This window comes from Lysinibacillus sp. VIII_CA, from assembly GCF_049943995.1.
Taxonomy (GTDB): domain Bacteria; phylum Bacillota; class Bacilli; order Bacillales_A; family Planococcaceae; genus Lysinibacillus; species Lysinibacillus pinottii.
Map to the genome: position 1 here is coordinate 57,672 of NZ_JBNFXM010000003.1, position 115,343 is coordinate 173,014.

At 39.1% G+C, this 115,343-nt stretch carries 112 protein-coding genes, 1 pseudogene, 2 riboswitches and 1 other annotated feature (2 of these 116 cut by a window edge); of the genes and pseudogenes, 87 read left to right on the plus strand and 26 right to left on the minus strand.

Going from position 1 to position 115,343, the window contains the following annotated elements:
- The 4 genes from ACP3VS_RS05685 to ACP3VS_RS05700 form a co-directional block, all read left to right on the plus strand.
- Positions 1–139, plus strand: the end of a protein-coding gene (locus ACP3VS_RS05685; protein WP_031417416.1) for an S-layer homology domain-containing protein. Its footprint begins 854 nt before the window's first position; the window shows 139 of its 993 coding nt (coding positions 855–993); the start codon falls outside the window, past its left edge; its stop codon occupies positions 137–139.
- Positions 140–221: 82 nt separating this feature from the next.
- Positions 222–407 carry a hypothetical protein gene (locus ACP3VS_RS05690; protein WP_031417418.1) on the plus strand — a complete coding sequence of 62 codons (186 nt, stop codon included), beginning with the start codon at positions 222–224 and terminating at the stop codon, positions 405–407.
- 333 nt (positions 408–740) lie between these two features.
- Positions 741–2,312: a DUF342 domain-containing protein gene (locus ACP3VS_RS05695; RefSeq protein ID WP_012295048.1), complete on the plus strand. Its 1,572-nt coding sequence runs from the start codon at positions 741–743 to the stop codon at positions 2,310–2,312.
- Positions 2,305–3,033 (plus strand): glycerophosphodiester phosphodiesterase, encoded by a 729-nt coding sequence (locus ACP3VS_RS05700; protein ID WP_031417420.1) that lies wholly within the window; start codon positions 2,305–2,307, stop codon positions 3,031–3,033. The genes ACP3VS_RS05695 and ACP3VS_RS05700 overlap by 8 nt, the downstream gene beginning before the upstream one ends.
- Before the next feature lie 46 nt (positions 3,034–3,079).
- Here the strand turns inward: ACP3VS_RS05700 and ACP3VS_RS05705 are convergent, their stop codons facing one another.
- Positions 3,080–3,316, minus strand: a complete 237-nt coding sequence (locus ACP3VS_RS05705) for a DUF2627 family protein (RefSeq protein WP_008179922.1) — start codon at positions 3,314–3,316, stop codon at positions 3,080–3,082.
- A 382-nt stretch (positions 3,317–3,698) separates the two neighbouring features.
- Between ACP3VS_RS05705 and ACP3VS_RS05710 the strand changes: the two genes are divergently transcribed.
- The 10 genes from ACP3VS_RS05710 to ACP3VS_RS05755 all read left to right on the plus strand — a co-directional run bounded on the left by ACP3VS_RS05710 (position 3,699) and on the right by ACP3VS_RS05755 (position 16,838).
- A complete protein-coding gene (locus ACP3VS_RS05710) occupies positions 3,699–4,793 on the plus strand; it encodes a Leu/Phe/Val dehydrogenase (protein ID WP_031417423.1) in 1,095 nt (364 codons plus the stop codon).
- A 190-nt stretch (positions 4,794–4,983) separates the two neighbouring features.
- Positions 4,984–6,411 (plus strand): dihydrolipoyl dehydrogenase, encoded by a 1,428-nt coding sequence (gene lpdA / locus ACP3VS_RS05715; protein WP_031417424.1) that lies wholly within the window; start codon positions 4,984–4,986, stop codon positions 6,409–6,411.
- An 87-nt stretch (positions 6,412–6,498) separates the two neighbouring features.
- Positions 6,499–7,509, plus strand: a complete 1,011-nt coding sequence (locus ACP3VS_RS05720) for a thiamine pyrophosphate-dependent dehydrogenase E1 component subunit alpha (protein WP_426388450.1) — start codon at positions 6,499–6,501, stop codon at positions 7,507–7,509.
- A complete protein-coding gene (locus tag ACP3VS_RS05725; protein ID WP_012295042.1) occupies positions 7,509–8,492 on the plus strand; it encodes an alpha-ketoacid dehydrogenase subunit beta in 984 nt (327 codons plus the stop codon). The genes ACP3VS_RS05720 and ACP3VS_RS05725 overlap by 1 nt, the downstream gene beginning before the upstream one ends.
- A gap of 167 nt (positions 8,493–8,659) precedes the next feature.
- On the plus strand, positions 8,660–10,003 hold the full coding sequence (locus ACP3VS_RS05730; protein ID WP_036164099.1) for a dihydrolipoamide acetyltransferase family protein: 1,344 nt from the start codon (positions 8,660–8,662) through the stop codon (positions 10,001–10,003).
- A 121-nt stretch (positions 10,004–10,124) separates the two neighbouring features.
- Positions 10,125–11,828, plus strand: coding sequence for a methylmalonyl-CoA mutase family protein (locus ACP3VS_RS05735; RefSeq protein ID WP_197150125.1), 1,704 nt, complete (start codon positions 10,125–10,127; stop codon positions 11,826–11,828).
- Positions 11,825–13,978, plus strand: coding sequence for a methylmalonyl-CoA mutase (gene scpA, locus ACP3VS_RS05740; RefSeq protein ID WP_426388452.1), 2,154 nt, complete (start codon positions 11,825–11,827; stop codon positions 13,976–13,978). Before ACP3VS_RS05735 ends, scpA begins: the two co-directional genes overlap by 4 nt.
- The gene (meaB, locus tag ACP3VS_RS05745; protein WP_012295038.1) at positions 13,978–15,063 is read left to right on the plus strand and encodes a methylmalonyl Co-A mutase-associated GTPase MeaB; all 1,086 of its coding nucleotides are present in this window, start codon (positions 13,978–13,980) and stop codon (positions 15,061–15,063) included. The genes scpA and meaB overlap by 1 nt, the downstream gene beginning before the upstream one ends.
- 165 nt (positions 15,064–15,228) lie before the next feature.
- Positions 15,229–15,669 (plus strand): BrxA/BrxB family bacilliredoxin, encoded by a 441-nt coding sequence (locus ACP3VS_RS05750; RefSeq protein WP_031417430.1) that lies wholly within the window; start codon positions 15,229–15,231, stop codon positions 15,667–15,669.
- Between the two features lie 206 nt (positions 15,670–15,875).
- Entirely contained in the window at positions 15,876–16,838 is a 963-nt protein-coding gene (locus tag ACP3VS_RS05755; RefSeq protein WP_332289964.1) for an aromatic acid exporter family protein, read from the plus strand.
- Between the two features lie 21 nt (positions 16,839–16,859).
- Here ACP3VS_RS05755 and prli42 read toward each other — a convergent pair whose 3' ends face one another.
- Positions 16,860–16,955: a stressosome-associated protein Prli42 gene (gene prli42 / locus ACP3VS_RS05760; RefSeq protein ID WP_150907189.1), complete on the minus strand. Its 96-nt coding sequence runs from the start codon at positions 16,953–16,955 to the stop codon at positions 16,860–16,862.
- Between the two features lie 125 nt (positions 16,956–17,080).
- On the opposite strand from prli42, the gene mce reads away from it, so the two are divergent.
- The 5 genes from mce (at position 17,081) to ACP3VS_RS05785 (ending at position 21,898) form a co-directional block, all read left to right on the plus strand.
- Positions 17,081–17,494, plus strand: coding sequence for a methylmalonyl-CoA epimerase (gene mce / locus ACP3VS_RS05765; protein WP_012295035.1), 414 nt, complete (start codon positions 17,081–17,083; stop codon positions 17,492–17,494).
- Positions 17,495–17,499: 5 nt separating this feature from the next.
- On the plus strand, positions 17,500–19,047 hold the full coding sequence (locus ACP3VS_RS05770) for an acyl-CoA carboxylase subunit beta (protein ID WP_012295034.1): 1,548 nt from the start codon (positions 17,500–17,502) through the stop codon (positions 19,045–19,047).
- A gap of 128 nt (positions 19,048–19,175) precedes the next feature.
- Positions 19,176–20,129 (plus strand): hypothetical protein, encoded by a 954-nt coding sequence (locus tag ACP3VS_RS05775; protein ID WP_012295033.1) that lies wholly within the window; start codon positions 19,176–19,178, stop codon positions 20,127–20,129.
- A 137-nt stretch (positions 20,130–20,266) separates the two neighbouring features.
- Complete coding sequence (locus tag ACP3VS_RS05780) at positions 20,267–21,382, plus strand: M20/M25/M40 family metallo-hydrolase (protein ID WP_426388453.1); 1,116 nt, start codon at positions 20,267–20,269, stop codon at positions 21,380–21,382.
- A gap of 27 nt (positions 21,383–21,409) precedes the next feature.
- Positions 21,410–21,898: a chemotaxis protein CheW gene (locus ACP3VS_RS05785; protein ID WP_008181662.1), complete on the plus strand. Its 489-nt coding sequence runs from the start codon at positions 21,410–21,412 to the stop codon at positions 21,896–21,898.
- 131 nt (positions 21,899–22,029) lie between these two features.
- On the opposite strand, the gene nspC is transcribed toward ACP3VS_RS05785, so the two are convergent.
- The 3 genes from nspC to ACP3VS_RS05800 all read right to left on the minus strand — a co-directional run bounded on the left by nspC (position 22,030) and on the right by ACP3VS_RS05800 (position 24,829).
- Positions 22,030–23,169 (minus strand): carboxynorspermidine decarboxylase, encoded by a 1,140-nt coding sequence (nspC, locus tag ACP3VS_RS05790; protein WP_031417437.1) that lies wholly within the window; start codon positions 23,167–23,169, stop codon positions 22,030–22,032.
- Entirely contained in the window at positions 23,166–24,395 is a 1,230-nt protein-coding gene (locus ACP3VS_RS05795) for a saccharopine dehydrogenase family protein (RefSeq protein WP_012295029.1), read from the minus strand. Before ACP3VS_RS05795 ends, nspC begins: the two co-directional genes overlap by 4 nt.
- A 227-nt stretch (positions 24,396–24,622) precedes the next feature.
- Positions 24,623–24,829 (minus strand): hypothetical protein, encoded by a 207-nt coding sequence (locus ACP3VS_RS05800; protein ID WP_426388454.1) that lies wholly within the window; start codon positions 24,827–24,829, stop codon positions 24,623–24,625.
- Between the two features lie 205 nt (positions 24,830–25,034).
- Here ACP3VS_RS05800 and ACP3VS_RS05805 point away from each other — a divergent pair, with 205 nt between their 5' ends.
- The 3 genes from ACP3VS_RS05805 to ACP3VS_RS05815 all read left to right on the plus strand — a co-directional run bounded on the left by ACP3VS_RS05805 (position 25,035) and on the right by ACP3VS_RS05815 (position 28,330).
- Positions 25,035–26,750 (plus strand): methyl-accepting chemotaxis protein, encoded by a 1,716-nt coding sequence (locus ACP3VS_RS05805; protein ID WP_036216793.1) that lies wholly within the window; start codon positions 25,035–25,037, stop codon positions 26,748–26,750.
- Between the two features lie 87 nt (positions 26,751–26,837).
- Positions 26,838–27,581, plus strand: a complete 744-nt coding sequence (locus ACP3VS_RS05810; protein ID WP_031417443.1) for a tetratricopeptide repeat protein — start codon at positions 26,838–26,840, stop codon at positions 27,579–27,581.
- A gap of 116 nt (positions 27,582–27,697) precedes the next feature.
- A complete protein-coding gene (locus ACP3VS_RS05815; RefSeq protein WP_031417445.1) occupies positions 27,698–28,330 on the plus strand; it encodes a LysE family transporter in 633 nt (210 codons plus the stop codon).
- A gap of 30 nt (positions 28,331–28,360) precedes the next feature.
- On the opposite strand, the gene ACP3VS_RS05820 is transcribed toward ACP3VS_RS05815, so the two are convergent.
- Both ACP3VS_RS05820 and ACP3VS_RS05825 read right to left on the minus strand, forming a co-directional pair.
- On the minus strand, positions 28,361–29,413 hold the full coding sequence (locus tag ACP3VS_RS05820; protein WP_012295024.1) for a Cj0069 family protein: 1,053 nt from the start codon (positions 29,411–29,413) through the stop codon (positions 28,361–28,363).
- Positions 29,414–29,578: 165 nt separating this feature from the next.
- Positions 29,579–30,496 (minus strand): DMT family transporter, encoded by a 918-nt coding sequence (locus ACP3VS_RS05825; protein ID WP_012295023.1) that lies wholly within the window; start codon positions 30,494–30,496, stop codon positions 29,579–29,581.
- Positions 30,497–30,597: 101 nt separating this feature from the next.
- On the opposite strand from ACP3VS_RS05825, the gene ACP3VS_RS05830 reads away from it, so the two are divergent.
- Together ACP3VS_RS05830 and ACP3VS_RS05835 are read left to right on the plus strand one after the other, a co-directional pair.
- The gene (locus ACP3VS_RS05830; protein ID WP_012295022.1) at positions 30,598–31,482 is read left to right on the plus strand and encodes an AraC family transcriptional regulator; all 885 of its coding nucleotides are present in this window, start codon (positions 30,598–30,600) and stop codon (positions 31,480–31,482) included.
- A 123-nt stretch (positions 31,483–31,605) separates the two neighbouring features.
- Positions 31,606–32,646 carry a hypothetical protein gene (locus ACP3VS_RS05835; protein ID WP_036164087.1) on the plus strand — a complete coding sequence of 347 codons (1,041 nt, stop codon included), beginning with the start codon at positions 31,606–31,608 and terminating at the stop codon, positions 32,644–32,646.
- Between the two features lie 43 nt (positions 32,647–32,689).
- On the opposite strand, the gene ACP3VS_RS05840 is transcribed toward ACP3VS_RS05835, so the two are convergent.
- Positions 32,690–33,154 carry a hypothetical protein gene (locus ACP3VS_RS05840; RefSeq protein ID WP_012295020.1) on the minus strand — a complete coding sequence of 155 codons (465 nt, stop codon included), beginning with the start codon at positions 33,152–33,154 and terminating at the stop codon, positions 32,690–32,692.
- A gap of 263 nt (positions 33,155–33,417) precedes the next feature.
- Here ACP3VS_RS05840 and bioD point away from each other — a divergent pair, with 263 nt between their 5' ends.
- The 5 genes from bioD (at position 33,418) to ACP3VS_RS05865 (ending at position 37,551) form a co-directional block, all read left to right on the plus strand.
- Positions 33,418–34,122, plus strand: a complete 705-nt coding sequence (gene bioD / locus ACP3VS_RS05845; protein ID WP_012295019.1) for a dethiobiotin synthase — start codon at positions 33,418–33,420, stop codon at positions 34,120–34,122.
- The gene (gene bioA / locus ACP3VS_RS05850) at positions 34,103–35,470 is read left to right on the plus strand and encodes an adenosylmethionine--8-amino-7-oxononanoate transaminase (RefSeq protein WP_031417454.1); all 1,368 of its coding nucleotides are present in this window, start codon (positions 34,103–34,105) and stop codon (positions 35,468–35,470) included. Before bioD ends, bioA begins: the two co-directional genes overlap by 20 nt.
- A gap of 2 nt (positions 35,471–35,472) precedes the next feature.
- Positions 35,473–36,066 carry a biotin transporter BioY gene (locus ACP3VS_RS05855; protein WP_426388455.1) on the plus strand — a complete coding sequence of 198 codons (594 nt, stop codon included), beginning with the start codon at positions 35,473–35,475 and terminating at the stop codon, positions 36,064–36,066.
- A complete protein-coding gene (gene bioB, locus ACP3VS_RS05860; protein ID WP_012295017.1) occupies positions 36,063–37,058 on the plus strand; it encodes a biotin synthase BioB in 996 nt (331 codons plus the stop codon). The genes ACP3VS_RS05855 and bioB overlap by 4 nt, the downstream gene beginning before the upstream one ends.
- A 370-nt stretch (positions 37,059–37,428) precedes the next feature.
- On the plus strand, positions 37,429–37,551 hold the full coding sequence (locus tag ACP3VS_RS05865) for a hypothetical protein (protein ID WP_008178200.1): 123 nt from the start codon (positions 37,429–37,431) through the stop codon (positions 37,549–37,551).
- Between the two features lie 50 nt (positions 37,552–37,601).
- On the opposite strand, the gene ACP3VS_RS05870 is transcribed toward ACP3VS_RS05865, so the two are convergent.
- Positions 37,602–38,189 carry a LysE family transporter gene (locus ACP3VS_RS05870; RefSeq protein ID WP_012295016.1) on the minus strand — a complete coding sequence of 196 codons (588 nt, stop codon included), beginning with the start codon at positions 38,187–38,189 and terminating at the stop codon, positions 37,602–37,604.
- Between the two features lie 113 nt (positions 38,190–38,302).
- Here ACP3VS_RS05870 and ACP3VS_RS05875 point away from each other — a divergent pair, with 113 nt between their 5' ends.
- A complete protein-coding gene (locus ACP3VS_RS05875) occupies positions 38,303–38,857 on the plus strand; it encodes a helix-turn-helix domain-containing protein (RefSeq protein WP_031417460.1) in 555 nt (184 codons plus the stop codon).
- Between the two features lie 47 nt (positions 38,858–38,904).
- Here ACP3VS_RS05875 and ACP3VS_RS05880 read toward each other — a convergent pair whose 3' ends face one another.
- Complete coding sequence (locus tag ACP3VS_RS05880; RefSeq protein ID WP_012295014.1) at positions 38,905–40,068, minus strand: PLP-dependent aminotransferase family protein; 1,164 nt, start codon at positions 40,066–40,068, stop codon at positions 38,905–38,907.
- Positions 40,069–40,197: 129 nt separating this feature from the next.
- Here ACP3VS_RS05880 and ACP3VS_RS05885 point away from each other — a divergent pair, with 129 nt between their 5' ends.
- From ACP3VS_RS05885 to ACP3VS_RS05895, 3 genes are all read left to right on the plus strand, one after another.
- On the plus strand, positions 40,198–41,595 hold the full coding sequence (locus ACP3VS_RS05885; RefSeq protein WP_012295013.1) for a PLP-dependent aminotransferase family protein: 1,398 nt from the start codon (positions 40,198–40,200) through the stop codon (positions 41,593–41,595).
- A 233-nt stretch (positions 41,596–41,828) separates the two neighbouring features.
- Positions 41,829–43,064: a DNA polymerase IV gene (locus ACP3VS_RS05890; RefSeq protein WP_426388456.1), complete on the plus strand. Its 1,236-nt coding sequence runs from the start codon at positions 41,829–41,831 to the stop codon at positions 43,062–43,064.
- Positions 43,065–43,234: 170 nt separating this feature from the next.
- Positions 43,235–43,987 (plus strand): alpha/beta fold hydrolase, encoded by a 753-nt coding sequence (locus ACP3VS_RS05895; RefSeq protein ID WP_197225276.1) that lies wholly within the window; start codon positions 43,235–43,237, stop codon positions 43,985–43,987.
- Positions 43,988–44,033: 46 nt separating this feature from the next.
- On the opposite strand, the gene ACP3VS_RS05900 is transcribed toward ACP3VS_RS05895, so the two are convergent.
- Genes ACP3VS_RS05900 through ACP3VS_RS05910 form a run of 3 tightly spaced genes read right to left on the minus strand, consistent with a single transcriptional unit; the run spans position 44,034 to position 46,559 of the window.
- Positions 44,034–44,888, minus strand: coding sequence for an SDR family oxidoreductase (locus ACP3VS_RS05900; RefSeq protein WP_036164083.1), 855 nt, complete (start codon positions 44,886–44,888; stop codon positions 44,034–44,036).
- Complete coding sequence (locus ACP3VS_RS05905; RefSeq protein WP_036162823.1) at positions 44,885–45,913, minus strand: polysaccharide biosynthesis protein; 1,029 nt, start codon at positions 45,911–45,913, stop codon at positions 44,885–44,887. The genes ACP3VS_RS05900 and ACP3VS_RS05905 overlap by 4 nt, the downstream gene beginning before the upstream one ends.
- A 46-nt stretch (positions 45,914–45,959) precedes the next feature.
- Positions 45,960–46,559, minus strand: coding sequence for a glycosyltransferase family 2 protein (locus ACP3VS_RS05910; RefSeq protein WP_012295008.1), 600 nt, complete (start codon positions 46,557–46,559; stop codon positions 45,960–45,962).
- 256 nt (positions 46,560–46,815) lie between these two features.
- Here ACP3VS_RS05910 and ACP3VS_RS05915 point away from each other — a divergent pair, with 256 nt between their 5' ends.
- Positions 46,816–47,910: a glycosyltransferase gene (locus ACP3VS_RS05915; RefSeq protein WP_426388457.1), complete on the plus strand. Its 1,095-nt coding sequence runs from the start codon at positions 46,816–46,818 to the stop codon at positions 47,908–47,910.
- A gap of 113 nt (positions 47,911–48,023) precedes the next feature.
- A complete protein-coding gene (locus ACP3VS_RS05920) occupies positions 48,024–48,464 on the plus strand; it encodes a GNAT family N-acetyltransferase (protein WP_012295006.1) in 441 nt (146 codons plus the stop codon).
- A gap of 81 nt (positions 48,465–48,545) precedes the next feature.
- Here the strand turns inward: ACP3VS_RS05920 and ACP3VS_RS05925 are convergent, their stop codons facing one another.
- The 5 genes from ACP3VS_RS05925 to ACP3VS_RS05945 form a co-directional block, all read right to left on the minus strand.
- A complete protein-coding gene (locus tag ACP3VS_RS05925) occupies positions 48,546–52,064 on the minus strand; it encodes a S8 family serine peptidase (protein WP_031417473.1) in 3,519 nt (1,172 codons plus the stop codon).
- A 157-nt stretch (positions 52,065–52,221) separates the two neighbouring features.
- Entirely contained in the window at positions 52,222–53,070 is an 849-nt protein-coding gene (locus tag ACP3VS_RS05930; RefSeq protein WP_099805300.1) for an energy-coupling factor ABC transporter ATP-binding protein, read from the minus strand.
- The gene (gene cbiQ, locus ACP3VS_RS05935; RefSeq protein ID WP_230584451.1) at positions 53,067–53,843 is read right to left on the minus strand and encodes a cobalt ECF transporter T component CbiQ; all 777 of its coding nucleotides are present in this window, start codon (positions 53,841–53,843) and stop codon (positions 53,067–53,069) included. Before cbiQ ends, ACP3VS_RS05930 begins: the two co-directional genes overlap by 4 nt.
- Before the next feature lie 2 nt (positions 53,844–53,845).
- Complete coding sequence (locus ACP3VS_RS05940; protein ID WP_008178258.1) at positions 53,846–54,118, minus strand: energy-coupling factor ABC transporter substrate-binding protein; 273 nt, start codon at positions 54,116–54,118, stop codon at positions 53,846–53,848.
- Position 54,119: 1 nt separating this feature from the next.
- Positions 54,120–54,866 carry an energy-coupling factor ABC transporter permease gene (locus ACP3VS_RS05945; RefSeq protein WP_031417479.1) on the minus strand — a complete coding sequence of 249 codons (747 nt, stop codon included), beginning with the start codon at positions 54,864–54,866 and terminating at the stop codon, positions 54,120–54,122.
- Between the two features lie 145 nt (positions 54,867–55,011).
- A riboswitch (cobalamin riboswitch) is annotated at positions 55,012–55,196 on the minus strand.
- Between the two features lie 258 nt (positions 55,197–55,454).
- Positions 55,455–55,636, plus strand: a riboswitch (cobalamin riboswitch).
- Between the two features lie 142 nt (positions 55,637–55,778).
- Here ACP3VS_RS05945 and ACP3VS_RS05950 point away from each other — a divergent pair.
- The 24 genes and pseudogenes from ACP3VS_RS05950 to ACP3VS_RS06065 all read left to right on the plus strand — a co-directional run bounded on the left by ACP3VS_RS05950 (position 55,779) and on the right by ACP3VS_RS06065 (position 76,960).
- On the plus strand, positions 55,779–56,150 hold the full coding sequence (locus ACP3VS_RS05950; protein WP_031417481.1) for a (2Fe-2S) ferredoxin domain-containing protein: 372 nt from the start codon (positions 55,779–55,781) through the stop codon (positions 56,148–56,150).
- Positions 56,151–56,154: 4 nt separating this feature from the next.
- Positions 56,155–57,822, plus strand: a complete 1,668-nt coding sequence (gene cobJ, locus ACP3VS_RS05955) for a precorrin-3B C(17)-methyltransferase (RefSeq protein WP_012294999.1) — start codon at positions 56,155–56,157, stop codon at positions 57,820–57,822.
- A gap of 14 nt (positions 57,823–57,836) precedes the next feature.
- Positions 57,837–58,784 (plus strand): sirohydrochlorin chelatase, encoded by a 948-nt coding sequence (locus ACP3VS_RS05960; protein ID WP_099805302.1) that lies wholly within the window; start codon positions 57,837–57,839, stop codon positions 58,782–58,784.
- Positions 58,781–59,542: a precorrin-6A reductase gene (cobK, locus tag ACP3VS_RS05965; RefSeq protein WP_031417486.1), complete on the plus strand. Its 762-nt coding sequence runs from the start codon at positions 58,781–58,783 to the stop codon at positions 59,540–59,542. The genes ACP3VS_RS05960 and cobK overlap by 4 nt, the downstream gene beginning before the upstream one ends.
- 12 nt (positions 59,543–59,554) lie before the next feature.
- Positions 59,555–60,214, plus strand: a complete 660-nt coding sequence (locus tag ACP3VS_RS05970; protein ID WP_012294996.1) for a precorrin-8X methylmutase — start codon at positions 59,555–59,557, stop codon at positions 60,212–60,214.
- A complete protein-coding gene (locus tag ACP3VS_RS05975) occupies positions 60,214–61,347 on the plus strand; it encodes a cobalt-precorrin-5B (C(1))-methyltransferase (RefSeq protein WP_036164075.1) in 1,134 nt (377 codons plus the stop codon). The genes ACP3VS_RS05970 and ACP3VS_RS05975 overlap by 1 nt, the downstream gene beginning before the upstream one ends.
- Positions 61,304–62,524 (plus strand): bifunctional cobalt-precorrin-7 (C(5))-methyltransferase/cobalt-precorrin-6B (C(15))-methyltransferase, encoded by a 1,221-nt coding sequence (locus tag ACP3VS_RS05980; protein ID WP_036164072.1) that lies wholly within the window; start codon positions 61,304–61,306, stop codon positions 62,522–62,524. Before ACP3VS_RS05975 ends, ACP3VS_RS05980 begins: the two co-directional genes overlap by 44 nt.
- Positions 62,517–63,224 carry a precorrin-2 C(20)-methyltransferase gene (cobI, locus tag ACP3VS_RS05985; RefSeq protein ID WP_012294994.1) on the plus strand — a complete coding sequence of 236 codons (708 nt, stop codon included), beginning with the start codon at positions 62,517–62,519 and terminating at the stop codon, positions 63,222–63,224. Before ACP3VS_RS05980 ends, cobI begins: the two co-directional genes overlap by 8 nt.
- Complete coding sequence (gene cobM, locus ACP3VS_RS05990) at positions 63,224–64,009, plus strand: precorrin-4 C(11)-methyltransferase (protein ID WP_012294993.1); 786 nt, start codon at positions 63,224–63,226, stop codon at positions 64,007–64,009. The genes cobI and cobM overlap by 1 nt, the downstream gene beginning before the upstream one ends.
- The gene (locus tag ACP3VS_RS05995; RefSeq protein ID WP_012294992.1) at positions 64,002–65,123 is read left to right on the plus strand and encodes a cobalt-precorrin 5A hydrolase; all 1,122 of its coding nucleotides are present in this window, start codon (positions 64,002–64,004) and stop codon (positions 65,121–65,123) included. The genes cobM and ACP3VS_RS05995 overlap by 8 nt, the downstream gene beginning before the upstream one ends.
- An 11-nt stretch (positions 65,124–65,134) precedes the next feature.
- Complete coding sequence (locus ACP3VS_RS06000) at positions 65,135–66,502, plus strand: cobyrinate a,c-diamide synthase (protein ID WP_197150134.1); 1,368 nt, start codon at positions 65,135–65,137, stop codon at positions 66,500–66,502.
- The gene (locus ACP3VS_RS06005; protein WP_012294990.1) at positions 66,495–67,133 is read left to right on the plus strand and encodes a precorrin-2 dehydrogenase/sirohydrochlorin ferrochelatase family protein; all 639 of its coding nucleotides are present in this window, start codon (positions 66,495–66,497) and stop codon (positions 67,131–67,133) included. The genes ACP3VS_RS06000 and ACP3VS_RS06005 overlap by 8 nt, the downstream gene beginning before the upstream one ends.
- Positions 67,130–67,897: a uroporphyrinogen-III C-methyltransferase gene (cobA, locus tag ACP3VS_RS06010; protein WP_031417498.1), complete on the plus strand. Its 768-nt coding sequence runs from the start codon at positions 67,130–67,132 to the stop codon at positions 67,895–67,897. Before ACP3VS_RS06005 ends, cobA begins: the two co-directional genes overlap by 4 nt.
- A gap of 33 nt (positions 67,898–67,930) precedes the next feature.
- Positions 67,931–68,491, plus strand: a complete 561-nt coding sequence (locus ACP3VS_RS06015) for a nitroreductase family protein (protein ID WP_012294987.1) — start codon at positions 67,931–67,933, stop codon at positions 68,489–68,491.
- Positions 68,492–68,504: 13 nt separating this feature from the next.
- Positions 68,505–69,041 (plus strand): cob(I)yrinic acid a,c-diamide adenosyltransferase, encoded by a 537-nt coding sequence (locus ACP3VS_RS06020; protein WP_426388458.1) that lies wholly within the window; start codon positions 68,505–68,507, stop codon positions 69,039–69,041.
- Between the two features lie 143 nt (positions 69,042–69,184).
- Complete coding sequence (locus ACP3VS_RS06025) at positions 69,185–70,684, plus strand: cobyric acid synthase (protein ID WP_036164066.1); 1,500 nt, start codon at positions 69,185–69,187, stop codon at positions 70,682–70,684.
- A gap of 49 nt (positions 70,685–70,733) precedes the next feature.
- Positions 70,734–71,516, plus strand: a complete 783-nt coding sequence (locus ACP3VS_RS06030; protein ID WP_426388459.1) for a class I SAM-dependent methyltransferase — start codon at positions 70,734–70,736, stop codon at positions 71,514–71,516.
- Positions 71,517–71,613: 97 nt separating this feature from the next.
- On the plus strand, positions 71,614–72,546 hold the full coding sequence (rnz, locus tag ACP3VS_RS06035) for a ribonuclease Z (protein ID WP_031417506.1): 933 nt from the start codon (positions 71,614–71,616) through the stop codon (positions 72,544–72,546).
- A gap of 143 nt (positions 72,547–72,689) precedes the next feature.
- Positions 72,690–72,920 carry a hypothetical protein gene (locus ACP3VS_RS06040; RefSeq protein ID WP_008178293.1) on the plus strand — a complete coding sequence of 77 codons (231 nt, stop codon included), beginning with the start codon at positions 72,690–72,692 and terminating at the stop codon, positions 72,918–72,920.
- Between the two features lie 226 nt (positions 72,921–73,146).
- Complete coding sequence (gene cdaS, locus ACP3VS_RS06045) at positions 73,147–73,767, plus strand: sporulation-specific diadenylate cyclase CdaS (protein WP_080695213.1); 621 nt, start codon at positions 73,147–73,149, stop codon at positions 73,765–73,767.
- Between the two features lie 140 nt (positions 73,768–73,907).
- Complete coding sequence (locus ACP3VS_RS06050) at positions 73,908–74,312, plus strand: MarR family winged helix-turn-helix transcriptional regulator (protein WP_206700972.1); 405 nt, start codon at positions 73,908–73,910, stop codon at positions 74,310–74,312.
- A 53-nt stretch (positions 74,313–74,365) separates the two neighbouring features.
- Positions 74,366–75,307 carry a ring-cleaving dioxygenase gene (locus ACP3VS_RS06055; protein WP_012294979.1) on the plus strand — a complete coding sequence of 314 codons (942 nt, stop codon included), beginning with the start codon at positions 74,366–74,368 and terminating at the stop codon, positions 75,305–75,307.
- Positions 75,308–75,323: 16 nt separating this feature from the next.
- Positions 75,324–76,379 carry an LLM class flavin-dependent oxidoreductase gene (locus tag ACP3VS_RS06060; protein WP_426388460.1) on the plus strand — a complete coding sequence of 352 codons (1,056 nt, stop codon included), beginning with the start codon at positions 75,324–75,326 and terminating at the stop codon, positions 76,377–76,379.
- Positions 76,380–76,394: 15 nt separating this feature from the next.
- Positions 76,395–76,960, plus strand: a pseudogene (locus ACP3VS_RS06065) (NADPH-dependent FMN reductase).
- 57 nt (positions 76,961–77,017) lie between these two features.
- Here ACP3VS_RS06065 and ACP3VS_RS06070 read toward each other — a convergent pair.
- Together ACP3VS_RS06070 and ACP3VS_RS06075 are read right to left on the minus strand one after the other, a co-directional pair.
- Positions 77,018–77,482 carry a DUF2691 family protein gene (locus tag ACP3VS_RS06070; RefSeq protein ID WP_207889228.1) on the minus strand — a complete coding sequence of 155 codons (465 nt, stop codon included), beginning with the start codon at positions 77,480–77,482 and terminating at the stop codon, positions 77,018–77,020.
- Between the two features lie 109 nt (positions 77,483–77,591).
- Entirely contained in the window at positions 77,592–78,617 is a 1,026-nt protein-coding gene (locus ACP3VS_RS06075; RefSeq protein WP_426388461.1) for a DUF2332 domain-containing protein, read from the minus strand.
- Between the two features lie 401 nt (positions 78,618–79,018).
- Here ACP3VS_RS06075 and ACP3VS_RS06080 point away from each other — a divergent pair, with 401 nt between their 5' ends.
- A complete protein-coding gene (locus ACP3VS_RS06080; RefSeq protein WP_080717362.1) occupies positions 79,019–79,297 on the plus strand; it encodes a DUF1450 domain-containing protein in 279 nt (92 codons plus the stop codon).
- Between the two features lie 56 nt (positions 79,298–79,353).
- Here ACP3VS_RS06080 and namA read toward each other — a convergent pair whose 3' ends face one another.
- Positions 79,354–80,364: an NADPH dehydrogenase NamA gene (namA, locus tag ACP3VS_RS06085; RefSeq protein WP_012294973.1), complete on the minus strand. Its 1,011-nt coding sequence runs from the start codon at positions 80,362–80,364 to the stop codon at positions 79,354–79,356.
- Positions 80,365–80,412: 48 nt separating this feature from the next.
- Complete coding sequence (gene proC / locus ACP3VS_RS06090) at positions 80,413–81,216, minus strand: pyrroline-5-carboxylate reductase (RefSeq protein WP_426388462.1); 804 nt, start codon at positions 81,214–81,216, stop codon at positions 80,413–80,415.
- Positions 81,217–81,262: 46 nt separating this feature from the next.
- Positions 81,263–81,476 (minus strand) — a binding site (T-box leader).
- An 86-nt stretch (positions 81,477–81,562) separates the two neighbouring features.
- Here proC and ACP3VS_RS06095 point away from each other — a divergent pair.
- The 13 genes from ACP3VS_RS06095 to ACP3VS_RS06155 all read left to right on the plus strand — a co-directional run bounded on the left by ACP3VS_RS06095 (position 81,563) and on the right by ACP3VS_RS06155 (position 93,306).
- Positions 81,563–82,552, plus strand: coding sequence for an MBL fold metallo-hydrolase (locus tag ACP3VS_RS06095; protein ID WP_051889523.1), 990 nt, complete (start codon positions 81,563–81,565; stop codon positions 82,550–82,552).
- 8 nt (positions 82,553–82,560) lie between these two features.
- Positions 82,561–83,310 (plus strand): SDR family NAD(P)-dependent oxidoreductase, encoded by a 750-nt coding sequence (locus ACP3VS_RS06100; RefSeq protein WP_426388464.1) that lies wholly within the window; start codon positions 82,561–82,563, stop codon positions 83,308–83,310.
- 73 nt (positions 83,311–83,383) lie between these two features.
- On the plus strand, positions 83,384–84,178 hold the full coding sequence (locus tag ACP3VS_RS06105) for a MerR family transcriptional regulator (RefSeq protein ID WP_426388465.1): 795 nt from the start codon (positions 83,384–83,386) through the stop codon (positions 84,176–84,178).
- A gap of 86 nt (positions 84,179–84,264) precedes the next feature.
- On the plus strand, positions 84,265–85,074 hold the full coding sequence (locus tag ACP3VS_RS06110) for a CPBP family intramembrane glutamic endopeptidase (protein ID WP_012294967.1): 810 nt from the start codon (positions 84,265–84,267) through the stop codon (positions 85,072–85,074).
- 350 nt (positions 85,075–85,424) lie between these two features.
- The gene (locus ACP3VS_RS06115) at positions 85,425–86,618 is read left to right on the plus strand and encodes an argininosuccinate synthase (protein WP_036162036.1); all 1,194 of its coding nucleotides are present in this window, start codon (positions 85,425–85,427) and stop codon (positions 86,616–86,618) included.
- An 80-nt stretch (positions 86,619–86,698) separates the two neighbouring features.
- On the plus strand, positions 86,699–88,081 hold the full coding sequence (gene argH, locus ACP3VS_RS06120; RefSeq protein ID WP_031416256.1) for an argininosuccinate lyase: 1,383 nt from the start codon (positions 86,699–86,701) through the stop codon (positions 88,079–88,081).
- Between the two features lie 1,137 nt (positions 88,082–89,218).
- On the plus strand, positions 89,219–90,502 hold the full coding sequence (locus ACP3VS_RS06125) for an alpha/beta hydrolase (protein ID WP_180276564.1): 1,284 nt from the start codon (positions 89,219–89,221) through the stop codon (positions 90,500–90,502).
- Between the two features lie 11 nt (positions 90,503–90,513).
- The gene (locus ACP3VS_RS06130; protein ID WP_012294961.1) at positions 90,514–90,828 is read left to right on the plus strand and encodes a DUF3784 domain-containing protein; all 315 of its coding nucleotides are present in this window, start codon (positions 90,514–90,516) and stop codon (positions 90,826–90,828) included.
- Positions 90,829–91,072: 244 nt separating this feature from the next.
- Positions 91,073–91,216 carry a hypothetical protein gene (locus tag ACP3VS_RS06135; protein ID WP_012294959.1) on the plus strand — a complete coding sequence of 48 codons (144 nt, stop codon included), beginning with the start codon at positions 91,073–91,075 and terminating at the stop codon, positions 91,214–91,216.
- A 266-nt stretch (positions 91,217–91,482) separates the two neighbouring features.
- On the plus strand, positions 91,483–91,635 hold the full coding sequence (locus ACP3VS_RS06140) for a YpzG family protein (RefSeq protein WP_004231380.1): 153 nt from the start codon (positions 91,483–91,485) through the stop codon (positions 91,633–91,635).
- A 134-nt stretch (positions 91,636–91,769) separates the two neighbouring features.
- Positions 91,770–92,306, plus strand: coding sequence for a hypothetical protein (locus ACP3VS_RS06145; RefSeq protein WP_031416254.1), 537 nt, complete (start codon positions 91,770–91,772; stop codon positions 92,304–92,306).
- A gap of 54 nt (positions 92,307–92,360) precedes the next feature.
- Positions 92,361–92,588, plus strand: a complete 228-nt coding sequence (locus tag ACP3VS_RS06150) for a hypothetical protein (RefSeq protein WP_012294955.1) — start codon at positions 92,361–92,363, stop codon at positions 92,586–92,588.
- Between the two features lie 286 nt (positions 92,589–92,874).
- Positions 92,875–93,306, plus strand: coding sequence for an NUDIX hydrolase (locus ACP3VS_RS06155; RefSeq protein ID WP_012294954.1), 432 nt, complete (start codon positions 92,875–92,877; stop codon positions 93,304–93,306).
- Between the two features lie 51 nt (positions 93,307–93,357).
- Here ACP3VS_RS06155 and ACP3VS_RS06160 read toward each other — a convergent pair whose 3' ends face one another.
- The 3 genes from ACP3VS_RS06160 to mscL all read right to left on the minus strand — a co-directional run bounded on the left by ACP3VS_RS06160 (position 93,358) and on the right by mscL (position 96,350).
- The gene (locus ACP3VS_RS06160) at positions 93,358–94,518 is read right to left on the minus strand and encodes an aminotransferase class I/II-fold pyridoxal phosphate-dependent enzyme (RefSeq protein ID WP_012294953.1); all 1,161 of its coding nucleotides are present in this window, start codon (positions 94,516–94,518) and stop codon (positions 93,358–93,360) included.
- A gap of 2 nt (positions 94,519–94,520) precedes the next feature.
- Positions 94,521–95,636 carry a methionine biosynthesis PLP-dependent protein gene (locus ACP3VS_RS06165; protein ID WP_012294952.1) on the minus strand — a complete coding sequence of 372 codons (1,116 nt, stop codon included), beginning with the start codon at positions 95,634–95,636 and terminating at the stop codon, positions 94,521–94,523.
- 324 nt (positions 95,637–95,960) lie between these two features.
- On the minus strand, positions 95,961–96,350 hold the full coding sequence (mscL, locus tag ACP3VS_RS06170) for a large conductance mechanosensitive channel protein MscL (RefSeq protein WP_426388466.1): 390 nt from the start codon (positions 96,348–96,350) through the stop codon (positions 95,961–95,963).
- Positions 96,351–96,543: 193 nt separating this feature from the next.
- On the opposite strand from mscL, the gene ACP3VS_RS06175 reads away from it, so the two are divergent.
- A complete protein-coding gene (locus ACP3VS_RS06175; RefSeq protein ID WP_031416249.1) occupies positions 96,544–97,242 on the plus strand; it encodes a lytic transglycosylase domain-containing protein in 699 nt (232 codons plus the stop codon).
- Between the two features lie 35 nt (positions 97,243–97,277).
- Here ACP3VS_RS06175 and ACP3VS_RS06180 read toward each other — a convergent pair whose 3' ends face one another.
- Positions 97,278–97,535: a GlsB/YeaQ/YmgE family stress response membrane protein gene (locus ACP3VS_RS06180; RefSeq protein WP_004231402.1), complete on the minus strand. Its 258-nt coding sequence runs from the start codon at positions 97,533–97,535 to the stop codon at positions 97,278–97,280.
- Positions 97,536–98,319: 784 nt separating this feature from the next.
- On the opposite strand from ACP3VS_RS06180, the gene ACP3VS_RS06185 reads away from it, so the two are divergent.
- From ACP3VS_RS06185 to ACP3VS_RS06245, 13 genes are all read left to right on the plus strand, one after another.
- The gene (locus ACP3VS_RS06185) at positions 98,320–99,495 is read left to right on the plus strand and encodes an amino acid deaminase/aldolase (RefSeq protein WP_031416246.1); all 1,176 of its coding nucleotides are present in this window, start codon (positions 98,320–98,322) and stop codon (positions 99,493–99,495) included.
- Positions 99,483–100,805: a D-arabinono-1,4-lactone oxidase gene (locus ACP3VS_RS06190; protein ID WP_012294947.1), complete on the plus strand. Its 1,323-nt coding sequence runs from the start codon at positions 99,483–99,485 to the stop codon at positions 100,803–100,805. Before ACP3VS_RS06185 ends, ACP3VS_RS06190 begins: the two co-directional genes overlap by 13 nt.
- Positions 100,806–101,175: 370 nt before the next feature.
- On the plus strand, positions 101,176–102,846 hold the full coding sequence (gene ilvD / locus ACP3VS_RS06195) for a dihydroxy-acid dehydratase (RefSeq protein WP_426388467.1): 1,671 nt from the start codon (positions 101,176–101,178) through the stop codon (positions 102,844–102,846).
- Positions 102,847–103,326: 480 nt separating this feature from the next.
- Positions 103,327–105,093, plus strand: coding sequence for a biosynthetic-type acetolactate synthase large subunit (gene ilvB, locus ACP3VS_RS06200; protein WP_426388469.1), 1,767 nt, complete (start codon positions 103,327–103,329; stop codon positions 105,091–105,093).
- A complete protein-coding gene (gene ilvN, locus ACP3VS_RS06205; protein ID WP_031416242.1) occupies positions 105,090–105,605 on the plus strand; it encodes an acetolactate synthase small subunit in 516 nt (171 codons plus the stop codon). The genes ilvB and ilvN overlap by 4 nt, the downstream gene beginning before the upstream one ends.
- A gap of 94 nt (positions 105,606–105,699) precedes the next feature.
- A complete protein-coding gene (ilvC, locus tag ACP3VS_RS06210) occupies positions 105,700–106,734 on the plus strand; it encodes a ketol-acid reductoisomerase (protein WP_012294943.1) in 1,035 nt (344 codons plus the stop codon).
- Positions 106,721–108,256: a 2-isopropylmalate synthase gene (locus ACP3VS_RS06215; protein WP_012294942.1), complete on the plus strand. Its 1,536-nt coding sequence runs from the start codon at positions 106,721–106,723 to the stop codon at positions 108,254–108,256. Before ilvC ends, ACP3VS_RS06215 begins: the two co-directional genes overlap by 14 nt.
- A gap of 174 nt (positions 108,257–108,430) precedes the next feature.
- Positions 108,431–109,531 (plus strand): 3-isopropylmalate dehydrogenase, encoded by a 1,101-nt coding sequence (gene leuB / locus ACP3VS_RS06220; protein ID WP_036162816.1) that lies wholly within the window; start codon positions 108,431–108,433, stop codon positions 109,529–109,531.
- A gap of 17 nt (positions 109,532–109,548) precedes the next feature.
- Positions 109,549–110,958, plus strand: a complete 1,410-nt coding sequence (gene leuC, locus ACP3VS_RS06225; protein WP_012294940.1) for a 3-isopropylmalate dehydratase large subunit — start codon at positions 109,549–109,551, stop codon at positions 110,956–110,958.
- Positions 110,959–110,989: 31 nt separating this feature from the next.
- On the plus strand, positions 110,990–111,580 hold the full coding sequence (gene leuD, locus ACP3VS_RS06230; protein ID WP_031416237.1) for a 3-isopropylmalate dehydratase small subunit: 591 nt from the start codon (positions 110,990–110,992) through the stop codon (positions 111,578–111,580).
- A gap of 444 nt (positions 111,581–112,024) precedes the next feature.
- A complete protein-coding gene (gene rbsK / locus ACP3VS_RS06235; protein WP_031416235.1) occupies positions 112,025–112,909 on the plus strand; it encodes a ribokinase in 885 nt (294 codons plus the stop codon).
- A gap of 269 nt (positions 112,910–113,178) precedes the next feature.
- A complete protein-coding gene (locus ACP3VS_RS06240; protein WP_200990467.1) occupies positions 113,179–115,029 on the plus strand; it encodes a dynamin family protein in 1,851 nt (616 codons plus the stop codon).
- A 101-nt stretch (positions 115,030–115,130) separates the two neighbouring features.
- Positions 115,131–115,343, plus strand: partial view of an RNA-splicing ligase RtcB gene (locus tag ACP3VS_RS06245; RefSeq protein WP_031416232.1) — the 5' end (the start) only. Its footprint extends 1,005 nt past the window's final position; 213 of the gene's 1,218 nt are visible here — the first part of the coding sequence; its start codon is at positions 115,131–115,133; the stop codon falls past the right edge of the window.

Consider the following 115,343-nt stretch of genomic DNA (forward strand, 5'->3'; position numbering starts at 1 on the left):
ATCTATATTTGGTAATTATAATTATAAAGTTTTTGAAGATAACACAATGTTCCTTTATAAACATCAAATTAAAAACATAGAAATTACGAATAATACAACAGTAGATTTTAGTAATGACTTTGGTTATACTGCTTGGTAATACTTCCTTTTCTACCCTGTTTTTTTGGGGTAGTTTTTTATTACATACGGTTAGATGAAATAACTAGAAGCAGGTGATTCAAATGAAAAGTGTCAATTTTCAATTAGATGGAATGAATTCAATAGAAATTATACAAATAGATGAACAATTATTTGAAGTCCGTCTCGTAGTAGACGGTAAAATAAATATGCGATATATGACTAAGGAAGAATTAGAACAACTTGGTTCGACCTTCCAAATTGGAAATATAAAGAGTTATCTTGAATAAAGAGCCTTAATATCTGAAAATTTTATAGTTCTAAAGACCTTTTATTATTTATTTTTTATGACGATCCCATCCTATAATATATATCTAGGGAATACTATTTGTTCAAATGATCCTAATAGAATATCCATGTAATTAAGGGTAATTTTATTAAAAAAATAAAATAATAAACATTTTTTTAGTATTATAAACCTATTTATATTTAACGGAAATAAAAAATAGTTCGATGTTTTAATGATTAAGTAGTACTATTTTCTTTCTCGTTAGTGACAATGGTCTCTAAACAAATGTAAGTGGATTGTATATACTTACATATAGAGGGAAGGAGGAGGTAGCTTGATTCTAGTTCGAAATGAAAACTTCGAAATTTCTGAAGAAAATGGCAAGGTATTTATGCTTACTTTTAGTGCCGGATTCCCATTAAAAGAATTTGATAGCATTTTACGTAGTCATCCACGACTTAAATTATCTAATTTTTCAATTTTAAAAAACGTGCTGTCTACTCAAAATACAAGTCCAGTAGAAATTGGCCGCTGGCTTCCAAATATTGAAGCTGAAATTGCCCGTGATAAAATGTCAGCCTCTATTTTTATCTATGAAACAAACGAATATATTGCCAATCATAAAGAAAAGCTGACACAGCAAATTCAAGAAATACTTGCTGAAAATGAAATTGTGCATGGAATTTTAGATTTTGATATTTCGAAGGCTGAACCAGGAAAAGCATTTTTAATTGCTCAGGGGCAACCACCGATAGCAGGCACGGATGCACAAATTACATACTTACCTAAGCCGGAGAGAAAACCGGTCATTCGTGATGATGGAAAAGCGGATTACTTTGATATGAATTTTATCTCAGAAATTTCGGAAGGCTCATGGCTAGGTGAAAAGATTCCTGCTACATTAGGTAAACCAGGGAAAAATGTGCTAGGTGAGGTAGTGGCTGCCGCACCAGGACGGGATTTTCCAATCCGATACGATACAAAATCAGCATATGAAGTGGAAGAGGACGGGAAAATTGTGATCCGCTCGAAAATTGCTGGTGTTCTAGATGATGTGAAAGGTATGATTGGTGTAAACAGACACCTACCTATTAACGGTGATGTAGGCGTTGAAACAGGTAATCTAGAATTTAATGGTTCTCTTAGTATTAAAGGAACAGTAACAAATGGCTATACAGTTATTGCAACTGGTGATATTTCTATTGATGGCGCTGAAGGTGTAAGCGGTGCCAAACTGATTAAATCCATCGAAGGAGATGTTTATATTCGCGGTGGCATATTTGGTCTTGGGTCAACAGTTGTGGAAGCGGGTGGCAATATTTTTGTCAAACATGTCAATGAAGCAAATTTAATGGCAGCAGATAGTATCCATATTGGTTTCTATGCATTAGGTTCACAGCTTTCAGCCCATTCCATTTTAGTGGATGAACGAAAAGGTAAAATTATTGGAGGGCGTGCTGTAGCTAAAAATACGATTGTCACGGCCATATCTGGTAATCGATTGGAACGGCGAACGGATTTGATTATTGAAAGTGTCAATAAACAAGAGAATAATTCGATCATGCAGGAAAAAGCTGTCCAGCTTAAAGAGTTACAATCAGAAATTGCAGCCCATGAATCCAAAATGAAAAGTTTATTGCCATTTCTCAACCAAATGTCTAAAGAACAAACAGCATCCTTTGAAGAGACAAAGCAAGCTTTAACAAAGTTAAAGGCAGAAGCGGTTACATTAGATCGTGAAATAAAGCTAATAATGGACGAAATGCGTCATATTGGTAAAGAAGAGATTGTTGTGACAAAGGAAGCGCATCCGGGGACGTATATTCAAATTGGTAAAAAATCATCTTTATTAAGCAAAATGACCAATGGTAAATTTCTGCTAGAGTTTGGTGAGTTAAATGTCTAATTCGTCCTATATTCCGGTGTTTGCACATCGAGGAGCATCGGCCTATGCGCTAGAAAATACCTTTAAAGCTTTTGAAAAGGCATTGGAGCTTGGGGCTGATGGCATTGAGTTAGACATCCAATTTTCAAAAGATGGTTGTCCAATCGTCTACCATGATCCACAATTGTCAAGATTAGTAGGTATCAATAAACTGGTGAGTGATTGTACGATGGAAGAGTTATTACGTTTTAAACTCGGCAAGCCTTGGAGGCGTCTTTTTTCATCGGCTAAAATACCAGCATTTGATGCAGTTTTAGCATGGGCTAAAACACATAAGCTCCCTTTAAATATTGAATTAAAATCAACCATTTTAGACAATCAAAGTGGGCTGAATGACTTTCTTCAAGGGCTATCGTTACCAGCAGGGAGCCACTTCTCGTCGTTCCATTACGAAATACTGGAATATGTGAAAAAGCAAAGACCTGAATATGAAACGGCTCTAATAGCCACGAAAAAATTAAAATGGGATCTGTTAGCTGATTACAAAGCTGCTGATACTGTCCATATGCATAAAAGGTACTACAAGCCAAGATATTTAGAGGCATGCGTAACAAGCGGCAAAGCCTGTCGTTTTTATGCAATTGATGGTAATGAACCATTCTTAACCAATCCTCACCATGCTGTAATAGGTTGGATAACAGATTACCCTGATAAAGTCATCACTACACAGCAGCGTGTATAAAAATAGCTATCCAGTAAGTCCATGTGACTTATTTGGATAGCTATTTTTATTTTTTTTGGAAGCGAGGTGCTACTTTTCCATTTTTGCGGTCACGATGTAGTAAAAATCCTGCGAAAAAGCCAAAGCCTATAACAAAGAATATAACACCTACTACAAATTGTAGCCATAAAAATGGGAAAGGCGAAAGAAGCTTCCCAAATAATGTATCACGCATAAATTTAATGCCGCCTGCAGCCATAAGACCTGGAATAAGCATTACAATAAATGCAGCTAAACGGGCCATATATACCCCTCCTTATTCCTATGATTAATTGTACCTGTGGATGGGGGAATGTCAAGAAAGGCTAGTAATCAATATAATAATTGTTCGTCAAAACTAGACGGAGCATATAGTAGTTTTTGTTACTGAATGTTTAGAAAATTCTTACTTAAACAAGAATATGTAATAATAGTTGCGAAATTGTGAATTTGTCAGTATTGTAAAAATAAGTGGAGCAATATTATCCATTACTAAACAATTTTTATCCTAGGGTCTAAACACCTACTGAAAAATGGGGCTCAGTATTATAGCTGAGGCGAGGACAACAAGTGGTAAGATTGTTAGATAAAACTTGATTGGGACGGGCATTTGGGGATGCACTTTCCAAAGCAAAGGGGCGAGTTTCATGGAAATCTTCAAGTATATGGAAAAGTATGATTATGAACAATTGGTATTTTGCCAAGATGAAGCATCAGGGTTAAAAGCGGTTATCGCTATCCATGATACAACACTTGGACCAGCATTAGGCGGGGCACGTATGTGGACATATGCATCAGAGGAAAATGCAGTTGAAGACGCATTGCGTTTAGCACGAGGTATGACCTACAAAAATGCGGCAGCTGGTTTAAACCTTGGCGGTGGAAAAACGGTCATTATCGGTGACCCATTTAAAGATAAAAACGAAGAAATGTTCCGTGCATTAGGTCGTTTCATCCAAGGCTTAAATGGTCGTTATATCACGGCAGAAGACGTAGGTACAACAGTTACAGATATGGATTTAATCCATGAGGAAACAGATTATGTAACAGGAATCTCACCTGCATTCGGTTCATCAGGGAACCCATCTCCAGTAACGGCGTATGGTGTTTACCGCGGTATGAAAGCGGCTGCAAAAGAAGCATTCGGTTCAGAATCATTAGAGGGATTAAAAATTTCTGTACAAGGTCTAGGAAATGTAGCCTACAAGCTTTGCGAGTATTTACATAATGAAGGGGCAAAACTTGTTGTAACAGATATCAATCAGGCAGCAATTGATAGAGTTGTGAATGACTTTGACGCAATTGCAGTAGCTCCAGATGAAATCTACGCGCAAGAAGTTGATATTTTCTCTCCTTGTGCTTTAGGTGCTATATTAAATGATGAAACAATTCCACAATTAAAAGCAAAAGTAATTGCTGGGTCTGCTAATAATCAGTTAAAAGATTCACGTCATGGTGATTTCCTACATGAATTAGGTATTGTCTATGCACCAGACTATGTCATTAATGCTGGTGGCGTTATTAACGTTGCGGATGAATTATATGGTTATAATCGTGAACGTGCTCTGAAACGCGTTGACGGTATATATGATAGTATTGAAAAGATCTTTGCTATTTCAAAACGAGATGGCATTCCAACATATGTGGCAGCGAATCGTTTAGCTGAAGAACGCATTGCGCGTGTGGCGAAATCTCGCAGCCAATTCTTAAAAAATGAAAAAAATATTTTACACGGTCGCTAATATACAAGGTTTGAAAATTTGGAGAAGTCGCATTGTCGACTTCTTCTAATTTTACCAACAAATAAGAGCACCGTTGCAGTAAAGCTAAAGTTCTGTTCTTCTTAAGCAAAAATAGACCGCAAGCTAATTGGTAGGGTAATGGTTTAATAGATAGAATACTTTAGCACTTTTCTCAAAAGGGGGAATAAACATGGCTCAAAATTATGATGTTGTCATTTTAGGTGGAGGTACAGGCGGTTATGTGGCGGCCATCCGCGCTGCGCAACTAGGCTTGAAAACAGCTATTGTAGAGCGGGATCGTTTAGGTGGAACATGCTTGCACAAAGGCTGTATCCCAAGTAAAGCTTTACTTCGAAGTGCAGAAGTATATCGAATGGCTAATAAAACGGCTAGTGAGTATGGTGTTGACATTGAAGGTGTGACACTGCAATTTGACAAAGTGCAAGCTAGGAAGCAAGCGATCGTTGAGCAATTAAGCCAAGGTGTGAATACACTGATGAAAAAAGGCAAAATAGATGTTTATCATGGTACAGGACGAATTTTAGGTCCCTCTATTTTCTCTCCTATGCCAGGAACTATTTCCGTAGAAATGTCCAATGGGCAAGAAAATGAAATGCTTGTACCGACGAATGTTGTCATTGCAACTGGCTCAAAGCCAAGAGGTATGGCAGGATTAACAGTTGATGGCCAATATGTGATGAATTCAGATCATGCGTTGGAGCTTGACAATTTACCAAAATCATTGTTAATCGTTGGCGGTGGTGTCATTGGAATTGAGTGGGCATCTATGCTTTGCGATTTTGGCGTATATGTAACAGTTCTAGAATACGGACCAACTATCTTACCTGCAGAGGATGCTGATATCGTCAAAGAAGTAACAAAGCAGCTTGAAAAGAGGGGAGTTCGCATTGTCACAAATGCCCGTTTAGATGCAGATACATTCAAAATAGAAAATGATAACGTTTTCATTTCTGCGAAAGTGAATGAGCAGGAAGAAATCTTTGAGGCAGATAAACTTTTACTTTGTGTTGGTCGTGAAGCCAACACGCAAGACATTGGCTTGGAAAATACAGAAATCGAAGTGGAAAATGGCTTCATTAAAGTGAATGATTCTTATCAAACGAAGGAATCACATATGTATGCCATAGGTGATGTGATTGGTGGCTTACAGTTAGCGCATGTGGCTTCTCATGAAGGACTGTCAGCAATCGAGCATATAGCGACAGGTAAAGCAGAGCATATCGATGATCTGAAGGTACCGAAATGTGTTTATTCATATCCAGAGGTTGCTAGCATTGGCTTAACCGAAGGTGCTGCCAAAGAGCGAGGCTTTTCATTAAAAATCGGTAAATTCCCTTTCAAGGCAATTGGTAAGGCATTGGTAAATGGGGAAGCAGAAGGTTTTGTAAAAATAATTGCTGATGAAGAAACAGATGATATTTTGGGTATTCATATGGTAGGGCCGCACGTGACAGATTTAATTGGAGAGGCATCTTTAGCTAAATTGTTGGATGCAACACCATGGGAAATTAGTCAGGCAATTCATCCACATCCTTCATTAAACGAGGTATTAGTGGAATCTGCTTTAGCAGTTGATGGTCGTGCTATCCATTTTTAAATTTTCTGAATTTCATAACTAACATATCCAAATGTGGGGATATAGGATAAGATAGTTATTTCTCTATAATACGAAAGGGGTGTTCGTATGCAAGATGTCAAACATGAAGATTTAGGTTTGTCAAATGAAGATGTACTTGCTATGTTCGAAACAATGTTAATGGCCAGAAGATTAGATGAGCGTATGTGGTTATTAAACCGTTCTGGTAAAATTCCGTTTGTAATTTCTTGTCAAGGTCAGGAGGCAGCACAAGTAGGGGCGGCCTTTGCGTTAAATAAAGATAAAGATTATATTGCGCCATATTATCGTGATATGGGGGTTGTTTTACACTTTGGTATGACACCAAGAGAGTTGATGCTATCTGCATTTGCAAAAGCGGAAGATCCAAACTCTGGTGGACGTCAAATGCCTGGCCATTTCGGTCAAAAGAAAAACCGCATTTTAACAGGATCTTCACCTGTTACTACGCAGGTGCCACATGCAGTTGGCGTTGCACTTGCTGGACGACTACAAAATGAGGATTTTGTTTCTTTTGTAACACTTGGTGAAGGTTCCTCTAACCAAGGGGATTTCCATGAAGGGGCCAACTTCGCAGGTGTTCATAAATTGCCAGTTATTATTATGGTGGAAAACAATCAATATGCCATCTCTGTACCAGTAGAACGTCAGTTAGGCTGTGCGAAGGTTTCTGATCGTGGGATTGGGTATGGTATGCCAGGTATGACAGTTGATGGAAAATGCCCATTACAAGTTTACAAAGTGGTGAAAGAAGCAGCCGATCGTGCACGTAATGGAGAGGGCCCAAGCTTAATCGAAACAGTCACATATCGTTTAACAGCCCATTCCTCGGACGACGATGATCGTCAATACCGTACGGCTGAAGATATTGCAGAAGGAAAGGCAAAAGATCCGATTGTGTTATTTGAAAAGTATCTGACTGATGCAGGCGTCATGACTGAAAAAGTACGTACAGAAATCGAAGAACGTGTTATGGCAGAAGTAAATGAAGCTACTGATTATGCAGAAGCGGCTCCATATGCACAACCAGAGGATGCCATGAAATATGTTTATGCACCAGTGGACGGAGGTGACGTGTAATGGCAGTTATGTCTTATATTGATGCGATTACATTAGCAATGAAAGAAGAAATGGAACGTGATGAACGAGTTTTCATTTTAGGGGAAGACGTTGGCCGTAAGGGCGGTGTATTTAAAGCAACTACTGGTCTGTATGATCAATTCGGCGAATACCGTGTACTAGATACGCCACTTGCAGAAAGTGCTATTGCAGGGGTCGGTATTGGGGCAGCAATGTATGGTATGCGTCCAATCGCAGAAATGCAATTTGCTGATTTCATTATGCCAGCTGTCAACCAAATCGTCTCTGAGGCAGCCAAAATCCGTTACCGTTCTAACAATGATTGGACTTGTCCAATGGTAATCCGTGCACCTTTTGGCGGAGGAATTCACGGGGCTCTTTACCATTCTCAATCTGTTGAAGCCCTTTTTGCGGGTACACCTGGGTTGAAAATAGTTATCCCATCAACACCATATGATGCTAAAGGATTGCTAAAAGCAGCTATTCGTGATGAAGATCCTGTATTATTCTTTGAACATAAGCGTGCTTATCGATTAATTAAGGGTGAGGTGCCTCTAGACGATTATACATTACCAATCGGCAAGGCAGATGTGAAGCGTGAAGGGGATGATGTGACGGTTATTACCTATGGGTTAGCTGTCCACTTTGCGCTACAAGCTGCAGAACGTCTTGCTGCAGATGGTATTTCTGCGCATATACTTGACCTACGCACAGTCTATCCCCTTGATAAGGAAGCAATTATCGAGGCGGCGACTAAAACAGGGAAAGTATTACTTGTTACGGAGGATAATAAAGAAGGCAGTATCATGAGTGAAGTTGCTGCCATTATTGCGGAGCATTGTTTATTTGAGCTTGATGCACCGATTCAACGTCTAGCAGGACCCGATGTGCCAGCAATGCCATATGCACCAACCATGGAAAAATATTTTATGATTAATCCTGATAAAGTGGAACGTGCGATGCGAGAACTTGCGGCATTTTAACATACCAAGCAAGGCTGATTGAAAAAATGAAAGCCTCAGACGGAAGAACAGATTTTGACTTAGCCGTTTGAAAGTCAAAATCTGTCTATTTGCCTATCTACGTTTACTAATATAGCGCTGCATCAGGTACAATGACGCCTAGGCTTAATTGATGGGAGGAATAAATGATGGCGGTTCAAAATATTACTATGCCACAGCTCGGCGAAAGTGTAACAGAAGGTACAATTGAAAAATGGCTTGTAAAGCCTGGCGATACAGTAAAGAAATATGATTCTTTAGCAGAAGTTGTGACAGATAAAGTAAATGCAGAAATTCCATCGTCGTTTGAAGGGGTTATTACGGAGTTAATTGCACAAGAAGGTCAAACATTACCAGTGGGCGCAGTCGTATGCTCGATTGAAATTGCAGGGGATAGTGAGTTACCACCACCACCACCTGAAAAAAAATCGGCAGTAAGCACAGCCATTTTAAATGCAGGTGTTCAAAAGAAACAAGAAGCATCACAACCCGTTTCTACTCCTTCTTCAGTCGCTCCAAAAGAAGCGCGTAAGGACAAAGTACGCTATTCACCTGCTGTTCTACGACTTGCACAGGAGCATGATATTGCCCTTGATCAAGTTACAGGAACGGGCGAGGGTGGTCGCATTACAAGAAAAGATTTGTTAAAACTTATAGAAACGGGCAATATTCCAACAGCAACTACTGCGGCACCAACGCCAGCAGCGATTCAAACAACAACTGAACAACCAGCTCCTGCACCAGCACAGCTTGCAGAAAAGCCTGCAGCACCAGTACCACCTATACAGCCTGGGGACATTGAAATCCCAGTGACAAAGGTCCGTCGTGCCATTGCTAATAACATGGTAAGAAGCGTCCATGAAGCTCCACATGCTTGGATGATGATGGAAGTGGATGTAACAGATTTAGTTGCTTATCGAGATAGCCTAAAAGGTGAATTTAAGCAAAAGGAAGGCTTTAATCTTACATATTTCGCCTTCTTTGTAAAAGCAGTGGCTCAGGCCTTGAAGGAATTCCCAATGATGAATTCTATGTGGGCTGAGGATAAAATTATTCAAAAGCATGACATCAATATTTCGATTGCAGTAGCGACGGATGATGCACTATTCGTACCTGTTATAAAACACGCGGATGAAAAATCCATTAAAGGAATTGCTAAAGAAATTCATGAGCTTGCTAACAAAGTTCGAACTGGAAAATTAGCCATGGATGATATTAAAGGTGGTACATTTACCGTTAATAATACGGGAGCATTTGGCTCTATTCAATCAATGGGTATCATTAATTATCCACAAGCTGCCATTCTCCAAGTAGAAAGTATTGTAAAAAAACCGGTCATTTTACCAGGTGGAATGTTCGCAGCTCGTGATATTGTGAATTTATGTTTATCATTAGATCATCGTGTGTTGGATGGACTAGTATGTGGTAAATTCCTAAATAGAGTAAAAGAAATACTCGAAAATACAAATAAATCTTCGACGTCAGTCTACTGATGACTTGTCGGAAACCTGCTGTATAAGGGTTTCCGATTTTTTTTATGCTTTCCGAGTCGCAATTTGTCATGTAGAATAACAAATAGAAACTACTAAGGGGGGAAGCTGATTAAGCGTCCGCATGTCAAACAACATGAAAAATATTGAATTTGAAAAGCCGGCCTATTCTGACTGGCAAGATGCAGCAATCAAAGCTTTAAAGGGGAAACCATTTGAGTCTCTATTCACGAAAACAAATGAGGGTGTTACACTACAGCCCATTTACACACAAGAAAGTTTAGTAGCTAAGCTTGGTGATGAGCTCGATCGACAAGTTGCCACAATCCGTTCTCTACAAAATAGTCAAGCATTCCAAGTAGCTCAGCAAGTTCATGCAGATACGAGTGAAGCATTTTTTGCACAGCTTGATGACAGTTTAGCTAGGGGTAATGAAATTATTACAATTGACAGTCGTGTTAATTTTGATTGGACAGAAGACGTATTGGTCAAATTAGCATCATATTTCTCAGAATATTCATTTAAAATTACTATTAAAGATACAAAAGACCCATTATTAACAGTGTTTGACAAAATTGCTTTGGATCAACGAGAAGCTGTGCAAGGATTCATCGTTTCGACCCAACCCATCTCTTTACATGCATTTCCGAGCGTGCGCTCAGTCGGCGCTAACACAGTTATTTATCATAATGAAGGTGCCAACGCCATTCAAGAATTAGCCTATGCACTTGCATTAGCAGCAAAATGGGTAGAACAGGAAGAAAGCTTCGAGGCATTCTCCAAGAAATTTTTTGTATCCTTTGCAGTTGATACACAATTCTTTACAGAGATTGCAAAACTCCGTGCTTTTAAAGTACTTTGGAAAGCGTTCTCATCTGCCTATGGTGTTACACAAAATGTAAAAATACCAACAGTTGCTGAAACATCATTAAGAAGCTTCTCTAAATTGGATGTCTACGTGAATTTATTACGATCCTCCAATGAAGCGCTTTCTGGCTTAATAGGCGGTGCTGATCTCTTTACAGTTCATCCACATGATGTATTAACAAAGCCTACAGAACAGTCAGTACGTATTGCTCGTAACGTGTCATTGATTTTAAAAGAAGAAACAAATGTCTTAAAAGTTATAGATCCTGCAGGTGGCTCTTACTTTATCGAGTCGTTAACGGCAGATTTTGTCAAAGAAGCATGGGCATTATTCTTAGAAATCGAGGCAGCTGGAGGCATTGATGAATACACAGCATCTGGCAAGCTCGCTGAAGAAGTAGAGAAATCGTATCAATCTCGTATTCACGCTGCACAAACACGTAAGCAATCATTAATTGGAACAAATATTTATGCTAATCCAGCAGACGCATTTGAATGTGAAACAAATCCGTTATTTGCTAGCATTAAACGAAGTGCTATTCCATTCGAAAAGCTGCGTGCTGAAATGACGGCAGCCGATGTGAAAACAGGCATTTTAACATTAGGTACTTTAAAAAGCTCCAAGCCAAGAGCAGATTTTATTGCTGGATTCTTAAATACGGTTGGTCTTGTTCCTGAAAAAAGTGAACCAGCGACGACTGTTGAAGAGGCAATTGCTTGGTTAAAGGCAACAGAGGCTAAATATGTTGTCATTGCAGGTAATGACGAAGATACAAAAGAATTTGTCCATGCCATTTTAGCAGACAAGCCAGCGGATGTACTTGTGGATGTAGCTGGGAAATTTAAAGACGAAGAAGAAGCTTGGTTAGCAAATGGCTTAAACGGTTTTATTTTCGCAGGACAGAACATCATTGAAAAATTACAGTCAGTGTTTGCGAGCATGAAGGAGGTCCAACGATGAGTAAGCCAAATTTTAATGCAATTGAAATAGAAAAAGTTTTATCAGCTAATGCGCCTCAAGCGTCTGATGATAAGTTTATGACAAATGAAGGGATTGAAATTAAAGATATTTATACAAAAGAAGATATCAAGGATGCTAAACATTTAAATGATGTAGCAGGTATCGCACCAAATACACGTGGACCATACCCTACCATGTATGTGGCTCGCCCATGGACAGTTCGTCAATATGCTGGCTTCTCAACAGCTGAAGAGTCCAATGCCTTTTACAAGCGAAATCTGGCAATGGGACAAAAGGGTTTATCTGTAGCGTTTGACCTAGCAACTCATAGAGGCTATGACTCTGATCATCCACGTGTTACAGGAGATGTGGGGAAAGCGGGTGTTGCTATTGACTCTGTCGAGGATATGAAAATTCTATTCGATCAAATCCCTTTAGATCAAATGTCTGTTTCTATGACGATGAATGGCGCAGTGCTACCAGTTCTTGCATTTTATATAGTGGCAGCAGAGGAACAAGGAGTAACGCCAGAAAAATTAGCAGGGACGATTCAAAACGATATTTTAAAAGAATATATGGTGCGTAATACATACATTTACCCACCAGCTATGTCGATGAAAATCATTGCAGATATTTTTGAATATACAGCGAAGTATATGCCGAAATTTAACTCTATTTCGATTTCTGGTTATCATATTCAAGAAGCGGGGGCAACGAATGACATAGAACTTGCCTACACGTTAGCAGATGGTTTGGAATATGTTCGTACAGGACTGAAAGCAGGCATTGATATCGATGCATTTGCACCACGTCTATCGTTCTTTTGGGCTATTGGCATGAACTATTATATGGAAGTTGCTAAAATGCGCGCGGCACGCCGTATTTGGGCACAGATGATGTCAACGTTTAATCCAAAAAATCCGAAAACTTTAGCTTTACGTACCCATTCGCAAACATCTGGGTGGTCATTAACAGAGCAAGATCCGTTTAATAATGTAGCACGTACGTTAATTGAAGCAAATGCATCATCAATGGGACATACACAATCACTGCATACGAATGCATTGGATGAAGCCATTGCACTTCCAACGGATTTCTCCGCACGTATTGCACGTAATACGCAGTTATTTTTACAAGAGGAAACAGCAATGACAAAAGTAATTGATCCATGGGGTGGATCATACTACGTGGAGAAATTGACAGAAGAAATTACCAAATCTGCATGGGCATTAATCGAAGAGATTGAGGCACTTGGAGGGATGGCGAAAGCAATTGAAACAGGTCTTCCTAAAATGAAAGTCGAAGAAGCTGCTGCTAAACGTCAAGCGAAAATTGACTCCAAGACAGAGACGATTGTCGGTGTAAATAAATATCGCCTGACGAAGGAAGAGCCAATTGACATTCTAGATATTGATAATACCATTGTTCGACAAAAGCAAATTGAACGTTTAGAAGCGATGAAAGCAGCACGTGATGAAGCTGAGGTTCAAAAACATTTAGCTCGTTTGACAAAAGCCGCACAAGATGGCGAGGAAAACTTACTAGCTGTAGCGGTTGATGCGGCTCGTGCACGTGCCTCTTTAGGTGAAATCTCAGATGCAATTGAAGCGGTTTCTGGACGACACAAAGCCGTAATTCGTTCTATTTCGGGTGTATACTCTGCCAACTTCTCTGATGAGGAGCAAATTTCAGAAGTGAAACAAATGACAGAAGAATTCCTTGAAAACGAAGGCCGCCGTCCGCGTATTTTAGTCGCTAAAATGGGACAAGATGGACATGACCGTGGAGCCAAGGTCGTCGCAACAGGCTATGCCGATTTAGGCTTTGATGTAGATATTTCTCCGTTATTTATGACGCCTGCTGAGGCAGCGCAAATGGCCGTTGAAAATGATGTACATGTCATCGGTGTCTCTTCGTTAGCAGCAGGTCATAAAACATTAGTGCCCGAATTGATTACGGAGTTAGAAAAGTTAGGGCGTGAAGATATTATCATCATTGTGGGTGGTGTTATACCTGCACAAGACTATGATTTCCTTTACAATGCTGGAGCAGTAGCTATCTTTGGACCGGGTACCGTGATTCCTGTATCCGCACAGAAAATCATTGAGGAAATTTACAAACGTTTAGGCTATGAGGAAGTGCCTGAATAATGGACAACAACAAAGGAATGGAAGAAAGTGCGCTGTTTGTGATGGACGGAGTCGAGGCGACTCACGACGGTATGCAATATGGTACACCTAAAAAATTCCGAAAGAAAAAAGCCGACACTGTTAATATTCGAGAGCTTGCACAACAAGTACGTGCAGGCTCTCGCACACATTTGTCAAAAGCAATTACCCTCATTGAAAGCTCGAATGCCACTCATAAAGTTCAAGCTCAAGAGCTTTTGCAGGAACTTCTACCACATACAGGAAAGAGTATTCGAATCGGCATTACGGGTGTTCCAGGAGCAGGGAAGAGCTCGTTCATTGAGGCTTTCGGAACAATGCTTTGTGACATGGGAAAACGAGTAGCAGTTCTTGCGATTGATCCAAGCTCCTCTTTATCCGGAGGCAGTATTTTAGGAGATAAAACGCGTATGGAAGAGCTCGTCAAGAAGCCGACTGCTTTTGTACGCCCTTCACCATCGGCTGGTACCCTTGGGGGTGTTCACAAAAAAACACGTGAAACGATGTTAGTTTGTGAAGCGGCTGGCTATGATGTCATTCTCATTGAAACAGTTGGTGTGGGACAAAGCGAAACCTATGTCCGAGGCATGGTAGATTTCTTCTTGCTTTTAGTTTTAACTGGGGCCGGGGATGAATTGCAGGGCATGAAAAAGGGCATTATGGAATTAGCAGATGCCATTGTTGTGCATAAGGCAGATGGTGATAATGTGCGACTTGCCAAAAAAACTGTCGCAGAATATAAACAGATTCTACATTTTTTACAGCCGGCAACACCAGGCTGGATGTCTACTGCAATGCCCGTTAGTTCACTGGAAAAACGGGGTCTCGATAAGGTTTGGGGAACCATAAAGGAATTCAAACAAATTGTTGAAACAAATCATTATTGGGCTACTCGACGTCAAAAACAAACAAAAGAGTGGTTCCAATCCATGATTACTGATCATTTAATAGATATGTTTTATGGGAATCCACAACGTAAAGCACAGGTACAGCTACTGGAACGTCAAATCTTAAGTGGCCAACTAACGGTTACACAAGGTGTAGATCGTTTATTTAGCGAGGAATAGGTAGGGAAGTAAACTAGTTTCTTTAAAAGCTTAGAAAATTCAACTGACTTGTATGAGCAAGTGGGTGCACAAATTCGTTGCAAACTGCTATGATAAGAGATGTATGTGCGTCAAATACCTACTATAAAAGCTGAATTGACGCGATTTGAAAGGAGCTATCGCTATATGAATATGGATTACGATTTATTTATGCAGGAAATTTTAAAAACAGCTCGTGCTGAAATTGAAACGGCTGGTTACGAACAGCTAAAAACACCAGAGGCTGTTGAAGAGGCATTTGCTCGCCCAGGTACAACATTAGTTATGGTGAACTCAGTGTGCGGTTGTGCGGGTGGTATTGCTCGTCCAGCGGCAGCGCAATGTGTACATTACGATAAACGCCCGGATCACTTAGTAACAGTATTTGCAGGGCAAGATAAAGAAGCGACTGCAGCGGCACGTTATCATTTTGGGGAAGATCACCTACCTTCTTCACCATCATTTGTTTTATTAAAAGATGGACAAGTAGTGGCTGAAGTCGGGCGCTATGAAATTGAAGGACATGACCCGATGTCAGTTGTAACAAACTTACAAGCAAACTTTGAAGAGTATTGTGACGAGCTTTAAGACAATTCTTGCATAAGAACAATCCTTTATAACTAAGTAGAAGAGCCTCATAGAATGTTAGTTAATCTATGTAGGCTTCCTACTTATTATCATGTACAGATAGTTCAGCACTACCATTAAAATTTTTGTAATATTGGCTAAATAATTAGTGGTATTTACTGAAGAGTACTAAAAGATAGGAGGCAGTCGACCTGAAGAAGTTTTCAATCGGCTATCGAACTTTAAAAACAGCAATTGGTGCAGCACTTGCTATTGCCATTGCTCAATATTTTCATTTAGCCTCGTATGCCTCTGCTGGTATTCTAACGATATTATGTGTACAGCCAACAAAGAAAAAATCCATTCACGCAGCCTACACTCGATTGGTTGCTAGTATAGTGGCCATGGTGTTTGCCTTTATGAGCTTTGAGCTTTTTTCCTATCAGCCACTTACACTTGCGGGTATGTTACTACTTTTTATTCCAACGATTGTGTCCTTGAGAGTTGCAGACGGATTTATTTCTAGTGTCGTTATTATTATGCACATTTACGCCGCTAAAAGTTTTTCGATGGCGCTTGTTTATAATGAATTGGCATTAATGGCTATTGGCTATGGAACCGGTATAGCCATTAATATGTATATGCCAGATATTCAAAAGGAATTAAATTACTATAGAGTTAAAATTGAGGAACTATACAGCAAGATATTTTTAGAAATTGCTAGCTATTTACGGCAAGGGGATACGTTATGGGATGGGCATGAGATCATTGAAGCTATTCGAACTTTAAATGATGCAAAGTCCTTAGCATTTAAAGATGTTGAAAACCATTTTACGAGACGTAAAAATGATTACTATATGTATTTCGATATGCGAGAAAGGCAACTAGAAATAATCGAAAGAGTGTTGCCAAAAATTACAACATTACCTGTTATAGTACAAGAGGCTGAAATTGTGGCAGATTTTTTACAAGACCTCGGAGGACATATTCATTCTGGAAATACAGCAAGTCACTATCGTGAAAAGCTAGAGCAGGTGAAACATGATTTCTCGCAGCTACCATTACCGCAAAATCATGAGCAATTCATCGCACAAGCCGCACTCTATCAGTTTATCGAGGAAATGGACAGGTATTTAGAAATAAAGCAATCATTTAAGGGTTTAAAGGTAAAAAAAGAGCGCCCACAGTAGTGTGGACGCTATGGTCTTGCCTTAAACTAGCATCGATAAGCCAAATGCTAGAGATGAAATTAGCATGATTGCGACCATAGTATAAACAACGATTTTTTGAAACTTTTTATTACTCATATGCTCGTTCGCTCCTTCTTTTCTTATAAATAGTTTATCAAATCTGAAAAATTTCTCAAGTAGTAGAGTTTTGACAAAAAAGTCTGTAAAATAGAGTATGTACCATAACAGAAGGAGATGTCACCATGGAGAAAGTAGACCATATTGGGATTGCGGTGCGCGATCTTGATGAACGCATTACATATTATACAGAAACTTTAGGTTTAAAGTTGTTAAAAGTGGAAGAAGTAGACTCACAACAAGTTCGAGTTGCCTTTATCGACGCAGGCAACGTGAAATTGGAGCTATTAGAACCAATGAGTGAAAAAAGTGCCATTCATGGATTTATTGAAAAACGTGGAGAAGGTATTCACCATATTGCTTTTGGTGTGACAGGAATTCGTGAGCGTATGGTTGAGCTTCGTGAAAAAGGTGTACGTCTTTTATCGGAAGAGCCAGGACCTGGTGCTGGAGGTGCAGAGGTTGCGTTCATGCATCCTAAATCTTCTTTCGGGGTGTTATATGAATTATGTGATAAAAGTGGAAAAGGGGATAAGTGATTAATATGGATATGTTCGACAAAATCAATGACTTGTATGATCGTAAGACGGTAATTGAACTTGGTGGTGGCTATGAGCGCATCGAAAAACAGCATGAAAAAGGGAAATTAACAGCTCGTGAACGTATTGATTTATTACTAGACGAAGGTACATTTTTTGAAATTAACCCATTTATTACTCACCGTACAGTAGACTTCGGAATGGAGAAAATGGAAGGCCCCGGGGATGGTGTTGTAACTGGGTTCGGTAAAATTAACGGGCGTCCAGTATACTTATTCTCTCAAGACTTTACAGTGTTTGGTGGAGCACTAGGTGAAATGCATGCAAAAAAAATGGCAACAGTTATGGATCTCGCTGCAAAAAATGGCACACCATTTATCGGTATTAACGATTCAGGTGGCGCCCGTATCCAAGAGGGTGTTCTTTCACTAGATGGCTATGGTCATATTTTCTACCGTAATGCGATTTACTCAGGCGTTATTCCGCAAATCTCAGTGATTATGGGGCCATGTGCTGGAGGAGCAGTATACTCTCCTGCAATTACAGACTTTATCTTAATGGTAGACAAAACATCTCAAATGTTTATAACAGGACCTAAAGTAATAGAAACAGTGACAGGCGAAAAAATCTCTGCTGAAGATTTAGGTGGTTCGAAAGTAAATAATGCAGTAAGTGGAAATGCCCATTTCCGTGCACCATCTGAAGAAGAGGCAATTCAAGAAATAAAAAAACTATTAAGCTATTTACCACAAAACAATAAAGAAAAAGCACCTCGTCAAGCTCGACCAGAGGGAGATGACTACCGTCCAGAAATCGTGGATACAGTGCCAATTGAAACAACACGTCCTTACGATGTACGTAAAGTCGTTGAGCAAGTAGTGGATGAAGGTTCATTCATGGAAGTTCATGCAGAATTTGCGAAAAACGTTGTTGTTGGCTTTGCACGTATTGCTGGTGAGTCAGTTGGCCTTGTTTGTAACCAACCAAAAGTACTTGCTGGAGGATTAGATATTGATTCTTCCGATAAAGCGGCTCGTTTTATCCGTACTTGCGATGCTTACAATATTCCAATCATTACATTTGAAGACGTATCTGGTTTCTTCCCAGGTGTTAAACAAGAACATGGGGGAATCATTCGTCATGGTGCGAAAATTCTTTATGCTTATTCAGAAGCAACTGTACCAAAGATTACAGTGATTTTACGTAAAGCTTATGGAGGCGCTTACGTGGCCCTGAATTCTAAATCAATCGGTGCGGACCTTGTATTTGCTTGGCCAAATGCTGAAATTGCAGTTATGGGAGCTGCCGGAGCTGCAAACATCATTTTTGCCCGTGAAATTGCGAAATCAGATGATCCAGAAGCAACACGTGCCGCAAAAATTGAAGAATATAAAGAAAAATTTGCCAATCCATATGTTGCAGCATCTCGCGGTATGGTAGACGATGTTATTGATCCAAGAGATACACGTATCAAACTGATTCAAGGACTTGATATGTTATCTACTAAACAGGAAACGCGTCCTGAGAAAAAACATGGTAATATTCCATTATAAAATGTCCAAGCCTAGTAGCTATATAGTTACTAGGCTTTTACTTTTCAAAAATTGGTATGCCAGATAATCAATGAAAGTTGAAACATTTTTCTTTTTCAACCGTACTGATATATAAGGAGTTGATATGAATGGAATGGAAGCAATTACAAAAAGAGCAGGAAAAGATTCATACACAACTAAGAAAATCGGCAAGGCTAAACGAGCAAGGACTGTTAATTGACAAGCAGATTGACTATACACAACAGGAAATCAATAAACATTCTAGGGCACTCGATCAAATTCGGTCAAAGCTCCATAAATTAGAGGGTTTCTCATTTATGAATATGATTCGGACTTGGACGGGGCAACAGGATGAATTACGGGCTGAGAAAATTGATAAAGCGGCAGTGCTTGAATTAAAAATTAAAGAAGCGAAGAAAATGCAGATGGATTTAAGCGAAGATAAGTTTCATGTAACCCAGAAATTAGCTCAGATTGATGAAATAGCATTACAGGATGAGCTTCAGAAGATACACGCTAAAAAGAAGGGCTATTTACAAAGGCATGATTCTATACAAGCACAGAGATTGGAGCATTTAGCTGAGGAAAAATTACTCACAAAGCAATTGATTGCTGAAATTCAAGAAGCAGAGGAGGCGGGGGAGGTGGCTCTGACAAAGTTGGGGCAAGCAGCTGCTTCCCTCCATTCGGCTAACGGATATTCGACGTGGGATACATTTTTTGGCGGTGGAATTATTGCAACACACTTAAAACATGATGCGCTTAATCACTCAGAAAATTATATACATAGTGCCCAAATAGCGTTACAGCGTTTTCATAATGAGTTATTAGATGTTCATGTGATGTCTACCAAGACACTACAGATCGAAACAGATGGTTTTGTTAAATTTGCTGATTACTTCTTCGATGATCTTTTTTCAGCTTGGTCGGTCCATTCCAAAATTTCAACCGCAAGAGAACAGGTGTCACGTATCCAAGATGATGTACATAATACAATTTGGCGTTTACAGGATAAACATCATAAAGCATCGAACTATCTACAAACAATTGAACAAGAGCAAGGAGCGATTTTGAATGCTTAAGCTGAGTCTGAGATGAATGTCTCAGACTTTTTTATGTGGGTAGTGTTGTGGAATGATTTCAACTCTTCTGACGTTGTGCTAAAATAATACCTATACTATAACGTGGAAAAACACGTAAACTAAGGGAGTTTTACAACATGACAAGTCGTTTAGTGGAAGAGTTTTTTGAGCTCGTTCAGATTGATTCAGAAACAAAATATGAACAAGAAATTGCACCAATATTAGTCGATAAGTTATCAGCACTTGGATTTACAGTAGTCCAAGATGACGCACATACACGTAACGGACATGGTGCAGGCAATATTATTGCCACTTTAAAAGGCACATTAGATGTTGAGCCAATCTATTTTACCTCTCATATGGATACGGTTGTTCCTGGTAAAGGCATAAAGCCATCATTACGTGAAGATGGTTATATTGTATCTGATGGTACATCGATTTTAGGTGCGGACGATAAGGCTGGACTAGCAGCATTACTAGAAATGGTCAAACGCTTAAAAGAGCAAAATATTGAGCACGGGGATATTGAGTTTATTATTACAGCTGGTGAAGAAAGCGGTCTTGTTGGTGCCAAAGAATTAGACCCATCTATGATTAAAGCAAAATATGGCTTTGCTGTGGATAGTGATGGTAAAGTTGGAGGTATCGTCACAGCAGCTCCGTTCCAAGCTAAAATTTTCGCAAAGATTATCGGTAAAACTGCGCATGCTGGGGTTTCGCCAGAAAAAGGAATTTCAGCTATTACAGTCGCGTCAAAATGTATTGCACAAATGAAGCTAGGTCGATTAGATGAAGAAACAACCGCCAATATTGGACGATTTGAGGGTGGACAGGCGACAAACATTGTTTGCGATGAAGTTACGATTCTAGCTGAAGCGCGTTCGATTGATAAAACTAAATTAGATGCTCAAACAAAGCATATGCAAGAAACATTTGAACAAGTATCTGCATCATTAGGGGCACGAGCTGAAGTTGAAGTGAAGCTTATGTATCCAGGTTTCCGTGTAACCGAGTCAGACAAAGTCGTTCAAGTGGCAATGGCTGCTGCACGTCAAATAGATCGTACACCTACATTAGGAATTTCAGGTGGAGGGTCCGACGCAAATGTAATTGCAGGCTTTGGTATCCCAACCGTTAATCTATCTGTAGGGTATGAGGATATTCATACGACAAATGAAAAAATTCCCGTTGAAGAATTAGAGAAATTAGCAGATTTACTAGTTGAGATTGTTAAAGAATCTGCCAAAAAATAATGAGTTGAATTTGAAGGGTGTGACCATATGGAAAGTGTAAAAGCAGTAGTTTTTGCTTGTGGTACAGAAGAATATGCAGTGCCAGTAGAGCAAGCGATTTCAATTGAAAAATTAGAGCAGGTAACACCTATTCCTCACTTACCTAACTATCTTTTAGGTTTTACAAGAATTCGTGGGGAACTTGTGCCTGTTCTAGACTTTGAACGAATATTATATAATCGCTCTTCCAATACAGCAACTGCTCGGGTAATTGTATTGAATACTGATGTTGTTAACTATGGGTTACTTGTTACGGAAGCTCGTGAAATTCTTGATTTAGATGAGTCAATACTTCAACAGTTAGGACTTGTGAATTATAGTAAAACTCGCTACTTTACAGCTGTGGCTAATCTTGAAAACCGAATGATTACGTATGTTGACCCAAAAATACTCGTCAATTCATTAGAAGGAATACGTGAAATTATTAATTATTTACACAAAATGCTCGAGAATGAAAAGGAAAACGTAGAGGCTTAGGCTTCTACGTTTTCCTTTAAAATGTAATTGTGAACACACCCCAATATGGCTCTCACAACGTTGAAAGTTAGAAGACTATACAGCTAAAAAAGCCCTTCCTGCAAAAAAAACGGAAGGGCTTTTTCATGTTCTTAAGAAAGACGACCACTGTAGTCTTCAAATTTGAATTCGCGAATAATTTTAATACCTTCTTCATCATTGTATGAAACGATAGAAGGTAGGTTAACACCGTTAAACATATGGTTTTTGACCATGGAATAATGCGCCATATCCGTAAATACCAGACGATCTCCTGGTTTTAATGGCTGTTCAAATGAATAGTCGCCTATAACATCACCAGCAAGACATGTTAGTCCACCCAAGCGGTACGTGTGGGCAAATTCATTAGCTTGACCAGAACCAATAATCATTGGACGGTATGGCATTTCAAGTACATCAGGCATATGACATGTTGCCGACGTATCTAAAATAGCAAGATCCATCCCATTTTCTTGAATATCTAACACTGTAGCTACTAAATAGCCAGTATTAAGGGCCACTGCTTCACCTGGCTCTAAATACACAAGCAGGTTATATTTTTCTTGGATATAATTAATGATGTTCACAAGCTTCTCTACATCATAATCTTCACGTGTAATATGGTGACCACCACCGAAATTCAACCATTTCATTTGATGTAAGACATCACCAAATTTTTCTTCAACTACTTCAATAATACGCTCTAACGTATCCGAGTTTTGTTCACACATTGCATGGAAGTGTAAGCCATCAATGCCGTCAAGTTGAGATTTATCGAAGTTAGCCAAAGTCGTTCCAAGACGGGAATTCGTATAGCAAGGATCGTAAAGAGCTGTTTCAATTTCAGAGTACTCAGGATTCACACGAATACCACATTCAATTGTTTTACCAGCAGATTTCACTTTATCCTTGAACTGAGCCCATTGGTTAAATGAGTTAAATACAATGTGATCCACATAGCCTAGAAGCTCGTCCATTTCATGCTCAATATAAGCAGGTGCATAAACGTGAACTTCTTTGCCCATTTTTTCGTAGCCTAGACGGGCCTCATGCAGGGAGCTAGCTGTAATGCCTGCTAAATATTCCCCTACTAGTGGGAATGTTGAATGCATAGAGAATCCTTTCAGGGCTAGTAATATACGGCAGCCTGTACGATCTTGAATTGATTTTAAAAGCTCAAGATTTTTTGTTAATAATCGCTCATCCACTACATAAGAAGGGGATGGAACTTTTGAAAAATCAATTGGTTTCATCGGCTTAATTCCTTTGCATCTAAATCAAGGTCAAGTAACTCTGGGTTATGGCTTTCTTGCCATGGTAGACCCCATTTATTTAATGCATCCATGAATGGATCTGGATTGAAATCTTCTACATTCCAAACACCTGGTTTACGCCATTCCCCGTTCATTACAAGCATTGCACCAATCATAGCAGGTACGCCAGTTGTGTAAGAAATCGCTTGTGACCCCACTTCGTTATAGCATTCTTCGTGGTCACATACGTTGTACACATAATACGTTTTTTCTTGACCGTCTTTTAGACCGCGAATGATACAACCGATATTTGTTTTACCTTTTGTGCGAGGTCCTAGAGAAGCTGGGTCTGGTAACACCGCTTTTAGGAAGTGGATTGGTTGAATCATTTGACCTTCAAATTCGATTGGCTCGATAGATGTCATACCAACGTTTTCTAATACTTTTAAGTGTGTTAAGTATTTTTCAGAGAACGTCATCCAGAAGCGGATTTGTTTTAAACCTTTAATATTTTTTGCAAGTGATTCAAGCTCTTCATGGTATAGAAGGTAAATATCTTTTGGTCCGATTTCTGGTAAGTTATAAACTTCTTTTTTCTCAAGTGGTGCTGTTTCAACCCACTCGCCTTCTTTCCAGTAACGACCATTCGCTGTAATTTCACGAATGTTAATTTCTGGGTTGAAGTTTGTTGCGAAATGATAACCATGATCTCCTGCATTTGCATCCACAATATCAATATAGTGGATTTCATCAAATTCATGTTTTTGCGCATGAGCTGTGAAAACCCCTGTTACACCTGGGTCAAAACCGCTACCAAGTAATGCAGTTAAGCCAGCTTTTTCAAACTTTTCTTTATAAGCCCATTGCCATTTATATTCAAATTTTGCCGTCTCAGGTGGCTCGTAGTTTGCAGTATCCACATAGTGCACACCTGTCGCTAAGCAAGCATCCATAATCGTTAAGTCCTGATAAGGTAGGGCAACGTTAATCACTACATCTGGTCCAAAAGCTTTAATAAGCTCAATAACCTCTTCTGTATTATCTGCGTCTACCTGTGCAGTATGAATTTTTGTTTTTCCGCCGTCTAGTTTTTCTTTTAGAGCGTCACATTTTGAAACAGTTCTACTTGCGATACAAATTTCCTCAAATACGTCCGAATTTTGAACACACTTGTGTACCACAACACTGGCAACTCCGCCAGCTCCGATAATCAATGCTTTACCCAATTGTCTACCCCCAAGTTCATAAAAGTATTGTCAAACAAGCTGATTATACAGAAATTTGATATAGTACTCAATCATTGTTTTAAAATTTTCTACAAAAAATTTAATTTTTCTACATCAATTAGACGTAATCATAATGAAATAGCCTGGAAAACATGGAAAAATCCCTGTTCTACAAAGGTAGCAAGGGACATCATTGCTTGAAACATCAGAACTGCGCATCACTCTTTTTATTTTAAAAATCGACTTGATATTTGTTGCTTTTCATCTCCCCATACATAAAAGAAAATCACAAGTAAAGTACTTAGAAATCCCATTACTAGTCCATACGTACTGAGGGCTACATGTACTTGGCTTTGCATAGCATAAATGAAGATAGCTCCTATTGTTAGCAAATTTCCAGTAATAAGCGATACAAAATGAAAACATTTATTCATTGTAAGCCCCCCTAGTAGATGATTTATTGAATGCCTCATAATTAAGTTAGTGAACCCCAATTATTGCATAATTCAGAACTTTTATCCAATGTTTTTGTTTCTTTAGAAAAATAAAGATGCTTTTTAAATACATCTTTTTATAGTATGATGAAAAAATAAGGGGAAAATTTTTAGATTATTACAAGAAAGGGGGAGAAGATGAATCGTGAAATTACGAAATTCATTAACTTTTCAACTTGGAACGATTATTGCTGGTATTTTAGTGGTCATGCTAGGGATTACATCGTTCGCTACATACATAACTGCTTACAATAAACTGTATGATGCTGCTGGTGTGGAGGCATATGGATGTGCCAATATTACAACCGGTTTATTATCTCCTGAGCAGATGGACAAGGCCATGCGTGGGGACCAGGCTGCTCGGGAACGTATTGGGAATGATTTAAACTGGACAACTGGACACAAAGATATTTTTCAAACTCAATATATTCTGTCCCTTGATGGAACATTGTTAGCGCTGGATGACCATTTAGCCGAGAAAGGTTTTGCACCTGGGGATTCTTTCTATCTTGATAAAGAAGCGATTGATAGGCTGTTACAAGATAAGCATCCAACTTATTCTCAGCCCTATACATTTGCTGGCATGGATCGCTTATCAGGCTATGCCCCCATTTTCAAAGACCACGATTCGAGTAAAGAGATTATTGCCATCAGTGTCATCGATTTTGATGCCAATATTGTTAAGGAACGTACATGGGATGTTGTTCGGAGCGGCATATTAATTAGTATTTTCCCTATGCTAATTGCTTCAATTATTACAGGGTTTTTAATCCGGCGAAAAGTGAAGCCAATTAGTGTCCTTATTCAACAAGCCAAAGAAATTGCAAATGGCAATTTAGCGGTAGCGGAAACAAAAATAAACAGCAAGGATGAGGTTGAGGATTTAGCGAAGACATTAAATCGTATGACAGCTAGCCTGCAAAGTATGATCATGACCATGCGTTCTACCTCTAATACACTTGCTAATAATGCAGATGAAACCGCTTGCACCTTAAACGATATGACGAACACAATTCAAGAGGTCGCTCATAATATCGAAGAAGTAACAAGCACTGTGACGGCAGGTATGCATCACGCTGAAAATGCTACCGAAGTGTTAACCTCCTTAGCTAAGGACTTGCAGGTAATCCAGAACAATGCTACTGATAGTGCTCATAATGCACGAGAAACTATGAAACTAGCAACAGATGGAGAAAGGCTAGCCAAAGATATAAACAATGATATGGCATCGATTCAAAGTGGTTCAGATGAAGTAAAGCATACTGTTGAAAACTTAGTTACGTCTGCTGCTAAAATACAGGCAATTACAACATCGATTGCTAGTATTGCATCACAAACGAATTTACTAGCCCTGAATGCTTCTATCGAGGCGGCTAGGGCAGGAGAGCATGGAAAAGGCTTTGCGATTGTTGCTGAGGAGGTGCGAAAGCTAGCAGAGCAGTCCAATGCAGAAGTATTACAGGTTGAACAGCTTATTCAGGATATGCTGAAACATGTTCAGCAAGTGATGTCATCAACGAATGATAATACGCAATATATTGAAAAAGGAACAGAGACAGTTGGTTTGACAGCACAATCCTTAGGAAATATTTCAAGCGCTGTAGCGAAGACAGTTGAGGAAATCATAAGTATTTCTCATGCAGTGACTGCTGAAAATGAAAAGTCAGCTCAAATTGTCCAGATGATACAACAACTAACAGAATCCATTAGAGACATTGAGGAAGCCATGAATAGAATTACCTTAGCAGCCCAGCAAACAACAGCAAGTATTGATGAGGTTGCACAAAGTTCGAATGAAACGACCCATATGGCACATACACTAGAGCAACACGTAAAAGCATTTAAATTAAAAGAATTGTAGAAAAATTAGGATAAGTTATCTTTTGCTTGCCTGTCTAAGATGGTACACTATCCATAAGATTTTTCTTTTAGTGAAGGTGAGGATTTAATGGTGGTAAAACAAATGGATGAGCAAGTACAGCAAATAAATGACTTATTTTTAAGTGGTCAAGTAAAAGAGAGCTACCAGCTAGCAAAGGAGATACTTGCCAGCCAAATAAATTTAACTGACGAGACCCATCAACTTATTCAGCAACATGTTGCATTACTGGAGGCAAATGGATATGCCGATATGCCTGAAACGACTGATGAAAAAATAATGCAAAGTAAAGAACGTACAGATGGTTCGTACCCAGAGCGAGATGTTCTTACAGCCTATATCGGTACTCAAGATGATGAACAGTTTGGGAAAGTAATAGAAGAATTATTAGCAGGACCCATTGAAGCACAGGCAAACGCTTATTATACGATGGCTGAATATTACGTCCTTACTAAAGAACAAGACAAAGCGATGGTTCAATTTGCAGAGGCTATTAAATTACAGCCTAACAAAGGTCTGTATTGGGGTGCTTTTGCTCAATTTTTAAATCGTCATGAGGGAAGCCCTTATTTAGCACTTAGACTAATTGAGGAGGCTATAAAGCTAGATGGTATGAATCCTCGCTGGCACTATATTCAAGGTAATATTTTTTTACAGCTTGTAGCTACTACAAAAAATTTAAGCTATTTACCTGCTTTAGAGGAGGCTTGGAAGAGAGCTGAAAAACGCTGTTCTACAAAGCAAATCACCTTGAAAATGGATCTTGTGAAATCGAATGATGTGTTAGGACAATGGAAAAAACAAATGCTATAAATCTAGATAAGAGACGTTAAACTATTAATAATTATTTCCTTTTAAGTATATTTATGCTAATGTAGAAGTATAAACGGACGTATGAAGCTTATCGATGACATGAAAGAAGTGTTTTTTTGAGTTTATATGTAGCGTATGTATTGGTGGGACTTGCCATTGCCATGCCTGTAGGTGCAATTACAGTCGAAATGACAAAGCAAGGACTTAAAAATGGTTTTCTGCACGGCTGGGCTGTAGGGCTTGGTGGCATGACCATTGACATCGTATTAGTTTTTGCCTTGTATATGGGATTAGCCTCCATTTTGGCTATGCCTATGGTACAGCTTCCGATGTGGATCATTGGAGCGGGCTTTTTATTCTTGTTAGGGTATGACTCTATTAAGAATGCCGATCATGATATTACATTGGCAGGAGAAAAAGTAACCAAGTCCTTTTTTGCTTCTTACTTGAATGGATTATTGGTAGCTATATCCCCTGGTAACCTTGTTTTTTGGGTCAATGTATTCGGCGTTGTTCTAGCTAAATCTTACGGACAAGGGGAGCAAACAAGCTTTTTAATTATTGCTGCTGGTGTCCTGAGTGGAATTTTACTCCACGATATCGGTTTACTAACTATTGTCTCAGTTACACGTAAAGCGATGAATCGGAAGATGATTAAAACATTTACGATTGTCGCAGGATTCTTGTTATTTGGCTTTGCTGGTTATTTTATATATGAATTTATACAAGCAATTAAAATTTATATATGAAAAGTGCGATCTCTCAGATCGCACTTTTTTTTATGATGGAGTAACTACAATTGTCTGCTCTTGGAGACAAGCCAAAATTTCTTCTGCTACTTGATGTGCTAAGGAGAGCTCTGAAGTAAAGCCCACACATGAACAATTCATTTCACCTAAAATATAGCAATCCTTGCCAGCTTCATCTGTGTCTAACATAAAATCAGCTGTCCAGATAAGAGGTAAGTCATATCCTCCTAACAGGTTCGTTACTTGAGGTAGCTGTGATAAAAAGCTTTCGACAAGCTCAGGCCAATCCTCTGGTTGATCATAGCGATATTGTGCACCTGAGAATAATGTTGCACTAAAGGCATCCTCAGTATTAGCAGGTTTTTTATGTACCACGTGAACGGGGTGATTGCGCAACATCAATAAGCGAACTTCACCTTCTGTAATACGTGGAAGAAATCGCATATCGATTAACATACCATTCAATCCAGTAATATATGGCTCACAAAATGTCATGAAGTCTCCGAGAGACCAATATTCAACATGATTATCTTTTGCTTCGGTACATTTAATTTGTGCATCTAATGGAACTTCGGTAATTCCTTCGGCTAGAGGCTCTACTAATTTTACACGCCAAATACCTTCACCCGTAGAACCACGATTTTGCTTCAGAACACGTTCTGTTAACGCTAGAGAAGTAGGAAATTGTGCTTTAAATGCTTCGATTGTATAGTAGGCAAATGTATCATCAGGTACTAAATTGGTAGCAGTAAGCTTTGATAATACATCTTTAGAGCCATAGCTAATCATCGCATCGGGATGTGGCATGCCGATGACGCCTACTTGGCAAAGTTCTCGAAGCATCGCGAAATATTCTTCCTCATGCTGCAAGTTGCCGGGGTTTATACGGGATACATAGGCAGCACCATGTTCCTTTACGTAGTCAAAAATTTGCTGTTTTTTTGCAATATCAAAAAATAACACCTCTGCATCTTGCCCACGTTGCTTTAAAGCTTCCACCATTGGCATTGTATCTGGACGATAGCCATCTGATCCTTTGTCTGTGCCACCTTCAACCTCAAAAAAAATAACTTTTTTATTCATAACTAATACCTCCCTTTTTATTTGTCATTTATTTTCAGTATAGTAGACAAACAAGGAGAAAAGATATATGAAATATGTAAATTTTATGTATTAATTCATATAAACCAATATTTAATATAGGAGGTATTGACTACTGACAGTCAGAAAAATCAGATATTAAGGTGTTTAAGCCTGTTTCTTTTGAAACACTGTGAGATATAGAATCATTAGAAGAATTAGTAAAGTACCAATAAATTGGTAACCTCCAAAGCTTATTTTTAACCACCATACACTTGTGATGACAGCCATTAGTGGTTCTAAGCTTCCTAATAAGCTTGACTCCTTTGGGGATAAATAATGCAAGCTAGCAATATAAAACCAAAACGCTAGCATTGTGCCGAATATAATAATAAAAAGAAAATAGGCAATCGTAGAAAATGTCCAGTTCGATACATCAATAGACCATGGTTGATGGAAGAAACTCATAACAATCCCACCGATGACCATGGACCACCCTACAACAAGTAAGGAATGGAATTGCTGTAAAAGGGGAACAGCATATAGTGTATAAAAGGCAACTGAAAGTCCTGATACTACACCCCAGAATACGGCCATAAAAGGTACTGACAAAGTTGAAAAGGACCCATTTGTTAATAATAAAAAAGTTCCAACAAGTGTAAGTGTAACGGCAATACTATCCTGTTTTGTCAAAGGGCTTTGCTTAGATAAAAAGTAATATGCCATGATGAACAAAGGTGCTAAATACTGTAGAAGCGTGGCTACCGCTGAATTTCCAATGGAAATAGACATCATATACGTATATTGGACAGCAAGCATGCCTAATAAACTAAATAATAATTGTCTCATGGCATTTTGTTTTGTCCGCCACATGATAAAGATTGACTCATGTCGATGGGTAATTTTATATATTCCTATGAGTAATAGACCAGACAAAAGTAGACGACTAGAAACTAGCCATTCTACAGCTATTTGTTCCTCCTGAAATAGTTTTTGGGCTACGGTTCCACCGATTCCCCAAAAACTTGCCCCAAGGATTACTAGTAAAAAACCGAGGGTACGATTTTTTTTGATGATTTGATTCATTGACGAACATCTCCTAAACTATCAATATAAGGTGATTATAAGATGTCCGGAACAGAATAAATATCGTGTTAACACATTAAAAATATCAAAATATTGAGGTGATGAGGTTGCCTTTAACCCATATAAAAATTGCGAAAGATTTGCAAGAGCTAACATTGCACGGATCAAAAGAATTTCCAGTTGCCTTGTATGAAACGACCATGAACATGGATAGTATGGATTTTCTACCGCTCCATTGGCATAAAGAAATTCAATTTGTTTATCTCAAAAGCGGATGTGCTAAGTATCGGGTAGGAGCGAATGTTTTAGTCTTAGAGGAGGGGGAGGGGCTATTCATCAATACCTCAGAATTACATGAGGCGAAGCCCTTTCAAATGGAGCATGCGATTGTTTACTGTATAAACGTGGACCCAATAATCATTGGAGGGCATGATGGCAGTATTTTTATGACTAATTATGTTCAACCTTATTTAACTACTCATCGACAGCCCTACCTTAAACTTACGAAGGAGTTAACTCAAAAAGTGGCATGTATGGCTGATATATTACAAAAGCAAGAGGCCTTTTATCAACTTAAAGTATGGAGAGAGCTACTATACATTTGGGAAGTGATGTTAACCCAATCCTTGCTGACGGAGGAAATTGTGGACCCCTCAATTATTGTGCAACAAGAACGGGCTAAAGCGATGCTGAATTTTTTACATACACACTATCAGCAAAAAATAACGCTAGAGGATTTAGCGAAGCACGTGTATTTAAGTAGGGCTGAATGCAGTCGGTATTTTAAGAAAGTAATTGGACTGACCCCATTTACTTATTTATTACAATATCGACTTCGCAAAAGTATTGAATTATTGAGGGATGACGAGCAAAACGTCACTATTATTGCTGCCAATACAGGCTTTAGTACTGTCAGTTACTATATTGAGAAGTTTAAAGAATATACAGGCTATTCACCACATGTTTATCGCAAGAAATTTCTGTAAAGTTTTAAAATGTGAAAAATTATTGAACATCAATGGAAAAAATATAATCATTTATGCCTGTAATATATACATAATTCACCATTTACAATAAAGTGTAATTAATAGTGTGTAGGTGGCGTTAGAATGATGGTTTTAAGGAAAAAGCAAAATATATGGCTAGCTCTTTTATTCATCGTGCTAGTCAGCAATTATACGCTTTATAATTCGGGTCTTGGTTCGGTCATCTTGCCTATCGAAACAAATGGAGTTGTTTTAGGTTCCCTCATTGATTTAGTAGTTGTCATACCTATATTATGGATGCTTTATAAAGGGAAGTTCTCATTAAAGCAGTCCATATTGTTAGTCGCAATTGGCTGTATTGCCGCACGTTTTATCATTCCAATTGAGCATCTTCAGCCATTTGTGGCAGTCACGTGGGCAGGCTTTGCTCTTGAAGGTATTATAATCGTGTTAGAAATTTTACTCATTGCTACACTTGTCCGCTATCTGCCAAGAGTTCTAGCTGATGTACGTGCCAGTTCATTACCAGATATATTTTCATTTTCAAAAGCTGTAGAAAAACAATTTCCGCAGCATCCTGTCATTCAAATGATTTGTTCGGATTTACTTGTCCTTTATTATGGGGTTGCTAGCTGGAAGCGACAAGAACGCCTCGGTTTTACTTTGCATAAAAATTCAAGCTATATCGCCTTTCAACTTATGATTATCCACGGTATTGCGATTGAAACGATTGGCATTCACTGGTGGCTACATGAGAAGTCCATGATTCTTTCCATTGTTTTGCTCATTCTTAATATATATTCAGTGATCTTTTTGATCGCAGATATGCAGGCGATTCGATTAAATCCTGTATACGTAACAGACGAAACAATATATATTTCGCTAGGTTTAATGAAGCGTACAGAAATCGATTTTAATAAAATAGAAGAGGTTATAGAGGATAAGGGTCAGTTAGAAGGAAAATTATCGAAGGATACGATAGATTTCGTGGCACGTGATTTTGGTGAGGCTTATCCGCACGTCATTTTAAAAATGAAAGAGCCAGTGGAAGTGACTTTTATGTTAGGCATTAAAAAACATTATAATCAAGTAGCGATTAAAGTTGACCAGTCACAAGAGTTTAAACAAATGCTTCAACTAAGAATGTCAAAGTATTTTGCCTAAATAGATAGCCAACGTTTTGAATAAAAACGTTGGCTTTTTTTATTTAATCAAGGTCTGCGATTGCATGTAAAATGTCATCGCGGATGGCTTCCCAAAATTGCAGCTGAACCGAGTCACAATACGTATAAAGCTCTTTATGCTGAATGTGATCGTATAGAGCGGCAATGTCTTCTTGATGGAAGGACAGTCGATGATTTAGGTTCGCTCGTTCTTCCTCCAGACAAAATAATTTATAAATATCAGCTAGGCGCTCTAGTTTAGCTAGTTTTTTTGTCATCGCTTCATATTGTTTTTGATGAAAGCGTCCTACTGCAGAGGTCATCGAAATTTTTGCACGATGTTCCGCTTGAAGACTACGACACTCCTCCTGACGAATAGCTACACGATACCAAAATTCATAGCGAGTTGGTAATTCTTTTAGTTCATAGGTAAGCAATGATTTTAAAATTGAATGCACTTGTTCATATGTATCAATGCTTTTTTCTGCGTCTTTAAAAATCCCAAACATACAACCACCCCCATATAGTGTAATACTACACAACTAGATAAAATTCCTTTCATTTAAGAAGTATCTCCTGCTTTATTTTATGAGAAAGCAAATTCAGTTAGCGCATTCCTTGAAAGGGTTAAATTTTCAAGAAGCTATGACAAGATTTTGCTATTTTTGTACAAGTTTCTGAGAAATTAAAGAATAGGCATTTACAAAAAGAAAATAAATGTGTTAACTTTTAAAGTGTCTTAGGTTAACTTAAGAAGAGGGGGAGGTTAACGATGCAACATTTTTGGGTAGTCGGTACTGATACAGATGTTGGTAAAACGATTGTCACGACACTGTTGATGTGTCAATTGCAAAGGTTGGGGTTGGAAATTATACCTTTCAAGCCAGTGCAAACAGGCGAGATATACGACAATTTGCATAGCTATTATGCAGATACAGCTATGTATGAAAAGTATTCCTTGCAAGTGTTAAATAAAGAGCATATGAATGGCTATTCGTTTAAGGAGGCCGCATCGCCACATTTTGCTGCTCAACTGGAGGGACAGCAAATTGATGTAGAAAATCTTTTACAGCGTATTCAATTCTTACAAGAATCCTATGATGTTGTTATAGCTGAGGGAGCAGGGGGATTGTTTGTGCCTTTAGATGTTCAACAAAGCATCACACTGCTTGATGTCATTGTGAGCAGCAAATTGCCAGTAGTGCTTGTTACAAGGACAACCTTAGGGACAATCAATCATACCTTGTTAACAATGGAGGCATTGCAATCACGCCAGATTGACGTTCTTGGTATTGTTTTTAACGGTGACACGGGCAGTATGATGGAACAGGATAATATTCATACGATTTTACAGTACCATCCATTGCCCTATGCGATTATCCCACGTCTTCAGGATATTTCAGAACTAGCGAATATCAACATTACACACACAACATTATTTGAAAGGCTTTATGGAAATGATCCGAGAAATAACTGACTTACAGGCTAGAGATTTACGGCATATTTGGCATCCGTGCTCACAAATGAAAGATTATGAAGCATTTCCACCTATCGTTATAAAAAAGGGACAAGGTGTGTGGCTTTATGATGAGCATGACAAACGCTATTTGGACGCTGTTTCCTCCTGGTGGGTAAATTTATTTGGACATGCCAATCCGCGTATTAGTCAGGCCTTAAGTCATCAAGCCTTTACATTGGAGCATACGATTTTTGCTAATTTTACACATGAACCGGCTATCCAATTAGCTGAAAAATTAGTCGCTTTATCACCACCTGGTTTACATAAAGTATTTTTTGCGGATAACGGCTCTTCTGCCGTCGAAGTGGCATTGAAGATGAGCTTTCAATACCATATGCAGACTGGAAAACAAACAAAAACTCGGTTTCTAGCGTTTACAGATGCGTATCATGGTGAAACCGTTGGTGCTTTATCTGTAGGAGGGGTAGGGCTTTACAATGAAGTATTTGAGCCACTTTTATTGGATACTGTACGTGCCCAGGGGCCGGATTGTTTTCGTTGCCCGTTCCAAAAACTACCAGAAAGCTGTGATGCACCATGTAGTCATTTTGTAGAAGAACAGCTTAAGATGCATCATGAGGAAATCACGGCTGTTATTATAGAACCACTTATTCAAGCAGCAGCGGGGATGAAAATGTATCCACCCATTTATTTACAACGGCTACGAGCATTATGCTCACAATATGATGTTCATTTAATTGCAGATGAAATTGCTGTTGGGTTCGGCCGTACAGGGACAATGTTTGCCTGTGAGCAGGCCAGTATCACACCAGATTTTATGTGCTTATCAAAAGGCATAACAGGAGGTTATTTACCATTATCCGCTGTTCTAACAAGTGATCAAGTTTACAACGCATTTTATGATGAATATGGAACGATGAAAGCATTTTTACATTCTCATAGCTACTCTGGCAATACGTTGGCATGTCGTGTGGCGCTTGAAGTATTAACAATATTTGAAGAAGAACAAATAATGGACATGATTCAACGCAAGGGGCAACAAATGCGTCAGCTAGCAATGGAAGCATTTGGTCATATGCCTTATGTGGGTGAATACCGACAAGTTGGTTTAGTGGGGGCTATTGAACTTGTTGCAGACCGTCAGACGAAAACGCCATTTGCAAGTGAAGAGAGAATTGGTTACCAAATTTATCAGCAAGCATTAGAAAAAGGTCTACTCATACGACCTCTTGGCAATATTTTATATTTTATGCCACCTTACATCATTACAAATGAAGAAATGACTTTCATGATTAATACAACGAAAGAAACGATTGAACAATTTTTCAAAGACAGGGGGGAATAAAGTTGGTTAGACGGCACTCCACATTAGCATTAGTCATGATTGCCATGTTTACTGCTTTAACGGCTATAGGAGCTTTTATTAAAATCCCTTTACCCATTGTACCGTTTACCTTACAAATTGTTTTCGTCTTTTTAGCAGGTTGTTTACTAGGTAGCCGCAATGGGTTTTATAGTCAGCTTGTTTATATCGGCGTTGGCTTAGTAGGGCTACCTGTTTTTACGCAGGGCGGGGGCATCACGTATGTTTTACAGCCGACATTTGGCTATCTTATTGGCTTTGCTCTTGCCGCTTATGTAATTGGAATAATCGTTGAAAGAATAGAGAAGCCAACGAAGAAACATTTTATTGGAGCGACAATCTTAGGGCTTTTCATTGTATATGCCGTAGCTGTTCCATATTTATATATAGCTTTAAACTTCTGGTTAGATATGAAAACAAGCTGGTCACATGTTTTAGTTGTTGGCTTCTTAAGCAGTATCGTTGCTGATTTTGGCTTAGCTATTTCAGCCGGCTTATTAGCTGAGAAATTGTATAAAGTATTTCAGTCAGCTAGAAGAGTAAGTATTTCTCAAGGGGAAGGGGAAACTATGATATGAATTTTTTACAGGTAGCACAGGAAGTAATTGATGGCAAAATCATTAGCAATGAGGAGGCACTTGCTATTTTAAATAGTAAGGATGATGAGCTATTACAACTCATGGACGGTGCCTTTGCTATTCGTCGGCATTATTATGGTAAAAAAGTAAAGCTCAATATGATTATGAATGCTAAAAGCGGCTATTGCCCAGAGGATTGTGGCTATTGTTCTCAATCCTCTAAATCAACTGCACCTATTGAAAAATATCCTTTTATTACGAAAGAGGAAATCTTGGCTGGTGCAAAAAGAGCATTTGACAACAAGATTGGAACGTATTGTATTGTGGCAAGTGGTCGAGGGCCCACACGGAAGGATGTCAATGTCGTAAGCGAGGCAGTTGTAGAAATTAAAGAAAAGTATGGCTTGAAAGTTTGTGCCTGCCTTGGCTTGCTAAAAGAAGAACAGGCACAGCAATTAAAGGAGGCAGGGGTGGATCGTTACAACCATAATTTGAATACCTCTGAGCGTCACCATTCCTTCATTACAACTTCACATACGTATGAGGATCGTGTTAATACAGTAGAGATTGTTAAAAAACATGGTATCTCTCCTTGTTCGGGTGCCATTATTGGGATGAAGGAAACAAAGGAGGATGTCGTCAATATTGCGCGTGCTCTCCATCAATTAGATGCCGATTCTATTCCTGTTAATTTTTTAAATGCGATTGATGGGACAAAGCTAGAAGGGACTAAGGACTTAAATCCACGCTATTGTTTAAAGGTCTTAGCGTTATTCCGTTACATCAATCCAACAAAGGAAATCCGAATTTCGGGTGGACGTGAAATCAATCTCGGCTGTCTACAGCCGCTGGGCCTCTATGCAGCGAATAGTATATTTGTTGGGGATTATTTAACAACTGCTGGTCAGGAAGCAAATAGTGATTATCGTATGTTGGAGGATTTAGGCTTTGAGATTGAATTAACACAAAAGCAAGAAGCAGCATTTTGCTAGGGGCTATAGAAATAAAATCTACTACTACAGTTAAAACCGTACGCTTGTACGGTTTTTTTAGGAGATGGATAGAGCTATAATGGCGATGGATAAAGAGCGAAATGTAGAGGATAGAAAGCAAAAAGTGACGGATAAACCTAACATCCCATATCCTTTATATACCTAAAAAATAAAGAAATTCACAAATTGTTCAATGTAAGCGGTTTGAAATTGAACAGTTTGTGAAGACCTTCACATAAAGCTTTCTTTTTCTAAAATTCAGCGTAAAATAAGTATTAAGTAAGGGATTGTTGTAAAACAGTTGACGAGAAGTCGCATAAATTTTGGTGATTGTTATAGTACAAAAAAATAAGAGAAGGGAGCTTTTTACATGTGGGTTATTACAGTATTTGATAAAAAGGATGTTCGTATTTTTGAGTATGCAAATAAAAATGAGGCAACGGAAGCTTTGGCGAAATTCAAAAAAAATGCAGTTTTAACATATACAAAATAAAAGTTCAGTTCTTTTTTACTTACAGCCCTCGACAGTTGAGGGCTGTTTTTTTAATGAACAACAATTGAAATGGCACTATACACAAGTAATAAAGCCATGATGATATTAAATATTTGTCGATGCTGTTGCAATAGTTTTTGGAAAACGGACCCACATAATGCCCAACTGAACGTACTAATAATTCCTACGAAACCTAAAAGGAGTGAGAAAAGCAGATAGCTTATGTAGGAAGAATAGTAAGGAAGGATGTAAGTGGCAACAACGGTAATCCCAAATAGTATTCCTTTTGGATTGATAAATTGTAAGAAGGTTCCTACAAAAAATAAGTTCCGCTTTTCTTCGACCTCGTTGTTTGCGTCCTGCTCTTTGCTTGTCACAATTTTAAAGGCTAAGTATAGCATATAGCCGACACCAAAAATGGTTAAGGGTAATTTAATAATCGGTATAATATTCTGCATGATTATGTTGAAAAAGCTACTCAAAGTAATAATCATAAAAAAACCAATCCCTACACCTAAACAGAAGGGCAAAGTTTTTGATAAGCCGTGCTGTTTGGCAAATACCATAGCCATAAAGTTATTAGGACCAGGGGTGAAGCTTGTAATCGTAATAAATACTAAAAAGGAAAATACAGGCAAATACCATCACCTCATTTATGTTGTATGTTATAATGTCCGAAATGGACATTATAATGTTGTTTGTTTTATTATACATAACGTACGTTATATTGTATATAAACGGAGGTTAGATGATGGAGGATATTCAACTGATTTTTGCTCGAAATTTAAAGACTATTCGAGAGAGAGAGAAATTAAGTTTAGAGAAAGTATCACAACTTAGCGGTGTAAGTAAAGCTATGATCGGGCAAATTGAAAGAGGGGAATCGAGCCCGACATTAACGACCATTTGGAAAATAGCTAATGGGTTAAAGGTTTCATTTACAGAGCTCATTCATCAACCGCAGGCAGAGACAGAGCTCATCTTAGGCAAGGACATTCATGCAATACAGGGAGATAATGGGAAATATGTCGTCTACCCTCATTTTCCTTTTCAAAAGGATAGTCGCTTTGAAATTTATAGTATCGAGATAAAGGAGAAGGGAACATTACACGCTGAGGCGCATAGAGAAGGAACAGTGGAATATTTAACCGTTTTTGATGGTGAGTTAACGATTCGAATACAGGAAAAGGACTATCGATTAGCAAGCGGTGATGCAATCCGTTTTAAAGCTGATTGTCCCCACACATATATCAACCCCGGGAAGACTTTAACACGTCTCAGCATGACCATATACTATCCACATTAATAGAACCGTATAAACGCCTTTCAGAGCGTTTATACGGTTTCATTTTTTTAAAGTATACTTGCTAAACGTTTGATACCCTCGCGGATTACTTCAGGTGTTGCATTTGTATAGTTTAATCGCATAGTATTCACGTTCGTTTTAGATGTATAGAATGGATCCCCAGGCACGAAGGCCACCTTTTGTTCCATCGCTTTATGGAATACATCAAGAGCTGGTGTACCATCCTTCATTGTCGCCCAAATGAACATGCCTCCCTCTGGTCGTGTATATTCAACATGAGGAGGGAAAAATTCTTGCATCGCAGCAAGCATCGCTTCTGATTGATTTTTATACAAACTAATTATTTTATTAACATGTTCCGTGTAATCATTACTTGCTAAATAATCATAGATAACATATTGCGAGAAAATATTAGTATGAAGATCAGAGGCTTGCTTAGCAGTTTCTATATGCTGTAAAAGCTCTTTGTTTTTTGTAATGATAAACCCAAGGCGCATGCCAGGTGTGACTGTTTTAGAGAAAGAACCTAGTAAAATACTATTTTCTAATTTACCAGCACCGATATATGGAAGTGGCTCGCCTTGGAAACGAAGCTCCCCATACGGATCATCCTCAATTAAAGCAACATCGTATTTGGCAACCAATTCGTAAATTTGCTCACGCTTTTCTTTCGAGTATGTGAGACCAGTTGGATTTTGGAAGTTTGGAACGGTGTAAATAAATTTTACATTTGGTTGTTGTAGGGCTTGCTCTAATTCTTCTAGATTAAGACCATCGTTTTCTAGTGTTACCCCATGGAAGGTTGGTTCAGCTAATGTAAAGGCTTGAATAGCTCCTAAGTAACCAGGCTCTTCAATAATAATGCCATCGCCCTTATTAATAAGCACCTTTCCAATTAATTCAAGTGCTTGCTGTGAACCTGTTGTAATAAAGACGTCGTCAGCATGTATATCAAGTCCGTGAACACGTTGATATTTAGCAGCAATGTACTCTCGTAATGGTGCATAACCTTGTGTTGAAGAATACTGAAATAGGCGGCTACCGTTTTTTGTAATAGCGTGATCTACTGATGCTCTTAACGCATCAATTGGGAAAGAGATAGGATTTGGAAGCCCGCCTGCAAAGGAAATGACATCCTCTGCATCTGTCACTTTTAAAATATTTCGAATAAATGAGGATGGAGTATTTAAGATTCTTTCAGAATATTGCATAATGATCGGTCCTTTTTTTCTGATTTTTTAAAAATTATATCATTGTCATCGATTGCATACAATATTATCATTGTATGCAAGACAATTAAACTATTGTATGCAAATTAATAGAAAGAAGGCGCTTTGCGAATGCCTATTAATTCATTTGATGCGTATCCTATGAGTTGGAAGCCAGATATTAGTAATAGCACGGCTCCATTATATATAGCCATTGCACAACAGCTAGAGGAAGACATTAAAGAAGGAAAGCTAACGCCAGGAACAAAATTACCACCACAGCGCGAATTAGCCGATTTTTTAGATGTGAATTTAAGCACGATTACACGTGCATTTAAGCTCTGTGGACAAAAGGGATTAATATATGCCTCGATTGGTAGTGGTACATTTGTTTCAACGGATGCAGCTAGCAATAAAATTTTATTACCAACAAACCGTACGACCCCCATGATTGAAATGGGCTCCGTATTACCAGACAACTTTGTCAATGAGGATATTACTCGCTATATGAAAAAAATGGTAGGTGAACCTAGCTTCAATAAACTATTTCAATATGGACGACCTGAGGGCAATGCATGGCAAAATGAGGCCGTGCTAAAGCTCTTCGAATGGGTGAACTTTCAAACAGATCAGCCCATTTTGCTTGGCGCGGGCGGACAAAATGCCATTGTCGGAACACTTGCGGCATTATTCCAGCCAGGGGATCGAATTGGGACAGATCCCATTACTTACGCTGGGATGAAAACGGCCGCGAATATGCTAGGCATACAGCTTGTTGCTATTCAACAATGCCGGGGCGAAATGACAAAAGAAGGACTGTTGTATGCTTGTAAAAATGAACATATTAAAGGTATCTATGTCATCCCTGATTTTCATAATCCAACAACACATACGATGTCGGTGGAAACAAGAAAAATGATTGCGGAAGTAGCTAGACAGAAAAATTTGGTGGTCATTGAGGATGCAATTTATAGTTTTCTAAAGGAAAAACCATATGCACCGATTGCTTCCTATGCACCTGATAAAGTAATCTATATTGCTAGCCTATCGAAAACCATCTCACCAGGGTTACGACTCTCCTTTATTGTCACACCTCCTGCTCTTCGTAAAAAAATAATGGAGACTCTCTATAATATCAATATATCAGTCTCTCCAATTATGCTAGAGCTTGCAGCAAGATTGATACATGAGGGGGTCGCACAAACGATATTGGAAAAACATCGAGCATATGCAAAACAGCAAAATGCACTAGTTAATCATTATTTAGCAGAGTATCACATTCTAGGTGATGAGGAATGTATTTTTAGATGGCTCCTCTTGCCAGACAAATTCACAGGTGTACAATTTGAATTGCTGGCTTCGAAAGCCGGTGTACAGGTATATGCAGCAGAACGATTTGCAGTCGGCAATGCAAAGCCAGTAAATGCTGTGCGTATGGCGATAGCAGCTCCCGAATATCAGCTGGAGCAAGCATTAATTATCTTAAAGGATATTCTCGAAAGTAATGGTGACTATGCATTTGTTGATTAACCGTCCTATTTATTTTATGAGCAAGCCTATAGCTATGGCAGGTATCAATGTAATCCCGCAGAATGTATATAATTTTTTGGCTATGATTCATGTATGTTTTAATGTGAATGAGATGCCAATATAACAAAGAGGTATACAAAAAACATGCTTTGCTAAGTCAGTAGATTAAGTGTAAAAGGACTCGCATGTGATAAAATATAGCTAACATTAAAGTTAAAATGAGGTGAAAGAAATTGCATAAAGGAAGAATCATTTTACATATTGACCTTAATTGCTTTTATGCCTCAGTAGAACAAATTTATGATCCATCATTAAAAGGAAAACCTATAGCCATTGCAGGTAATCCAAAAGAACGTAGGGGTATCGTTATTACATGTAGCTATGAGGCTAGAAAAAGTGGTGTTTATACTACCATGAATGTCGGTGAAGCAAGAAGAAAATGCCCAGAGTTAATTGTATTACCTCCAAATTTTGATCGATATAGAGCTGCCTCAAAATCCTTTTTTGGATTACTGAAAGAGTATAGTGACATACTTCAACCAGTTTCTATAGATGAAGGTTATATACAATTGCCTATAATCGAAGGACAAAATGTGTTAGAGCATGTACATGGTATACAAAATCGAATTTGGAACGAGCTACAATTGCCTTGTTCAATAGGCATTGCGCCCAATAAGTTTTTAGCAAAAATGGCCAGTGATATGAGAAAGCCGATGGGCATCACAATATTACGTAAACGTGATGTCCCATCAGTTTTATGGCCATTGCATGTTAAAGAAATGCATGGAATTGGGAAGAGCACTGCAGAAAAATTAAAAGAATTAGGTATACAAACAATTGGAGAGTTAGCTGCGGCTGATGAATACACATTAAAACAGAAATTTGGCATCAACGGACTTCGTTTGAAACAGAAGGCCAATGGCGAGGATGATCGACCTGTTGATCCAGAAGCAATATATGATACGAAGAGTGTAGGAAATTCAACAACACTCTCACAAGATACGACTGACCGAGATGAATTATATAAAATATTGACAACACTTTCTGAAAAGGTAGCAGAGAGGTTAAAAGCTAAAAAACTTGCTGGTGTGACTGTGAGTATTATAATTCGTACAGCTTCTTGGGAAACCTATACTCGGAGTAAATCAGTCAATAACGCGATATTTTTAAAAGAGGATATAGTTGAACAGGCATGGAATCTATTTAATAAAAATTGGAATGAGGAACCTGTCCGATTACTTGGTGTGACTATTTCAAATGTTAGTGACATTAAAGAGATGACACAGCAGTTAACTTTTTTTGATTTTGAAGAACATATTAAAGATGAACCGATTATTAAATTGGTAGATCAAATTGAACAGAAATTTGGAAAAGGTGTTATTTTGAGAGGGTCCGATATTGTAAAGCCAGGAGGGAAACATCAGGCAAACACCAGTTTTAGTAAGGACTTTTGGGATGATCACATTTAAAAGATGGTCAATTTTCACGGGATTAAAGGATTTAGGGGTATACTGCAACGGTTGATGAGAGCTATATGGAGATGATAGAGCTAATCAGGCATGCATGACAATTTCCCAGGAAATACAAAATAGCTTTTTAACCAGATGAAAATCAACGAAAGTAGGTGTGTACTTCCATTATGCAGTATAAAGAGTATGGTGATATCAGCGGTCCGGTAATGATGTTTCTTCATGGGGGTGGTGTCGGGGGATGGATGTGGGAACAACAAATTCAGTACTTCTTCAATTATCACTGTGTGGTACCTGAGCTTATGTCCAATCATCCATTTTCCATTGAGCAGTGTGCACAACATCTCGTACAGCTTTTAGAGGAAAAGGGGAATGGCAAGCAGATCATTGTGATTGGTTTTTCATTAGGTGCTCAAATTGCCATACAAATGTTAAGTATAAAGCCTAGTTTAATCCACTTTTCGATAATTAATAGTGCTCTTGTTATCCCTTCTCCTACTACAGCATGGATGATTCGGCCGCTTCTGCGATTCTCATTCCCGCTTATTAAAAATAAAGCCTTCGCAAAGCTTCAAGCGAAAACCTTATACATCGATGATCGCTATTTTAACGACTATTATCATGATAGCTCTAAAATGACATACGATACATTAATTCAGGTTTTACAAGAGAACATGACGTTTTCAATCCCGCACAATTTCCACAATGCACGGGGGAATATTTTAATTACTGTTGGCAATCAAGAGAAAAAAATAATGAAAAAGTCCGCACAAGCGCTTGTACAAAGCCATCCAAATGCGAAAGGGGTCATTTTAAACAACATAGGACATGGAGTATCATTTGCTCAGCCTGCATTTTTCAATTGTTTTGTAGCTAATTGGATAAAAGAAGGACAATTGCCAGTGGGCACAGTCATTCAATAGTAAAACTCCATTATGAATAACGATACTCATAATAGAGTTGAAGTTTTTAAGAAATATAGTGAGGATATAAATCCTTGTGCTGCAATATCCATTCTTTCATGTCGATGATCATTTCTTCGTAGCTAGGGACTGTAAAGGAAAAATCATTTCTAGTATTTATTAATGTTTTATTAACATTAACAAGCGGATGAGGAGTAATCTTTATTGTATGGTCCATAAAGTGCTTATTCAATAACTGAAGAAGATCGTATTTAGATATAGGTAATGTATTTACAAGATGATAGAGTCCAGTTATTCCTTCTTGGGCCGCTTGCTCGATGGCTTTTGCTAAGGTGAGCGTTGTAACCCCGGTCCAAATAGCACCAGTATAGCCGTTAATAGGGCCTTTTTGATGCATAAACCAATTGAAAAGCCCAATTCCATCCTTCTTCAAATCAGGACCAATAATTGAATTACGGAAAGTTAAATGCTTCTTATGATTAATTTCGCCTAAACCCTTTGTGCGGTCATAAAATGTAGTTCCGTCCTGTACACTTTTTTCATAATAGGGTGCGTTTTCTCCTGAAAATACACAATCTGTACTCATATGAATAAGCTTCGTCTGGCGGTTTTCAAGGAGAGATACGATCGCATGTGGTAAATAGCTATTTAAGAAAATACTCTTTTCAGAATTTTCCTCACAGGCTTTATTTAATATACCGATACAATTAACGACGATATCATAATGATGATCTTGAAGAAGTGAACATAAAAAGTTTAGGTCCGTAATATCACCAGTAATATTCTGTCCAAATGGGAAAGCAGTTCTCGTATACGTGGTCACATCATGTCCTTGCTCTCGCAAATAGATGGAAATGGTATGACCAGCCATGCCAGAAGCACCTAGCACTAAAAATTTCATGGTGTTCCTCCAGTCCAATGGAGCAGCTCTTCCTGAATTAGAGATAAGGTTAGTAACTTTTCTTTAATGGCCACCACGTTTAACATTTGTGTATTATTGGAATTATATTCATCCGATAACGTAATCTTAGGAGAGCCTTCATCCAGGTATTTTCCATAATTCAAATCCCGATTATCTGCTGGAATTCGATAAAAATGACCTAAATCTATGGCCTTTGCTGCTTCTTCCTTAGTACATAATACCTCATATCGTTTCTCCCCATGCCTTGTGCCGATAATGTGAATGGCATTGTTCACTTGGAAAATTTCAAGGAGAGCTTGTGCTAAATTCTCGATCGTAGCAGCGGGTGATTTTTGCACCATAATATCGCCATTTTGGGCATGTAAGAAGGCATATAATACTAATTCGACTGCTTCCTCAAGGCTCATCATAAAACGAGTCATGTGAGGATCGGTAATGGTTAAAGGTTTGCCGGCTTTTATTTGTTCGATGAAAAGTGGAATGACCGAACCTCTTGAAGCCATCACATTACCGTATCGAGTGCCGCAAATCAATGTTTGCTTAGGGTCGACCATCCGCGATTTAGCAATAAATGTTTTCTCCATCATCGCCTTGGATATCCCCATTGCATTGACAGGGTATGCTGCCTTATCTGTTGATAGACAAATAATTTTTTTAACGCCAGCTTGAATAGCCGCAGTTAAAACATTGTCTGTTCCTATAATATTTGTTTTCACTGCCTCTAAAGGGAAGAATTCACAAGAGGGCACTTGCTTAAGCGCAGCAGCATGAAACACATAATCTACGTTATACATAGCAGGGTGGAGGCTTTGTAAATCACGTACATCCCCGATATAGAATTTAATTTTAGAATTCTGATAAAGCTTTCGCATATCATCTTGCTTTTTCTCATCCCTTGAAAAAATGCGTATTTCCTTAATATCCGTATTTAAAAATCGATTTAATACCGCATTACCAAAAGACCCTGTTCCTCCAGTAATCAGTAAAGTTTTATCTTTAAACATTGTATGGTTTGTGACACCTCCCACATGCTTACGTCCGTTCATGATATTATTTCAATCCTCTTTCATGCAAATCACATTCTGAGTTTTCTCGTGGATAGTTGTACCAATAAGCGTATTCATGGGTATACTTGCTGGTTGGATTTTTGTCCATAAGCGCACAATTAAAATCCCAATCTCCTGCAATATCCTTACGTATCGTAAACTTCGCATCCCCGATAAAGCTTCTTCGAATAATTTTAAATTGTCCTGGCAATGAGTAACGATTTGATTCATCTTTAATAAACGCATAGCCATTCTTAATAATCATGTTGTAGTAGTAAATATCAAATTCACCATCCACCTGTGCTAATACATTGCGGATGGCAGGCAAATAATGGTCATCACTATCGATGATGGCAATATAATCACCTGTTGCTTCAGCAATGCATCGGTTATAGGCAACACTTGCACCTAGATTCGTTGGATGAACGATAATTTTTAAAGCTGGGCAGACTTTTTGATAGTCCTGTAAAATGGCTAACGTATTGTCTGTGGAGCCGTCATCTACAACGATAATTTCATAGGCATATTCTTTAGGAATACTGTCAAGCATTGTTAAGATCCATTCTTCACTATTAAACGCAGGTGATAAAAAGCTTATTTTCATTTTATCCCTCCATCCTGATTAGGTAGTTTAGTTTGTCAGGTTCACTGAACAGATTCTTTATTACAATATGCGGGGATAGAGGTCTATTGTAGGCAATTGCTTGTTAACATAAGTTTTTTAAGAGAGTAATTTTATGGATTACATTTATTTTTGCTAGAGAACTATGGAGAAGGGGGTGACATTTTACTAAGTTATACACGTTTGACAGGTATGGGCATAAACTAGGAAAGAGCGCTTTTTAAGAAAGAGGGATTCAATGACAAAAAGAATCGCATTTATTTGTAGCGTGGAATCAGCTAAACTTTCCGATGCACACATCTTCAAAGATCTATGTTTAGTGCCTATTTTACTAGGGGAGTATTTAGGCTATGAAGTTAGTATAGTGACGGCAGAGATGAATGAAGCTCTGCTGCAACAATCTTTTCCGACTGTTAAATTCGAGCGAATTCCAATAGGGATTGATTATGTTGCCAATATGAATGCTTATTTAGTCAAGCATGCCAAGGACATTGATCTAGTTTTTGCTATAGGACCTTACCCATCCTATCTTTCCATTCTTCAAACGTATAAGCAGTTTAATCCTAATGGCAAAGTTTATATGAAGTTAGATGTTAATCGATTTTGGTTAAGTCGATTAAAAACCTATCCATACTTTCTAGAATTGCTACAGCTTTGTGATCTTCTGACCTCCGAATGTGTATCGATTCAAACTGACATTCGAGAGTTTTCACAATTAGATGTTCAACATATCCCAAATGGCTTTTATGAGTATTTTCACACAGAGCCCGTGCAATTTCATGAGAAAGAAAATAGAATTCTATCAGTGGGCCGATTAGATGCACCAGAGAAGCAGACCACTTTTACAATAAAAGCCTTTCTAGCAGCACAGCTGACAGACTGGGAGCTTCGTTTGGTAGGACCTATGTCTGAATCGTTTCAGCAGGAAATAAAACAATTACTGGACAGTCATCCTTATCCTGCGCAAGTCACAATGGTAGGGCCAATCTCAGACAAGATGCAGCTAGAGGAGGAGTATCGCAAGGCAAAAATCTTTTGCTTAACATCCACAGTTGAATGCTTTGCACATGTTTTTGCAGAGGCGGCTAAAAATGGTTGTTATATTGTGACAACTGATGTGGATGGGGCTGCAGATATTACCCAGCAACAACGTTTTGGCTGTATTCATCCAACACATGATTGGGAAAGTATAGCTCGGACGTTACAGCAAGTCACTCAGCAGGAAGAATTGTTGGCAAATACTTGTCTACAGCTACAAGCCGATGCGCGGAGGGATTTGAACTGGCAGCATATCGTGAAAGATGTCGCAGCATATTTAAATGAAATTAAGTAGAACTTCTCTCGATGAAGAGGAGTATTCTTTTCTTTGTGCCATTTTTTCCTATATAATAAAACTAGATTTATAATGTTAGAAACAATCAGGGGAAGACACAAGGGGAGACAAGAATGGAAATACTACAAGCATCGATGAACGAACTAGAAGAGTTAACGAAGCTATTTGATGAATATCGTCAGTTTTATGGTATAGAATCGGACGAAAGTAGCGCAAAAGCATTTTTACAATTACGATTGGCCCTCAAAGAGTCAGTCATTTTTATGGCGTTAGTAGACGGCAAGATGGTTGGATTTACACAATTATATCCAACGTTTTCTTCTATAGCTTTACAGCGAGCCTATATTTTGAATGATATTTATGTCACGGAAGATGCTAGAGGCCTAGGGGTGGGCAAGGCATTGATGGAAAAGGTTTTTCACTATTGTGAGCAACAGAATGCGCGCTATGTGACACTGCAAACAGCAGCTGATAATGTGAATGCGCGTAAGCTGTATGAAAGGCTTCATATGAAGCAAGATGAATACTGTAATTATGTCAAATATTTTATGTAATCAGCATTTTATTTTAGGATGAATATGCTTTTTGTACAAAACTCCCCTAGATATTTCGTTATCTAGGGGAGTTTATTGATATTATTTAATTTCTAACGTATATGGCTGTGTACTTGCTTGGCCATAATATTCACTAACTTCAATATAGTATTTGCCTGCGTCCAGCTCCACAGTACCTACCTCAGCATCTCCAGCTCCGTAAAGATCCAAAGTTTTAACTGTTTTTCCGTTGGCATCTATCACTCGAATCACACCATCCAGTGCTTTTTCTGTTTGAAGTGAGAAGAAGATATTACGTTTTTGGACGTTGTTAAATTCAAAGTAATCCTTATCTCCAAATGGAATACCCGCATTTAAATATTGTGTGGCAACCCATTTGTCGTCTTCTTTCGTTAGGGCAGACGTTTTACTTGGTACACCATTCACTAATTTGGAATCTGCATCTTCGTCTGCTCGTTTATGGTCGAACAAAGTTAATGTATAGGGCTGAATGGACATTTGGCCAAGACCCGTGCTATTGACTTGAATAAAGTAACCTCGATCCTTTTTAGCCTTAAAGGATGTATTTACGTCTGTCGTTCCTACCATGCCAAGGAGTATCTCAAGAATATTATCGCTCAGTCCAAATGGAATGGCTGTTTCCATTTCCTTCGGATCAATTTTCATATTGCCGTTTGTATCCTCAATAATCGAACCTGCAAATTTTAAGTCCTTTTGTAGCTCTTTTGGCAGTTGATTTAATTGTTCATTGGTAAATGGAACAGAGGAAAGCAATAAACTCATAATTTCATCATTGCCCTCTTGCTTATAATAATAGTAATCCTCATCGTCTTGATAAATTAGATGATCCTTATAAGTTGTGCCAGGTTGAATTTTTAACGCCTTTGCTTCTTCATAATTCTCTGGATTATAATCTTTCGGAATATCACCTATTTTACTTGTTTTCAACGTATAAGGCTCAGTTGAACGTTCACCAGCATTTACAACAGCTACTACATAGGTTTTATCCTTCTTCAATGCCATTACTTTTGCATCGTTTTCATTACCGGCAGAGCCAAGAAGTAACGAAAGTAAGCCTAGGTCATTGGTTAAGGACGACACAGGAATTAGTTCCTTGGCTTTTTCATCATATTCAAACACAGTACCGGCAGGCATTTGGCTTGCATCTTTGTTAAAGCTAAAGCTATAAAGAGCGTCTTCTTTTGTTTTAAATAAGAAGTAGTCCTCATCATATTCTGTTTGGAAATAAGCTTTTTGATCCTCACCAATGTTGAAGCGAATAGCTTGCTTAATAATCGGATCAACATTTTCTAAATTGTCCGTCGTAAAGGAATTCATGAGCATATTCATCATGCCTTCAATTTCATTCCGTTTTTTTGTTGTACTTGGTGTTATTGGTAACTGGTCGACCGAGACATTTTCGTCATACATGGCATCCTCTAATGGTAGTCCATCCTCATCTGGTGGGAGCGTAACAACCTCACCTTTTAATGTGTATGGGATCATTGACTCACTGACTGTTTCCTCTTTTTCAATGCCACCACTGAAAAACATCTCCATTGAAAACTCGCTATTACTCTCATTAGATACACTTAAAATGTACTCTTGATCGGGTACAGCATCGATGATCATGCTCACTGCTTCACCTTTAGCTGCACCGTAGGAGCTTTGAATTGGGAAGGCTTCTTCTTCTTCGCTTTCCTCTTTTTTAGCTTGCTTTACCTCTTCTGGTGGAATCGGATTGAAATCCTCTTTTAAGTATAAATCCATAGAGGCAGTAACACCTGGTATACCAGATAGATCAAACTTCAATGTTGTCGGTTTTTTTACAGAAAACGTAAAATAATCTTGATCCTTTTGTTGATCTTTAGACAGTAGGGTATAGTTTTTTCCTGCCGTATTGTATGGGAACTTTTTAATAGACTCCATTGAAGACTTATTTAATGCATCGATTGGTAAATCTGAGTTTTTCGTAGTTTGTGCTGTAAAGATATAAGTAGATTTGCCTTTTAAGCTATAACTACCATTATGATCTTTCACACCAATTAACAATGTTCCTTTTTGGTCTGCTTTAAAGAGGTGACCTTCTTTTTTTCCTACACGAACATCATTAACTTTAATTGGCTCTACTTCACCCTGCTTGTTAGTAGGGTAGAAGTATAAATCAAAGGCATAGTCGTATTGTTCAGCACCTTTTAAAGTTAGCTGTGCATATTCATTTGCCTCTAAATCAACCTTATACCATTTTTTTTCATCTTGCTGCTCGAAAACACCTTGTTCGATATTTAATGTATTTTTGGCAAGAACTTTGGCATTTTTGATACGCTCTTCTTTAGATTCAGAATAATGTTTAGGTAATTTATTTAAATCGAACTGTAAGGCTTTCACAGGATCGACAAGCCCATGACCATAAGTAAGGTCATAACCTTTTTTACCTAAATCTTGTGCTGTCATTTCAAGAATTGCTTCAATCTCATGTGGCTTTAAATTCGGATGCTTTGATTTAAGTAGGGAGACGATGCCTGCCACTACAGGAGATGCCATGGAAGTGCCACTAAACTTGACAAAAGATGATCCTTTTTTCTCATCGTGTACGGTACTGTAGATGTCTTCGCCAGGAGCCACGACATCAACAGAAGGACCGTAATTGGAATAGCTGGATAGTTTATTTCGATCATTCGTGGAACCAACACTTATAACACCTTCATAGGAAGCAGGGAAGGAATAGTCATCCGTCGACTCATTTCCAGCGGCTGCAACAATCGTAATTCCACTATCAATAGCTTTTTGAACAGCATCCTGCATAAGTGGGGATTCACCATAGCCTCCAAGACTCATATTAATGACGTCCACACCTTGCTCAATGGCGTACAGAATACCTTGTGCAATGATAAAATCATTTGCTCCTTCTTTTCCGTTAAAGACATCAATAGGTAGTAGCTTCGCTTGTGGATTAATTCCATGTCCACCAATACCATTGTCTTTGGCTGCGGCAATAATCCCAGCAACATGTGTCCCATGGTCACCTGGATAAGATGTATTTGCCGGAGCAGCTGCATTATAAGGTGTGAGTACTTGAGATTTTAGGTCGGGATGTTTAAAATCAACACCCGAATCGATGACAGCTACTGTTACGTCATTTTCCCCAGCTAATGCTAATGCCTGATCCATTTGCAAAAGGCTTAGATGATACATATCTTTTATCTTTGGGTCAGCCTCTTTGTTGAAAGAATGATAGACATAACTAGGGGATACACTTGTAATCCCTTGCTGCTTTAAATAGTAAGAGACGGCTTTTTCAATGGATACACCTTTGTTAAGTTGAATCACATCATAGCCTAATGAAGGAATAGAGCGGATGACCTTGGAGCCAATTTTTTTATGTACGCTTTTATCAAGGCCGGAATGCTTGATAATAATCGTATCCTTACTCATCCATTTGTCTTCAGTTTTAAGATTCTTACCTGCATGTTGTGAATTGCTTGCTAATACGTTCTTCGCTGTTTGATGTGGTGCCTCCTCTGCAAAAGCTGAAGCCACAGGAACCATTAGCGCAGCGGATGCTGCGACAGCGACTGATTTTTTAAACCAACTTTTCAATTGTATCTCTCCTTGATGTTCTATAATAGGTCTCGACTATACTAATACGGATAAGCGATAGAAAAGTTTCGTAAATGAGGAAAATTTTTCTTCGCAATTTGAAAAATCGAACAGTAAAGGGATGAGCTGTCCGTTATTTTATTATTAATAATGCTTATTAAACCTGAACGGGTAGCTGTTCGATCAATTGTAATAAGTCATGCTTAGAGCGAGGAACTGAAATATTTTCTTGCCATAATTTCTTTTTTTGTAGAGCCATGGTCATTTCAAAGACCCATGGTCGTTCAAGATGTGCCCGTTTTAGCAATTCTTCTTCATAGAACAGGGCGATAGGATCACCATGATAAATAATGTTTCCTGCCTCCATGACGATGATGTGATCCGCCCATTCATAGGCAAGGGAAATGTCGTGAGTAGCAGCGATAATCGTTCGTTCACAGTCTTCTAATTTGGCTAAGTACTGAAAAATCTGAGAAGCATAATAGCTATCAAGACCAGCCGTTGGTTCATCTAATAAAAGGACAGCCGGTTCCATCGCTAATACACCTGCCATTGCCACACGTTTTTTCTGTCCTACACTTAAGAAGTGAATCGGTTTATCAAGTAGCTCTGTTACTTCAGTTTGTGCCACAGCCCAGGCTATTTTTTCTTCAATTTTTTCCGTAGACCATCCTAAATTCAATGGACCATAGGCTATATCTTGCTTAACGGTTCCTGAAAAAAGCTGATTATCAGCATCTTGAAAGACAATTCCCACCTGTTGGCGAAGTGCTTTTAATGCTTTTCTACTATATTGAAGTTCGTTCCCATTAAATGAAATGGTTCCGGCTGTCGGTTTCAAAATGCCATTAAGATGTTGAAATAAAGTGGATTTTCCTGCTCCATTATGACCGAGTATAGCGATTTTTTTCCCTTTTGGAATGTCTAGTGAAATATCTGTCAAAGCCTTTGTTCCATCTGCATAGGCATAAGACAAATTAGTCAGTTGAAAATAATATGCTGTCATGAGAAGTATCCTCCATATACGATAAGGAATAAAAAAATAGCCATCATGCCGAGCCAGTTTTTTTTATTATAGACGGCCGTTTCGTGCCAATAAACCGTTTCACCGCCACGTGCCTGCATGGCATTGTTAAGCTCTCGACTACGCTGAAACATTTCAATAAACAACGCTGCAATCAGCATAGACATCGAACGTAACCATTGCATGGGTGAATGATGGCCAAGGCGGGCTTGCTGGGCTAAATGAATTTTTTGCATGCTTTCGAAAAAAATAAAAATAAAACGATAGGTGAGTTCTACTAACTCAACTAATAAAGGAGGGAGCCTCCATTGGCGAAGCACATAACAAATCTCTTGTACAGATGTTGTTAAAATTAAAAAATATAAGCAGCTTATACTGCCGAGTACGATAAAGAATAGCTGCTGTGCGGTAGCGATACTGGCTCTCCCAATAAAAATTGTCCAGCTCATATACGTAAATGATCCCATATGGGCTGGTAATACATGCGTTGCTGGCGCTATCGAAATTAGGATGGAGATGAGACTTGTGAATAAGAAAAATCCTGGTAGTAATAATAGCTTCGCATAGTATTTTAGTGGGATTTTCGCACCCCAAATGATAAAAGCACTCATTACAAAAAATGTAATGAGTGAAAGTCGTTCCTCTCTCATAATAAGCGTGAATAAAAGTAGTCCTAATGAAAATATCATTTTTTCTAGAGGATGAACGTACGCTAGCTTATTGAGATACGCATACTTATCAATGAGTAACATCATTCTTAACCTTCTTTATGCTTGCCACGCATATAGCCGATAAAGTAGCCGATAAAACCAGCACCAATAGCTGCTTGTAGCACGAATAATAAGCTTTCAATTTCACCACTGGGCGGTTCCCATAAACTATCAAACCATGGCTCATACTCTGCATTAATCTCTCCAATGGCAGCTTCGGCTTCACCATCAGCTCCGCCAAATTCTGCTCCCTTTTGGACGAAGAGCGGGATAATGGCCAATAGCACTACAATCGCTAATAGTAATAAATTTCGTTTCATATTAGTGCGCCTCCTTTGTAGAGAAAACACGTAAAGACTTTAATTCGCTAATATTATATTTTTTCAAGAAGTTCATGACAATAACTGTTAATATCCCTTCACTCACAGCTAACGGGATTTGTGTTAAGGCAAAAATACTTGCGAACTTTGTAAATGAAGCCATAAAGCCACCGACTTCAGATGGGAAAGCAAGTGCTAATTGAATAGAAGTCACCACATATGTACCTAAATCCCCAAGCATAGCCGCAAAGAAAATAGCTAATGAAAACGATAACCCCATTTTTTGCGCCCCTTTAAATACAAAGTAGACGATAAACGGACCTACGATAGCCATCGAAAATGCATTAGCCCCTAATGTTGTGATTCCACCATGTGCTAAAAGTAAAGATTGAAATAATAAAACAATTGTCCCGATGACACTCATCGCTAACGGTCCAAATAAGACTGTTCCGAGACCTACCCCTGTTGGATGTGAACAGCTCCCTGTAACTGAAGGGATTTTTAAGGCTGATAGAACAAAGGCAAACGCACCAGACAGTCCCAGAATCATTTTTGTTTCTGGGTTTTCTTCGATTGTTTTACGAATAGAGCGCAATCCTAAAATAATAAATGGGACGGAGATTACCCACCAAAAAATAGCCCATTCGATTGGTAAAAAACCTTCCATGATATGCATGGCGAAGGCACGTTTTGGCACCATTAAAAAAGCCAATACAAAATAACTAAGTTTCCACCAAGACAGCTTCAATTTTCTTCCTCCAAACTATAAATAGATTTTTAGAATGTAGCGTGCGTAATAAAAAAAGCACTTTTCCGTTGTTGGAAAAGTGCATAGCTAAAAAAGCAAATAACATTCTCATCTGCTAAGCCGCACACCTATCCTCGTAGGATGAAACGATCACATATTTTCGGCAGGTCTCCTGGCTCTAGTTCAACACTTTATAGGTCTTCCCATCCATTGGACAGTGACATTTTCTATAAAGCTCCCTATTACAGTGGCGGGACCGCGCCGGACTTGAACCGGCTTCCCTTTTAAGTAAAATGACGAGCATTTTACACCAAAAATAGTAAGTTGTGAGATTTCACGACAAAGTGTACCACGAATTTCCATAAATATGCTATACTTTTTTATAAAAATTTTGAAATAGACTATCAATGTCGAAAATTCTGATTACTGAGGATTTTGAGAATAAAAGGGAACAACACCAATTTTAAATAACCAAAAACTCTCTGATAAAATTGATAAATTTGTCATGAATTTTTAAAGAAATATTGAAATTTTAAAATAATAAGATATGATTAAGACAGTTTTCTATTAAATATACAATTAAAAATTTCATATAAAACGTCGATAAGTGCTCGAAAAACTCGAGATAATAGGGAAATTGGTGAAAGTCCAATACAGCCCCCGCTACTGTAATAGCTGATGAAATCGCAATGCCACCTGTGCAAACTAGGGAAGGTGCGACAGTAAAATGAAGCTTAAGTCAGGAAACCTGCTTATCAGATTGTGCATGCAAACTTTTCGGAGGGAGAAGTTGAAGCAAAAGCGAGGATCTGTCTTTCAGTCTATTCGTTTTTATTTGGCTTCTACAAACCTTTACTCTTCGGGAGAGTAAAGGTTTTTCTTTTTCCAAAAGCAAAAGAGGGGAGACATAAAATGACAACGTGGAATTTAGAGGGGATGAAAACACATCTCTTTATTTGCAATGGCAGTAGCTGTATGAACAAGGATGGAGAAGAAATTACCCAAGCTATACGGGACGAAATACAGCGAAACGCACTAGATAAAGAAATACATACGACAAGAACACGCTGTAATGGACGATGTAAGGATGCTTGTGTGGTTATTGCTTACCCCCAGGGGAATTGGTACCGTGTACCATCAACGGAGCATGCTAGAACACTTGTACAGGATTTGCATCATGAATCCTTACATAACGATCATGTTTATACACTTCGGGAAGGGACATTGCAGCGAACAGCGCAAACGACAGCCATTAAAGGGATTGAAAAGGTGAAAGAGGGGTAAAAACATGGCGCAAAAAGGGAAAATTTTCGTAGTAGGCTTTGGACCTGGAGACTTTAAGCATATTACGACACGTGCAGTAGAGGCTTTACAACAAAGTGATATGATCATAGGCTATAAAACCTATGTTGAGCTGATTCAAGATTTAGTGAGTGCAAAATCTATTGTCAGTACAGGCATGACAGAAGAAGTGTCCCGTGCTCAGGAGGCAGTTCGTCAAGCAGAGGCAGGAAGTATAGTTTCGGTCATTTCGAGTGGAGATGCGGGCGTTTATGGTATGGCGGGATTAGTGTATGAAGTTTTAATTGAGCTAGGCTGGACAGAGGCAACTGGTATTGAAGTCGAGATTGTCCCGGGTATTTCAGCTATCAATTCATGTGCTAGTTTACTTGGTGCACCGATTATGCATGATGCTTGTACCATTAGTTTAAGTGACCACCTCACTCCGTGGAATTTAATTGCGAAGCGTGTGGAAGCTGCAGCAATGGCCGATTTTGTCATTGCTCTATACAATCCTAAAAGCGGTCGCCGTACAAGACAAATTGTCGAAGCACAGCGAATTCTTTTAGAATATCGTTCACCTGACACTCCAGTAGGGCTTGTGAAAAGTGCCTATCGAGAACGTCAAGAAGTGACGATGACCACATTGGCAGACATGTTGGAACATGATATCGGTATGCTGACAACCGTCATTATCGGAAACTCATCTACGTTTTTCTATGATAATAAAATGATTACGCCACGTGGCTACCAACGTAAATATACACTTGGCGAGGAAAAGCAGCCATTACGTCCACATCAACGTTTACGGGAAGAAAATGAGCCATGGGCGATGAATCAAGAGACAGGAACAGCACGCAATGACTTTGCGGCAGACCCCAATGCAGGGCGAATGAATAAACCCAGTGTAGCCGTTATGCCAAAGCCGAAAAAAACGGCACTTGAAATGGCTACAGCGGCACTTGCAATGGTAAAGGGAACAAATGCTATCAAGGTTACTCCAAAGCTTGTACAACAAAAAATAGAATCCATTTTTGAATTAGCAGTGAGCCCTGGAGTGGCCAATAAATTTTTTACACCACAGCAAATGATGACGTTAGCAGAGGTCGTAGGCGAAGATGGATCGATGGAATACACACCAGATCATCAAATCCATTTAAAAATACCTACAACTACGCCTGAACGCATCACTGAAAAATTACAGCAAGTAGGCTTTTTATTAGCACCAATTGGTGATGTATTGTCGTTGAAGGCTTGCGATTTTTGCTACGGTGAAAAAGCAGATTCCATACCATATGCGGAGGAAATTCAAGAAAAGCTTGGTGGTCTGTCTTTACCGAAAACATTAAATATTGGCTTTAATGGCTGTGGGATGGCTTGTTATCGAGCAGTATTTGACGATATTGGGATTGTCTATCGTAAAAGTAAATTTGATGTCTTTATTGGAGCGAAACCAGTCGGACGTACGGCTCATGCAGCACAGCCTGTTGTAGAAGGCTTGGAGCCTGAACAATTGATTCCTTTAATTACAGCTATTATTGAAGAATATAAAGCCAATGCGCATCCAAACGAACGCTTATTTAAATACTTCAAGCGTGTGAAAAAGATATTGCATTTTACGTATCAAGATATGTCTTCCAAAATAAAAATAGAGCCAGCTCCGTGCGGCGACTAGTGAGGAGAAAAGAGATGAAAGCTATATTATTTGTTGGCCATGGTAGCCGTTTAGCAGCAGGAAATGATGAGGTACGTACATTTATCGAGCAAATGACATCTCGCATTGATGAACAATATCTAGTAGAAACATGTTTCCTAGAATTTGCTTCTCCTAACATTGAAGAAGGTATTACAAATTGTGTGAAAAAGGGTGCTACAGAGGTACATGTAATCCCGATTATATTACTTCATGCAGGTCATTCCAAGCTACATATCCCGGCAGAAATCGAGCATGCCCGTGAGCATTATCCGAATATCACATTCACATATGGTCAAACAATTGGCATTCATGAAGAAATATTTGCGATATTACAAGATCGTTTAGTTGAAATTGGATTTAATACAGAACAAGAACAGGAAGATACAGCCGTTTTATTAATTGCTCGAGGTGGCAGTGATCCTTATGCAAATGGGGACTTTTATAAAATCACACGATTGCTATGGGAAAAACTACCTGTTAAATACGTAGAAAGTGCCTTTATGGGTGTAACGGACCCACGTGTTGAAGAAGGCATTGAACGCTGCGTCAAACTAGGTGCTAAGAAAATAATCATGCTTCCTTACTTTTTATTCACTGGTATTTTAATGGAGCGTATGCATGTTATGTGTGAGAAATTCAATGAGCAATTTCCTGCATGTGAAATTCAAATTGCCAACTACTTTGGCTACCACGAACGTTTACAAAATGTTTTATTAGAGCGTATTGAGCAAGCGATGAATGGTACATCTACAGGTATGCAAGATCTTGAAGATTATCGTGCTTACGCTGCTATTCATGGACATGCACATCATCATCACCATCATGATCACGATCATGGACATGACCATCATCATCACCATCATGATCACGATCATGGACATGACCACCACCACGACCATGACCATGACCATCATCATCATGAAAAGGAGCCCGTTAAATGATTTTCATGTTAGCAGGGACGAGTGATGCAAGAAATCTGGGCCTTGAATTGCAAAGTACAGGTCATGCTGTAACTGCCACTGTTGTGACGGAATCGGCAGCCTCTAGTCTTGCTGACGTTGGCTTGCCTTCCTTAATAGGGAGACTAACAGCGGAAGAAATGGCGACTATTATAATGGAACAAGGCTTTCAATTGGTCGTAGATGCCTCTCATCCATTTGCTGAAGAGGCATCGAAAAATGCTATGGCAGCAGCTGAAAAAGCGCAAGTACCATATATCCGCTATGAACGTGCCCATGAGCATTATGCTCACCCACTTATTACAGTTGTAAAGGATTATGAAGAGGCGGCTCAGTTAGCAGCTGAAAAGCGTGGTGTCATTATGCTGACAACAGGCAGTAAAACGCTTGCTACATTTACGAAAGTTTTACAAGGCTTAGAAAACACAAGAGTCATTGCTCGTATGCTCCCACGACTTGACAATATGGAAAAATGTGAGGCGCTCGGTGTCGCACAGCGAGATATTGTAGCCATTCAAGGCCCATTTTCAAAGGAATTAAATGAAGCATTATTCCGTCAATATGGAGTGACCTTAATGATTACTAAAGAAAGCGGCAAAGTGGGCTCGGTAGACGAGAAGCTAGAGGCAGCCCTTGCCTGTTCTATAGAAACAATTCTTATTGCAAGACCCAATATTAAATATGGCCAACAATATTCCACTTTTGAAGAAGTGTTACAGGCTGTAAAACATACACTTTAGGAGGCAATAACAATGGATTTTAAAACTGATTTCAAACCATTAACAGTAGACCCAGATAAAATTTACGATTACAGTTTCTCAATTATCGCAGAAGAAATGGGGGAGCATAACTTTTCAGAGGATGAATGGAAGGTTGTGCGCCGTATTATCCATGCATCTGCTGACTTTGAGCTAGGTCGTAGCGTTATTATTACACCAGGAGCACTTGAAGCAGGTGTTAAGTCTATTCTGGCAGGGCGTCATGTAATTGCGGATGTGCAAATGATTGAAAGTGGTTCTGGTAAAAAACGTTTCCAAAAACATGGTGGCGATTTACATTGCTATATTGCGGATGAGGATGTATCTGTAGAAGCGAAAAAGCAAAATACAACGCGTGCCATTATATCGATGCAAAAAGCCTCAAAATTACATGAAGGCGGTATTTATGCTATTGGTAATGCCCCAACTGCATTACTAGAATTGATTCGTTTAATTAAGGAAGGCTTAGCAAAACCAGATTTAATTATTGGTATGCCTGTAGGTTTCGTGTCTGCGGCTGAATCGAAAGAGGAGCTGCTAAAACTTGAAGGTATTCCGTACATTACAAATGTTGGTCGTAAAGGCGGTAGTACAGTGACGGTTGCCGCATTAAATGCCATTTCACTTTTAGCGGATGAACAGGCGAAAAAATAATGGAGCGGAAGCCAAAAAAGGATCCTAAGGACATGCGTCACGGTTATACAACAGGAGCCTGTGCAACTGCAGTAACAAAGGCAGCTTTACTTGCCCTTATTACAAATGAAGAGCAAGAAACAAGCACGATTCATTTGCCAATAGGTAGGGATGCGACCTTTACTATTGAAAAATGCCTATTTGAAAACAATGCCGTCAGCTGTGAAACGATTAAAGATGCTGGTGATGACCCAGATGCCACACATCAGGCACTCATCGTCGGTACTGTGAGCTGGGCAGAGATACCTGGTATTCATTTAGATGGAGGGATTGGAGTCGGGCGTGTCACAAAGCCCGGCTTACCAGTGCCTGTTGGAGAGGCGGCCATTAATCCTGTCCCACGGAAAATGATTCACAGCACTGTTCAAGGTGTATTGGATGAATTTCAAATTACGCGAGGGGTTAACGTAGTGATTTCCGTACCTAGGGGCGAGGAGATTGCAAAAAAAACGTTAAATGGTCGTCTTGGTATACTTGGAGGCATCTCTATTTTAGGCACAAGGGGAACCGTCGTGCCTTTTTCAAGTTCTGCGTATATGGCTAGTATTGTACAGGCCATTAGCGTCGCTAAAGAGGCCGGCTGTGAGCATTTAGTAGTGACAACAGGTGGTCGCAGTGAAAAATTTGCGATGAAACAATACCCCCATTTACCTGAAGAAGCTTTTGTGGAAATGGGTGATTTTGTTGGCTTTACTTTAAAGCATTGTAAGCGACTCGGTATTAAACAAGTGTCCCTTGTTGGGATGATGGGGAAATTTTCAAAGGTGGCACAAGGGGTAATGATGGTGCATTCCAAAAGTGCTCCGATTGATTTTAACTTTTTAGCACAACTTGCCGAAGATGTAGGGGCAGATGCAGACACAATAGCCGAAATACGAGAGGCCAACACAGCGTCGCAAGTAGGTGAAATTATGATGGAAAAAGGATATGAATCATTTTTCCATCGTTTGTGTGAGGCCTGCTGCTATTCCTCCATTCATCATATAAAGGGCGGTTTAACGCTTTCCACATCGATTTATTCGATGCAGGGACAATTATTAGGAAGGGCTGATGACATTGCATCGATCGATGAAATTAATTGGAATCGGGGATAACGGATTAGCAAGCTTATTACCACAATACCACCAGTGGATTGAAGACTGTGAGGTACTTGTCGGTGGTGAGCGCGTGCTTGATTTTTTTCCACATTTTACAGGGGAAAAAATCAAGATCAAAGGAGGTCTTTCAGCACTTGTTGAGAGATTGTCAGAGGAAACAAGAGATACGATTATTCTCGCATCAGGAGATCCATTATTTTACGGCGTTGGCGGCTATTTAGCGAAAAAGCTAGATTTGGAGGTTTATCCATACATGAGCTCCATACAACTAGCCTTCGCGAAAATGGGAGAAAGCTGGCAGGATGCTTATGTTACAAGTATTCATGGACGACCTATGAAAGGCTTGGCACAGCGCATCGATGGGAACAAGAAAATAGCTCTATTAACAGATGCTGAAAATAGCCCAAATGCGCTCGCACGTTATTTAAAGCATTTTGGAATGACCGAATATCGAGCATTTGTAGCCGAAAATCTACAGGGTGAAGGTGAAAAATATGGTTGGTATTCGTTAGATGAAATGGAGACCACACATTTTTCCCCTCTCAACGTAGTTATTTTACAACAAACCTTTGAACCAAAACGCTACAAGCTCGGTATTGATGATGAAGAATTTTCTCAACGAAAGCCAGATAAAGGACTCATTACCAAAAAGGAAATTCGTGTTTTAAGCTTACAGGCGATGCAACTTCAAAAGGATAGTGTTATTTGGGATATTGGCACATGTACAGGATCTATGGCCATTGAAGCAGGTAAGCTTGCACCTGAGGGGCAAGTATACGCCGTTGAAAAAAATGCACCTGATTTAGAAAACTGTCTACACAATCAGCAAAAATTCCGTGTGGATCTAACAGCCATTCATAGTAAAGCTCCAGAGGGACTCGAACATTTCCCAGACCCTGATGCCATTTTTATCGGTGGGACTGGTGGTGAAATGGTCGAATTACTACAATTGTGCTGTAACCGCTTAAAACCAAATGGTCGCATTGTTTTAAATGCAGCGACAATTGAAAATTTATATAAAGCAGTGGAAGCGTTTAAGGCTTGTGATTTTGCGGTTGATATTTTACAGGCACAGCTTGCGCGTAGCAAACCGATTTTAGATATGACACGCTTTGTGCCATTAAATCCAATATATATTATTTCGGCTTATCGAAAGGAAGAAAATCATGACTAATTTAGGTGTTTTATATGGCTTGGGCGTTGGTCCTGGCGATCCAGAATTAATTACAGTGAAGGCGTTTCGTGTGATTCAAGAGTCACCTGTTATTGCTTATCCCAAAAAGCTGAGAGGCAGTAAGAGCTATGCCCATCGTATTGTAGACGTTTATATTAATCCAGAGGAAAAAGATATGCTTGGTCTTGTATTTCCTATGACGAAGGATGAAGCTGTCCTTGAGCGTGAATGGACAAAGTCAGTCGAGCTTGTATATGAAAAATTACAGGAGGGCAAGGATGTGGCCTTCGTTACAGAAGGTGATCCGTTATTATATAGTACGTTTATCCATATGATGAAGTTAATGCAGGACATGCATCCAGATGTAGAAATTCGTACGGTTCCGGGGATATCTTCATTTAATGGCTCCGCTTCTCGCCTGGGCATTGCATTAGCTGATGGTGATGATCGTGTGGCGATCATTCCTGCCTATGATGATTATGCGGCAATGCGAGAAGCGATTGAAAGTCATGATGCTGTAGTCTTTATTAAAGTAGCAAAAGTAATTGATTTAATGCTACAGGTACTACGTGATTTAGATTTACTGGATCAAGCATCTGTTGTGACAAAGGTAACATCTGACGAAGAAGTCATTTGGGATGTACGCGAGTTGGATGGTGTCGATTTAGAATATTTAACATTAATGGTGGTGCGTAAATAATGAAAAAAATCTATATAGTCGGCGCTGGTCCTGGTGATCCAGATTTAATTACAGTAAAAGGCTTACATATGTTACAGACAGCAGATGTAGTGATGTATACAGATTCATTAGTGAGTGAAGATCTCATTGCGAAAGCTAGACCAGATGCGGAAATTATTCGAACAGCTGGGATGCATTTAGAGGAAATGGTCGCTGTGATGGCTGATCGGGTCCATGCGGGGAAAATAGTAGCTCGCATGCATACAGGTGATCCGGCTATGTATGGAGCGATTATGGAACAAGTAGCACTCTTAAAAAAGCAAGGCATTGGCTACGAAGTTATTCCAGGGGTTAGCTCTGTTTTTGCATCAGCAGCGGCAATTGGGGCTGAGCTAACGATTCCTGATTTAACACAAACTTTAATTTTAACTCGTGCTGAAGGGCGTACCCCTGTACCCGAATTTGAAAAATTACGTGATTTAGCAAGCCATCATTGTACAATTGCTCTATTCTTAAGTGCGACGCTCACAAAGAAAATTGTCAAGGAACTTCAAAGTGCTGGTTGGGCTGATGACACACCCGTAGCAGTTATTCAACGTGCTTCTTGGCCAGATCAAAAAATTGTTCGTACAACATTAATCGAATTAGATGAAGCGATGCGTGTGAATGGAATTCGTAAGCATGCGATGATTCTAGCAGGCTGGGCGCTAGATCCTAATATTCATGATAAGGATCAATATCGCTCGAAATTATATGATGCAACCTTTACACACGGCTTCAGAAAAGGTGTGAAGACAAGTGATTGAGTTACAAGAGGGGATATTACCAGAAGTTGATCAGCGCAATCCATATGCTGTTGTAGCGATTACAAAGCACGGTGTTCAAATAGGACGACGACTCCAACAAACGTTTGCAGCAAGTGATTTGTATTATATGAGTAAATTTGAACAGGGTGATGAGGAGGAAAAGCATATTCAACTGTTTACCGGAACAGTGCGTTTGCTTTTGCCAACTCTATTTAAACAATACAAAGGTTTGATTTTAATTATTTCTTTAGGAGCAGTTGTACGAATGATTGCCCCCATTTTAAAGGATAAAAAGACTGATCCAGGTGTTGTAGTTATTGATGATCGAGGCGAAAACGTAATAAGTGTCTTGTCAGGACATCTTGGAGGTGCCAATGAACTAACGCATGAGGTAGCGGCAGCTCTTGGTGCCAACCCTATTATTACAACAGCTTCCGATGTGCAAAAGACTATTCCTGTCGATTTATTTGGTGCACGCTTTGGCTGGGTTTGGGATAGTGCCGATAAATTAACGCCTGTCAGTGCTTCTGTCGTCAATGAGGAACATGTGGCTATTGTACAGGAAACTGGTGAACGGGATTGGTGGATGCGTGATACACCAATGCCAGAGCAAATTAAAATTTATCCATCTACACAGACGGCCATAGAGGCTAAGCCTCATGCAACATTGTTAATAACGGACCGTATAATCGAACGAGAAGAAGAAGTTTTGCTTGAAAATGGTGTCATTTATCGACCAAAATCAATTGTCTTAGGCATGGGCTGTAATCGTGGTACATCTATTGAGGAGATTGAACAAGTCATTGATGAAACCCTGGCAGAGCTTAATCTTTCGAAAAAAAGTGTGAAGGCACTTTGTACAATTGATTTGAAGAAAGATGAGCAATGCTTCCTCGATATTACAAAAAAATATGATTGGGAGTTCGTTACCTATTCACCATCAGAATTAAATGAAATTGAGTTTCCATCACCTTCGGAAACAGTCTTTAAATATACAGGGGCATACGGTGTCAGTGAACCTGCGGCAATGCGTTATGCTCAGGCCAAATCACTTATCTTAGAAAAGAAAAAATCAGGTAATGCTACGATTTCAGTTGCTAGATACCAATTTTAAGGAGGAAGTCCATGCAAACCAATCGCTTTGTATTAGCCGGGACAGGCAGTGGGGTAGGCAAAACTACTTTTACCATTGGACTGATGAAGGCTTTACAAAATAAAGGGAAAGTCGTGCAGGGCTTTAAATGCGGACCTGATTATATCGATCCAACCTATCATACGGCCGTAACAGGTAGAATATCACGCAATATTGATAGTTGGATGTTCTCGCATGAAGCAGTATGTGATATTGTAGCACGCGCTAGTGAGGATGCGGATGTATCTATTATTGAGGGGGTGATGGGCTTTTATGATGGCAAAAGTCCATTATCAGATGCTGGCTCTGCCGCAGATATCAGTGTAGTGACAGAGAGTCCTGTTATTTTAATCGTTAATTGTGCAAGTATGGCTAGAAGTGTTGCGGCAGTTGTCAAAGGATTTCAATTATTATCAGATAAACCAAATATCGTTGGTGTGATAGCCAATCAGGTGGGTAGTGTGGGTCATTATGAAATTGCTAAGGCTGCTATTGAACAAGAATGTGGTATTCCTGTAATCGGCTACTTAAAGCGCGAGGAAGGGATTGATATTCCAAGTCGTCATTTAGGACTAGTCCCTGCTATTGAAAGAGGAGAGCTGCATTCATTTTTTGACAAACTAGGAGATCTAATGGCCAAGACCATTGACTTAGAGCAATTACTCCGTATCACTAAGGCCCCTGTACTTCAGGAATCAGGCAAATTATTTACAGAGGAGCCTACACAAAATATTTGTCTCGCTGTAGCAAAAGATGCGGCATTTAATTTTTATTATGAAGAAAATTTGGCGTTATTACGGGCGAAAGGTGCGACATTACAATTTTTCTCACCACTTGCCAATGAGCCAGTACCAAGTAAGGCTGATGGCTTATATATAGGGGGTGGCTTTCCTGAAGAGTTTGCACAGACACTTGCTGCAAATACGATTGCCAAACAATCTATACGTGCAGCCATAAACAAAGGTCTACCGACATTGGCTGAATGTGGGGGCTTCATGTATTTAACAGAAGCTATTACAGATAGCCATGGAGAGCGTTATGACATGATAGGTGTAATCCCAGGGGAGGTAGCTATGCAAACAAAGCTAGCAGCACTTGGCTATCGTGAAATTTTTGGTACAGCAGGTAATTTCTTAATCGGTTCAGAGGAACAGGCAAAGGGACATGAATTCCACTATTCCAAATATAATGGCTCCCATCACACACCGGCCTACGAAACGATTGGTCGCTTTGGCAAAAAACAAGAAGGCTATCAAGTAGGGAATTTGGTGGCTGGTTATACGCATTTTCATTTTGTATCAAACCCAAAGCTAGTTGACAATTGGTTAACAGCTTGCAAGAAGGTGAAGAATGATGACTAATTATTTTCCTATTCATATTAATCTAGAATATAAAACAGTTGTAATCGTAGGCGGTGGTCACGTAGCCACACAAAAGGTGGCATCCCTTTTACCAGCGAAGGCGAATATCGTCATCGTTAGTCCGACCTTACATGAAGATTTACAGCCACTAGTCGAGTGGGGGCAAATTACTTGGAAACGAAAAGAGTTTGAACCACGTGATTTGGATGATGCAATCCTTATTATTGCTGCCACAAATGTGACGACTGTTAACGAAGCCGTGCAAGAGGCGGCACAGCATTGGCAATTAATGAATCGAACAGATAGACAAAGTGAAAGTGATTTTATTACTCCCGCGACAGTTCGTCGTGGTCCTTTAGTGTTAACTGTCTCGACATCGGGAGCAAGTCCTGGGCTAGCACGAAAAATTAAAGCAGATTTAGAGGATCAATTTGATGATGCCTATGAAGATTACGTATGCTTTTTGCAGCAAGCTCGTTTAATGATTGTTGCCAAGTTTGATAAAGGCCCACAAAGACGTGAGGCATTACAGGCCTTGCTAGAGCCAAACATCCTAGAATGGACACGTCAAGGTGAGATGGATAGACGTGAAGCTTATTTACAACAACTATTGATGGGAGCAAAGCAATGAAGGATGGAATAGTTTATATCGTTGGCGCAGGACCTGGAGATCCAAAGCTCATTACGGTTTATGGTCTGGAATGTATTCAAAAGGCTGATATTATTGCATATGACCGTCTTGTGAATCCAGCATTGCTAGACTTCGCGAAAAAGGATGCGGAACTCGTTTATTGTGGGAAATTACCAGGAAAGCACCACCTAATTCAAGATGAAATTAATGCATTACTTGTGGAGAAGGCGCAGCAGGGAAAAATTGTCACACGTCTTAAAGGTGGCGATCCATTCGTCTTTGGTCGTGGTGCAGAAGAGGCTGAAATCTTAAAAAATCATGGCATTTCCTATGAAATTGTGCCGGGTATAACTGCAGGTATTGCGGCTCCAGCTTATGCTGGGATTCCTGTGACACATAGAGACTTTGCCACAAGCTTTGCCCTCGTGACTGGACATGGCCGAGAAGAAAAAGGACAGGATTTTTTGAATTGGCCAGCATTAGCAACGGGCATTGATACTGTCGCTTTTTATATGAGCGTTGGCAATATTGCCTATATAGCTCGAAAATTAATCGAGAATGGGCGTAAAGCCACAACGCCAGTAGCGGTTATTGAATGGGGAACAACTGCTCAACAACGAACGATAACAGGGCAACTAGATGAAATTGCGAACATTATTGAACGTGAAGGGTATCATAATCCTTCCATGATTGTAGTTGGCGATGTCGTCAATGTACGTGAAAAAATACAATGGTTTGAAGAGCAGGGACTTGCTTTTTCATAATCATCTCATAAGAGAGCAGAAGGAGGAAGCAACATGACAGTCATTGAAGCACTAAAAAAGCGTCGAGCTATTCGAAATTACACAGCACAACCAGTAGAAAAAGAGAAAATTGAGCAAATCTTAGAGGCTGCTACATTTGCCCCTAATGACAGAATGAGAGAGCCTTGGCATTTCTACATCATTCAAGGTGAAGCTATGGATCGTTATGAGGAAATGGCAAGCGCTTATTTACAAGAACGCTTTCCGACAAAGCCGAATTTAGTGGAAAGCTCATTAAAGGTTGTACAAACAACCCCCGTCGCTATTGTTGTAACAGCAGATGTGGTGGAGGGAGATACCGATGCGACAGAGGACAACGTTTTTGCTGTATGTAGCGCCATTATGTCAATGTGGTTAACAGCAGAGGAGCTAGGTCTTGGCTTTGTTTGGCGTACACGTGGTGTTGGTCTTGTACATGATTCACGCATGCATTCGTTTATCGGTGCAAGTGAAGCACAGAAAGTGGTAGGGACAATTTTTATTGGCTACCCACAAGTGCAGGAGTTCACCGACAAGAAGCGTACGCCATTTGAAGAAAAGACAACTTGGCTATAAGGAGGCTAACAGCATGGCAAGAAAAGGCTTGTTTTTAGTGTATACAGGCGAAGGAAAGGGCAAAACGACAGCATCCCTAGGTGTTACATTACGTGCGATCGGTCGTGGGTTAAATGTGCGCTATATGCAATTTATTAAATCACCTGAGCGTACGTATGGAGAGCAAATTGCCCTGCGTAAGCTTGGTGTGGAAATGGAACAAATGGGTATTGGCTTCACTTGGACCAAAACACCTGAGGAGCATCGTGTAGCCTTAGCAAAGGCTTGGAAAAAAACGAAGGCAGCTCTACAAGATGACAGCATTGATTTATTAGTGCTAGATGAGCTAAATAATGCATTGGCTATAAGTAAGTTTCCAATTGATGATGTTCTACCACTGGCAGACGTCATAGAAGCAATTCAGCAACGTCCTTCGACCATGCATCTAGTGGTGACTGGACGCAGTGCCAACCCCGCGTTGCTAGCAATGGCGGATTTAGTTTCTACGATTGATGCTACTAAGCATTATTATGATGAAGGTATTCCAGCTGTGAAGGGGCTTGAATTTTAATATACCTTTACCTTTAGGATCGAGGATTTACTCCTGAGCTAGGTAACGCATGATGGATAGGAGAGAAAACCTAACGAAAGAAAGGCAAATATCTGTGTCTCGTGGAACAGCGTGACACCTATAATGACGGAGGATAATTGATTATGCCAGCAAAATCAATCATGATTCAAGGAACAGCTTCCGATGTTGGAAAAAGTATGATTTGTACGGCGTTGTGTCGTATATTTTCAGATGATGGCTTTAAAGTTGTCCCCTTTAAATCGCAAAATATGGCGCTTAATTCATTTGTAACAAAAGATGGCGGAGAAATTGGTCGAGCACAAGGAGTACAGGCTGAAGCTGCCCGTGTTGTTGCGACGACTGATATGAACCCTATTTTGCTGAAACCAAAGCAAGATATGATGTCTGAGGTCATTGTCCACGGGAAGCATTTTTTAAATATGGATGCCAAAACATATCGCAATAATTTTGTACAGGAAGCCATGCCCATTGTGGAAAAATCAGTTCGTTCGCTTCAAAATACATATGATGTCATTGTCTTAGAGGGGGCAGGAAGCCCAGCAGAGATTAACTTAAAGGATCGTGATATTGCTAATATGCGAATGGCTCATTTAGCAGATGCAGCGGTTGTCCTTGTTGCCGACATTGATCGTGGTGGGGTTTTTGCCTCGATTGTTGGTACACTGGCATTGCTAGATGAAGCGGAGCGAGCACGAGTGAAAGGGTTAATCATCAATAAATTTAGAGGCATGCGTGAATTATTGGATGATGGTTTGGCATGGGTGGAGCAAGAAACAGGCATTCCCGTACTAGGTGTTGTGCCTTATTTAGAGGTCAATATTGAAGCGGAGGACTCGCTCGCTTTATCATCATTACGCTTTAAAAAGCCAAAACCAGGGGAATTTGCTGTCGATGTGGCGATGATTCGTTTACCCCGTATTTCAAACTTCACAGATGTTGATCCATTTTTTGATGAGCCTGAAGTGGGAGTTCGATTAATTGGAAAAGTTCATGAACTCGGTACGCCAGATTTGCTGATACTCCCAGGAACGAAAAGTACCATCGATGATTTAGCCTGGTTAAAGGCTCAAGGCTTCGATCAAGCCATTGCCCGATTAAGGGAGCATGGCACCAAAATTATTGGAATATGTGGTGGTTTTCAAATGCTTGGTGAGACGCTATTAGATCCAGATGCAGTGGAGGGAAATGGTGAATCTGCTGATGGTCTTGGCTTATTGCCGATGGAAACTACTTTCGTAGGCAATAAAAAAACGGTTCAAATGACTGGCACAAGAGGACAGGATACTTTGACAGGCTATGAAATTCATCTAGGGCGAACAAAAATTTTACGTGAAGAAGTTACACCGTTTTTACTGCTTGAAGATGGTCGTGAAGATGGGGCTGTTAGTCAAGACGAACAGGTAATTGGTACGTATTTCCATGGTTTATTTCATAATCGTACCTATACTCGTCAGCTTATCAATGACATCCGTATGAAAAAAGGTTTAGCTGCTTTACCACGTGAAGTAAAAAGTGATGCTGAACGAAGAGAAGATGCCTATAACATGTTAGCTAGTCATGTACGAGCAAATCTTGATATGAAAAAAATATATGAATTATTATCTATAGAGGTATCTGTATGACAAAAAAGGACCATTAGCCATTAATTTTGAAGCATTATGGCAAGAAGGTATGAAAGACTGGCAAGGGCATATGCCTGAGCGTATGGTGAATGATCAGCTAGAGGAGCAATTTTGGGCTCAATCTGTGGCACGGAAAAATATGGGGCAAACGGATCCATATGCTGCACGTATTTTTCAGGAGCTTCAAAAAAGTATTGACCCCCAACATTCTGTATTAGAAATTGGTCCTGGCTGGGGCAATTACACGTTTCCTTTAGCAGATAGAGTAGACAAGCTCACATGTGTGGATAGCTCTGAAAGTATGCTACAGTATTTACAGCAGTGCATGCCTCATCAGAAGCACGTTTCATATGTACATGCAAAATGGGAACGTTTAGAAAAAGATGATATAGAGCCCCATGATATCGTCTTAGGCGTGAATTGTTTTTACCGTATGTATGAAATTAAAGCTGCTTTAGGGCATATGAATCGACTGGCGACGAAACGTGCCATCATAGGGATGACGACAGGGCCTATTCAGCCACACTATGAAATACTATATGAAAAGTATGGCTATACGATTAAATTCCCTCGAAGAGATTATATTGAGTTTTTAAATCTACTGTACGAAATGGATATTTACGCTGATTGCCAAATCATCCCTTTAGAACGCGTATATACTTATGAAAGCTATGAGCAGCTAGTGACGGCACAAAGTAAAAAAATATTAAATACAGATGTCCTACAAGCACATATTGAGGAGTCGCTGGAGCCTTTTATTGAAGAAAAAGATGGACGCTATTACTATCGTCATGATTTTCATGCAGCTCTTGTTTCTTGGCAACCAAAATAAACGACAAAACCTTTGGATAAAGCTTTTACCAAAGGTTTTTCTTATGAGACTCAATAAGGTACAATAAAACGATAAAACATGAATTGAGGTGGCATTTGTGCAGCTACATTTTTTAGGAACAGGCGCAGGCATGCCTTCCAAAGAACGAAATACGAGTGCCCTGATGGTGAAGCTATTAGACGAAATAAGCGAAATGTGGCTTTTTGATTGTGGAGAGGCGACTCAACATCAAATTTTACACACCTCGCTAAAGCCCCGGAAGGTATCCAAAATTTTTATAACGCATCTTCATGGTGATCATATTTTCGGATTGCCGGGCTTTTTAAGCTCTCGTTCATTTCAAGGAGGAGATGAACCTCTAACGATTTTTGGTCCAGTCGGCTTACAGCAATGGATTGAACAAACTTTTGCTTTATCAAAGACTCATTTAACATATCCCTTGCACTTTGTAGAGGTTCAGGAAGGGATTGTATACGAGGATGCCTGTTTTACGGTTTATGCGAAGGAATTGCGTCATGTTGTTCCATGCTATGGATATCGTATTGAACAAAAGGATTTACCTGGTGAATTATTAATTGAAAAAGCCAAGGATTTAGGTGTTCCCAAGGGTCCTCTTTTAGGACAATTAAAAAGAGGGCATGATGTCGTACTTGAAAATGGTGATGTCATTCAAGCGAAAGATGTTGTAGCATCAGCCAAAAAAGGCTTTACACTAACTATTTTAGGCGACACGAAATATTGTGAGGAGGCTGTTCAGCTATCAATGGGCGCTGATATCATTGTACATGAAGCAACCTTTGACGGCACAACAACGGATTTAGCAGCCAATTATGGTCATGCAACTAATGTGGAGGCAGCCAAGGTTGCACAGCAAGCAGGAGCACAATATTTACTATTAAATCATTTAAGTGCTCGTTTTCTTCCACAAGATTTACCTCCATTTTTGGCAGAGGCTCAGGAAACTTTCCCGCAAACATTTCTAACTGCCGATCAAGCTATTTATACTTGGCAAAACAATACATTACTTTAATACTGAAAAACATCTATTAATTGGAATGACAGCTAATAGATGTTTTTTGTATTGATGCTATATATTTATAGCGTCTAAAAGGAAAAATATAGTACGATCAATCACTTATTTCCCGTATAATTGAAAAAAGGGGTGTGGTTAAAATGAATCAGCAAAAGATGCCGCCAGCACTATTACGACTAATCGTGATATTTCCAAATGTGCTGAGCTATTTATTACTATTCGGTCTCATCATGTTTGTCATAACAAATTATGAAACGTTAAAAGCAACAAATAATCTAACAGTCTGGATCATTTTTATTGTCGTTTTAGCACCAGCTGCTACATATACGACTTTTAGTATTGTGAGAAAGATTAGGGCTGGACATATGTAAGAGCTTATGCGTGTTACTTGTAGAAAATTAGTTCTACAGGTAATGCGTTTTTTTTGACAAGGAGAAGAAAATCATCTGTATTTTTGTTAGTATCATAGGAGTTTGTCTTGTCTTTCTTATTAGAAAACAAGAACGTTTCATAGCACTAGCTTTCAGTGACGCATAAAAATAGCTTTTCCAGGGAAACTAAGAGAGGAAAGCTTTTATAAAAAGAGAGGTGCCTTTTGTGAATCCAATAAATTGTGATTTTTCACCAATGAAAGAAACATTAAAAGATGAGCTTCTCCACGTGATTATGTCATTACAGCAAAGTGTTCAACAGATGGATACAGAAACAAATTGTCTCCTTGGCAATTTTGAAAAAATTAAAGAAAGATTTGTGGCAATTGAAATGAAAGCAGCCACGTTTTATTTAAATTGTTATCTTTCCCCGTTTACAGAAAAGTATCCTGAACTGTCGCATAGTGTACAAAATATGTCACTGAGAAGACACGGTGGTTTAATCGTGATCCAGCGAGAAGACGCTTTGGAGAAGCTAGTCCAGCCTGGTATTCATATAGGTGCTGACTTAACCCATTCGTTAGTAGAATCAATTTTTTTCCCAGGCAATCCTCTTCATGATGGCGCAGTATTAGTCAACCATAATCAAATTGAATCGGCGGCAAATGTATTACCACTGTCAGAGCGTTATACAGGGGAAAGGAAATTAGGCACAAGACATCGTGCTGCATTGGGATTAAGTGAGGTAAGTGATGCACTCGTTATGGTCGTATCCGAAGAAACGGGGAGAATATCATTTGCCTTTAAAGGCAACTTATACCCTATTACCACACATGGCATTATATAGGGATGATATTCCCTATGTATTTAATATCTCAAATTCGAGATATTTCTCTTGCTTCTTTATCACTTGAGTGGTAAAGTGATAACAGAAGGGAGGATAAAGTCGTGAAAAATCATACATTAGGTACTTTAACCTGGATTCGCATGATGCGCTTTACAGCCCAAAGTAATCAATTATCCAATGAATTTTTAAAACGTTTTGATCTAACCACCGCACAATTTGATGTGCTAATCCAAATAAAAACCTATGCACCTATTACACAATGTCAACTAGCAGAAAAAGTAACGGTCACACAAGGTGGAATGTCTCGCATGCTGGCAAGGCTTGAAAAAGAGGGACTGATTGAGCGTAAGCAAAATTGGAAGACGAAAACGATTTCGTTGACGGCAAAAGGGGAGCAAATGATTGATGCAGCAACACCTAGTCAGCTTCACTTCCAATCCTCATTTTTTGAAGATGTATTAACAGATGAAGAAATGAAAACTTTATATAAATTGATGACAAAGCTGGAAAAGCATAGTCAGGAAAAAAAATTACCACTAGCGTAATTTTTTTTACCCTATCACTTGCTTAGTCAAGTGATTTCGAGGAGGAGCATACAATGAACAAATTAAGTGGACATCATCATATTTCGATGCTAACGAAAAATGGCAAACAAAATAATCATTTTTATACTAAAATTTTAGGGTTACGACGTGTAAAGAAAACCGTGAATCAAGACTCCCCATCCATGTATCACTTATTTTATGGGGACTTAACAGGGTCGGCGGGTACAGAATTAACATTTTTTGAGATGCCTGTTGCGGGACGTACTGTGCGAGGAACCAATGCGATAACACGTATTGGTCTACTTGTACCAAGCTATGAGAGTTTACTTTATTGGAAATTTCGTTTCCAAGAGCTAAAGGTAGAACATAGTGACATCTCCACATATGCGGGGAAAGACGCCTTATTTTTTGAGGATCATGAAGGGTTGAGAATGGTGTTATTAAACCATCATGGTCAAGAAACACCAGCGCAATGGCAACCATGGGATGGCAATGAAATCCCTGAAGAGCATCGCATTTTAGGGATGGGTACAGTTGAAATGACGGTGCGTTATCTACAACGGACAGTGAATTTACTACAAGATTTATTTCACTATACCGTTGTTGCAGAAAATGACCAAGAGGCAGTTCTGCAATCGATAGAGGGGGAAGTGCTTGGAGAGATTCTTGTCAAAGAATTAGAAGGACCAAGTGAAAAACCAGGTAAAGGAAGTATCCACCATCTTGCTATACGTGTAGCAACGGTCGATGAGCTACTAGAATGGGATACAAAAATTAAAGAGCTAGGTTTAACTAGCACAGGTGTTGTCGATCGTTATTATTTCCAAAGTCTTTATTTTAGAGATCGTAACGGAATTCTATTTGAAATGGCGACAGATGGCCCAGGGTTTACGGTAGATTCCTCGGTAGATGAACTAGGAAAAGAGCTAGATCTTCCACCATTTTTAGAAGAAAAACGAGCAGAAATTGAAGCGATTTTAGAGCCGCTTGAATAAGGAGAGGTAATTCATAATGGAAAAATATCGTATTGATCAATCACAAGGACTTGAATTTGGGCTGTATTCTTTAGGAGACCATATTCCCAACCCATTAACAGGAGAACGAATTTCTGCGCAGCAACGACTAAAAGAGCTGGTTGAAGCTAGCCAATTAGCGGAGCAAGCAGGCATTGATGTATTTGGAGTTGGTGAAAGTCATCAATCTTATTTTACAACACAGGCACATACTGTTGTGTTGGGGGCTATCGCGCAAGCAACTTCTAAAATTAAACTATCCAGCTCTGCCACTGTGTTAAGTGTTTCAGATCCTGTGCGTGTTTATGAGGATTTTGCAACCATTGATTTATTATCAAATGGTCGTGCCGAAATTGTGGCGGGACGCGGATCACGAGTAGGAGCATACCATTTGCTTGGTGTAGATTTACAAGATTATGAAGAACTTTTTGAAGAAAAATTAGAGCTACTTATGAAAATCAATGATGAAGAGCTTGTGACATGGGAAGGCCAATTCCGTGCCCCACTTCATAATGCTCAAATATTACCGCAGCCAAAAAACGGCTCTTTACCGATTTGGCGTGCAGTTGGTGGGCCGCCAGCGAGTGCGATAAAAGCAGGGTATATGGGAATTCCCATGATGTTAACGACTCTAGGTGGGCCCGCTGTAAACTTTAAGCCATCTGTTGATGCTTATCGAGAAGCGGCAGAGCGACAAGGTTTTGTTCCAAATGAATTGCCAGTTGCCACAACAAGCCTGTTTTATGTAGCAGATACAATAAAAGAGGCATTACAAGGGATGTATCCACATTTAAACGGTGGTTTCCAAGCGATTCGTGGGGGAGGCTATCCTAAACAACAATTTGCTCAAGCTACAGATACACGAGATGCCTTAATGGTCGGTAGTAAAGAACAAATTATTGAGAAATTACTCTATCAATATGAATTATATGGGATGCAGCGTTTTATGGCACAAATTGATTTTGGCGGGGTCCCATTCGATAAAATCATGAAAAACATTGAAATCATCGGCAACGATATTATCCCAGCAATGAAAAAATATACAGCAAAATAAGGAGTGTACCATCATATGAAGATTGTCGCACTTGCCGGTTCCATTATTGGCTCAAAAACAAGAACAGCGATGCATAAATTTGCCGAGATTGTCCAAAAAAATACCCGGAGCATGAAGTGACGCTTCTCGATCTTGCTAACTATCAACTAGTATTTAGTGATGGACGTAATTACTTTGACTATGAGGGCGATACGAAATATGTCACAGAAACGATCATGGCTGCGGATGCTATTGTCATTGGGACGCCAACATTCCAGGCTTCTATTCCAGCAACATTGAAAAATATCTTTGACCTATTACCAGTCAATGCCTTTCGCGATAAAGTAGTCAGCGTCATTGTTACCGCAGGGACGTCAAAGCACTATTTAATGGTGGAGCAGCAATTAAAGCCTATTCTTGCCTACATGAAGGCCCATATTGTGCCAACCTATGTATTTATAGAAGAAAAAGACTTTTTACGCAAAGAAATTGTCAATGATGATGTCCGTTTCCGTCTTGAACGATTAGCAGAGGATACTGTAATGGTAACAGACGCATTTGCAGAAATTCGTGCGAAAAAAGATGCTGAATACGATTTTTAAAGAGTAGTAGAAACGCTGTGTCACTAGGCTGCCACAGCGTTTTGTAGATGATGATCTTTATCCCCATACCGTTAAACAAAAACGTGTATCATTTTCATCAGTAATCAATTGAATGTTTGTATAATAGGAAGCTGTTGCACGTTCGAACAACTTATCAATAATAGATTCTTCTTTGACAAAAAGGGATACATAGCTTGAATCAATGATTAATAGTACCATTTCACATGAGCTTTTTAAAAAATCTTCATAGCTTTTAATTTCCACAACATCTTCACGTTGAGGAAAGGCTTTCAAGTCAGCAAATATTACATAGTATTCATCAACTGATATACAGTTTAAAAATGATAGGCCATTTAAAATGGTATCATCGGGGAAAAGGTTTGCACCAAGTGTTCCATTCTCTATCTTGTAAGATTCTCCAGGTCCTATAGACCAATGCCAAGTCGCACTAATTAGATTTGTTAAAATATCCAATATATATCTGCCATATTCATTTTTTATTTCAAAGCTAATTCCTCGCATTTTAACGTCCTTTCTACTGATGAATCGATTTATAAGGTTTAAATTGAAGGCGCTCCATAACCACAACTGCATAGAAAAAAACACGCATCTCTTGGTTTCAGTAGCCACCTTAACTATTTGACCATTGAAACCATCGTCCATGGCCGTCAGGACGTTCCATTGTCCGAATAGATTGTATGGTGCCCTGATTCAGAAAATCCTGGTGTAGCTGTACGTCAAATAAATTGTTATAGCAATGGTAGAGTGGGCGTTTCATGCTAATCTCTTTTAATTGCTCTATTAATGAATGTCGTGATTCGAGTGACATTTGGTTGGCAACATGTGTATGATAAACGACTAACATGGCTTCTTCCTCAATGGTTTGACTGATCTCCTTTATTAGTTGGATTGCATCACCCTTTATTAACTGAATTTCTAATTGACTGAAGATAGGGAGAGCTTCATTTAACAACAATCGACGTTCGTGGTGTTCAGGCCAGATTAAAGCTTGCAGCCATTGACTTTCTTTCTTTTGTCGGAGATCAATGGGATTTAAATCGATGCCAATCCTTTGGTAAACAACGGGTGGCTTTGACACAGACTTAGGAAGTGTTTCCCCTCGGTTTTCTGAAGATATGATACTTCCATTGTTCGTATTGTTAATGGATAATTGATGATTGTAGCAATAATTGTAGTGATCCATACCAAGCTGAAGTCCAGCACTTGCTCCTATTTCTATGAAGGCCAATGGTCGCTGGTGCTTGTGATAAATGTCAGTCATCATAGGATAGAGGTAGGCACAACGTCGAATTTCATTGGTTTGGACAAGTTTTTCTTGAAATAATGACTTTAATTGTTTTGCATGATCCATCACAAATGCTTTGAAGACAGGGTAAACCCCTTGAATGGGATGTGGAGTTGCCGTAAAAGACGCGTAATACTTAGCTAAAGGATCTTTCAAGGAAATCAATAAATATTGAACAGCTGCCAACAATAGATTGGGTGCTGGTTGATTTGGTGGAATCAGGGAGGCAATCTCCAATAGCTCCTCATCCGCAGCCATTTTATTAGCTAAATGTTCATACAGAGGGCTAGAGTTCACGCATTCCTGTTCGGCAAAAAGTCGAAATTGACGACTTAATGTAGCATAAGACATGTATATCTCTCCTTTTGCACATCTATTTATTTTTCAGTCTAATAGTATTGTATAATTTAGTAAATTAAATATATGTTTTAATGAAAAAATAGTAATCATGAAGCATGGAGTATAAATCGTGACAGTCCTTTATTATAGCGGCTCAAACTTGTAATTTCCGAACAGGACACAAAAACTTCATCTTTCACAGCTACGTATTTCAACAGTTGGAGAGACGTTTTAATATTGTGCCATTTGAAGATTTTTCATTGCCAAATGTACCCGTATACTTGTTCTATAAAGAGTCGACGAAAGTCTCAAATCGCCTATTAGAGTTACTACGCACTAGAAATTATTTATAATTCACATGATGTTCAAAAATGAGAAAGATCAGAGTGAAATATTTGTAAGGGGGAATAAACATGGTATTTTCTCTTTTTAAAAAGAAGAAAGATTCACAGCCATTAAAAAATAGAGTCGAGTTTTGCATGACGAATTTATCGCTTGGTGCCGCAGATGCATATGATGTTTTGTTAGAACGTGATGATTTTGACATCGAGGAGTCGGGGTGTACATCGCATTGTGAAATCTGTGAGCAAGGTATTTTTGCTATAGTTAATGGAGAAATCATCACTGCGGATGATGCGGCGGCATTAATAGAGGCTATTGATGAAGAAATAAAGCAAAATCCACTTTTCTAATTAAATAATTAAAAACAGCTTGTGAACGCACAAGCTGTTTTGTTATGGAAATAAGTTTACCAACCACGGACATATTGTACGGGTGGTTGTAGTTCTTCACTTAATTCTTTAGCTGCATGGAGCGGCCAATACGGTTCACGGAGTAAAACACGAGCTAAGAAAATTAAATCTGCACGGTTATTTTGTAAAATTTCTTCGGCTTGAATGGCTGTTGTAATAAGGCCTACTGCGCCAGTAGCGATATCAGCCCCATGTTTGATGGCTTCAGCATGAGAAACTTGGTATCCTGGAAAGACATTGATAGTAGCAGGGACAACGCCACCTGTTGATACATCTACTAAATCTACTCCTTGTGATTTCATCCAGCGGCTAAAGACGATGAAGTCATCCATTGTAGTGCCATCTTCTGCGTAATCTTCTGCAGAAACACGTACCAATAATGGCCCATCCCAAACACTGCGAATGGCATCAATAATTTGGCGTAATATGCGATAGCGATTTTCCTGTGAGCCACCATATTGATCTTCTCGTTTGTTCGTAGCAGGCGATAAAAATTCACTAATTAAATAGCCATGTGCCCCATGAATTTCGAGTACATCAAAGCCTGCCTTTGCCGCACGAATAGCAGCAAGTTTGAACGCTTCAATCACATGTTGAATGTTCTCTTCAGACATGGCTGTAGGTGTTTGATAGTCTGAACTAAAGGCAATGGCTGATGGGGCAAAAATTTCGCCCTCTACGGTTGCTTTACGTCCAGCATGACCAAGCTGGATGCCTGTTTTAGCCCCATATGCTTTCATACCCTCTACTAATTGACGTAAGCCATCAATATGCGCGTCATCCCAAATGCCTAAATCTTTATTGGAGATACGACCTTCTGGAACAACACCAGTAGCTTCTAAAATGATTAATCCTACTTGCCCAGCTGCCCTTGTCGCATAATGGACTTGATGGAAAGGTGTGACCAGACCATCATCCTCAGCTGAGTACATACACATGGGTGCCATGACAACACGATTTTTTAAGGAAATGGATTGTAATTGATAAGGTTCGAATAATTTACTCAAAATAAAGCCCCCTAATTCCTAGTGATAAACTCTATTTTGCACCGAATGTTATCCTTTTGCAAGTGAACGAGATCGTGCTACAGCTTCTTTGATACAAGCTTCAATCGCCTTATTAAATTGATATTGCTCTAGCGCTTGAATTCCAGCCTCTGTTGTCCCGCCAGGGCTTGTTACTTTTTTGCGTAGAACATCTGGTTCATCTAAGGATTGCTTGAGCATTTCGGCAGTACCTGCAAGTGTTTGTGTCATCAATAATCGTACGGTATCTTTAGATAGGCCTACCTCTGTCCCTACACGCTCGAACGCCTCCATTAAATAATAAATATAAGCAGGGCCACTACCTGAAAGGGCTGTGACTGCATGTAATTGATCCTCATCGACTTCAATAACAGAGCCAACAGCCTCTAATAACTGGAGAAAAAGAATACGCTGTGCAGTAGACACTTCGTTATTGAATGAAATGCCACTTGCGGACATACCAATAGTGGCAGACGTGTTAGGCATCACCCGTGCGACTGGACGGCTCCCTAAAAGTTCAGTAATCGTCCCAATGCCAATACCCGCTAGAATCGACAGAATCGCAGACTGTGCTGTAATTTTGGGTTTTAACTCACGCATCGCTGCAATTGCGTCTTTTGGCTTCATCGCCAAAATAATTAGATCTGCCTGACGATAAATGGCCTGATCAAACATGCAGTGGATGCCATATGTTTCTTGTAAGAAATGCAGACGTTCTTTATCAGAGCGATTGGTGACGTAAATTTCCTGTGGTGAAAATACCTTTTGCTTTATCCACCCTTGAATCAATGCCTCTGCCATTGAGCCCGCACCGATAAATAAAATTTTTTTCATGAATAAAACCTCCAGTTCAAAATAAAAAAGCGCTCTCGTCCTTATTTAGAAGGACGAAAACGCTCTTGTTTCCGCGGTACCACCTTTGTTTGCCAATATTGGCACAACTCTTAGCCCTCTTATCGCAAGGGAGACGGTTATGTTTGCATAACTGCTCAGAAATAGGTTCGGTAATGGGAGTGGGTGATGTTACTCTCAGCAAATGTAACACTCTCTAACACCTTCACCAATTACGTACTCGGCTTCTTCAACGCACATTAATAATTAGATTATTCAAAATTATAGTGATGGAAAAGCAACCTGTCAACAGGAAGATGACGAAAACAGAAAAAACTTGTAAAATAGAATGAATCAGTATTCACTAGCGAGTAAAAAGGGGGAGACAACTTTGTCTATATACAAAATAGAAATACCAACACCCTATGAAGTAGGAGATGTCAATGCATTTATTGTGAAAGGTGATGCACTTAGCATTTTTGATGTTGGACCAAAAACAGTAGAAGCCTATGATGCTCTGAAATGGGGGATTCGCGCTGCGGGCTATGATATGCGAGATATTGAACAAGTTGTACTCACCCATCATCACCCTGATCATGCGGGATGGGTCGATGCTTTTCCATATGCTGAAATTTTAGGCCATGCCTATAATGATAAATGGCTTCGTCATGACGAAGAGTTTTTACGTTATCACGAGCAATTTTACAGTACATGTTTATTTGAACATGGGGTGCCACAAGAGTATATTGCTAAAAGCGTGCATGTACGTCGTGAATTAGAGCTTGTAGGAGAACGTCCATTGACACAAATTTTGACCGATGGAGATGAAGTACCTGGGCATCCAGGATTAAAGGCAATTGAAACATTAGGGCATGCACAAAGCCATTTTATTTTTTGGGATGAACAAACACATCATGTGATTGGCGGAGATTTATTACTTGAAAAAATCACGCCCAATCCTTTAATTGAACCACCATTAGATCCTTCATTGGGACGTACAAAGTCATTATTACAATATAATGAATCCCTCGAAATCTTACGCCAATTGCCTGTCAAAATGATGTATACAGGACATGGGGCTGAACTACAAGACATTCCGATATTAATTGATAAACGACTAGAAAGACAGCATCAGCAATCCATGAAAGTTTGTGAATTACTAGGGGATGATCAATTAACGGTTGTGCAAGTGACGAAACGATTGTATCCAGCTATCTTCCAGCATATGCTTGGATTAACCTTGTCTAAAACGTTGGGGCATTTAGATTATTTAGAGGCAAATAATTATATTACTTCATCGAAGACAGAAGAAGGTATTTATTTATTTAAAAGAAAGTAGGACTATATATGAATAGGAAGACGATCTTCGTAACAGGGGCCACAAGTGGTGTAGGCTTAAAAATAACAGAGTTGCTAGTAGCCCAAGGTCATAACGTTTATGCCACAGGCCGCAATGCTGTAGCATTAAAAGTTTTAGAACGTTTGGGAGCCAAAGTCATCCAAGCTGATTTAACCCATTTACATACACTCGACGCTGTTTGTGCCCAGCTTCCTCCTATTGATGTCGCCATCCTTTCAGCTGGTGTTGGAAAGTTTGCTGAGGCTCCTAAGTTAATGGATGAAGATATTGCACAAATGATTGAATTGAATATTGGTGTACCCATTTATCTTGCTAAACGGTTAGCTTCCACGATGATGAAGCGAAATCAAGGGCATTTGATTTTTATTGGTTCACAGGCTGGCAAGGTCGCCACTCCGAAAGCAAGTGTTTATGCAGCTACTAAACATGCAATTGTAGGATTTACCAATGGACTACGCATGGAGCTTGCACCATATCATGTAAAAGTAACAGCCATTCACCCTGGTCCAATCGATACACCATTTTTAGACAAGGTCAATGATCAAAGTGGCTATCGCGCATCTTTAGGCAGATTTTTATTATCAGCTGATGAAGTAGCACAGGCGACAATTAAAACAATTGAACGCCCAGTTCGAGAGGTCAACCTCCCAAAAATCATGGGGCTGTCGAGTAAACTGTATGCATTGGCACCTGCAACAATTGAGTTCCTAGGGAAGTCATTCTTCCATAAAAAATAATGAACATCTAGCTGTAAACATGTTCTTGGCATGTCTACAGTTTTTTCATACTGGCAAAGAAAAGGGGGGTAATATGTATACAATTGGACAAGTGGCAAAATTTTTAGGCATTTCTAGAGATACGATCAAATATTATGAGGAAAAGGGATTGGTCAAGCCTCACCAAAATAGCGAAAATGGCTATAGAACGTATAATCAATTGGATATTTATAATTTGACAACCGTCAATTTTTATCGAGAATTGGATTTAGAAATTAAACGAATACAAGAAGTGAGAAAGGGCATGAGCATAGAGGGAATCCAACTCGTATTGGAGGAGAAAGAACAACAAGTGTTAGAGGAGATAGCCTATAAAAAACTACTGTTAAAAAAACTCCAAAATGCTAAAGAAGATTGCCAAAAAATTCAACAATATGTAGGTACCTTTAAGATAAAAGAAATGAAACCTCTAGCCATGTTAGGCGTAATAGACCATTATACAGCTTATGAAGAGTATGACGCACTCAAAGAAAATACAGACAGTTTAAAAAAAGCGGTGATCCTGACATCATTAAGAAGGGTCATTCACTTTAATGAACAGGGCATGCAGAAAGATAAATTTATGATTGTGCGAAAGCTAGAAGAAAACGAGAAAACATTAGAAGAGCAAGTTTTATATCATCCTAAATGTTTATATACGGTAATTGAAGACGGAAGATGGTCAACCGGGGGCAAAAATACAGATGACCAAGTGGAAGCGACTATTAGAAGAGTAGCAAAAGAAAATGGCTATAAACTTTTAGGTCTCGTTTATATTAACTTATTACTAGCGACTTACGAGGGAGGGTTAGAACGAATTTTTTTAGAAATGTATGTCCCAATAAAATAGAGTGATGGCCAGAAATATGTATTGACCTGTGAGCAACCCCCAGGTTTAAGCTGAAGGTATTCAGAACGAAACGGGGGATTTATTATATGAACAGAAAAAAGAAGCTAAAAAGACCAGTAGCAAGCTTCGTTATCCTCACTAATATCATCTTTTTACCACTTTTTTGCCTTGTAGGCGCTGTCAAAATGCTAGGGCTTCCTACATGGGTATTCGATATAGTCCGCTGTCTATCAGCATGGTCATCGACTTTTGCCTTTGCCATACTATTTCCAAAAATTTATCCAGGGCAGCACTTTTTACATTTCGTGAAACAAAAATTTAAACATCAACTCCAATTTTCTGTCATTCTTTCTGTCTTGCTCATTCAAGGCACCATCTTTATCATCATCTTACTTCTAGCTATGAATCATGCTGAAGCTGACGCAATTTTTACTATTTCATCCTGGGGAATGCTTAGTTATTATTTCTTTAAAAATCTGTTGTCAGGACCTATAGGAGAAGAATTAGGGTGGAGAGGCTTTGCCTTGCTTGAGCTTCAAAAGAAATATGGGTCATTACAATCTGCGATTATCATAGGATTTTGGTGGGGGATTTGGCATTTACCGATTTGGTTTACAACTGGATTTACAGGGTTGGAGCTACTGAAATACATCGTATTCTTTATGCTTTCCATCATTTCTACGACCATCATTATGACAGCCTTCTATTCAATTAATCAAAATTTAATAATTCCTATAATCATTCATCAATTCTTCAATTTTTTTATTGGCATAATAAACGAGAATTTAATTATTTTAATGATGTATAACGCTATCCTGTATTCAATAGCAGCCTTTCTACTTATACTGATGAATCCAAAGAAGGTTTGGTCAAATAAATCTATCCAATGCAAGTAAACGCGTAGATTTCCATTACGCGTGGTCGAGCTGTTCCAAGCAATAGTTCGTTTTTTTATCCAGTAATAGCGGCGCACAAGAATCCAATTTATACATTGGATTCTTTTTTGTTGTAATTTATATAGTATACATTTATGTCTATAGTAGAAAAGTGTTTTTTCGAGTGAATATCATTGATTTTCTTCAGAGTGATGTATGGATAAACTGACTTTTTATAAGAAAAATAAAAGTCTATTAATTTATAAAAATACGCTTGTTTTTATTTTTATAACATGATACTATTCGTGTATAAACTTTTAATTGAATGTATAAACATACATATCTATAGAGCAATGGAGGCGTATTTAATTATGGCAAATAAAAAGGTTGTACTAGCATATTCAGGTGGACTTGATACTTCGGTCGCAATTCCATGGTTAAAAGAACAAGGTTGGGACGTTATCGCAGTATGTCTTGACGTTGGTGAAGGGAAAGATCTGGAGTTTGTAAAAAACAAAGCTCTACAAGTAGGAGCGATTGAATCTTATATGGTGGATGCAAAGGATGAATTTGCTGAAAACTATGCATTAATTTCATTACAAGCACACACATGGTATGAACAAAAGTATCCATTAGTGTCGGCTCTTTCTCGTCCATTAATCTCGAAAAAATTAGTTGAGATTGCGAACCAAGTAGGTGCGGATGCTGTAGCTCATGGTTGCACAGGAAAAGGAAATGACCAAGTACGTTTTGAAGTTTCTATTAAAGCATTGAATCCTGATTTAGAGGTATTAGCACCAGTACGTGAGTGGGGCTGGAGCCGTGATGAGGAAATCGAATATGCGATGAAACATAATGTACCTATTCCTGCGACATTAGATTCTCCATTTTCAATTGACCAAAACTTATGGGGTCGTGCGAATGAAGCGGGCATTATGGAAGATCCATGGGTATCTCCACCAGAAGAAGCTTATGGCTTAACGGTTTCAGTAGAAAATGCACCAAATGAAGCAGAGTACGTGGAAATCGAATTCGTGGCTGGTAAACCAGTTGCTTTAAACGGCAAAGAAATGAAGCTTGCTGATTTAATACAGGAATTAAACGCAGTAGCAGGTGCACATGGCATTGGACGTATCGATCACGTTGAAAATCGTTTAGTCGGTATTAAATCTCGTGAGGTTTATGAAATTCCTGGTGCTAAGGTGTTGTTAACGGCTCATAAAGAGCTTGAGGATTTAACACTTGTCAAAGAATTAGCCCACTTCAAGCCAGTCATTGAGAAAAAACTATCTGAATTAATTTATGATGGTTTATGGTTCTCTCCATTACGTGATGCACTTGAGGCATTCCTTACCCAGTCACAGCAATATGTGAATGGTACAGTGCGTGTGAAATTATTCAAAGGGCATGCCATTGTAGAAGGACGTAAATCACCAAATTCACTATACAATGAAAAATTAGCCACATATTCTAAGGAAGATCAATTCAACCACGCTTCCGCTGTAGGCTTTATCGAACTATGGGGTCTACCAACTGTAGTGAACTCAGCTGTTAATAAAAAGTAATCGTAATAAGCAGGGTGGGGTGAAGCATTTGTGCTTGACCTACACCTTTTGAAAAGTAATAAAGGAAAAGGTGAGCTGACATGACAAAACTATGGGGTGGACGTTTCCAAAAATCAGCAGAAGCATGGGTAGATGAATTTGGTGCATCCATTGGCTTTGATCAACAACTTGTGCTAGAGGACCTTGAAGGTAGTGTTGCACATGTCACAATGCTTGGCGCAACAGGGATTTTACCATCAGCTGACGTACAGGCCATACTGAGTGGTCTTGCCCAACTGAAAGATAAGGCAATAGCAGGTGAGCTTGAATTTAGCATTGCTAATGAAGATATACATTTAAATTTAGAAAAGATGCTCATTGATTTAATTGGTCCTGTTGGTGGCAAACTTCATACAGGGCGTAGCCGCAATGACCAAGTTGCGACGGATATGCATCTATTTTTGAAAAAGCGTGTCCAGGAAACGATTGATTTAATTGCTACATTCCAACAAACTTTATTAGTCCAAGCCGAGGAGCATATTGAAACGATTGCACCTGGCTATACACATTTACAACGAGCTCAGCCCATTTCATTTGCCCACCATTTAATGGCTTATTTTTGGATGCTAGAGCGTGATAAGCAACGCTTCACAGAATCCATCAAACGCATTGATATTTTGCCATTAGGGGCAGGAGCGATGGCAGGGACAACATTCCCAATAGACCGTTTAAAATCAGCAGAATTGCTTGGGTTTAGTGAGGTTTATGCCAACTCGATGGATGCTGTAAGTGACCGTGACTTTATTGTAGAATTTTTAAGTAATGCATCCTTGTTAATGGCTCATTTATCGCGCTTTGCTGAGGAAATCATTTTATGGTCTACAGATGAATTTAAATTTATTGAATTGGATGATGCCTTTTCAACAGGTTCTTCCATTATGCCACAAAAGAAAAATCCCGATATGGCTGAGCTCATTCGAGGCAAAACAGGGCGTGTTTATGGAAATCTAATGGGCTTGTTAACGGTTTTAAAGGGAACACCATTAACGTACAACAAAGATATGCAAGAAGATAAAGAAGGCATGTTCGATACAGTGCATACGATTCTTGGCTCTCTGAAAATCTTTGAAGGTATGGTTCGTACGATGACCGTCAATACGGATCGCTTACAGCAGGCTGTCCATGCTGACTTTTCGAACGCAACAGAGCTAGCTGATTACCTTGCTACAAAAGGTATGCCATTCCGTGAAGCACATGAGGTAACAGGTAAACTTGTCTTCACTTGTATTCAAAAAGGCATTTACCTATTAGATTTACCATTGGATGAGATGAAGCATGAAAGCGAGTTAATTGATTCGGATATTTACGATGTGTTAGCGCCAGAAGCGGCCGTTCGACGTCGTCACTCTCTTGGGGGCACTGGCTTTGACCAAGTCAAAATTCAAATTGAAAAAGCCCAAGCTTGTCTAGTTGCCCAACATTAATTTTGCGTGCATGTCCTCGTGACCTTTGCATAGATATTCATTAAAGCTGTCCTGTGAGGCACTATGAAAACCTTATCCTTTTTCAACAGAGCCAGTGGGTGACGTGAAAAAGAGTACCTTACATACGTGAAGGACAATCCCCAATTCTGGAGACGCGGAATTGGGGTTTTTGTATAAAAACGTGGTGGGAGGAACAAAATGATGGGTGATGAATCGATTAAACAATAGATGACAAAGGAAGATGCAGCAAAGGTGACGGAATCCAATGCGTTAGCAGATGTAGAGTTGGTTTACGGAAAATGATTGGATTTCGCTGCACGATCAATCAGGACTTAATGACTGTTGCTGCACGCCACAAGACCAAAATACAAATTCACCATGGCTGGCATAGTTTCTTAGCCAAAGAAAACATTATAATCATGCATAAACAGAATGGCAATGGTTCATAATAAGACTGGAAACACTTATTCATCTAAACTGATGGGGAGGATGCAGAATGAGTAATAGTCAAACACCCAAAGACCAAGAATCTCAGGAAAGTCCGCCACAGCTGTGGAGGGTTGAAGCTTCTTAATACTTAAGGCTAAAGGTGAAGCAGAGATCTGTTTCACTGTAGATTAAGGTGAAGCGTAAACCATTCCAGTAAAAAATCAACTAGAAGCAATAAGTGTCCATGGATCCAGAATTATTCTGGGTCCTTTTTTATTGCTGCTTTTCAATGGGGGAAGATAACAAAACGGACACCAAAAAATAGCTACATTTGACAACGAAAAAAATCTGTACTACTCTTAGTAGAACAGATTCTACTTTGTTACAATTAGTTAATCTATATACCTATTAGGGTGGCAAGTACCAGGTGTTTAAAAAAAGAGCCATGACAAATTTGTCCTTGTTTATTTTAAAACAATGGAGGTAGGGGTATTATGCTTATAAATAGTAGGCATTTTTGATGCTATGGCACTACCATTTCACGATTGCAAGGGGCATTTTTTTGACAGTACATAAGATACATCCTCGTTAGTTCAAAAAATAAGGCATTGGTTGGATAGTTAATTATGCTAACAAATAGTGTTTATGAATCAGTATGGCAGTATTGCCAAAAATATTGGTAATTTTCACATAGGGAGGGAGATTGTATTGAAGAAATTGTTTGTGTTATGCTGTACGCTTTTACTTTTAGCTGGCTGTGGGCAAAAGGGAGTGATTGCAGAAAACAATGAAACAAAGGGGGGAAGTGCCATGAGCGAACAGTTTATTGGAAAATGGGAAGGCAATATTGAAACACCGAATGGACAGCTACCAATCATTGTTGATTTACAGAAAGATGGTGGTACTCTATCCGTGCCAGCACAGGGAATATCCAATTTTCCGTTGAAGAGTGTGAAATATACAGGTGATCAGGTAACTGTGTCCATTCAATTAAATGGCTCATTTATAGATATTGATGGTACATTCAAAAATGAACAAATTGAAGCAACATTTCAACAAAATGGGGGGACATTCCCACTTATCTTAAAAGCATATAAAGAGGAACCAGTCACCTACGATACATTAAAAATTCCAGTTCAGCAAGGTGACCTAATGGTGGCTCTTCAAAAAGCTAATACAACATCTCCATCACCAGTTGCAGTTATTATAGCTGGCTCTGGGCCAACAGATAAGGATGGTAATTCAGTTTTAGCTGGTAAAAATAATAGCTTAAAAATGATTGCTGAAGGTTTAGCTCAGGAGGGCATCACAACTGTACGCTATGATAAGCGCGGTATTGGGGATAATCAAGCACTCTTGACAAAAGAAGAAGATGTGACGTTTGACCAATATGTGGAGGATGCAGTGAAAATCATTCAATCCTTGCAGGCTAATAAAGCCTATACAAATATTCATGTAATTGGGCATAGTGAAGGTTCATTAATTGGTTTATTAGCTGCTCAACAAACAGGAGTAGAATCCTTTGTTTCGATTGCGGGTGCTGGGCGTCCAATGGATGAAGTATTGATGGAGCAATTAAAAAGTCAACTAGCACCAAATTTATTCAAAGAATCCAAGGACATTTTGAAAGCTCTTAAGCAAGGAAAGCAAGTAGAAAGTATTTCGCCAGAATTACAAGCAGTCTTCCGTCCTTCTGTACAGCCATTCCTTATTTCAATGTTCAAGTATAATCCAGCCGTAGAGCTTGGGAAAGTAAAGAGTCGTGTACTACTTGTGCAAGGAACGACTGATTTACAAGTGAAGGAAGTCGATGCAGAGGCATTAAAGAAAGGTAACGCTAATGCAAAGCTTCTTTATATGAAGGGGATGAACCATGTGTTGAAAAAGGCACCAGAAGACTATGCCGCGAATTTAGCAACCTATGCAGATCCAACACTTCCATTACATGAGGATTTACTACCGACTATTCAACAATTTATTCACGGAAAGTAGGCTGATTCACTGTGGGTGTCTTTGTATATTTAATCATTATGCTCCCGTTTCTTAGCTTTGCCCTTGTATTATCGCAGGGGAAAGGGATATTTTTAATTGCTGGCTTTAACACCATGTCATCAGATAAAAAAGATAAATATGACGAAGTAGCACTTGCAAAATTTATGGGGAAGATGATGTATGGCTACTGTTTTTGTGTACTTTTATGGGTGCTGAATGAAATATTTCAAACACAGTGGTTATTTATTGTAGGTCTTATTCTTTTCGTAGTACTTACGATGTTTTTAATGATTTATATGAACACGGGCAATCGATTTAAAAGATAAAATTATAAAAGGGGCTTGATCGCAAAAGCGATTTTGTATGAGAATCATTATTATTTATCAGAAATTCTGTTAAACAAGAGCGATGTCAATGGTAAAACTAGAAGGAGTGCTTGAGGGAAATTAGTAGCATCGAATATACGAATTTAAGTAGAACCTATGAAGCATGGTTCTCAAGAAGTTCGTATGCATTTAGAGGGGCAAATTCGTCATTATGCTGATCAAGTTGGTACAGCACAGGTAATTTATGAATACGGTACTAGTCGTCATCAATGGTAAAGCTAGTGCCGACTTAGTTGAACGTTTAGCGATTGAGCATTTTGATGCCGAAGCCTATCATTTAGACGTTCCAACAAGGGGTGGCGAGGATTTCAGCTTTTTATTGAAATGAAGTGCGAGGCTGTTTTGCATTAGTAGGCGCTGGAAATACTGAAAAAGCTACTCGTTGGGCACATCATATGGTCATTTTAATATTGACGAAGATGGTTTACGCATTGAAGCAGAATGAGATGTGCAATATGCCTTAACTTGACTAAAAGAAAATAAATAATAGGAAAACCATAAGCGACTATTAGAGGGGTTGTATAATTCCATCCTAGCTGGTCATAATATAAAAGATTTCACTTATGAAATCTATAATGATGAGGAGGATGAAAAATGAGTAGGTTCGAACAATTAGACCCCAAATCTCAAAAAATCCACCGCAACTGGTCAAGGATTAAGCGATCAAAATCGCAAGTAAACGGGGAAACGGAGATAACCCTTCATAACCGTCTCTTGCGAAGCGAAGCAAAGGCCCGTCAGTTTTAATCATGCTAGAAAAGTAAGTGTCATCAAGTCCAGAAAAATTTCTGGGCTTTTCTTTTTGTGTAAAATTTCATTAAATTATAATACGGTATAAGATGTATGAGGATTTTATCGAATAAAAAAGGGGAGAAGCAAACATGAATAATCCTATTCCTACCTACTTACAGTATTTTGCCAAAAGGATTCAACCATCAGAAGTGGTCGAATCACAATTACAGCTTTGCTCTAGTTCAAATAACACACAATTTGAAATTTGGTACTATGGTGATTTATTAACCTTAGAAGGAGAGGTTTTACCATTCATTTCAGGTTCGACTGCTAAAATAATTGCCAAGGACCCTTTGTCAGCAGAGGAGATTTTACTTTTTGATGCGACTCTACATGGTTATAATGCGTTGTTTTGCGATGACTATACTGAAGAACATCGTAGCAACCGTCCTCTTCAGCAATATAATATGCCCGCCACTGAAGTTGTCTTATCATTTTTCTACAATATTGATTATGACGAAGAAGCAGATGACTATGAGGTGGATAAACAAGGAAATGTTCAGTTAATGAATGGTAAAATAACAGACTGGGAGACGGTAAAAAGAAATGGCTATGATGCATTTATTTTTTATTACAAGAAAGAGGATGGTACGTTATTAGCATTTGCACAAGAAGAATTAGCATAGCGTGATAGGAATCAAATTAGATGCAACTGATTTATTTATATCGAGCCAAATGGTATGGTAGGCTTGCATGAAGTCCCTGAACCACCATTATTGATTGTTATCCGAGGTGAAGGCTGGGTTTGTGGTGAGGGTGGAAATAGTGTCGATATTCAAACAGGAGATGATGTTCTTTGGAGACAAGGACAAGCACATGAATCTGGCAGTACAAGAGGATTAACAGCACTTGTTATTCAGGGCAAACAAATTAATCTTACATCAATAAAAGTGTGGGAAAAGCACTAGGCAACGCAGAATCCTATGGTTGAAAAATATACGTCAATCGTTGCCAGATAAAAATATTCCAATGAGACCCATTGAAATCGGTGACAGAAGCGATTTGTATGACACAGTCTGATGTTTCGTGAGGTATGATTCCTTCATATGTATGATGCCAGCCTTGACTGGTCATTTCTTGTACAAAAGTAATGTCATTTTCTTGCATCTAACGTATAATAAGTGTCAACACTTTTCACCTGCTATTCCAATTTTTGTATTTATGTAACACACAATTAGATAGGGGGAAGACTTCATGCAAGTAGTTGAAAAAGCATTTGGCTATATTACGAGAGAGCATGAGGAACAAATTCAAGTTCTCGTCTTTGAACAAAATACAATAGGGGCAGGTATTCAAGTTCCCAAAGGTACGATAGAAGAAGGAGAAACACCATTAGAGGCCGTAAAGAGGGAGATGTTGGAGGAGACAGGCCTAACAACACTTGTTGTCCAAGGGCTTATTGCACAGGATTATTTTAACCATCCATCAGGTGTTTTACAGAAACGCTATTTTTATCATTTAACCACTTCTGAGGAAACAAGGGAAACCTGGCAACATCATCCTACGGGTATGAATGAAGCAGATTTACTTTTTTCTTTTTACTGGATATCAGCTGAGCAAGATACTAAGTTAGCTAAGGGGCATGGCGATTATTTATATCGCGTGTTGGCTAAGGTGAAGTATTGAGCATGCAGAAAAACCGCGTCATTATGGGCGCGGTTTTTAACGTCTATTCCATTATGCTTTTGCAGCGACCTCTAAAGCTTGTGCGAAATCGGCTATTAAATCATCTACATGCTCGAGTCCTACAGAAAAGCGTAGAAGTCCATCTGTGATTCCGCGTTTGGCACGTTCCTCAGCCTCCATAGCGGCATGGCTCATCTTTGCTGGATACGAAAGAATGGATTCTACACCACCGAGTGAGACAGCGAAAACTGGAATTTTCATTGCCTCGACTAAAGCTTTTGCGGAAGCATAGTTCGGTAAGCGGAAGGATAAAACAGCTCCAGAGCTTGTACTTTGACGCTGATGGATGTCATAACCTGGATGTGACGAGAGGCCAGGGTAGTAGACTTGTTCAACCAGTGTATGTGTTGCTAAAAACTCAGCAATTTTTTGAGCAGATTGTGCAGAACGGCTAAAGCGTACATCTGTCGTTTTGATGTTCTGCAAGAGTGTGAATGAATCCTGTACTCCTAAAATATTGCCAAATGAATTTTGGATAAAGTATAAGTCCTCTCCTAGCTTTTCGTCAGCAGTTACTGTTAATCCTGCAATAATATCAGAATGCCCTGATAAAAACTTCGTCGCACTATGAATCACGACATCAACACCAAGCTCTAACGGGCGTTGATGTAATGGAGTCATAAAGGTATTATCCAAAAATGTGAGGCATTGATGTTGTTTGGCCAGTTCTACTACACCACGAATATCAGTAATGCCTAACGTTGGATTAGATGGTGTTTCTATATAAAGCAGCTTAGTAGTCGGTGTTATAGCGGCCTCCACGGCTGCTAAATCTGAGAAATCTACAAAAGTATGGGAAATCCCAAAACGCGGTAAAACCTTCGTCACAAAACGATATGTTCCACCATAAACATCTTCTGTCATCACGATATGATCGCCCTGTGACAACAGCATTAAAGCACCTGAAACAGCAGCAATCCCTGAGGAAAAGGCATGGGCACGTACTCCACCTTCAAGCTCTGCTATCGCTTTTTCTAGAGCATCGCGCGTAGGGTTACCTGAACGAGCATAATCATATTCGCCAAACTCATCTATACTCTCTTGGTGGAAAGTAGAGGAAAGATATATAGGAACATTGACTGCTCCTTTTTTATTTGAGTAGCCATCACGGACACCCGCGTGAATGAGGCTAGTTTCAATATGTTGCTTCATAATTATGCCTCTTTTCTAAGGATATCAAATACTTGTCGTAAGTCTGCAATTAAATCTTCTGCTTCCTCGATCCCAACTGAGAAACGTAGTAAACGATCGCAAACTCCTCGTTCAACTCGTTCTTCATAAGGCATATCTGCATGTGTTTGAGTAGCTGGGTAGGTAATAAAGCTTTCTACACCACCAAGACTTTCTGCAAAAGTAATTAACTTTAAGTTACGAAGGAATGGGTCAATCCATTCAGGCTTTTGTAAGCGGAATGACAGCATACCACCTTTTCCTGTGTAAAGGACGTCTGTAACTAGTGCCTCTTCCTCTAAATAAGCAGCAATAGCTTTGGCATTGGCATCATGTTGCTTTAAGCGAAGGTGCATTGTTTTTAAGCCGCGAATAAGTAACCAAGAGTCCATAGCACCAAGAACCATGCCGCTACCATTATGAATAAAACCAATGCGTTCAGCTAATTCGGTACCTTTAGCCACTACGATTCCAGCTAAGACATCATTATGTCCGCCAATATATTTTGTTGCAGAGTGAAGCACAATGTCTGCTCCCAAATCAATAGGGCGTTGGAAGTATGGTGTATAGAATGTATTATCAACAATTAGCAATGCACCATGCTTATGTGCAAGCTCAGCATATACTTGTAAATCAAATTCCTGCATAAGCGGATTCGTTGGTGTTTCGATGAATAATGCACGTGTATGTTCATTTATTAATGCTTCTACCTGTTCAACCGATTCAAATTTTGAATAAACAGGCTTGATATTATATGTCTCTTGGAAGAAGTTAAATAGTCTATATGTACCGCCATATAAATCATCTGGCACCACTAATTCATCGCCTGGTTTAAAAATGGATAATACTAATTGAATGGCAGCCATCCCAGAGCTACAGGCAAAGCCCATATCGCCACCCTCTAAATCAGCAAAGCCTGCTTCTAAAAGAGCACGAGTTGGATTTTTTGTGCGTGTGTAGTCAAAGCCTGTGGATTCCCCGATTCCAGCATGTTTATAAGCAGTCGATAAATGAATAGGTGGACTAACTGCTCCCGTGGTTGGGTCACTTAAATTGCCTAGTTGTACAAGTTTTGTTTCAATGCTTCTGTTTAATGTCATGACGTCACTCTTTTCTCCATTATGATGAAAAGCATGCTATTCGCTTTTCATTTAATAATAGTAATCTCAATAATTGTTACCAATTTAACATGGATATTCAAGAAGAACAAGGGTGATTTCAGAAAATTAGCTAGATTATTTTATGTTAATCACGTAGGAATAGTAGGGAATGGTGGGGGATAGATAAATACCGGTTCTACCAAGGAGGCTTTATGGTAGTATATAATTATTTATGGAGCAGAGGGGAAGCCTTGTGAGTATGTTTCTTTCAAATTAAAAAGAATCTGCCCCATCAGAATGAGACAGATTCAATCTAGTGATAGATTAGGCTTGTTCTTTTTTTAATAAATCGCGGATTTCTTTTAGGAGTTCTTCCTTAGCATCCAGTTCAGGAGTGGGTTCTTCCACGACAGCTTCTTCCTTTTTATTGGTAAGCTTCGTCATAATTCGTAAAGACATAAAAATGGCAAATGCAATAATTAAAAAGTCAATAATTGATTGTAAAAATACGCCTAATTTGATTTGTGCGTCACCTGAGCCGTAGACAAAGCTTGCTGTTAAATCAATACCACCTGTTAACACACCGACTAATGGCATAATGATATTTTCAACTAAGGAGGTAACAATTTTACCGAAAGCACCACCAATGACAACTGCCACTGCTAAATCGATAATATTGCCTTTCATCGCAAATTCTTTAAAGTCTTTCCACAAAATAAAATTCCTCCCTATTATTATCCTTAAAATTAATCAATTTGTATTTTACTATATTTTTCCCAAGTCTTTCAACTGCTTTCGTAGTGGAAATGATGTCCTATGATGCTAGGTTGTATGACATAAAAAAATTCACTACTTTTTTCGAAAAATTTGGTAATATGGAAGTAGAATACTAGATTAGGTGTGACTTATGGCTAAAAAAAAGAATAACAAACCGATGTTATCACCCGCCACAAAATTGGGTATGATAGCATTATTAATACCAATAGCAATAACCGTATATGTCCTTACTTTTTTCGCTTGGAAGGAGCTTCAAACCTTACCGATTTTTGAAAAGCTTGCCCAGGAAAAGGCCATAGAAGAAATTCAGGAGCAATTTGATATAAGCATTCCTGAGAAATTTATTCCCGTTTACATAGCAGCGGAGGAAAAGTATGGTGTACCGTGGACCTTACTTGCTGCACATCATCGCATTGAGACTCGTTTTTCTACGGTAAAAACAATGGTATCGTCAGCGGGAGCAGAAGGGCATATGCAATTCATGCCTTGCACATTTGTTGGTTGGAAGCATCCTACTTGTTCAGGTTTAGGGAAGGGAAACATTTCCAAAAACGAGTTGATGAGCCCGCAAACCATTGCGAAATATGGGGGCTATGGTGTTGATGCAAATGGGGATGGTATAGCAGATCCATATGACATAGAGGATGCAGTCTTTAGTGCAGCGAATTACTTGTCGAAATATGGTGCAGCAAAAGGAGAGATTAAAAAGGCAGTTTTTCAATATAATCACAGTGAGGAATATGTGGAAAATGTGTTGCATTACTATCAATTGTACAACGCTTATCATGATGAGTTAAAAGCGGCAGTTCTTTTACATCAAGAAAAATAAAGAGCCATCACATTGGATGGCTCTTCATCGCATATTTAAGTCGCTTTACGCATACCTTTTAGAATAAGGCTTACGATAAATATCAGCACGATAGCACCGATTAAAGCAGGGAATACGTAGAAATCACTAACTCTCCAACCCCAGTTCCCTAAAACCATACTACCAATCCAAGAACCGACAATCCCTGCAATAATATTACCGATGATACCACCAGGAACATCCTTACCTAAAATTACGCCTGCTAACCATCCAAGAATCCCTCCGATGATTAAATACCAAATGAAACTAATCATAATTTTCATCTCCTTAAAGTTAAGATATAATGGCGATTACTTAGTTATACCCTGAATGAAGCAGATTAAACGTTGCCATCTTTTTTAGTAATAATTACATGCTTTTATCAGGCTGTCGTTAAACCTTGCAGCTCTTCACCATGTCGATGAATCGTTAGCTAAAGTGACAGCCAAATCATCTGCATAAATTGTTGCAAAAATGCCTACATTACATAGAACAGCTTTTATATAATACATACACCGATTATCGCTTACTTCTATAGTATGTTTGCGCCTTCAAATCGTACCTAAAATACGTTCACCACCTTTCGAAATAAATGAATGAGCCTTTTCTAAAATTATTTGCAAAAACAGTCTATTCATTCGTAAAAATATTTTTGACTCATCTCCTCAATCGCCCATCCATAATTTGATGTAGCACATTCCTTATAGGAAGTCTTTTTAAATGGGTAATTTTATATTGTTTGAATAGTTTGAAAAATAAACTAAAAAAGAGTATAATGAGAAAAAGGAGCGTGTTATATATGAATATGGCTGTAATGAAACGATTAAATCGTCAAGGACTACTAATTGCGGGCTTGCATTTGTTAGTTTTATTAAATCTAGCAGCGGATTTCCTTTACGCATCGTAATCAATTTAATAGAAAGGTGAATGAAATGTTTGTCCCATTTTAAAACAACCGTGTAGGCATAGTTAGTTAATTGCTCACGGTTGTTTTTATTTTAATGAAAGGAATTATTCTATTTCATGTCTAATACTTAGTACTTAAAAGGGAGGGATTAAATGACAACAAGGTGGGATGAATTGTTTTGTCATTTGGAACGGCCATTTGCTTGGTTGGATTTTGATGCACTTGATAAAAATATTCAAATTATACAGGATGCATGTGGGCGAAAGCCAATTCGTCTAGCAACAAAATCGATTCGTTCAGTAGAGGTGCTTCGTTATATTCAACAAAAACTTCCGAATGTAGTAGGGTTTATGACTTTTACAGCAGCAGAGACGGTTTTTTTATTGCAACAGCAATTTGATGATTTACTACTGGGCTATCCAGTAATGGAAGAGGCGGCTATACGTCAATTATTGTATTTTGTTCAAGAGGGGAAAACCGTTACGTTTATGGTTGATCGACAGGAACATATCGAACTATTATCCAAGTTAGGGAATGAAGTGGGTGTGCGCGTCCCAGTCTGCATTGATATTAATGTTTCAAATGATTTTAAATTATTGTATTTTGGTACGAAACGTTCATCATTATATTCCCTTGAGACGTTAACGCCATTTTTGCAAGCCATCAAAAATAGTCCTTCTATTGAAGTAGTCGGGGCTATGGGCTATGAGGCGCAAATCGCTGGTGTTGGTAATCGTCCAGCGAATGTTATAAAAGGTAGAGTAATAGAAGTCATGCAATCACAGGCGAAAAAGCAGGTCACCCAATTTCGTCGATTAGCTATCGCTCATATCAAGGCCTATTTTCCAACTTTACGTTTTGTAAATGGAGGAGGCTCAGGTAGTATGACCTACACAACTAAACAGAAAGAAGTAACTGAAATTACGGTAGGCTCTGCATTTTATGCCCCTGCTCTGTTTGACCAATTTACCCATTTGCGACTTGAAAAAGCAGCCGGATTTGCCTTACGTGTCACAAGACAGCCTGAAAAAAATATCGTTGTTTGTCATGGTGGAGGATATACCGCTTCAGGTGCGATTGGTAGCGATCGGTTACCTGTATTCTATGAACCTGCCAAGTTTGCATATCTTAGCTTAGAAGGGGCAGGAGAGGTGCAAACACCCATTAAGGTCAAGGGGAAAAACATTCAAATTGGCGACACCATTTATTTTAGACATGCAAAGGCTGGGGAGCTTTGTGAGCGATTTCCATTATTACATGGTGTACGAGGGGACAAGTATGTAGGACCATTTACAACATACAGGGGGGATGGACAATGTTTTCTATAGAGAAGTGGAAGAATGGAGAAAAATGGACAAATTGGGCTGGGAATGTTATTTCTTACCCAAGTGAAATGTATTTACCTCATTCCATTGAGGAGGTTTCAATGATTGTAAAACATGCCCGGGAATCAGTAAAGACGATTCGTGTTACGGGGGCCGCACACTCATTTAGCGCTGTGGCAATGCCGGAGCATATAGCTATTTCCTTACATAATATGCGCGGATTAATCGCTGTGAATGAGGAAAAGCAGGAGGCTACATTATGGGCGGGAACCTATTTATATGAAATTGGACCAATGCTAGCAAAGCATGGATTTGCATTAATTAATATGGGAGATATTCAGGAGCAAACCATTGCAGGTGCAGTTTCAACGGGTACACACGGCACAGGGGTTACACTTGGTTCCTTGTCCTCGACCGTGATGTCGTGGGGGTTTGTGGATGGGACGGGAACTTATCAGGAGCATCGACGAGGACTGGACGATTTATCAGAAGCGCTTCATGTCTCGCTAGGAATGCTCGGTATTCTTGTCAAAGTAACTATTAAAGTCATGCCATTATATGGTCTTCATTATGTGGGGGCAAGAGATACATTAGCTAATGGACTCATCGGGTTTTCGGAGGATATCCAACAACATCGTCATGTGGAATGGTTTTATTTCCCTGGTAGTGAGACGATACAGGTGAAGCGAATGAATGTTGTTGCTCCTATCTATCAAAGTGAATGGAATAAGAAAATAGAAAACCTCAAGCTACAAATTGTAGAAAATGGTGCTTTTTTTGCTATGTCTGAGCTTTGTAGGTGGAAACCAGCTTTAAGTGGTGCCATGAGTAAAATAGCAGCAGCTAATGTAGTAGAAAGTGAAAGAATAGGTATAAGCTATGAAATTTATCCTTCACCTCGTAGTGTGAAGTTTCAGGAAAGTGAATATGCTATCCCATTATCTCAATTTGAAGCTTGTTTAGAGGAAATTCATGCAACCTTTAAAAAGGGCGTTTATAATGTTCATTTTCCATTAGAATGTCGAACAACGGCAGGGGAAGCTGGTTTTTTAAGCCCTACACAGGGGCGAGAGTCCGCCTTTATCGCCTTTCATATGTATAAAGGGATGTCAGAGGAGCCCTATTTTAAATGGGTGCATACTCTAATGCAAAAATATGAAGGTCGCCCACATTGGGGAAAACAACATCATTTAACGGCTCCAAAGGTTTATGAATTATATCCTGAAATTGAAAAATTTATAAACATTCGCCACCAATATGATCCCGATCATGTGTTTTTTACAGGATATTTAAAAAAGTTATTTCTATTGTAAGCGCTATCTCCTTTACTTTCCTTTCCAACTCTCTGTTCATATTTAGAAAACTATTGTTCTATATTTTAAAAAAATTAAAATTTGAACGAAATGTCAAAATTTTTATCAAAGCGAGATAAAACTGATGCTTAATCAGCATGTAAACGATTTCAATTTTGACAGATTTTTTGAATTGTTTAAACAATTCAAAAAATAGTGTTGACGAGACCTTTTTTTCGTACTATGATAACAACAATTTAACACGTTCGTTACAGCAGTAATACTTTAGAAAGCTGTTATCTATAAACAAAAAATAAAAAGACAGAAGATTGTGATTTTTGTATATAGCAACGAACATAGTATGGAAAGCAATAAATGAGGGGCGTTTAAAATGAGAAGTGACATGATAAAAGTAGGCGTAGATCGAGCGCCACATCGAAGTCTTTTATATGCAACAGGCAAAGTAAAAGCAAAAGATTTAGGAAAGCCATTTATTGGGGTTTGTAACTCTTATATCGACATAATACCAGGTCACGTTCATTTACGTACGTTCGCTGATGTTGTAAAAGAAGCCATTATTGAAGCGGGTGGTATTCCATTCGAATTTAATACAATTGGTGTCGATGATGGTATTGCAATGGGGCATATTGGTATGCGCTATTCATTACCAAGTCGTGAAATTATAGCAGACTCAGCTGAGACGGTTATTAATGCACACTGGTTTGATGGCGTATTTTATATTCCAAACTGTGACAAAATTACACCAGGTATGCTTATGGCAGCAGTTCGTACTAATGTACCATCGATTTTTGTGTCCGGTGGTCCAATGGAGGCCGGGACATCTGCATCAGGTAAACAGCTTTCATTAACTTCTGTTTTTGAAGGTGTAGGTGCTCATAAATCAGGAAATATGTCTGCTGAAGAGCTATTAGATATTGAAAATAATGCTTGTCCGACTTGCGGTTCCTGCTCAGGAATGTTTACCGCAAACTCTATGAACTGTTTAATGGAAATGCTTGGTGTTGCTTTACTAGGTAACGGAACAATCGTAGCTACTTCTGAAGAGCGTCATAAGCTGATTAAAGAAGCGGCGAAACAATTAATTCGTATGGTAAAGGAAGACATTAAGCCACGCGATATTATTACAAAAGAAGCAATCGACGATGCTTTTGCATTAGATATGGCTATGGGTGGCTCTACTAACACGGTTCTACATACATTAGCCATTGCCAATGAAGCGGAAATAGATTACAACATTGAGGATATTAATAAGGTCGCAGAACGAGTACCTTATTTAGCAAAAATCATGCCTGCTTCCGATATTTCAATGGATGATATTAATAAAGCTGGTGGCGTTAGTGCCATTATTAATGAATTGGTGTCTATCCCAGGTGCTATACATCCTAATCGTCCAACAGTGGCAGGGCTGACAATGGGTGAATTAGTCAAAGATCATCACATTACGAATAATCAAGTCATTCGAACGAAAGAAAATCCATATAGTGCTGTAGGCGGTTTATCGGTGTTATTCGGTAATATCGCACCAGAGGGCTCAGTGATTAAAGTTGGTGCAGTAGATCCTTCCATCCAAGTATTCAAAGGTCAAGCCATCGTTTTTGATTCACAGGAGGCAGCACAAGAAAATATTGATAATGGAATAGTGAAAGAGGGCCATGTAGTCGTCATTCGCTATGAAGGTCCTAAAGGTGGCCCAGGAATGCCGGAAATGCTGGCACCAACATCTGCGATTCAAGGTCGTGGCCTTGGTACAAAGGTGGCATTGATTACAGATGGTCGTTTCTCAGGAGCATCACGTGGTATTTCAATCGGGCATATTTCACCAGAAGCTGCTGAAGGTGGTCCAATTGCTTTAGTAGAAGATGGAGATATGATTGAAATTGATCTACCAAATCGTACGATTAATTTACAAGTTTCAGAGGAAATTTTAGCTGAACGTCGTGCGAAATTACCAGTCTTTGAGCCTAAAATCAAACGAGGTTGGCTCGCAAGATATTCAAAATTAGTGACGAACGCTTCCACTGGTGGCGTTATGAAGATTTAAAACTAGATAAATGAAAACGTTGATGAGGTTAAAGGTTCTAGAGCCTTGTATCTACCAGAGAGCCGGTCGTGCTGGAAGCCGGCGATACAACTAGATCCGACATCCCCTCGGAGTGAGCTATTAAACGTGTTTACACTATTAGATAGCTTCGGGCATATTCGAAAGTGCTCGTTATTAATGAATAAATGTTTTATGACACCCTATTGGATGCGATATATTCCGCATTGGTGCATAAATGCTGTCATTTATTCGCGAGGTAGCAATTATTTGCTATAAAAAAGGGTGGTACCATGGAAAGTCTTTTTCATCCCTACGTAAGGTAGTTCTTTGCGTGTGGAGAAAAGGGCTTTTTATTATTTTCATAATGGCATGTGCTAACTCTCTTTCTTCAGGAGGAGAGCATAGACTAACCAGCTAGTGACACTTCATTAATCTACAACACTGATGTGTGAGTTTGAAAGAAATAAAGGAGGCATATTGATGAGTGCGAATGTTTCAATCAATGAAAAAGAACAATTAGCAACAACTGCAACAGTTGAGCAAACCTATCAAGCAAAGGACGGGGCCGATGTACTAGTGCAGGTATTGCATGATCAGGGTGTTGAAATCATCTTTGGCTATCCAGGTGGTGCTGTATTACCAATTTATGATGCGATGTATAAAAATCCAATCCGTCATATTTTAACAAGACATGAACAGGGTGCCATCCATGCGGCGGAAGGCTATGCGCGTGTTTCAGGGAAAACGGGTGTTGTTATTGCTACAAGTGGCCCAGGTGCAACAAACCTTGTCACAGGGATAGCCGATGCCATGATTGATTCTATACCTTTAGTGGTATTCACTGGTCAGGTTGCTACATCTGTTATTGGTACGGATGCTTTCCAAGAAGCAGATATTATGGGTATTACTACACCCATTACAAAGCACAATTATCAAGTACAAGATGTGAATGACATCCCACGTATAGTAAAAGAAGCTTTCCATATTGCCAGCACAGGTCGTAAGGGACCAGTGGTCGTGGATTTCCCAAAGGACGTTTCACAAATGTTATTTGATGTAGAGAATCCACCGCAAGCACCAGATGAAATTTATTTACCAGGCTATCAACCAACCTATAAACCTAACTATTTACAAATTCAAAAGGCGATACAAGCTATTTCTTTGGCAAAAAAACCAGTCATCTTAGCTGGTGCAGGTGTTCTTTTTGCTGACGCACGAGAAGAATTAACGGCATTTGCTGAAAAATATCGTATTCCAGTAACGAATACATTACTAGGCTTAGGCTCCATTCACGGTGAACATGAATTATTCCTAGGGATGGCCGGCATGCACGGTACGGCAACAGCAAACACAGCTATAACAAAGGCAGATTTATTACTTAATATTGGTGCTCGTTTTGATGATCGCTTAACAGGTAATTTAGCTACATTTGCACCAAATGCGACAATTGTTCATATCGATATTGATCCAGCAGAAATTGGTAAAAACGTACCGACAGATATCCCAATTGTGGCAGACGCAAAAGAAGCATTGAAAGCCGTACTGAAAAAGGATTTTGACGGTCCTGATACAACCGATTGGCTAGCCTTTTTAAAATCTCATGCCAATGATTATCCATTATGGTATTGCAAGAATGATCATGATCAAGAAATTTTACCACAAGAGGCATTGCGATTAGTTCATGAGATTACAGAGGGTGATGCCATTGTGACAACAGATGTTGGTCAGCATCAAATGTGGACAGCGCAATATTATCACTTAAACAACGATCATTCATGGGTAACGTCTGGTGGACTTGGTACGATGGGCTTCGGCTTCCCAGCCGCAATTGGTGCCCAATTTGCGAAGCCAGACAAAAAAGTTATTTCGATTGTAGGAGATGCAGGCTTTCAAATGACTGCACAGGAGCTGTCTATCCTACAGGAATTTAACTTACCAGTAAAAATAGTGATCTTGAATAATAGCTGTTTAGGAATGGTTCGCCAATGGCAAGAAACATTCTATGAAGAGCGTTATTCATCCTCACTTATGCCAATCCAACCGGATTTTGTTAAATTGGCGGATGCGTATAGTATTAAAGGCTATCGCATTAACACAATGGATGAAGCGGAAGCTATTTTCCGAGAGGCACTACTTTCTGATGAGCCTGTGTTAATTGATTGTCGTGTGAAACAGCTTGAATGTGTATACCCAATGGTAGCACCAGGCAAAGGCTTACATGAAATGATTGGGGTGAAAAAGAATTGAAACGAGTAATTACCGTAACTGTGATTAACCAAAGTGGTGTGTTAAACCGATTAACAGGTTTACTTATGAAACGTCAGTTTAATATTGAATCCATTACAGTTGGTCATACAGAGCAACCGAATTTTTCAAAAATGACCTTTGTTGTCAATGTAGAGGATGAACGCAAAATTGAACAACTGGTGAAGCAATTATCCAAACAAATTGATGTATTAAAGGTCAATGACATTACTGACAAATCGATTGTCCTGCGAGAACTAGCATTAGTAAAGGTTATTTCACCGCCAAATTTACGCTTGGAAATGAACTCGATTGTCGAACCGTTTCGCGCTCAAATAATTGACACAGCTAAAAATGTTGTGACATATCAGGTAGTTGGACACCCAGACAAAATAGATGCCTTTATTGAACTCATTCGACCATATGGCATTAAAGAACTTACACGTACAGGAGCAACAGCCTCAGTTCGTGAAACGCAAAAAATCTCAAATCCACAGCTCTCTATTTTAAAATAGTTTGCCTATAAAATTGAAGGTTTTAGATGCTGGCTTCTTAAATGGGCTGCATCTAGAGCTATGAAAATAAACTAAATTCTAGGAGGAAACAACAATGGCTACAATGTACTATGAACAAAATATTAACGAGGAAGTTTTAAAAGGAAAGAAAATCGCTATTATCGGATACGGCTCACAAGGTCATGCACATGCATTAAACCTTAAAGAATCAGGCTTTGACGTAGTGGTAGGGGTTCGTCCAGGTGGATCTTTCGATGCTGCTAAAGCAGATGGCGTTGACGTAAAAACAGTGGCTGAAGCAGCACAAGAAGCAGATGTGATCCAAATTTTACTACCAGATGAGCGACAAAAAGCTGTATATGAGGCAGAGATTGCTCCACATCTAGAAGCAGGGAAAGCCCTAATGTTTGCACACGGCTTCAATATTCACTTTGGGCAAATTACGCCACCAGCAGATGTAGACGTATTTTTAGTAGCACCAAAAGGGCCAGGGCATTTAGTTCGTCGTCAATTCCAAGAAGGTGCTGGTGTACCAGGTTTATTCGCTATCCATCAAGATGCAACAGGCCAAGCAAAAGATTTAGCACTTGCTTACGGTAAAGGCATTGGTGCCGCACGTGGTGGTCTTCTTGAAACAACATTTAAAGAAGAAACAGAAACAGATCTATTTGGCGAACAAGCAGTACTTTGTGGTGGTGCAACGCAGCTAGTAAAAGCAGGATTTGAAACATTAGTGGAAGCAGGCTACCAACCAGAATTAGCATATTTTGAAACACTACATGAGCTGAAACTTATTGTTGACTTAATGTTTGAAGGTGGAATGGCAACAATGCGTTACTCAGTATCAGATACAGCTGAGTGGGGAGATTATGTGGCAGGACCGCGCATCATCGATGAGTCTGTAAAAGCTCGTATGAAAGACGTGTTAACGGATATCCAAGATGGTACGTTTGCTCGCCGCTGGATTCAAGAAAATGAAAATGGTCGTCCTGAATATACAAAGTTCAAAGAAGCAGGTGCAAACCATCAAATCGAAGAAGTAGGTGCAAAACTACGTGAGATGATGCCATTCATCAACGAAGGTAAAGAAAAAGTGGTAAGAGAAGTGGCGACAAGTGCGAAAAATTGATATTTTCGATACTACGCTTCGCGATGGTGAACAATCTGCGGGGATTAATTTAAATACAGCAGAGAAAATAGAGATAGCTAAGCAGTTAGAGCGTCTTGGTGTGACAATTATTGAAGCAGGGTTTCCTGCTTCGTCACCAGGTGACTTTGATGCAGTCCATCGCATTGCTGAAACAGTAAAAAATTCAGTCGTAACGGGTCTTGCCCGGTGTATTCAAAAGGATATTGATACGACATGGGAAGCTATTAAAGGTGCTCAACAGCCACATATTCATATTTTTCTAGCTACTTCGCCTATTCATATGGAATACAAGCTGAAAAAATCACCAGAACAAGTGATTGAGCAAGCGGTTGAAGCGGTTAAATATGCGAAAAAATATTTTCCACTTGTACAATGGTCCGCTGAGGATGCGTTCCGTTCAGATCGTGAATTTTTAGTACGAATTATGAATGAGGTAGTTACCGCAGGTGCAACAACGATTAACGTTCCTGACACAGTCGGCTATGCCTCTCCATACGAATATGGTGCTCTATTTAAGTATCTGCTGGAAAACGTAAAAGGTGCTGATAAAGTCAAGTTCTCTGCCCATTGTCATGACGACTTAGGAATGGCAACGGCCAACACGTTGGCGGCAATTGAAAATGGTGCTGCACAAGTGGAAGGAACAATTAATGGCATTGGAGAGCGAGCAGGGAATGTAGCGTTAGAAGAGATTGCCGTGGCACTTCATATTCGCAAGGATTATTATCAGGTAGAAACAGGGATACAGCTGCAAGAGATTAAACGTACGTCCCAATTAGTCAGTAAATTGACAAACGTCGTGATTCAGCCAAACAAAGCGATTGTTGGGAGAAATGCATTTGCACATGAATCTGGTATTCACCAGGACGGTGTGTTAAAAAATCCAGAAACTTATGAAATTATTTCACCTGCACTTATCGGTGAGGGAGAAATACCTTTAGTTCTTGGAAAACATTCTGGTCGAGCAGCCTTCCGTGATCGAGCTGAAACATTGGGCTTTGATCTATCAGATGAAAAGTTAAATAAGGCATTTGTAGAATTTAAAAAATTGGCGGATCGTAAAAAGGAAATTACAGAGGAAGATTTGCTGACTTTACTTACAGAACAGCAAATCCAATTAGAAGATGTACCACTATTTGAATTGAAAATGGTTCAAGTGCAATACGGTACAGAAAATATTCCGACGGCCACAGCCATTGTGCTAACACCAGAAGGATTAGAGAAAACGGTAGTTGCCACTGGGGCTGGTTCAGTAGAAGCCATTTTTAACACGCTAGAGCAGCTAGTGCCAAATGCTGTTCATGTGATTGATTACCGTGTGACATCAGTCGGTAAAGGCCGTGACGCACTTGGTGAAGCTGTCGTAAATATTCGTTATGATCATGTATCGACGACTGGCCGCAACTCCTCTCAGGATGTTTTGGAAGCATCGGCAAAAGCTTATTTAAATGCTATTAACCGTCATTTAATAAAAGAAAGTCTTCGTGCACATCCAGTTTAAATAATCGTCCTGTTTTATAAGTAGTGAAATGTGTGAGGTTCATTCACAAGTCGGATGCAATAATCATGGCGTATAGGTTAATCAAGAAAAATTGAATACGCTCACCACCCATTAATTTGGTGAGCGTTTTTACTAAATTAGCGAATGCGCTATACAAAGAAGGGTGTTTTGATGATGGAGAAAAAAATTACAGTACTTCCTGGTGATGGAATTGGGCCAGAGGTTGTTGCTTCTGCTGTGCGTGTATTACAAGTGATTGGTAAACGATTTAATCATACTTTCCATTTAGGGTATGGAACAATCGGGGGCGCTGCCATTGACCAACATAATAATCCACTACCAGATGAGACAATTGAGATGTGTGAGAATAGTGATGCGATTCTACTAGGAGCTGTTGGTGGACCAAAGTGGGATCAGAATCCACCAGAATTACGCCCTGAAAAGGGATTATTGCGAATCCGCAAACACTTTGATTTATTTGCTAATCTGCGTCCTGTAAAGGCGTTCCCGAGTTTACTAGATGCTTCTCCATTGAAGCGTGAAGTAGCAGAAAACGTTGATTTAGTGATTGTTCGTGAACTAACAGGGGGCGTATACTTCGGGGAACCACGTATGCGTACTGAAAATGGCGCAATTGATACAACTGTTTACTCGAAAGTGGAAGTTGAGCGTATCGTTGAAAATGCCTTTGAGCTAGCACGTTTACGTGGAGGCAAGTTATGCTCTGTTGACAAGGCAAATGTTCTTGAAACAAGTCGTTTATGGCGAGAAGTCGTAGAAGCAAAGAAAAAAGATTATCCAGATGTAGTAGTAGAGCATAACCTAGTGGATTCTGTAGCGATGAAACTTATTACAAATCCTGGACACTATGATGTAGTAGTTACGGAAAACATGTTTGGGGATATTTTAAGTGATGAAGCATCAGTCATTACAGGTTCTCTAGGTGTATTACCATCGGCATCTATTCGTGGAGATAATTTTGGCTTATATGAACCAGTACATGGGTCAGCACCTGAGATTGCTGGTCAAGGAGTGGCAAATCCTGCAGCAACCATACTTTCTGTAGCGATGATGCTTCAATACTCATTTGGCTTGAAGGAAGAGGCATCAGAAATTGAACGTGCTGTAAGTGCGGTATTTGATGATGGTTATTTTACAGCAGATCTTGCTCGTAATGGCAGTCGAGTTTTATCAACGAATGAATGGACAGACAAGGTTATGAATGAAATTGATACTAGTTTTGTTTCACAAAGTATTATGACAACATATATTTAAAGAAATAGGTGAAGATAATGGGCAAAAATATAATTGAAAAGATTTGGGATAAACATGTTGTTTATCAGGAAGAGGGCAAACCGGACCTGTTATATATTGATCTTCATTTAATTCATGAAGTAACTTCTCCGCAAGCTTTTGAAGGGCTTCGGATGAATGGTCGTCAAGTACGTCGTCCAGATTTAAGCTTTGCGACAATGGATCACAATGTTCCAACAAAAAATCTACCAACAATCCATGATCCGATTGCACGCAACCAAATTGAAACTCTAGCCAAAAATGCTGAAGAGTTTGGTGTTGAGCTGGCAGGTATGGGCCATCCTGATCAAGGAATTGTCCATGTTATTGGACCAGAGCTAGGACTTACACAGCCAGGTAAAACAATTGTCTGCGGTGATTCACATACATCTACACATGGTGCATTTGGGGCGATTGCCTTTGGTATTGGAACTTCTGAGGTAGAGCATGTATTATCGACGCAAACGTTATGGCAAAATAAGCCAAAGACAATGGAAATTCGTGTTGAAGGGGAGCTATCAGTCGGAGTTGCCGCTAAAGATATTATTTTAGCCATTATTGCAAAGTTCGGAATTGGCGTTGGCACAGGATATATTGTGGAATTTACTGGAGAGGCTATCCACAAACTGTCCATGGAAGAACGGATGACGATTTGTAATATGTCGATTGAGGCTGGTGCCAAGGCAGGGCTTATATCTCCTGATCAAATAACTGTAGACTATATTCGAGGTCGTAAATATGCTCCACAAGGCGAACAATTTGAGGAAGCGGCTAACTATTGGTTAAGCCTTGCCTCTGATGAAGATGCTACTTACGATACAGTCCGTATTATTCATGCAGAAGAAATCGAACCTATCATTACATGGGGGACAAATCCATCGATGGGTACGGGTGTTTCTGGCCACGTCCCAACACTAGCAGACTATAAGGATGAATCCGATAAAGCTGCGCTTCAAAAAGCACTTGATTATATGGGCTTAGAGGAAGGGCAACCATTAACGTCCATTGATATCCAGCATGTCTTTATTGGCTCCTGTACAAATTCGCGTATGAGCGATTTACGTGCAGCTGCAAATGTTATTAAAGGAAGAAAGGTACATGGCGATGTTACAGCAATCGTTGTACCAGGCTCTTATTCTACGAAAAAACAAGCAGAGGCAGAAGGTTTGGATAAAATCTTTATAGATGCCGGCTTTGAATGGCGGGAGTCGGGTTGCTCTATGTGTTTAGCAATGAATGATGATGTAGTCCCAGCGGGTGAACGCTGTGCTTCAACGTCCAACCGCAACTTTGAAGGACGTCAGGGAGCGGGTTCTCGTACACATTTGGTATCGCCACCAATGGCAGCCGCAGCGGCGATTGCAGGCCATTTTGTAGATGTACGTGAATTTGTAAAGGAAACTGTGTGAAGCTTGTTTTTACATGGAAGGGATGTTGAAAATGGAACCAATTAATATCGTAAATAGTGTCATTACACCACTTGATCGCAAAAATGTTGATACCGACCAAATTATTTCAAAAGAGTTTTTAAAGCGTATTGAGCGCACAGGTTTTGGACAGTTTTTATTTTATCACTGGCGCTTTGATGCAGATGGTAATGAAATAAAAGACTTTGTATTAAATAAACCAGAATTTAAAGAGTCAAAAATTCTAGTGGCACAGGATAATTTCGGCTGTGGTTCTTCGCGAGAGCACGCACCATGGGCCATTTTGGATTATGGATTTAATGTTGTCATTGCGCCTTCCTTTGCAGATATTTTCCATAATAACTGCTTTAAAAATGGCATTCTTCCTATTAAGCTAACAGAAGCGGAATGTGATGAAATCCTAGCCAAGGGTAAAGCAAATCCATATGCAGTGGAAGTGAATCTTGCGGCACAAACGGTGTCTGATGGTGATGGGACAGTCTATCATTTCACAATAGATCCGTACTATAAGGAAACCTTGCTAAATGGTTGGGATGAAATTGCCTTAACGTTTAAATACGAAGACCATATTGCTGCATATGAAGAGAAGCGGGTAGCCTATTAATATATTTTTGTAGACTGAAGACAAACTGAGCGTTGTCTTCAGTTTTTTTATGCGTTAGCAAATATCCATCCTAGCATTTATGGATAGAATGTGAATAACAGTAAATTTAACAAGAATATTCTGAATATAAACATTGTGAATAAATGGTATATTTTGATAATGTGGAAGTAGCAAGTTATTTGAAAGGAGAATAGATAATGATAACTTATTCAGTTTCCTGTATTTTTTGTAAAAAGACGTTTGAGGTTGTGGAAGGGACAAGGAAATATACCTTGTATAAAAGGAATATGAAAGGAAAATTCTCCTGCGAGGATTGTGATAGTAGAATTGAACATGAGGCTAGAAAAGGATTGTTAGGAAAACTTTAAAAAGGCCTTTAACATACCCTGTCCCTGACCTTGGTTCTCCATTAAAATAGAGCTTAGAAGGAAGGTAGGGAAATCAATGATTACAGTTATAGGAAGTCTAAATATGGATTTAGTTGTACAAATGAATGCTTTTCCAAAGCAAGGAGAAACCATTCTCGGTCATGCATTTCAAACAGTTCCAGGAGGAAAGGGGGCAAATCAGGCAGTGGCTGCTTCTCGACTGGGAAGTGACGTGGCGATGATTGGCTGCGTCGGTCAGGATAGTTTTGGTGAAACATTATGTGCGGGTTTGCAGCAAGAGCGAGTAAACACAGAAGCCATTGTTCATAGTGCTACAGCTCCAACAGGCATTGCTAATATTCTTATTTACAATCAAGATAATCGTATAGTAGTAGTGCCTGGTGCAAACTATGAATTAGCACCTTCACATATAGAGGCATCAAAAGAGCTGATACAAAAAAGCCAAATGGTGATCATTCAACTGGAAATTCCAAAAGAAACAACAGCATATGCCATTCAACTTTGTAAAGAAGCAGGAGTGCCAGTATTGTTAAATCCTGCACCAGCAGCAAATTTTGATAAACAGTGGATGAAGGATATCGCCTATTTAACACCAAATGAAACAGAATGTGCAGAAATTTTTAATGAGCCCGTCGATCAGCTACTAGAAAAGTATCCTAATAAGCTTATTATAACGCTAGGTAGTGATGGTGCGCGTTATTTTGATGGGACATTTCCCAGTCATATCCCAGGCTATATGACGACAGCTGTGGATACAACAGGTGCAGGTGATACCTTTAACGGTGCACTAGCTCATGCCTTAGTAGAGGGTCAATCATTGGATGAGGCAGTGTACTTTGCTAATCTTGCTGCCTCATTGTCTGTTGAAAAGTTTAGTGCACAAGGAGGGATGCCTACACTTGGGGAAGTATACGCGCGTATGGCGGGTCTAGGTGAATAGTATGCCTATAGGAATAAGGGAGAACTGGATAGCTGTAATAAAGCATAATTTTGATGGCAATTTTAGTAAAATTCATAAAATGGGCTATTTCTTTTAGTCTGAATTGTGAATGAAATGTGAAATGAACATTGTAGTGATATAAGGATGAATTCCTATTTGCCTTATAAATGCATAAGTATATTGTCCTCTTTTCGTTGATCTATATATTAGTAAAGCATTAGTTTCATTTATAATGGTCTTATAGATGCATACGAAAAGAGGTTTTGAGGATGACGAACATTGACCATACGCCAATCGAATATACAACCTCAGCGAATAATATATTGCCACAATTTGTTGATCAACTGCGACAATTGTACGGTATTATTGTCCAAAATACATATGTGAAAGATACAGCTAAACATTTAAACCGTATTATTCAAGATGCAAATAACCAAACGATGATTTTAATCGTCGGAAAAGAACGAGTAGGCAAAACAACACTAGTTAACGGATTACTAGGACGTGAGGTACTATCTGTAAATGATCGACATCCGACAGGTGTCAATACATTTATTCGATATGGCGAACAAGAGGAGATTAAAGCCTATTTTTTAGATGGTGTTGTAGCCATATTTGATCTTAGCAAATTAGAGCTACTGACAACAGGTGATACGTTTGCTTCTCAGATTTTACGTGAACATTTGGATTACCTAGAAGTATATTTGAAAAATGATTTATTAAAATCTGTGACGATCATTGACTCTGTTTCCTTAGAAGCAGGGGGAGGTGAAATGGCCTATTTCTCTGAAGCACTTATGAACCGTGTAGATGAAATTTTCTGGGTTTTACGTGCCGGCTCTAGGGCAATAGATGCTGAGCTTTTATTAATGGATGCGTTAAATCATAAAGGAGTGGTACCTTTATGTGTCATCAATGGAATTGATGCTGATGAGCATGCAGATGCATTTATCATTTCAGAACAACAACGTATTGGCCATTTGATGAGTGATTTTATAGCTATTTCCGCAACAAATGCCCTGGTAGCTAAGCAAACGGACAACCTTGAGCTTTGGCAAAAAAGTCAATATGACCATTTAATAGCCCACATACATCGTGTGGCCGAAAATAGTGAAAAAAAAACCTATGCCATTTTAATTCGTTTCTTGCAATGGCTTGAACGGTTCCGCTTCGAATTAACTGTTATTCCACGACGTGACCCATTTCAATCTGCTGTTGAGAATATTGAAAAATATGCAGGCGATACCCAATTTGAGTTTTCTCGCTATCAGCGTGACTTAGCAATAGTTAAGGAATATGAGCAAGAATATGAGCAGGTGGCAAATACGTTTAAACATGTTCAAACCCTTTACCAGCTATTACAAACCATCTCACAACATGATTATTTACAAGATGATAAGGTAGAGACATTTACCGAAATCGCTGTTTACTATCAACAAATGTTACGAGAGTATCGTAATATGCACAGTGAATATTCAAGAGAATATGAGCGTTTAGATGCACAGCATAAAAAAATTCATGGTAAAGGGCTTATGAAAGCTATTTTTGGTCAGCATAACCAAAATGAATTTTTTAAAGAGCGTGTGCAAAAATTAAATGACCAACAAGTGGTTTGTGTCGCTCAATACGATAAAGTATTACAAGCAGAAGCTTCGATGTTACAAGCAGTTCGAGACATTCAGCCTTACTTAGTCAATTTAGTAAAGGAGCGTATGAGTCGTATTGAACAAAAAGTGCTTGAACTAAATCAACAACGTGCCAAAGAGAAGCGACAATTAAAGCGTTATGCTGATAAACTAAATGAATTTTCATGTTTAATTGAAGCACAGGGTTATATTAAGGAACATCTTCAACCCTTCTTAATGCAGGAACAGATGCCATTGAAAACAAAGGATCTTGAAATGCTTGAAGAAACTGTGGAGGCTATTCTTAACATTGATCTTTCAAAGAATGGCTTACTGGCACGTAGTCAAATGAATAATAAAATGGAAAGTATTGCTATTCCTTTTGATGTCGAGGAAATGTATCCGCAGCAAATGCTATCCTTACAAGAAGAAGATGTGAAATCGAACGATATTCCAGTAATACCAAATAAACTAGCCATACAATATGCAGACTAACTTCACAAAACGTTCTAAAAGAATGAATCTTTTAGGGCGTTTTTTTATGGAATGAAACATATCATTCCATTTGTACGTATAAATGGTAAGGAGGGATAATCATGATTGAAATTAAGGGACGTTACACGGAGGCTAAAATTTATGCTGAAACAGCATTACCATCCGCCATCGACCAAATTCAAGAATTGACAAATCAGGCGTTTATGACAGGCACAAAGGTACGTATTATGCCTGATTATCATGCAGGGAAGGGCTGTGTTATTGGCACGACCATTCACCTACAGGAGCGGGTTGTACCAAATCTGGTCGGTGTG

What these genes read in the sequence shown, in the direction of transcription:
- prli42 (WP_150907189.1), bottom strand. Translation starts at nt 16,955, where the DNA reads ATGAGTAATAAAAAGTTTCAAAAAATCGTTGTTTATACTATGGTCGCA.
- proC (WP_426388462.1), bottom strand. Translation starts at nt 81,216, where the DNA reads ATGAAAAAAATTTTATTTATCGGTGCGGGCTCAATGGCAGAGGCATTG.
- ACP3VS_RS06145 (WP_031416254.1), top strand. Translation starts at nt 91,770, where the DNA reads ATGAATAATCCTATTCCTACCTACTTACAGTATTTTGCCAAAAGGATT.
- ACP3VS_RS06005 (WP_012294990.1), top strand. Translation starts at nt 66,495, where the DNA reads ATGACTAATTATTTTCCTATTCATATTAATCTAGAATATAAAACAGTT.
- bioA (WP_031417454.1), top strand. Translation starts at nt 34,103, where the DNA reads ATGATCCGAGAAATAACTGACTTACAGGCTAGAGATTTACGGCATATT.
- ACP3VS_RS05940 (WP_008178258.1), bottom strand. Translation starts at nt 54,118, where the DNA reads ATGAAACGAAATTTATTACTATTAGCGATTGTAGTGCTATTGGCCATT.
- nspC (WP_031417437.1), bottom strand. Translation starts at nt 23,169, where the DNA reads ATGAAACCAATTGATTTTTCAAAAGTTCCATCCCCTTCTTATGTAGTG.
- mce (WP_012295035.1), top strand. Translation starts at nt 17,081, where the DNA reads ATGGAGAAAGTAGACCATATTGGGATTGCGGTGCGCGATCTTGATGAA.
- ACP3VS_RS06175 (WP_031416249.1), top strand. Translation starts at nt 96,544, where the DNA reads ATGGCTAAAAAAAAGAATAACAAACCGATGTTATCACCCGCCACAAAA.
- ACP3VS_RS06140 (WP_004231380.1), top strand. Translation starts at nt 91,483, where the DNA reads ATGAGTAGGTTCGAACAATTAGACCCCAAATCTCAAAAAATCCACCGC.
- ACP3VS_RS06070 (WP_207889228.1), bottom strand. Translation starts at nt 77,482, where the DNA reads ATGCGAGGAATTAGCTTTGAAATAAAAAATGAATATGGCAGATATATA.
- ACP3VS_RS05880 (WP_012295014.1), bottom strand. Translation starts at nt 40,068, where the DNA reads ATGCAATATTCTGAAAGAATCTTAAATACTCCATCCTCATTTATTCGA.
- ACP3VS_RS06135 (WP_012294959.1), top strand. Translation starts at nt 91,073, where the DNA reads ATGAATACGGTACTAGTCGTCATCAATGGTAAAGCTAGTGCCGACTTA.
- bioD (WP_012295019.1), top strand. Translation starts at nt 33,418, where the DNA reads ATGCAACATTTTTGGGTAGTCGGTACTGATACAGATGTTGGTAAAACG.
- ACP3VS_RS05950 (WP_031417481.1), top strand. Translation starts at nt 55,779, where the DNA reads ATGACAACGTGGAATTTAGAGGGGATGAAAACACATCTCTTTATTTGC.
- ACP3VS_RS05960 (WP_099805302.1), top strand. Translation starts at nt 57,837, where the DNA reads ATGAAAGCTATATTATTTGTTGGCCATGGTAGCCGTTTAGCAGCAGGA.
- ACP3VS_RS06040 (WP_008178293.1), top strand. Translation starts at nt 72,690, where the DNA reads ATGAATCAGCAAAAGATGCCGCCAGCACTATTACGACTAATCGTGATA.
- ilvC (WP_012294943.1), top strand. Translation starts at nt 105,700, where the DNA reads ATGGCTACAATGTACTATGAACAAAATATTAACGAGGAAGTTTTAAAA.
- ACP3VS_RS06150 (WP_012294955.1), top strand. Translation starts at nt 92,361, where the DNA reads ATGGTAGGCTTGCATGAAGTCCCTGAACCACCATTATTGATTGTTATC.
- cobA (WP_031417498.1), top strand. Translation starts at nt 67,130, where the DNA reads ATGAAGGATGGAATAGTTTATATCGTTGGCGCAGGACCTGGAGATCCA.
- ACP3VS_RS05830 (WP_012295022.1), top strand. Translation starts at nt 30,598, where the DNA reads ATGAGGTTGCCTTTAACCCATATAAAAATTGCGAAAGATTTGCAAGAG.
- ACP3VS_RS06020 (WP_426388458.1), top strand. Translation starts at nt 68,505, where the DNA reads ATGGCAAGAAAAGGCTTGTTTTTAGTGTATACAGGCGAAGGAAAGGGC.
- ACP3VS_RS06110 (WP_012294967.1), top strand. Translation starts at nt 84,265, where the DNA reads ATGAACAGAAAAAAGAAGCTAAAAAGACCAGTAGCAAGCTTCGTTATC.
- ACP3VS_RS05915 (WP_426388457.1), top strand. Translation starts at nt 46,816, where the DNA reads ATGACAAAAAGAATCGCATTTATTTGTAGCGTGGAATCAGCTAAACTT.
- ACP3VS_RS06080 (WP_080717362.1), top strand. Translation starts at nt 79,019, where the DNA reads ATGGTATTTTCTCTTTTTAAAAAGAAGAAAGATTCACAGCCATTAAAA.
- ilvB (WP_426388469.1), top strand. Translation starts at nt 103,327, where the DNA reads ATGAGTGCGAATGTTTCAATCAATGAAAAAGAACAATTAGCAACAACT.
- argH (WP_031416256.1), top strand. Translation starts at nt 86,699, where the DNA reads ATGACAAAACTATGGGGTGGACGTTTCCAAAAATCAGCAGAAGCATGG.
- ACP3VS_RS05700 (WP_031417420.1), top strand. Translation starts at nt 2,305, where the DNA reads ATGTCTAATTCGTCCTATATTCCGGTGTTTGCACATCGAGGAGCATCG.
- ACP3VS_RS06180 (WP_004231402.1), bottom strand. Translation starts at nt 97,535, where the DNA reads ATGATTAGTTTCATTTGGTATTTAATCATCGGAGGGATTCTTGGATGG.
- leuD (WP_031416237.1), top strand. Translation starts at nt 110,990, where the DNA reads ATGGAACCAATTAATATCGTAAATAGTGTCATTACACCACTTGATCGC.
- ACP3VS_RS06055 (WP_012294979.1), top strand. Translation starts at nt 74,366, where the DNA reads ATGAACAAATTAAGTGGACATCATCATATTTCGATGCTAACGAAAAAT.
- ACP3VS_RS06050 (WP_206700972.1), top strand. Translation starts at nt 73,908, where the DNA reads ATGATGCGCTTTACAGCCCAAAGTAATCAATTATCCAATGAATTTTTA.
- ACP3VS_RS06155 (WP_012294954.1), top strand. Translation starts at nt 92,875, where the DNA reads ATGCAAGTAGTTGAAAAAGCATTTGGCTATATTACGAGAGAGCATGAG.
- leuB (WP_036162816.1), top strand. Translation starts at nt 108,431, where the DNA reads ATGGAGAAAAAAATTACAGTACTTCCTGGTGATGGAATTGGGCCAGAG.
- lpdA (WP_031417424.1), top strand. Translation starts at nt 4,984, where the DNA reads ATGGCTCAAAATTATGATGTTGTCATTTTAGGTGGAGGTACAGGCGGT.
- ACP3VS_RS05730 (WP_036164099.1), top strand. Translation starts at nt 8,660, where the DNA reads ATGGCGGTTCAAAATATTACTATGCCACAGCTCGGCGAAAGTGTAACA.
- ACP3VS_RS06165 (WP_012294952.1), bottom strand. Translation starts at nt 95,636, where the DNA reads ATGACATTAAACAGAAGCATTGAAACAAAACTTGTACAACTAGGCAAT.
- ACP3VS_RS05980 (WP_036164072.1), top strand. Translation starts at nt 61,304, where the DNA reads ATGACATTGCATCGATCGATGAAATTAATTGGAATCGGGGATAACGGA.
- ACP3VS_RS06060 (WP_426388460.1), top strand. Translation starts at nt 75,324, where the DNA reads ATGGAAAAATATCGTATTGATCAATCACAAGGACTTGAATTTGGGCTG.
- cobK (WP_031417486.1), top strand. Translation starts at nt 58,781, where the DNA reads ATGATTTTCATGTTAGCAGGGACGAGTGATGCAAGAAATCTGGGCCTT.
- ACP3VS_RS05690 (WP_031417418.1), top strand. Translation starts at nt 222, where the DNA reads ATGAAAAGTGTCAATTTTCAATTAGATGGAATGAATTCAATAGAAATT.
- ACP3VS_RS06025 (WP_036164066.1), top strand. Translation starts at nt 69,185, where the DNA reads ATGCCAGCAAAATCAATCATGATTCAAGGAACAGCTTCCGATGTTGGA.
- ACP3VS_RS05920 (WP_012295006.1), top strand. Translation starts at nt 48,024, where the DNA reads ATGGAAATACTACAAGCATCGATGAACGAACTAGAAGAGTTAACGAAG.
- ACP3VS_RS05825 (WP_012295023.1), bottom strand. Translation starts at nt 30,496, where the DNA reads ATGAATCAAATCATCAAAAAAAATCGTACCCTCGGTTTTTTACTAGTA.
- ACP3VS_RS05810 (WP_031417443.1), top strand. Translation starts at nt 26,838, where the DNA reads ATGGTGGTAAAACAAATGGATGAGCAAGTACAGCAAATAAATGACTTA.
- ACP3VS_RS05840 (WP_012295020.1), bottom strand. Translation starts at nt 33,154, where the DNA reads ATGTTTGGGATTTTTAAAGACGCAGAAAAAAGCATTGATACATATGAA.
- ACP3VS_RS05725 (WP_012295042.1), top strand. Translation starts at nt 7,509, where the DNA reads ATGGCAGTTATGTCTTATATTGATGCGATTACATTAGCAATGAAAGAA.
- ACP3VS_RS06185 (WP_031416246.1), top strand. Translation starts at nt 98,320, where the DNA reads ATGACAACAAGGTGGGATGAATTGTTTTGTCATTTGGAACGGCCATTT.
- ACP3VS_RS05820 (WP_012295024.1), bottom strand. Translation starts at nt 29,413, where the DNA reads ATGAATAAAAAAGTTATTTTTTTTGAGGTTGAAGGTGGCACAGACAAA.
- ilvD (WP_426388467.1), top strand. Translation starts at nt 101,176, where the DNA reads ATGAGAAGTGACATGATAAAAGTAGGCGTAGATCGAGCGCCACATCGA.
- ACP3VS_RS05835 (WP_036164087.1), top strand. Translation starts at nt 31,606, where the DNA reads ATGATGGTTTTAAGGAAAAAGCAAAATATATGGCTAGCTCTTTTATTC.
- cbiQ (WP_230584451.1), bottom strand. Translation starts at nt 53,843, where the DNA reads ATGATGTTACTCATTGATAAGTATGCGTATCTCAATAAGCTAGCGTAC.
- ACP3VS_RS06030 (WP_426388459.1), top strand. Translation starts at nt 70,734, where the DNA reads ATGAAAGACTGGCAAGGGCATATGCCTGAGCGTATGGTGAATGATCAG.
- ACP3VS_RS05750 (WP_031417430.1), top strand. Translation starts at nt 15,229, where the DNA reads ATGAATATGGATTACGATTTATTTATGCAGGAAATTTTAAAAACAGCT.
- ACP3VS_RS06075 (WP_426388461.1), bottom strand. Translation starts at nt 78,617, where the DNA reads ATGTCTTATGCTACATTAAGTCGTCAATTTCGACTTTTTGCCGAACAG.
- ACP3VS_RS05775 (WP_012295033.1), top strand. Translation starts at nt 19,176, where the DNA reads ATGGAATGGAAGCAATTACAAAAAGAGCAGGAAAAGATTCATACACAA.
- ACP3VS_RS06240 (WP_200990467.1), top strand. Translation starts at nt 113,179, where the DNA reads ATGACGAACATTGACCATACGCCAATCGAATATACAACCTCAGCGAAT.
- ACP3VS_RS05970 (WP_012294996.1), top strand. Translation starts at nt 59,555, where the DNA reads ATGGATTTTAAAACTGATTTCAAACCATTAACAGTAGACCCAGATAAA.
- ACP3VS_RS05975 (WP_036164075.1), top strand. Translation starts at nt 60,214, where the DNA reads ATGGAGCGGAAGCCAAAAAAGGATCCTAAGGACATGCGTCACGGTTAT.
- ACP3VS_RS05735 (WP_197150125.1), top strand. Translation starts at nt 10,125, where the DNA reads ATGTCAAACAACATGAAAAATATTGAATTTGAAAAGCCGGCCTATTCT.
- ACP3VS_RS05780 (WP_426388453.1), top strand. Translation starts at nt 20,267, where the DNA reads ATGACAAGTCGTTTAGTGGAAGAGTTTTTTGAGCTCGTTCAGATTGAT.
- ACP3VS_RS06190 (WP_012294947.1), top strand. Translation starts at nt 99,483, where the DNA reads ATGTTTTCTATAGAGAAGTGGAAGAATGGAGAAAAATGGACAAATTGG.
- ACP3VS_RS06095 (WP_051889523.1), top strand. Translation starts at nt 81,563, where the DNA reads ATGAATCAGTATTCACTAGCGAGTAAAAAGGGGGAGACAACTTTGTCT.
- ACP3VS_RS05710 (WP_031417423.1), top strand. Translation starts at nt 3,699, where the DNA reads ATGGAAATCTTCAAGTATATGGAAAAGTATGATTATGAACAATTGGTA.
- scpA (WP_426388452.1), top strand. Translation starts at nt 11,825, where the DNA reads ATGAGTAAGCCAAATTTTAATGCAATTGAAATAGAAAAAGTTTTATCA.
- ACP3VS_RS05885 (WP_012295013.1), top strand. Translation starts at nt 40,198, where the DNA reads ATGCCTATTAATTCATTTGATGCGTATCCTATGAGTTGGAAGCCAGAT.
- ACP3VS_RS06015 (WP_012294987.1), top strand. Translation starts at nt 67,931, where the DNA reads ATGACAGTCATTGAAGCACTAAAAAAGCGTCGAGCTATTCGAAATTAC.
- cobM (WP_012294993.1), top strand. Translation starts at nt 63,224, where the DNA reads ATGAAAAAAATCTATATAGTCGGCGCTGGTCCTGGTGATCCAGATTTA.
- bioB (WP_012295017.1), top strand. Translation starts at nt 36,063, where the DNA reads ATGAATTTTTTACAGGTAGCACAGGAAGTAATTGATGGCAAAATCATT.
- ACP3VS_RS06115 (WP_036162036.1), top strand. Translation starts at nt 85,425, where the DNA reads ATGGCAAATAAAAAGGTTGTACTAGCATATTCAGGTGGACTTGATACT.
- leuC (WP_012294940.1), top strand. Translation starts at nt 109,549, where the DNA reads ATGGGCAAAAATATAATTGAAAAGATTTGGGATAAACATGTTGTTTAT.
- ACP3VS_RS05800 (WP_426388454.1), bottom strand. Translation starts at nt 24,829, where the DNA reads ATGAATAAATGTTTTCATTTTGTATCGCTTATTACTGGAAATTTGCTA.
- ACP3VS_RS05705 (WP_008179922.1), bottom strand. Translation starts at nt 3,316, where the DNA reads ATGGCCCGTTTAGCTGCATTTATTGTAATGCTTATTCCAGGTCTTATG.
- ACP3VS_RS05865 (WP_008178200.1), top strand. Translation starts at nt 37,429, where the DNA reads ATGTGGGTTATTACAGTATTTGATAAAAAGGATGTTCGTATTTTTGAG.
- ACP3VS_RS06100 (WP_426388464.1), top strand. Translation starts at nt 82,561, where the DNA reads ATGAATAGGAAGACGATCTTCGTAACAGGGGCCACAAGTGGTGTAGGC.
- ACP3VS_RS05895 (WP_197225276.1), top strand. Translation starts at nt 43,235, where the DNA reads ATGCAGTATAAAGAGTATGGTGATATCAGCGGTCCGGTAATGATGTTT.
- ACP3VS_RS05785 (WP_008181662.1), top strand. Translation starts at nt 21,410, where the DNA reads ATGGAAAGTGTAAAAGCAGTAGTTTTTGCTTGTGGTACAGAAGAATAT.
- cobI (WP_012294994.1), top strand. Translation starts at nt 62,517, where the DNA reads ATGACTAATTTAGGTGTTTTATATGGCTTGGGCGTTGGTCCTGGCGAT.
- meaB (WP_012295038.1), top strand. Translation starts at nt 13,978, where the DNA reads ATGGACAACAACAAAGGAATGGAAGAAAGTGCGCTGTTTGTGATGGAC.
- ACP3VS_RS06160 (WP_012294953.1), bottom strand. Translation starts at nt 94,518, where the DNA reads ATGAAGCAACATATTGAAACTAGCCTCATTCACGCGGGTGTCCGTGAT.
- ACP3VS_RS06000 (WP_197150134.1), top strand. Translation starts at nt 65,135, where the DNA reads ATGCAAACCAATCGCTTTGTATTAGCCGGGACAGGCAGTGGGGTAGGC.
- ACP3VS_RS05720 (WP_426388450.1), top strand. Translation starts at nt 6,499, where the DNA reads ATGCAAGATGTCAAACATGAAGATTTAGGTTTGTCAAATGAAGATGTA.
- cobJ (WP_012294999.1), top strand. Translation starts at nt 56,155, where the DNA reads ATGGCGCAAAAAGGGAAAATTTTCGTAGTAGGCTTTGGACCTGGAGAC.
- ACP3VS_RS05900 (WP_036164083.1), bottom strand. Translation starts at nt 44,888, where the DNA reads ATGAAATTTTTAGTGCTAGGTGCTTCTGGCATGGCTGGTCATACCATT.
- rbsK (WP_031416235.1), top strand. Translation starts at nt 112,025, where the DNA reads ATGATTACAGTTATAGGAAGTCTAAATATGGATTTAGTTGTACAAATG.
- ACP3VS_RS06105 (WP_426388465.1), top strand. Translation starts at nt 83,384, where the DNA reads ATGTATACAATTGGACAAGTGGCAAAATTTTTAGGCATTTCTAGAGAT.
- ACP3VS_RS05770 (WP_012295034.1), top strand. Translation starts at nt 17,500, where the DNA reads ATGGATATGTTCGACAAAATCAATGACTTGTATGATCGTAAGACGGTA.
- ACP3VS_RS05905 (WP_036162823.1), bottom strand. Translation starts at nt 45,913, where the DNA reads ATGTTTAAAGATAAAACTTTACTGATTACTGGAGGAACAGGGTCTTTT.
- ACP3VS_RS05875 (WP_031417460.1), top strand. Translation starts at nt 38,303, where the DNA reads ATGGAGGATATTCAACTGATTTTTGCTCGAAATTTAAAGACTATTCGA.
- ACP3VS_RS05930 (WP_099805300.1), bottom strand. Translation starts at nt 53,070, where the DNA reads ATGACAGCATATTATTTTCAACTGACTAATTTGTCTTATGCCTATGCA.
- ACP3VS_RS05910 (WP_012295008.1), bottom strand. Translation starts at nt 46,559, where the DNA reads ATGAAAATAAGCTTTTTATCACCTGCGTTTAATAGTGAAGAATGGATC.